At 40.5% G+C, this 115,343-nt stretch carries 121 protein-coding genes (1 of these 121 running past the window's edge); 56 read left to right on the top strand and 65 right to left on the bottom strand.

Annotation, left to right across the window (positions count from 1 at the left end; all coding sequences use genetic code 11):
* Nucleotides 1-453, top strand: partial view of an SDR family oxidoreductase gene (locus ABIC84_RS16215; RefSeq protein ID WP_429264230.1) — the 3' portion only. Its footprint begins 363 nt before the window's first position; only the last 453 of its 816 coding nucleotides appear in the window; the start codon falls outside the window, past its left edge; its stop codon occupies nt 451-453.
* A 103-nt stretch (nt 454-556) separates the two neighbouring features.
* On the opposite strand, the gene ABIC84_RS16210 is transcribed toward ABIC84_RS16215, so the two are convergent.
* Nucleotides 557-844 (bottom strand): hypothetical protein, encoded by a 288-nt coding sequence (locus ABIC84_RS16210; protein WP_090527999.1) that lies wholly within the window; start codon nt 842-844, stop codon nt 557-559.
* A 165-nt stretch (nt 845-1,009) separates the two neighbouring features.
* On the opposite strand from ABIC84_RS16210, the gene ABIC84_RS16205 reads away from it, so the two are divergent.
* A complete protein-coding gene (locus tag ABIC84_RS16205; protein ID WP_429264229.1) occupies nt 1,010-1,894 on the top strand; it encodes an oxidoreductase in 885 nt (294 codons plus the stop codon).
* A gap of 98 nt (nt 1,895-1,992) precedes the next feature.
* Entirely contained in the window at nt 1,993-2,799 is an 807-nt protein-coding gene (locus ABIC84_RS16200; protein WP_429264228.1) for a helix-turn-helix domain-containing protein, read from the top strand.
* A gap of 317 nt (nt 2,800-3,116) precedes the next feature.
* Here ABIC84_RS16200 and ychF read toward each other — a convergent pair whose 3' ends face one another.
* Complete coding sequence (gene ychF / locus ABIC84_RS16195; protein WP_426585514.1) at nt 3,117-4,220, bottom strand: redox-regulated ATPase YchF; 1,104 nt, start codon at nt 4,218-4,220, stop codon at nt 3,117-3,119.
* Between the two features lie 218 nt (nt 4,221-4,438).
* Between ychF and mgtE the strand changes: the two genes are divergently transcribed.
* Nucleotides 4,439-5,809, top strand: coding sequence for a magnesium transporter (gene mgtE / locus ABIC84_RS16190; RefSeq protein ID WP_426585512.1), 1,371 nt, complete (start codon nt 4,439-4,441; stop codon nt 5,807-5,809).
* Nucleotides 5,810-5,896: 87 nt separating this feature from the next.
* On the opposite strand, the gene ABIC84_RS16185 is transcribed toward mgtE, so the two are convergent.
* The 4 genes from ABIC84_RS16185 to parS all read right to left on the bottom strand — a co-directional run bounded on the left by ABIC84_RS16185 (nt 5,897) and on the right by parS (nt 9,528).
* Nucleotides 5,897-6,229 (bottom strand): DUF3276 family protein, encoded by a 333-nt coding sequence (locus ABIC84_RS16185; protein ID WP_090528014.1) that lies wholly within the window; start codon nt 6,227-6,229, stop codon nt 5,897-5,899.
* Nucleotides 6,230-6,429: 200 nt separating this feature from the next.
* Complete coding sequence (locus tag ABIC84_RS16180; RefSeq protein ID WP_429264227.1) at nt 6,430-8,217, bottom strand: ABC transporter ATP-binding protein; 1,788 nt, start codon at nt 8,215-8,217, stop codon at nt 6,430-6,432.
* Nucleotides 8,218-8,572: 355 nt separating this feature from the next.
* A complete protein-coding gene (locus ABIC84_RS16175; protein WP_429264226.1) occupies nt 8,573-9,034 on the bottom strand; it encodes an RES family NAD+ phosphorylase in 462 nt (153 codons plus the stop codon).
* Nucleotides 9,031-9,528, bottom strand: a complete 498-nt coding sequence (gene parS, locus ABIC84_RS16170) for a type II RES/Xre toxin-antitoxin system antitoxin (protein WP_429264225.1) — start codon at nt 9,526-9,528, stop codon at nt 9,031-9,033. Before parS ends, ABIC84_RS16175 begins: the two co-directional genes overlap by 4 nt.
* A gap of 211 nt (nt 9,529-9,739) precedes the next feature.
* Here parS and ABIC84_RS16165 point away from each other — a divergent pair, with 211 nt between their 5' ends.
* From ABIC84_RS16165 to ABIC84_RS16120, 10 genes are all read left to right on the top strand, one after another.
* Nucleotides 9,740-10,375, top strand: a complete 636-nt coding sequence (locus ABIC84_RS16165) for a hypothetical protein (RefSeq protein ID WP_429264224.1) — start codon at nt 9,740-9,742, stop codon at nt 10,373-10,375.
* A 168-nt stretch (nt 10,376-10,543) separates the two neighbouring features.
* Nucleotides 10,544-11,629 (top strand): Glu/Leu/Phe/Val family dehydrogenase, encoded by a 1,086-nt coding sequence (locus tag ABIC84_RS16160; RefSeq protein ID WP_426585503.1) that lies wholly within the window; start codon nt 10,544-10,546, stop codon nt 11,627-11,629.
* Nucleotides 11,630-11,686: 57 nt separating this feature from the next.
* On the top strand, nt 11,687-12,634 hold the full coding sequence (nusB, locus tag ABIC84_RS16155; RefSeq protein ID WP_429264223.1) for a transcription antitermination factor NusB: 948 nt from the start codon (nt 11,687-11,689) through the stop codon (nt 12,632-12,634).
* A gap of 9 nt (nt 12,635-12,643) precedes the next feature.
* Nucleotides 12,644-13,084: a DUF1573 domain-containing protein gene (locus ABIC84_RS16150; RefSeq protein WP_091175205.1), complete on the top strand. Its 441-nt coding sequence runs from the start codon at nt 12,644-12,646 to the stop codon at nt 13,082-13,084.
* 16 nt (nt 13,085-13,100) lie between these two features.
* Nucleotides 13,101-13,430 (top strand): preprotein translocase subunit YajC, encoded by a 330-nt coding sequence (gene yajC, locus ABIC84_RS16145; protein ID WP_112657676.1) that lies wholly within the window; start codon nt 13,101-13,103, stop codon nt 13,428-13,430.
* Nucleotides 13,431-13,594: 164 nt separating this feature from the next.
* Nucleotides 13,595-14,545: a CdaR family protein gene (locus ABIC84_RS16140; protein ID WP_429264222.1), complete on the top strand. Its 951-nt coding sequence runs from the start codon at nt 13,595-13,597 to the stop codon at nt 14,543-14,545.
* Nucleotides 14,545-15,141: a dephospho-CoA kinase gene (coaE, locus tag ABIC84_RS16135; protein ID WP_429264221.1), complete on the top strand. Its 597-nt coding sequence runs from the start codon at nt 14,545-14,547 to the stop codon at nt 15,139-15,141. Before ABIC84_RS16140 ends, coaE begins: the two co-directional genes overlap by 1 nt.
* Nucleotides 15,141-16,079, top strand: coding sequence for an MBL fold metallo-hydrolase (locus ABIC84_RS16130; RefSeq protein ID WP_429264220.1), 939 nt, complete (start codon nt 15,141-15,143; stop codon nt 16,077-16,079). Before coaE ends, ABIC84_RS16130 begins: the two co-directional genes overlap by 1 nt.
* Nucleotides 16,079-16,255: a DUF5522 domain-containing protein gene (locus ABIC84_RS16125; RefSeq protein ID WP_429264219.1), complete on the top strand. Its 177-nt coding sequence runs from the start codon at nt 16,079-16,081 to the stop codon at nt 16,253-16,255. The genes ABIC84_RS16130 and ABIC84_RS16125 overlap by 1 nt, the downstream gene beginning before the upstream one ends.
* Nucleotides 16,256-16,312: 57 nt before the next feature.
* Entirely contained in the window at nt 16,313-16,762 is a 450-nt protein-coding gene (locus tag ABIC84_RS16120; protein ID WP_091175216.1) for a MarR family winged helix-turn-helix transcriptional regulator, read from the top strand.
* 356 nt (nt 16,763-17,118) lie between these two features.
* Here ABIC84_RS16120 and ABIC84_RS16115 read toward each other — a convergent pair whose 3' ends face one another.
* Genes ABIC84_RS16115 through ABIC84_RS16105 form a run of 3 tightly spaced genes read right to left on the bottom strand, consistent with a single transcriptional unit; the run spans nt 17,119 to nt 19,753 of the window.
* Nucleotides 17,119-18,207, bottom strand: coding sequence for a family 10 glycosylhydrolase (locus tag ABIC84_RS16115; RefSeq protein ID WP_429264218.1), 1,089 nt, complete (start codon nt 18,205-18,207; stop codon nt 17,119-17,121).
* Entirely contained in the window at nt 18,204-19,340 is a 1,137-nt protein-coding gene (locus ABIC84_RS16110) for a carbohydrate-binding family 9-like protein (protein ID WP_429264217.1), read from the bottom strand. The genes ABIC84_RS16115 and ABIC84_RS16110 overlap by 4 nt, the downstream gene beginning before the upstream one ends.
* Nucleotides 19,337-19,753, bottom strand: a complete 417-nt coding sequence (locus ABIC84_RS16105; RefSeq protein ID WP_429264216.1) for an EVE domain-containing protein — start codon at nt 19,751-19,753, stop codon at nt 19,337-19,339. The genes ABIC84_RS16110 and ABIC84_RS16105 overlap by 4 nt, the downstream gene beginning before the upstream one ends.
* 78 nt (nt 19,754-19,831) lie before the next feature.
* Between ABIC84_RS16105 and ABIC84_RS16100 the strand changes: the two genes are divergently transcribed.
* Entirely contained in the window at nt 19,832-21,037 is a 1,206-nt protein-coding gene (locus tag ABIC84_RS16100) for a site-specific integrase (protein WP_429264215.1), read from the top strand.
* Nucleotides 21,038-21,241: 204 nt separating this feature from the next.
* Here the strand turns inward: ABIC84_RS16100 and ABIC84_RS16095 are convergent, their stop codons facing one another.
* The 3 genes from ABIC84_RS16095 to ABIC84_RS16085 all read right to left on the bottom strand — a co-directional run bounded on the left by ABIC84_RS16095 (nt 21,242) and on the right by ABIC84_RS16085 (nt 22,789).
* Entirely contained in the window at nt 21,242-22,102 is an 861-nt protein-coding gene (locus tag ABIC84_RS16095) for a hypothetical protein (protein ID WP_429264214.1), read from the bottom strand.
* 103 nt (nt 22,103-22,205) lie between these two features.
* Nucleotides 22,206-22,466 carry a hypothetical protein gene (locus tag ABIC84_RS16090; RefSeq protein ID WP_429264213.1) on the bottom strand — a complete coding sequence of 87 codons (261 nt, stop codon included), beginning with the start codon at nt 22,464-22,466 and terminating at the stop codon, nt 22,206-22,208.
* Nucleotides 22,463-22,789: a hypothetical protein gene (locus tag ABIC84_RS16085; protein ID WP_429264212.1), complete on the bottom strand. Its 327-nt coding sequence runs from the start codon at nt 22,787-22,789 to the stop codon at nt 22,463-22,465. Before ABIC84_RS16085 ends, ABIC84_RS16090 begins: the two co-directional genes overlap by 4 nt.
* A 77-nt stretch (nt 22,790-22,866) precedes the next feature.
* On the opposite strand from ABIC84_RS16085, the gene ABIC84_RS16080 reads away from it, so the two are divergent.
* Nucleotides 22,867-23,601 (top strand): hypothetical protein, encoded by a 735-nt coding sequence (locus ABIC84_RS16080; RefSeq protein ID WP_429264211.1) that lies wholly within the window; start codon nt 22,867-22,869, stop codon nt 23,599-23,601.
* A gap of 81 nt (nt 23,602-23,682) precedes the next feature.
* Here ABIC84_RS16080 and ABIC84_RS16075 read toward each other — a convergent pair whose 3' ends face one another.
* The 12 genes from ABIC84_RS16075 to ABIC84_RS16020 all read right to left on the bottom strand — a co-directional run bounded on the left by ABIC84_RS16075 (nt 23,683) and on the right by ABIC84_RS16020 (nt 36,166).
* Entirely contained in the window at nt 23,683-24,126 is a 444-nt protein-coding gene (locus ABIC84_RS16075) for a phage holin family protein (protein WP_429264210.1), read from the bottom strand.
* 8 nt (nt 24,127-24,134) lie between these two features.
* Nucleotides 24,135-24,581 (bottom strand): lysozyme, encoded by a 447-nt coding sequence (locus ABIC84_RS16070; protein WP_429264209.1) that lies wholly within the window; start codon nt 24,579-24,581, stop codon nt 24,135-24,137.
* A gap of 240 nt (nt 24,582-24,821) precedes the next feature.
* Nucleotides 24,822-25,322, bottom strand: coding sequence for a hypothetical protein (locus tag ABIC84_RS16065; protein WP_429264208.1), 501 nt, complete (start codon nt 25,320-25,322; stop codon nt 24,822-24,824).
* On the bottom strand, nt 25,322-25,903 hold the full coding sequence (locus tag ABIC84_RS16060) for a hypothetical protein (protein WP_429264207.1): 582 nt from the start codon (nt 25,901-25,903) through the stop codon (nt 25,322-25,324). Before ABIC84_RS16060 ends, ABIC84_RS16065 begins: the two co-directional genes overlap by 1 nt.
* Nucleotides 25,903-27,807, bottom strand: coding sequence for a hypothetical protein (locus tag ABIC84_RS16055; RefSeq protein WP_429264206.1), 1,905 nt, complete (start codon nt 27,805-27,807; stop codon nt 25,903-25,905). Before ABIC84_RS16055 ends, ABIC84_RS16060 begins: the two co-directional genes overlap by 1 nt.
* On the bottom strand, nt 27,807-28,157 hold the full coding sequence (locus ABIC84_RS16050) for a hypothetical protein (protein WP_429264205.1): 351 nt from the start codon (nt 28,155-28,157) through the stop codon (nt 27,807-27,809). Before ABIC84_RS16050 ends, ABIC84_RS16055 begins: the two co-directional genes overlap by 1 nt.
* A 95-nt stretch (nt 28,158-28,252) precedes the next feature.
* Nucleotides 28,253-28,795 (bottom strand): hypothetical protein, encoded by a 543-nt coding sequence (locus ABIC84_RS16045; protein WP_429264204.1) that lies wholly within the window; start codon nt 28,793-28,795, stop codon nt 28,253-28,255.
* Between the two features lie 66 nt (nt 28,796-28,861).
* Complete coding sequence (locus tag ABIC84_RS16040; protein WP_429264203.1) at nt 28,862-29,767, bottom strand: hypothetical protein; 906 nt, start codon at nt 29,765-29,767, stop codon at nt 28,862-28,864.
* A 15-nt stretch (nt 29,768-29,782) separates the two neighbouring features.
* The gene (locus ABIC84_RS16035; RefSeq protein WP_429264202.1) at nt 29,783-30,415 is read right to left on the bottom strand and encodes a hypothetical protein; all 633 of its coding nucleotides are present in this window, start codon (nt 30,413-30,415) and stop codon (nt 29,783-29,785) included.
* A gap of 22 nt (nt 30,416-30,437) precedes the next feature.
* On the bottom strand, nt 30,438-31,139 hold the full coding sequence (locus ABIC84_RS16030; protein ID WP_429264201.1) for an XkdF-like putative serine protease domain-containing protein: 702 nt from the start codon (nt 31,137-31,139) through the stop codon (nt 30,438-30,440).
* 9 nt (nt 31,140-31,148) lie between these two features.
* On the bottom strand, nt 31,149-33,947 hold the full coding sequence (locus tag ABIC84_RS16025; protein ID WP_429264200.1) for a hypothetical protein: 2,799 nt from the start codon (nt 33,945-33,947) through the stop codon (nt 31,149-31,151).
* A 35-nt stretch (nt 33,948-33,982) separates the two neighbouring features.
* Nucleotides 33,983-36,166: a hypothetical protein gene (locus ABIC84_RS16020; protein ID WP_429264199.1), complete on the bottom strand. Its 2,184-nt coding sequence runs from the start codon at nt 36,164-36,166 to the stop codon at nt 33,983-33,985.
* Nucleotides 36,167-36,278: 112 nt separating this feature from the next.
* Here ABIC84_RS16020 and ABIC84_RS16015 point away from each other — a divergent pair, with 112 nt between their 5' ends.
* Nucleotides 36,279-36,794 (top strand): hypothetical protein, encoded by a 516-nt coding sequence (locus ABIC84_RS16015; protein WP_429264198.1) that lies wholly within the window; start codon nt 36,279-36,281, stop codon nt 36,792-36,794.
* A 39-nt stretch (nt 36,795-36,833) separates the two neighbouring features.
* Here ABIC84_RS16015 and ABIC84_RS16010 read toward each other — a convergent pair whose 3' ends face one another.
* The 4 genes from ABIC84_RS16010 to ABIC84_RS15995 all read right to left on the bottom strand — a co-directional run bounded on the left by ABIC84_RS16010 (nt 36,834) and on the right by ABIC84_RS15995 (nt 40,211).
* Nucleotides 36,834-37,418, bottom strand: coding sequence for a hypothetical protein (locus ABIC84_RS16010; protein WP_429264197.1), 585 nt, complete (start codon nt 37,416-37,418; stop codon nt 36,834-36,836).
* A 136-nt stretch (nt 37,419-37,554) separates the two neighbouring features.
* Nucleotides 37,555-38,655 carry an SGNH/GDSL hydrolase family protein gene (locus ABIC84_RS16005; RefSeq protein WP_429264196.1) on the bottom strand — a complete coding sequence of 367 codons (1,101 nt, stop codon included), beginning with the start codon at nt 38,653-38,655 and terminating at the stop codon, nt 37,555-37,557.
* A gap of 7 nt (nt 38,656-38,662) precedes the next feature.
* The gene (locus ABIC84_RS16000; protein ID WP_429264195.1) at nt 38,663-38,953 is read right to left on the bottom strand and encodes a hypothetical protein; all 291 of its coding nucleotides are present in this window, start codon (nt 38,951-38,953) and stop codon (nt 38,663-38,665) included.
* A 40-nt stretch (nt 38,954-38,993) separates the two neighbouring features.
* Nucleotides 38,994-40,211 (bottom strand): hypothetical protein, encoded by a 1,218-nt coding sequence (locus tag ABIC84_RS15995; RefSeq protein ID WP_429264194.1) that lies wholly within the window; start codon nt 40,209-40,211, stop codon nt 38,994-38,996.
* A 43-nt stretch (nt 40,212-40,254) separates the two neighbouring features.
* Between ABIC84_RS15995 and ABIC84_RS15990 the strand changes: the two genes are divergently transcribed.
* Complete coding sequence (locus ABIC84_RS15990) at nt 40,255-40,608, top strand: hypothetical protein (protein ID WP_429264193.1); 354 nt, start codon at nt 40,255-40,257, stop codon at nt 40,606-40,608.
* Here ABIC84_RS15990 and ABIC84_RS15985 read toward each other — a convergent pair.
* The 4 genes from ABIC84_RS15985 to ABIC84_RS15970 form a co-directional block, all read right to left on the bottom strand.
* Nucleotides 40,586-41,239, bottom strand: coding sequence for a hypothetical protein (locus ABIC84_RS15985; protein ID WP_429264192.1), 654 nt, complete (start codon nt 41,237-41,239; stop codon nt 40,586-40,588). The genes ABIC84_RS15990 and ABIC84_RS15985 overlap by 23 nt on opposite strands.
* Nucleotides 41,240-41,435: 196 nt before the next feature.
* Complete coding sequence (locus ABIC84_RS15980) at nt 41,436-42,008, bottom strand: hypothetical protein (RefSeq protein ID WP_429264191.1); 573 nt, start codon at nt 42,006-42,008, stop codon at nt 41,436-41,438.
* A 71-nt stretch (nt 42,009-42,079) separates the two neighbouring features.
* Entirely contained in the window at nt 42,080-43,246 is a 1,167-nt protein-coding gene (locus ABIC84_RS15975) for a terminase large subunit domain-containing protein (protein WP_429264294.1), read from the bottom strand.
* 106 nt (nt 43,247-43,352) lie between these two features.
* Nucleotides 43,353-43,694, bottom strand: a complete 342-nt coding sequence (locus tag ABIC84_RS15970) for a DUF5681 domain-containing protein (protein ID WP_429264190.1) — start codon at nt 43,692-43,694, stop codon at nt 43,353-43,355.
* 275 nt (nt 43,695-43,969) lie between these two features.
* On the opposite strand from ABIC84_RS15970, the gene ABIC84_RS15965 reads away from it, so the two are divergent.
* From ABIC84_RS15965 to ABIC84_RS15935, 7 genes are all read left to right on the top strand, one after another.
* Complete coding sequence (locus ABIC84_RS15965; RefSeq protein ID WP_429264189.1) at nt 43,970-45,223, top strand: hypothetical protein; 1,254 nt, start codon at nt 43,970-43,972, stop codon at nt 45,221-45,223.
* Nucleotides 45,224-45,227: 4 nt separating this feature from the next.
* Nucleotides 45,228-45,677 carry a hypothetical protein gene (locus ABIC84_RS15960; RefSeq protein WP_429264188.1) on the top strand — a complete coding sequence of 150 codons (450 nt, stop codon included), beginning with the start codon at nt 45,228-45,230 and terminating at the stop codon, nt 45,675-45,677.
* 52 nt (nt 45,678-45,729) lie between these two features.
* On the top strand, nt 45,730-45,963 hold the full coding sequence (locus ABIC84_RS15955) for a hypothetical protein (protein ID WP_429264187.1): 234 nt from the start codon (nt 45,730-45,732) through the stop codon (nt 45,961-45,963).
* Nucleotides 45,948-46,487, top strand: coding sequence for a hypothetical protein (locus ABIC84_RS15950; RefSeq protein ID WP_429264186.1), 540 nt, complete (start codon nt 45,948-45,950; stop codon nt 46,485-46,487). The genes ABIC84_RS15955 and ABIC84_RS15950 overlap by 16 nt, the downstream gene beginning before the upstream one ends.
* A 250-nt stretch (nt 46,488-46,737) precedes the next feature.
* Nucleotides 46,738-47,274 carry a hypothetical protein gene (locus ABIC84_RS15945; protein WP_429264185.1) on the top strand — a complete coding sequence of 179 codons (537 nt, stop codon included), beginning with the start codon at nt 46,738-46,740 and terminating at the stop codon, nt 47,272-47,274.
* 15 nt (nt 47,275-47,289) lie between these two features.
* Complete coding sequence (locus ABIC84_RS15940; RefSeq protein ID WP_429264184.1) at nt 47,290-47,505, top strand: hypothetical protein; 216 nt, start codon at nt 47,290-47,292, stop codon at nt 47,503-47,505.
* Between the two features lie 4 nt (nt 47,506-47,509).
* Nucleotides 47,510-47,725, top strand: coding sequence for a hypothetical protein (locus tag ABIC84_RS15935; protein ID WP_429264183.1), 216 nt, complete (start codon nt 47,510-47,512; stop codon nt 47,723-47,725).
* 536 nt (nt 47,726-48,261) lie between these two features.
* Here ABIC84_RS15935 and ABIC84_RS15930 read toward each other — a convergent pair.
* The 7 genes from ABIC84_RS15930 to ABIC84_RS15900 all read right to left on the bottom strand — a co-directional run bounded on the left by ABIC84_RS15930 (nt 48,262) and on the right by ABIC84_RS15900 (nt 51,470).
* Nucleotides 48,262-48,486, bottom strand: a complete 225-nt coding sequence (locus ABIC84_RS15930; RefSeq protein WP_429264182.1) for a hypothetical protein — start codon at nt 48,484-48,486, stop codon at nt 48,262-48,264.
* A gap of 85 nt (nt 48,487-48,571) precedes the next feature.
* The gene (locus ABIC84_RS15925) at nt 48,572-48,817 is read right to left on the bottom strand and encodes a hypothetical protein (protein WP_429264181.1); all 246 of its coding nucleotides are present in this window, start codon (nt 48,815-48,817) and stop codon (nt 48,572-48,574) included.
* Nucleotides 48,818-49,277: 460 nt separating this feature from the next.
* Nucleotides 49,278-49,511, bottom strand: coding sequence for a hypothetical protein (locus ABIC84_RS15920; protein ID WP_429264180.1), 234 nt, complete (start codon nt 49,509-49,511; stop codon nt 49,278-49,280).
* A complete protein-coding gene (locus ABIC84_RS15915) occupies nt 49,501-50,169 on the bottom strand; it encodes a hypothetical protein (protein ID WP_429264179.1) in 669 nt (222 codons plus the stop codon). Before ABIC84_RS15915 ends, ABIC84_RS15920 begins: the two co-directional genes overlap by 11 nt.
* 255 nt (nt 50,170-50,424) lie before the next feature.
* Nucleotides 50,425-50,892, bottom strand: a complete 468-nt coding sequence (locus ABIC84_RS15910) for a hypothetical protein (RefSeq protein ID WP_429264178.1) — start codon at nt 50,890-50,892, stop codon at nt 50,425-50,427.
* Entirely contained in the window at nt 50,892-51,083 is a 192-nt protein-coding gene (locus ABIC84_RS15905; protein WP_429264177.1) for a hypothetical protein, read from the bottom strand. The genes ABIC84_RS15910 and ABIC84_RS15905 overlap by 1 nt, the downstream gene beginning before the upstream one ends.
* A 213-nt stretch (nt 51,084-51,296) precedes the next feature.
* On the bottom strand, nt 51,297-51,470 hold the full coding sequence (locus ABIC84_RS15900; protein ID WP_429264176.1) for a hypothetical protein: 174 nt from the start codon (nt 51,468-51,470) through the stop codon (nt 51,297-51,299).
* Between the two features lie 228 nt (nt 51,471-51,698).
* On the opposite strand from ABIC84_RS15900, the gene ABIC84_RS15895 reads away from it, so the two are divergent.
* Nucleotides 51,699-51,932 (top strand): helix-turn-helix domain-containing protein, encoded by a 234-nt coding sequence (locus ABIC84_RS15895; RefSeq protein ID WP_429264175.1) that lies wholly within the window; start codon nt 51,699-51,701, stop codon nt 51,930-51,932.
* Here ABIC84_RS15895 and ABIC84_RS15890 read toward each other — a convergent pair.
* Nucleotides 51,869-53,440, bottom strand: a complete 1,572-nt coding sequence (locus ABIC84_RS15890; protein WP_429264174.1) for a hypothetical protein — start codon at nt 53,438-53,440, stop codon at nt 51,869-51,871. The genes ABIC84_RS15895 and ABIC84_RS15890 overlap by 64 nt on opposite strands.
* 902 nt (nt 53,441-54,342) lie before the next feature.
* Between ABIC84_RS15890 and ABIC84_RS15885 the strand changes: the two genes are divergently transcribed.
* Genes ABIC84_RS15885 through ABIC84_RS15870 form a run of 4 tightly spaced genes read left to right on the top strand, consistent with a single transcriptional unit; the run spans nt 54,343 to nt 55,658 of the window.
* Nucleotides 54,343-54,687 (top strand): hypothetical protein, encoded by a 345-nt coding sequence (locus ABIC84_RS15885; RefSeq protein WP_429264173.1) that lies wholly within the window; start codon nt 54,343-54,345, stop codon nt 54,685-54,687.
* Nucleotides 54,688-54,723: 36 nt separating this feature from the next.
* A complete protein-coding gene (locus ABIC84_RS15880; protein WP_429264172.1) occupies nt 54,724-55,017 on the top strand; it encodes a hypothetical protein in 294 nt (97 codons plus the stop codon).
* Between the two features lie 52 nt (nt 55,018-55,069).
* Nucleotides 55,070-55,306, top strand: a complete 237-nt coding sequence (locus ABIC84_RS15875; protein WP_429264171.1) for a hypothetical protein — start codon at nt 55,070-55,072, stop codon at nt 55,304-55,306.
* Entirely contained in the window at nt 55,299-55,658 is a 360-nt protein-coding gene (locus tag ABIC84_RS15870; protein WP_429264170.1) for a hypothetical protein, read from the top strand. The genes ABIC84_RS15875 and ABIC84_RS15870 overlap by 8 nt, the downstream gene beginning before the upstream one ends.
* Nucleotides 55,659-56,171: 513 nt before the next feature.
* Here ABIC84_RS15870 and ABIC84_RS15865 read toward each other — a convergent pair.
* The 3 genes from ABIC84_RS15865 to cysC form a co-directional block, all read right to left on the bottom strand.
* The gene (locus ABIC84_RS15865; RefSeq protein ID WP_090528074.1) at nt 56,172-56,759 is read right to left on the bottom strand and encodes a hypothetical protein; all 588 of its coding nucleotides are present in this window, start codon (nt 56,757-56,759) and stop codon (nt 56,172-56,174) included.
* Nucleotides 56,760-56,971: 212 nt separating this feature from the next.
* A complete protein-coding gene (locus ABIC84_RS15860; RefSeq protein WP_429264169.1) occupies nt 56,972-57,802 on the bottom strand; it encodes a sulfotransferase in 831 nt (276 codons plus the stop codon).
* Between the two features lie 26 nt (nt 57,803-57,828).
* Entirely contained in the window at nt 57,829-58,389 is a 561-nt protein-coding gene (cysC, locus tag ABIC84_RS15855) for an adenylyl-sulfate kinase (RefSeq protein ID WP_429264168.1), read from the bottom strand.
* Between the two features lie 339 nt (nt 58,390-58,728).
* On the opposite strand from cysC, the gene ABIC84_RS15850 reads away from it, so the two are divergent.
* A complete protein-coding gene (locus ABIC84_RS15850; protein WP_429264167.1) occupies nt 58,729-59,373 on the top strand; it encodes a hypothetical protein in 645 nt (214 codons plus the stop codon).
* 10 nt (nt 59,374-59,383) lie between these two features.
* Here ABIC84_RS15850 and ABIC84_RS15845 read toward each other — a convergent pair whose 3' ends face one another.
* Nucleotides 59,384-59,761 (bottom strand): hypothetical protein, encoded by a 378-nt coding sequence (locus tag ABIC84_RS15845; protein ID WP_426585481.1) that lies wholly within the window; start codon nt 59,759-59,761, stop codon nt 59,384-59,386.
* 22 nt (nt 59,762-59,783) lie between these two features.
* Nucleotides 59,784-60,806, bottom strand: a complete 1,023-nt coding sequence (gene holA / locus ABIC84_RS15840; protein ID WP_176629129.1) for a DNA polymerase III subunit delta — start codon at nt 60,804-60,806, stop codon at nt 59,784-59,786.
* Between the two features lie 134 nt (nt 60,807-60,940).
* Between holA and ABIC84_RS15835 the strand changes: the two genes are divergently transcribed.
* Together ABIC84_RS15835 and ABIC84_RS15830 are read left to right on the top strand one after the other, a co-directional pair.
* A complete protein-coding gene (locus ABIC84_RS15835; RefSeq protein ID WP_429264166.1) occupies nt 60,941-61,396 on the top strand; it encodes a type I restriction enzyme HsdR N-terminal domain-containing protein in 456 nt (151 codons plus the stop codon).
* Nucleotides 61,397-61,666: 270 nt separating this feature from the next.
* Entirely contained in the window at nt 61,667-63,478 is a 1,812-nt protein-coding gene (locus ABIC84_RS15830; protein WP_429264165.1) for a glycoside hydrolase family 2 protein, read from the top strand.
* A 193-nt stretch (nt 63,479-63,671) separates the two neighbouring features.
* Here ABIC84_RS15830 and ABIC84_RS15825 read toward each other — a convergent pair whose 3' ends face one another.
* Complete coding sequence (locus ABIC84_RS15825; protein WP_429264164.1) at nt 63,672-65,438, bottom strand: ATP-binding protein; 1,767 nt, start codon at nt 65,436-65,438, stop codon at nt 63,672-63,674.
* Between the two features lie 143 nt (nt 65,439-65,581).
* Nucleotides 65,582-68,236: a valine--tRNA ligase gene (locus ABIC84_RS15820; protein WP_429264163.1), complete on the bottom strand. Its 2,655-nt coding sequence runs from the start codon at nt 68,234-68,236 to the stop codon at nt 65,582-65,584.
* Nucleotides 68,237-68,856: 620 nt separating this feature from the next.
* Here ABIC84_RS15820 and ABIC84_RS15815 point away from each other — a divergent pair.
* The 4 genes from ABIC84_RS15815 (at nt 68,857) to mnmD (ending at nt 73,912) form a co-directional block, all read left to right on the top strand.
* Nucleotides 68,857-70,932 carry a M13 family metallopeptidase gene (locus tag ABIC84_RS15815; protein ID WP_429264162.1) on the top strand — a complete coding sequence of 692 codons (2,076 nt, stop codon included), beginning with the start codon at nt 68,857-68,859 and terminating at the stop codon, nt 70,930-70,932.
* Nucleotides 70,933-71,088: 156 nt separating this feature from the next.
* Nucleotides 71,089-71,535: a DUF1569 domain-containing protein gene (locus tag ABIC84_RS15810; RefSeq protein ID WP_429264161.1), complete on the top strand. Its 447-nt coding sequence runs from the start codon at nt 71,089-71,091 to the stop codon at nt 71,533-71,535.
* 215 nt (nt 71,536-71,750) lie between these two features.
* Nucleotides 71,751-73,097, top strand: coding sequence for an MBL fold metallo-hydrolase (locus ABIC84_RS15805; RefSeq protein ID WP_429264160.1), 1,347 nt, complete (start codon nt 71,751-71,753; stop codon nt 73,095-73,097).
* 140 nt (nt 73,098-73,237) lie between these two features.
* Nucleotides 73,238-73,912 (top strand): tRNA (5-methylaminomethyl-2-thiouridine)(34)-methyltransferase MnmD, encoded by a 675-nt coding sequence (gene mnmD / locus ABIC84_RS15800; protein ID WP_429264159.1) that lies wholly within the window; start codon nt 73,238-73,240, stop codon nt 73,910-73,912.
* An 8-nt stretch (nt 73,913-73,920) separates the two neighbouring features.
* Here the strand turns inward: mnmD and ABIC84_RS15795 are convergent, their stop codons facing one another.
* A complete protein-coding gene (locus ABIC84_RS15795) occupies nt 73,921-74,751 on the bottom strand; it encodes a hypothetical protein (RefSeq protein ID WP_429264158.1) in 831 nt (276 codons plus the stop codon).
* 138 nt (nt 74,752-74,889) lie between these two features.
* Here ABIC84_RS15795 and mazG point away from each other — a divergent pair, with 138 nt between their 5' ends.
* From mazG to ABIC84_RS15770, 5 genes are all read left to right on the top strand, one after another.
* The gene (gene mazG, locus ABIC84_RS15790) at nt 74,890-75,693 is read left to right on the top strand and encodes a nucleoside triphosphate pyrophosphohydrolase (RefSeq protein ID WP_429264157.1); all 804 of its coding nucleotides are present in this window, start codon (nt 74,890-74,892) and stop codon (nt 75,691-75,693) included.
* A gap of 75 nt (nt 75,694-75,768) precedes the next feature.
* The gene (locus ABIC84_RS15785; protein ID WP_429264156.1) at nt 75,769-76,197 is read left to right on the top strand and encodes a hypothetical protein; all 429 of its coding nucleotides are present in this window, start codon (nt 75,769-75,771) and stop codon (nt 76,195-76,197) included.
* 167 nt (nt 76,198-76,364) lie between these two features.
* The gene (locus ABIC84_RS15780) at nt 76,365-76,919 is read left to right on the top strand and encodes an RNA polymerase sigma factor (RefSeq protein ID WP_426585455.1); all 555 of its coding nucleotides are present in this window, start codon (nt 76,365-76,367) and stop codon (nt 76,917-76,919) included.
* A complete protein-coding gene (locus ABIC84_RS15775; RefSeq protein WP_429264155.1) occupies nt 76,912-78,432 on the top strand; it encodes a hypothetical protein in 1,521 nt (506 codons plus the stop codon). Before ABIC84_RS15780 ends, ABIC84_RS15775 begins: the two co-directional genes overlap by 8 nt.
* A complete protein-coding gene (locus ABIC84_RS15770; RefSeq protein ID WP_429264154.1) occupies nt 78,429-79,175 on the top strand; it encodes an outer membrane beta-barrel protein in 747 nt (248 codons plus the stop codon). Before ABIC84_RS15775 ends, ABIC84_RS15770 begins: the two co-directional genes overlap by 4 nt.
* Before the next feature lie 3 nt (nt 79,176-79,178).
* Here ABIC84_RS15770 and ABIC84_RS15765 read toward each other — a convergent pair whose 3' ends face one another.
* The gene (locus ABIC84_RS15765) at nt 79,179-80,330 is read right to left on the bottom strand and encodes an ABC transporter permease (RefSeq protein ID WP_371328321.1); all 1,152 of its coding nucleotides are present in this window, start codon (nt 80,328-80,330) and stop codon (nt 79,179-79,181) included.
* Between the two features lie 155 nt (nt 80,331-80,485).
* Here ABIC84_RS15765 and ABIC84_RS15760 point away from each other — a divergent pair, with 155 nt between their 5' ends.
* Nucleotides 80,486-81,727: an exo-beta-N-acetylmuramidase NamZ family protein gene (locus ABIC84_RS15760; protein WP_426585449.1), complete on the top strand. Its 1,242-nt coding sequence runs from the start codon at nt 80,486-80,488 to the stop codon at nt 81,725-81,727.
* Between the two features lie 33 nt (nt 81,728-81,760).
* A complete protein-coding gene (fmt, locus tag ABIC84_RS15755) occupies nt 81,761-82,678 on the top strand; it encodes a methionyl-tRNA formyltransferase (protein WP_175490000.1) in 918 nt (305 codons plus the stop codon).
* Nucleotides 82,679-82,879: 201 nt separating this feature from the next.
* On the opposite strand, the gene ABIC84_RS15750 is transcribed toward fmt, so the two are convergent.
* The 7 genes from ABIC84_RS15750 to ABIC84_RS15720 form a co-directional block, all read right to left on the bottom strand.
* On the bottom strand, nt 82,880-84,838 hold the full coding sequence (locus tag ABIC84_RS15750; protein ID WP_426585446.1) for a M1 family metallopeptidase: 1,959 nt from the start codon (nt 84,836-84,838) through the stop codon (nt 82,880-82,882).
* Between the two features lie 194 nt (nt 84,839-85,032).
* Complete coding sequence (locus ABIC84_RS15745) at nt 85,033-86,298, bottom strand: anthranilate synthase component I family protein (protein ID WP_429264153.1); 1,266 nt, start codon at nt 86,296-86,298, stop codon at nt 85,033-85,035.
* Between the two features lie 171 nt (nt 86,299-86,469).
* A complete protein-coding gene (locus tag ABIC84_RS15740) occupies nt 86,470-87,747 on the bottom strand; it encodes an adenylosuccinate synthase (RefSeq protein ID WP_429264152.1) in 1,278 nt (425 codons plus the stop codon).
* A gap of 29 nt (nt 87,748-87,776) precedes the next feature.
* On the bottom strand, nt 87,777-88,130 hold the full coding sequence (locus ABIC84_RS15735) for a hypothetical protein (RefSeq protein ID WP_429264151.1): 354 nt from the start codon (nt 88,128-88,130) through the stop codon (nt 87,777-87,779).
* Between the two features lie 4 nt (nt 88,131-88,134).
* Nucleotides 88,135-88,428, bottom strand: a complete 294-nt coding sequence (locus tag ABIC84_RS15730) for a DUF6922 domain-containing protein (protein WP_429264150.1) — start codon at nt 88,426-88,428, stop codon at nt 88,135-88,137.
* A 4-nt stretch (nt 88,429-88,432) separates the two neighbouring features.
* Nucleotides 88,433-88,900 carry a Fur family transcriptional regulator gene (locus ABIC84_RS15725; protein ID WP_090528154.1) on the bottom strand — a complete coding sequence of 156 codons (468 nt, stop codon included), beginning with the start codon at nt 88,898-88,900 and terminating at the stop codon, nt 88,433-88,435.
* Between the two features lie 159 nt (nt 88,901-89,059).
* Nucleotides 89,060-91,282, bottom strand: coding sequence for a RelA/SpoT family protein (locus ABIC84_RS15720; RefSeq protein ID WP_090529622.1), 2,223 nt, complete (start codon nt 91,280-91,282; stop codon nt 89,060-89,062).
* A 109-nt stretch (nt 91,283-91,391) separates the two neighbouring features.
* On the opposite strand from ABIC84_RS15720, the gene ABIC84_RS15715 reads away from it, so the two are divergent.
* From ABIC84_RS15715 to bshB1, 3 genes are read left to right on the top strand one after another with little or no spacing between them, the layout of a single operon-like run.
* Nucleotides 91,392-92,006 carry a DUF4294 domain-containing protein gene (locus ABIC84_RS15715; protein ID WP_091175285.1) on the top strand — a complete coding sequence of 205 codons (615 nt, stop codon included), beginning with the start codon at nt 91,392-91,394 and terminating at the stop codon, nt 92,004-92,006.
* Nucleotides 92,007-92,010: 4 nt separating this feature from the next.
* Entirely contained in the window at nt 92,011-92,517 is a 507-nt protein-coding gene (locus tag ABIC84_RS15710) for a glutathione peroxidase (RefSeq protein ID WP_429264149.1), read from the top strand.
* Nucleotides 92,518-92,530: 13 nt separating this feature from the next.
* A complete protein-coding gene (gene bshB1 / locus ABIC84_RS15705) occupies nt 92,531-93,256 on the top strand; it encodes a bacillithiol biosynthesis deacetylase BshB1 (protein ID WP_090528162.1) in 726 nt (241 codons plus the stop codon).
* Between the two features lie 102 nt (nt 93,257-93,358).
* On the opposite strand, the gene ABIC84_RS15700 is transcribed toward bshB1, so the two are convergent.
* A complete protein-coding gene (locus tag ABIC84_RS15700) occupies nt 93,359-93,796 on the bottom strand; it encodes a hypothetical protein (protein WP_090528165.1) in 438 nt (145 codons plus the stop codon).
* A 224-nt stretch (nt 93,797-94,020) separates the two neighbouring features.
* A complete protein-coding gene (gene lat, locus ABIC84_RS15695; RefSeq protein ID WP_429264148.1) occupies nt 94,021-95,352 on the bottom strand; it encodes an L-lysine 6-transaminase in 1,332 nt (443 codons plus the stop codon).
* Nucleotides 95,353-95,685: 333 nt separating this feature from the next.
* Here lat and ABIC84_RS15690 point away from each other — a divergent pair, with 333 nt between their 5' ends.
* Entirely contained in the window at nt 95,686-97,725 is a 2,040-nt protein-coding gene (locus tag ABIC84_RS15690) for a PAS domain S-box protein (RefSeq protein ID WP_429264147.1), read from the top strand.
* 115 nt (nt 97,726-97,840) lie between these two features.
* Here ABIC84_RS15690 and ABIC84_RS15685 read toward each other — a convergent pair whose 3' ends face one another.
* Nucleotides 97,841-98,731, bottom strand: a complete 891-nt coding sequence (locus ABIC84_RS15685; RefSeq protein WP_429264146.1) for a 1-aminocyclopropane-1-carboxylate deaminase/D-cysteine desulfhydrase — start codon at nt 98,729-98,731, stop codon at nt 97,841-97,843.
* A gap of 75 nt (nt 98,732-98,806) precedes the next feature.
* Between ABIC84_RS15685 and ABIC84_RS15680 the strand changes: the two genes are divergently transcribed.
* Nucleotides 98,807-99,841, top strand: a complete 1,035-nt coding sequence (locus ABIC84_RS15680) for an RluA family pseudouridine synthase (RefSeq protein ID WP_429264145.1) — start codon at nt 98,807-98,809, stop codon at nt 99,839-99,841.
* Between the two features lie 75 nt (nt 99,842-99,916).
* Entirely contained in the window at nt 99,917-100,753 is an 837-nt protein-coding gene (locus ABIC84_RS15675; protein ID WP_429264144.1) for an aminotransferase class IV, read from the top strand.
* Nucleotides 100,754-100,877: 124 nt separating this feature from the next.
* Here ABIC84_RS15675 and ABIC84_RS15670 read toward each other — a convergent pair whose 3' ends face one another.
* The 3 genes from ABIC84_RS15670 to ABIC84_RS15660 form a co-directional block, all read right to left on the bottom strand.
* Nucleotides 100,878-101,687 carry an N-acetylmuramoyl-L-alanine amidase family protein gene (locus ABIC84_RS15670; RefSeq protein WP_429264143.1) on the bottom strand — a complete coding sequence of 270 codons (810 nt, stop codon included), beginning with the start codon at nt 101,685-101,687 and terminating at the stop codon, nt 100,878-100,880.
* Complete coding sequence (locus tag ABIC84_RS15665) at nt 101,684-102,130, bottom strand: Fur family transcriptional regulator (protein ID WP_090528187.1); 447 nt, start codon at nt 102,128-102,130, stop codon at nt 101,684-101,686. Before ABIC84_RS15665 ends, ABIC84_RS15670 begins: the two co-directional genes overlap by 4 nt.
* A 214-nt stretch (nt 102,131-102,344) precedes the next feature.
* Nucleotides 102,345-102,764 (bottom strand): MerC domain-containing protein, encoded by a 420-nt coding sequence (locus ABIC84_RS15660; RefSeq protein WP_429264142.1) that lies wholly within the window; start codon nt 102,762-102,764, stop codon nt 102,345-102,347.
* 145 nt (nt 102,765-102,909) lie between these two features.
* Between ABIC84_RS15660 and ABIC84_RS15655 the strand changes: the two genes are divergently transcribed.
* Nucleotides 102,910-103,548, top strand: a complete 639-nt coding sequence (locus ABIC84_RS15655; protein WP_429264141.1) for a phosphatase PAP2-related protein — start codon at nt 102,910-102,912, stop codon at nt 103,546-103,548.
* 19 nt (nt 103,549-103,567) lie between these two features.
* On the opposite strand, the gene ABIC84_RS15650 is transcribed toward ABIC84_RS15655, so the two are convergent.
* Complete coding sequence (locus ABIC84_RS15650) at nt 103,568-105,061, bottom strand: gluconokinase (protein ID WP_429264140.1); 1,494 nt, start codon at nt 105,059-105,061, stop codon at nt 103,568-103,570.
* 277 nt (nt 105,062-105,338) lie between these two features.
* Here ABIC84_RS15650 and rhaT point away from each other — a divergent pair, with 277 nt between their 5' ends.
* From rhaT to ABIC84_RS15625, 5 genes are all read left to right on the top strand, one after another.
* The gene (rhaT, locus tag ABIC84_RS15645) at nt 105,339-106,475 is read left to right on the top strand and encodes an L-rhamnose/proton symporter RhaT (protein WP_429264139.1); all 1,137 of its coding nucleotides are present in this window, start codon (nt 105,339-105,341) and stop codon (nt 106,473-106,475) included.
* Between the two features lie 33 nt (nt 106,476-106,508).
* Entirely contained in the window at nt 106,509-108,629 is a 2,121-nt protein-coding gene (locus ABIC84_RS15640; RefSeq protein WP_429264138.1) for a bifunctional aldolase/short-chain dehydrogenase, read from the top strand.
* A gap of 173 nt (nt 108,630-108,802) precedes the next feature.
* Nucleotides 108,803-110,077 (top strand): sugar isomerase, encoded by a 1,275-nt coding sequence (locus ABIC84_RS15635; RefSeq protein WP_429264137.1) that lies wholly within the window; start codon nt 108,803-108,805, stop codon nt 110,075-110,077.
* A 4-nt stretch (nt 110,078-110,081) separates the two neighbouring features.
* On the top strand, nt 110,082-111,470 hold the full coding sequence (locus tag ABIC84_RS15630) for an FGGY-family carbohydrate kinase (protein WP_429264136.1): 1,389 nt from the start codon (nt 110,082-110,084) through the stop codon (nt 111,468-111,470).
* A gap of 68 nt (nt 111,471-111,538) precedes the next feature.
* The gene (locus ABIC84_RS15625) at nt 111,539-112,318 is read left to right on the top strand and encodes a polysaccharide deacetylase family protein (RefSeq protein WP_429264135.1); all 780 of its coding nucleotides are present in this window, start codon (nt 111,539-111,541) and stop codon (nt 112,316-112,318) included.
* Nucleotides 112,319-112,378: 60 nt separating this feature from the next.
* Here ABIC84_RS15625 and ABIC84_RS15620 read toward each other — a convergent pair whose 3' ends face one another.
* Nucleotides 112,379-113,230 (bottom strand): alpha/beta hydrolase, encoded by an 852-nt coding sequence (locus ABIC84_RS15620; RefSeq protein WP_429264134.1) that lies wholly within the window; start codon nt 113,228-113,230, stop codon nt 112,379-112,381.
* Nucleotides 113,231-114,291: 1,061 nt separating this feature from the next.
* Nucleotides 114,292-115,140: a ThuA domain-containing protein gene (locus ABIC84_RS15615; protein WP_429264133.1), complete on the bottom strand. Its 849-nt coding sequence runs from the start codon at nt 115,138-115,140 to the stop codon at nt 114,292-114,294.
* Between the last annotated feature and the right edge of the window lie 203 nt (nt 115,141-115,343).

The raw sequence follows: 115,343 nt of genomic DNA, 5'->3' as shown, positions 1-115,343 counted from the left end.
GAAAACGAAGGAGGTATGTTCATCAACATCAGCTCTTTTATGGGTATCACTTCGGCCGTACCACTTGGCTCACTGTACAACATGTCGAAATTTGCATTAGAAGGCCTTACAGAAGGACTATATTACGAGCTAAAACCGCTTAATATTCATTTAAGACTGATAGAGCAAGGCGGATCAAAAGGAAACAACTTTGTTGAAAGCGTAGTTTGGAACCAAAACCCGGATATAACCGCGTACAATGAACTTACCAGCAAACTGCAAAACCTGATGGGCTCACGCGATGAATCACAGCTTGATGATCCGATGTTGATTGTTAATGCTATTGATGATCTTGCCACCGGCAAAAGCAACAAGTTCCGTACGGTGATAGGTAATATGGGCAACGTGCTAATGAACATGCGCAGCTCGATGCCTATTGAGGAATATATGGATAAGATGAGCAGCTTCTTTTAACCGTGATTTGTAGGATTTTGGGATTGCCCTGATAAAACGAGCTAATGAACCCGCTCGCATATTGGGGCAATTATTATTATCAACATTAAGAGCTTATAGTTTACTAATCGGTTTCTTGTAACAGACTTATACAATCATCATATAATTCATAAGTCGCATCGGGTGCCCGATCTTTTATTACCTGGCGGGCTATAAATTCAATTACCTGATGCCGGTTATTAGTAGGTATCCCTGTTTTTTCAAACCAACTTTCCGTTGTCGGAATATATACCAATGCAACGTGCCTGCCGGCAGCTAACTCGTACAGAAACTGCAACTTAATATCTCCATCCCTATAAATAACGTACCCTTCACGACCGTTATCAATATATTCTAACTGTTTAGATACCATATCATTTATTATTCTTTCTCTATCTACTAATATAACTTCTTTATCCGATACCTGACGACCAAAACCTGCAGCTCGACCTTTTCAACAAAGCAACTTGAGCTTTTTAACAAAACGCCGCGCCGCCTTTCAACCTAACTTTGTGTTATCAAAAAGAAAGATAACACTATGAAAAAAGTATGGTTTATAACAGGCAGCGCCCGCGGATTAGGCCGCAGCCTTACAGAAGCAGTTTTAGCAGCAGGCGATAATGTTGCAGCAACAGCACGTAACCCCGAACAATTGAAAGATCTGGCTGATCAATATCCCGGTCAGGTATATCCGATAAAATTAGATGTTACCGATTACCCGGCAGTATATAAAGCCGTTGCCGACGCGGTAGCCCACTTTGGCAAAATTGATGTATTGGTAAACAATGCCGGTTTCGGGATCATTGGTGCAGCCGAAGCGTTTACTGATGAGCAGGTACGCAGTCAACTGGAAACGAATTTATATGCCCCCATCGAGATCACCCGCGCGGTATTGCCTTATATGCGCAAACAACGTTCGGGCCGTATTTTACAGATCAGCTCGGTTGGTGGTCGCGTTGGTAATGCAGGTTTAAGCATGTACCAGGCAGCTAAGTTTGGTCTTAGCGGCTTCGCCGAAGCTTTAGCTAAAGAAGTAAAGCCACTTGACATACTGGTTACCAGCGTTGAGCCTGGGGGTTTCCGTACCGATTGGGCCGGCGACTCGATGAGCTACGCACCAAAGGTTGAAGGCTATGAACAAACTGTTGACGCGCGTGCCGATTATTTATCGAGCGGCAAATTTATTCCTGTAGGCGACCCCAAAAAAGCAGCGAAAGCAATAGTTGATCTGGTTGAACATCCGGAGCCTCCTGTGCACCTTATATTGGGCAGCGAAGCCGCTGGCTTATTAAAAGCTGCCGATGAAGCACGCAAGGCCGAATTTGAAAAATGGCTCCCTGTTACAACTTCAACTGATCATGCCGAAGCGGAAGATTTTCTGAATACAGAATTTGGGAAATCAATAACCGCTCAAAAAGCATAATATAATTTCGGTTGTGGGGACATGTTCCCCGGGATATATCAGACTTACGAAGCTCTTGAAACTTCGTAAGTCTTTCTTTATTATTAAATTTGAACAACATGCCTGTGCCAAATACAAAAACGTCGCCGCGGATACTTTATTCCTGTTACTCGCAAGTAAGCCGAGCTGGCGAGCAATTTATTGCCGACCATGTATTCGGCTATATCCTCTCCGGCGATTCGGAGCTTTATGTCAACGGTAAAAACTATTATTTTAAACAGGGCGACTACCGTTTTTTGAAACGGAACGAACTGGCAAAATTTGTAAAGCATCCACCCGCAGGCGGCGAGTTTAAAACCATCACCATCGGTATGGATCAGACTACGCTGCAAAGTATGAGTGCCGAACTTGATTTGCATGCGGATGGCCCGTATACAGGTGAAAGCGCCTTATTCTTAAGGCCAAACGACTTGTTCAGCAATTACATCGGGTCGTTAGCCCCGTATATGGATAAAAGCAGCGACGAAATTAGCCCGGCACTTACCCTGCACAAGGTTAAGGAAGCTGTAATGATTTTGCTGGAAACAAACCCCGAACTCAAAAATATCCTCTTTGATTTCAGCGAACCCGGCAAAATAGACCTGGAGGCCTTCATGGCCCAAAACTACCGCTTTAATGTCGACCTTAACCGCTTTGCTTACTTAACAGGTCGCAGCCTTGCTACTTTTAAGCGCGATTTTGAACGGATCTTTAATATATCACCTAACCGGTGGATCCAGCAGCAGCGATTGAAGGACGCCTACTTCCTTATCAAGGAAAAGAAGCACAAAGTATCGGATGTATATATGGATGTAGGCTTTAAAGACCTCTCCCACTTTTCCTTCGCCTTTAAAAAAGCTTATGGGGTAGCACCCTCAGCGGTGTAACCGCTGAGGTAGAGTCAAGAAATCAAGATTCAGGAGACAAGAAACAGGAAGTATGTACTGCCTTAAGTAATACAATAAATCGTATAACTAAAAAACGTCATTGCGAGGAACGAAGCAATCGCACGGAAGCAAATCCGCCCTGTAAAGTCGGGGATTGCTTCGTACCTCGCAATGACGCTTCATTTATATGTTTTTAAGAGCTGATAGAGTGCTGATTTTAAAAAAACCAGAAAAGAAACGGGAATCAACACCCAACCTCTTTTCTGGCTTTTTTTTATTATCTTAATTCCTGACTCTTGCCGCCTTGGGTATATTCCCTACACGTTAAACCTGAAGTGCATAATGTCGCCATCCTGCACAATGTAGGTTTTACCTTCAACGCCCAGCTTGCCATTTTCTTTTATGGTAGCTTCAACGCCGTTGAATTTCACAAAGTCATCGTATTTAATAACCTCGGCACGGATAAACCCTTTTTCAAAATCGGTATGGATCACGCCTGCCGCCTGTGGTGCGGTGAAACCCTGGGTAATAGTCCAGGCACGTACTTCCTGTACACCGGCCGTAAAATAGGTAGCCAGGTTTAATAACCGATAAGCAGCTTTGATCAGCTTGTTAACACCCGATTCGGTAAGACCAAGGTCATCCAAAAACATCTGGCGTTCTTCATAGGTTTCCAGTTGTGAAATTTCAGATTCAATCTGAGCTGAGATGATCAGCACTTCGGCATTTTCATCTTTAACAGCTGCTTTTACTTTTTCAACATAAGCATTACCGGTACTTACCGAACCTTCATCAACATTACAAACATATAATACCGGTTTGGCGGTAAGCAGCCAAAGGTCGGCTACATATTCTTTATCTTCTTCCTCAACAGGTGCAGTACGGGCCGACTTACCTTCCAGCAGGTGATTTTTATAAACGGTTAAAACATCAAAGGTTTTTTTAGCCTCTTTGTCGCCGCCGGTTTTAGCCATCTTTTCAACCTTCTGAATCTTTTTCTCTATAGATTCAAGGTCCTTTAGCTGCAGTTCAGTATCAATGATTTCTTTGTCGCGGATTGGGTCAACCGAGCCATCAACATGGATCACATTATCGTTATCAAAGCAACGTAATACGTGGATGATAGCATTGGTAGCGCGAATATTGGCCAAAAACTGGTTACCTAAACCTTCGCCTTTGCTGGCCCCTTTAACCAAGCCGGCAATATCAACTATCTCTATAACGTTTGGTACAATTGATTTTGGCTGTACTATTTCGGTAAGCTTTGTTAAGCGCTCATCCGGCACCGTAATTACACCCACGTTTGGCTCAATGGTACAAAACGGAAAGTTAGCCGCCTGTGCCTTTGCATTTGATAAGCAATTAAAAAGTGTCGATTTACCCACATTCGGCAAACCTACTATACCACATTGTAAACCCATTTTTGTGTTTTTAGTTGATTGGGTGAATGGTTGATTGGGTTGATTAAGTTTTGATTTCGGTAAACTACTCAACCATTTAACCTAATAAACCACTCACTTTAAAAAGCGCAAAGATAACAGAAAATTTTGCCTTATAATTTGAAAAAATAAACGACTTTTGCGCTCGGAAAAAAGAAGCTAAATATTAATACACCGATGTAAAAGAGGAGGGCCTATATATGGAAGAAATGGTTGAGCAAATAGAATTGTTGCTGGAAAAACAAGACGATACCCAATTACAGGAATATTTGAACAACCTTAACATATCGGATGTTGAAGAACTGATTGGTGAACTTCCTGAACATGGCCCAAAATTCATCGAAACCCTTTCGCTTAACCGCGCGGTTAACGTGTTCCGCATCCTTGAATTCCCTGTGCAAGAGCGGATCATCAAAAAACTTTCGGGTCAAAAGCTTGAAGATCTGATCAACGAACTCCCTCCTGACGACCGTACGTCACTTTTCAGCGAATTGCATGGTGACGCCGTTCAAAAACTTATCCAAAAACTTTCACGCGAAAACCGCGAGGAAGCTTTAAAACTTTTAGGTTACGAAGAAGAGAGCGTTGGTCGTTTAATGACGCCCGATTATATTGCCGTTAAACGCACCTGGGACGTAAGCCGGGTACTTTCGCACATTCGCCGGTATGGTAAAAACTCAGAGACCATCGATGTCATCTATGTAATTGATGAACACGGTGTTTTACTTGATGACATCCGGATCCGTGAGATCTTATTGGTAAAGCCCGAAACCAAAGTAAGCGAACTAATGGATGGTCGTTTGATTTCCCTTAGCGCAAGTGATCCGCAGGAAGAAGCCATCAACGTTTTCAGGATGAATAACCGCACCGCCCTGCCGGTTGTTGATAATAATGACGTATTGCTTGGCATAGTAACAGTTGACGACATCCTTTGGATAGCTAACGAAGAATATACCGAAGATATCCAGAAAATAGGCGGTACCGAAGCACTGGATGAACCTTATTTGGACATCAATCTTTTTAAACTTGTTAAAAAACGCGTTGGCTGGCTCATCATTTTATTTTTGGGCGAAATGCTTACCGCCACAGCCATGGGCTATTTTGGCGATGAAATATCCAAAGTAGTAGTACTGGCCTATTTTATTCCATTAATTATTTCGAGCGGTGGTAACAGCGGCTCGCAGGCATCAACCCTTATTATTCAGGCCATGGCACTGGGCGAAGTTACCGTTACCGACTGGTGGCGGGTTATGCGCAGGGAAATTCTTTCGGGTTTAATGCTTGGTGTTTGTTTAGGTTTAATAGGCTTTTTACGCATAGCAGCCTGGAGCATGTTCAGCAATATTTACGGCCCGCATTGGATGCTGGTTGGCTTTACAGTAGGCGCATCTCTTATCGGTATTGTTTTATGGGGATCATTATCGGGCTCGATGCTGCCGTTACTGCTAAAAAAACTCGGTGCCGACCCCGCTACATCATCAGCGCCTTTTGTAGCTACTTTGGTTGACGTTACCGGGTTGATCATATACTTTACCATAGCGGTATTATTTATGCGGGGGATATTACTATAACCCTGCCTTGAATACCACATACGCAAAAAGCCCTGCCTCTTAATAAGATGCAGGGCTTAATTATTTTAGTTTAGTATTGTTCTGTTGTTAGATCTCGAACGAAAAGTCTTCGTCGGCAGATGCCCTGGCAATTTCAGGGTTTTCGCTGTACTCATAGCGTTTTTCAACTACCTCCTGGTTTGATTTAATGTAGTCGATAGTATCCTTCAAACCTTCGGCAAACTTTTCGAAATCTTCCTTATATAAAAAGATCTTGTGTTTTACAAACACCCCATCTTCCAAACGCTTTTTGCTTTCAGTAATAGTAACATAATAATCGTTTGAACGGGTTGCTTTTACATCAAAAAAATAGGTCCGCTTCCCAGCTCTCACCTTCTTTGAATAAACCTCTTCACGCTCTCTATTGTCAAAATCTCCCATATATATTTACCTGTAATTAGTTTTGGTTGGCATAAATATAAATAAATTTTCAAAGTACAAGTATTTTATTCGTTATTATTGATTTTTTTGAAACAAAAGTGTCATTTTTTTGTGTACATGATCGTTTAAAGACAGGGCTATGAAAAGAGAAAGGTTGTGAGGGTGCTTTCCTGGAAACTGCCTTAGCAAAGAGAAGGCTGTTACGCGTCCTGCTCTTCTTCCAGTAATTGTTTTTCGTAAAGCTCAAAGTAGGTGCCTTTAAGCTGCATGAGGTACGCATGGTTACCCTGCTCAACAATTTGGCCGTTATCCATTACCAGGATCTTGTCGGCATTTTTTATGGTGGAAATGCGGTGGGCTATGATGATGCTTGTTTTATCCTGCATTACCCGGCCAAGGTTATTCAAGATCTCCTCTTCCGTGCGGGTATCAACTGCCGAAAGACAATCGTCAAAGATCAAAACCTGCGGATGCTTAAATATGGCACGCGCAATAGACACACGCTGTTTTTGCCCGCCAGATAAGGTAACACCGCGCTCTCCAATAAGGGTAGTAAAACCATCTTCCAGCTCAATGATATTATTGTATACCGCGGCATCTTTAGCCGCCTGCTCAACAACGGGCAGATCCAGCACGTCGGCGCTGAAAGCAATGTTATTGGCAATGGTATCCGAAAACAGGAAAACCTCCTGCGGTACAAAACCAATCTGCGAGCGATAGTTTTCGAGGCCAAGCGATTTTATCGACCGACCGTCAATGGTGATCTCCCCGCCTGTAGTATCGTACATACGCATCACCAGGTTGGCGATGGTTGATTTACCCGAACCCGTACGACCTATAATTGCCAGCATCTGCCCTGGCTCTACGGTAAACGAAACATTCTTTAAAGCCTGGATGCCGGTATCGGGATAAATGAACGAAACATCATCAAATTTAATTAATCCTTTAACATGATGTTTTTCGGCAATTGGCGAAATGATCTCTGGCTTTTGGTGTAAGAACTCATTGATGCGTTTTTGGGAAGCCGCGGCACGCTGCACCAAAGAGGTTACCCAGCCCAATGAAATAACCGGGAATGAAAGCATATTGAGGTACACAATAAACTCGGCGATATTACCGGGAGTAATGTTACCTTTTATTACTTCTACCCCGCCAACGTACATGGTTATCACATTGGCCAAACCCACAAGTAATAGCATGATCGGGAAAAACAGGGCTTGTACTTTAGCCAGTTCCATGGAGTGCACTTTATAGTCTTCACTCTCCTTGGCAAAGTTTTCGCGCACAAAGCTTTCGCGTACATATGATTTGATCACCCTGATGCCCGAAAAGTTTTCCTGCACAAAGCTGGATAAGCCCGACAGCCTTTCCTGGATCATCTCGCTGCGATGATTGATAATATTGTTTACATAGTAAATAACACCGGCCAAAATAGGCAATGGCAACACCGAAAAAACAGCCAGTTGTACATTAACCGTAAGCATGGCATATATTACCATAACAAACAATACTACGGTATTGATGGAGTACATAATACCCGGCCCAAGGTACATGCGCACACGGCTAACATCCTCGGTTACCCGGTTCATCAGATCACCGGTATTGTGGCGGCGGTAAAAGGCCAGTGACAGTTCCTGGTAGTGATTATAGATCTCGTTCTTTAAATCGTACTCGATATGGCGGGACATGAGGATGATGGTTTGCCTCATAAAAAACAGGAACAGGCCCCTAAGCAAGGCCAGTACCAATACCAGCGTACCAAACAGGAACAAACTGGTACCGAAAATATCATAAATAAAACTCTGCCTGTCGAAACCCGAAAAAAGCTGGTAGGCCCCTATGTTTTCGGTAACAAGATCGAACGCCACTCGGATAACCTGCGCCGGTAGCACACCAAAAACATTGGATATAATTACAAACAACACGCCCGGGATAAGCCGCCAGCGGTATTTGTAAAAGAATTTATTAAGGTATGCGAGGTCTTTCATTTATGATAGTCCGGAAGTCGGGAAGTCGGAAAAGTCCGCAAATCCTGACATGATGATCAAAAGTATTAAAATTTGGGGAGAGTGATGGAATGGAAAAGTCGGCCGGATGTAAGAATATTACATTGATATATCCGTTACTATCTCGCCGGTGTTCAATTTTTAAAAGTGTAAACACTTGCGTATTTTTCTAAAATAAACACCATTGATAATCAATATATTACAAACAACACAAACGCCCTTAAAAGTCCAATTGAACACACACATCCTAATAATCAATCAGTTACAAAATCAAGAAGTAAAAAGTTGAACACCCGTTTTTTAAAAGTTGAACACTGACAGGATCATGTCAGTATGATCAATCTTTTTTAATCAATCGTTTATCAAAAGTAAAAGGCCTTACCTCATCAATTTTCAACAAGACAGCATCTGGGTGCATCGGATTTATCAGCACGTTCTTAGCCAGCGGATCAATAACACTTGGAATATAAAGCAGCGCTGCGCTTTTTGATGTGAGCCAGGCATTACCTATCCTTTTCAACATGGCTGGTGCAGGATAACTGTTCCAGCCGGCAGGCAGTTGAGCAATATCCAATTCTTCACTAAGGGTTGTATCAGGTACTATAATACTCATGACCACAAGGTCGTTACGAATTTCTTCGGGTTGCAGGTGAACCAATACTTCCAGGATGGCCGTTGATGAATTAAAAGAGGTATATATCACAGGGATATGATCATGCCAGCGGGCTGACGACAACAAGCCTCCCCTGCCCGACAAATCATGAGCGTACTTTTCCCTGGTAATACGATAAAGGATCATGAATAAAACCCGTATTCAATTTGCGAAAGCAGATCGTTTACCATCCTCAAACCTTCACTGGTATCCAGCAGTTCTAAAGGTTGCTTATCTCCCAGGGCCATATTTGGGCGCATCAGCCATTTATCAACAGTAGCTGCATCACCTAAAATATCAAGCCCGCGGGTATAGATACGCGTAAACTCATAAAGAAAGTTTGATTGTTCGGGCGATAAGCGGTCATCCTGCCCATAGCGGTTAAGCTGCCTGGTACTGATATGAAGTATATTAGAAAGCTGAGCCCTGGAAACATTTGTTTTTTCTAAAATGCTATCAATAGCCAATCTCGGTATCCCATCCCTGATACAATCAATTATATTACTATCCATATCACACTTCAGGTGGGCTTTAAGATACTCATGCGGGAAAAGAAAAGAAAAAACATACCATGCGTCCGGCGATCCAATCTCCAGATCTGCTATATTTATTTTCTTTGGGTGATTAGCTACCTTTGCCATAATGTCTACCAATATACAGACAAATGTCTCAAATTCAAAATTTGTTTTTATAATCTTACTGTAATCATAAAACTTAAATATTCCGCTAACGGCCGTTCATACTTATTTAATAATCATTTCATACATGCTCTTAACTTAATATCTTTGTTAGTATACGCACAAAGCAAGTGTTAATCGTTTTCGTTATTTCCTACAAATAATAATTATAAAATTGAAAAATTTCCTGTTCGATACTGTCGCGATTGATGCTGAAGAGATACAATTACTTGAAGATACCTACAAAGAGCTTAAAATAAAATTCAAAATCGGCGTGCCTGATCAATCCGAACAGTTCATCAACAAATTTGAAATATTTAATAACATTCCGGGCGCAAGGTTAGGAGGTACTTTACTTATCAACCATCCTTCGGTGAATTGTTATTTAAACTTTGTCAAATTTAGCTACCAAAATAGTATGGGCGGCCGGGGTGGTAAAGGAGGCCAGGTTACCCAGTATGATAAATACCAGGTATGGGCTTTTGCCGATTTAAAATCAGACTTCGGTAGGATATTAATCAGAAGAGAAACATTTACTGATAAGATATTAGAGATAATCCACCCCGTTGAACTTAAATTTAATGATGACAGGGTCTTCAGCAATCTTTTCTACGTTGTTGCTAACGACAGAGAGAAAGCTAAAGCGGCCATGACTAAAGCTTTTAGGAAGATCCTTGTTGAAATGATGTACAAAGATTTTGTGATAGAGATCATCAACACGGTTATGGTTATACGAACAATTCAACCGGTAACCCCCGATCATACAATATCTTTAGCTGAGTTTATAAATAAAATATCACAGTTAACTTAAATTAAAAATACCAGCCCTGTGCTGATTTTATTAGCTTTCAGCTTTGCGCATTCTGCTTTTAGCTTTAATATAATAGATATTTCATACGCACTCCCAACTTAATATCTTTGCCAGTATTAAAAAAAACCTCTACTTTTGTGCGCTTAAAGACATTTACTTATAGTACTAATGCCTGAACAACATCCACCGGAATCCATATTTAACCAGCTTGACGCTTTCGGGCATAAGAAAGTTGTTTTTTGTACCGATCCTGATACCCATCTGAAAGCTATTATCGCAATCCATAATACAACGCTTGGCCCTGCTTTTGGCGGCGTACGTATGTGGGCCTATAAAACCGAAGGTGATGCCCTTAACGATGTGTTGCGTTTAGCCAAAAGCATGACCTATAAAGCAGCGATAGCGGGCCTTAACCTTGGCGGCGGCTATTCGGTGATCATCGGCGATTCGCGCCAGGACAAAAACGAAGCTTTACTGCGTAAATTTGGCCGGTTTATCAAAAACCTTAACGGCGAATTTATCGCTGCTGAAGACGTAGGCACCAACCCCCGCGATATGGAGTACATTAAAATGGAAACCAACCATGTTACCGGCGCTCCTGAAAACATCGGCGGCAGCGGTGACCCTTCGCCAATAACAGCGCTGGGCGTTTTGATGGGCATTAAGGCTTGTGTTAGGGAAATGTACGGCAGCGACAGCTTAACAGGCAAATCGGTTATTGTACAGGGCATTGGCCATGTGGGCGAAAACCTGGTACGCCTGCTTAGGGACGAAAATGTAAAAGTTTACGCCAGCGATATTAATGAGGAACGCGTAAGCCAGATCTCTAAAAAGTATGGTGCGCAACCGGTATCAAATAATAATATTTTTGATATCGATGCCGATATTTACGCCCCCTGCGCTATGGGCGGTACAGTAAATGATCAAACCATTGCTAAATTAAAATGCGGCATTATTGCAGGTTCGGCCAATAACCAACTGCTTGACGAGAGTGTGCACGGGCAAATGTTGCTTGATAAAGGGGTTCTCTTTGCCCCCGATTATGTGATCAACGCGGGTGGTATTATTACCGGTTATTCGGAGTTGATGAATTTCAATAAAAAGCGTACCTTACAGCTTACAGAAAATATTTATGAGGCTACGCGCAATGTGTTAAAGCTGTCAAAGGCCGAAAACATTCCAACCATTAGCGCTGCCAATAAAATAGCCGAAAAACGCATTGAAGACATCAGAAAAGTAAAATCATCCTATTAAAACAATTAATTTTTATATAAACCGTTTGCATAAGCAAACCAAATCGTTCTTACAAAAATGTTAAACAGAAGGCACCTCCGGGTAAAGGTATTACAGGCACTGTACGCGTATCATCAATCAGATACGAAAGATGTTAAGCTATTCGAGAAAAACATGCTAAACAGCATTGACCAGGTTTACGAAATGTATATCTGGATGCTATCATTAATTAATGAAGTAGTAAGTTTTGCCGCGAATGACGCGCAGGAACGCGCCAACAAACACCTCCCTACCGCCGATGACTTAAATGCAAACCTAAAGATCCTAACTAACAGGTTTATCCTGAGCCTGAACGATAATAAGGAATACATTACAGCCTGGAAAAAGTATAAAGTTGACTGGACCTTTGAGCCCGAACTTGCAAAATCACTTTTTATTATCCTTAAAAACTCGCCTGAGTATGCCGAATATCTTGCCAAAACAGGCGATACACTGCAAACAGACAAGGATATCATCAAATTCATTTTCAAAAAAGTTATCCTTAAATCATCATTAGCCGAGCAGGTTTTTGAAGACAGGTTTATTTTTTGGCCTGTTGATAAAGACGTGCTCCAGGCGCTTATTGCCAAAACGTTCAAAAACTTTTCGCACGATGATTACAAGCTTAACCAACTTGCCGAAATTACCGGCAACTGGGTTGAGGACCGTGAGTTTGTGGTAAACCTGTTTCAGCAAAGCATCAGGTACAATGAGGCCTACCATGAGCTGATAGCCGCTAAAACCCAAAACTGGGAGCCCGAGCGTATTGCCATGATGGATACCCTGTTAATGAAAATGGCTATAACCGAGTTTATTAACTTCAATTCTATCCCGGTTAAAGTTACTATAAACGAGTATCTTGAAATATCAAAAGAGTTTAGCACGCCTAAGAGTAATTCATTTATAAACGGTATCTTGGACAAGATTTTAATAGAGCTTAAAGCCGAAAACAAAATCAAAAAGATAGGCCGCGGCTTAATAGAATAATATTAAAAAATGAAAAAACTATTTTTAAGCTTAGTAGCAGCAGGCATGTTATTATCGGCCTGTAATAGCAGCAACGGCAACACAGCCGATAACGCTTCAAAAGCTAATGCCGATAGCGCCGCAACCGCGGCTAACGCGCCGGTAGCTAAATTTGAAAAGGAAAGCCACGATTTCGGCAAGATCAAAGAAGGCGACAAAGTATCGTATGATTTCAAGTTCACCAATACCGGTAAATCGCCATTAATTATTACCAATGCGCGTGCTACCTGTGGCTGTACTACCCCTACCTGGCCAAAAGCCCCGGTTAAACCCGGCGAAAGCGGCGTGATCAGCGTTACTTTTAACAGCGCCGGTAAAAGCGGTTTACAGGATAAACAAATAACCGTTACGGCAAACACCCAGCCTGCCGAAACTATGGTGCATTTAATTGGCGAGGTGTTAAAAAAATAACAATTAATTTAAACAAATGATAGCTACTATTTTATTACAGGCTTCAAGCGGCGGCTTAGGTAGCTACGGTTCATTAGTACCAATGGTACTGATTATCGTGGTGTTTTACTTCTTTATGATCCGCCCGCAGGTTAAAAAGCAAAAAGATCAAAAAAAATACGTTGAAGAACTTAAAAAAGGCGACAGGGTTATAACTACAGCCGGCATCCACGGCCGTATCGTTGATTTAAACGAAACCACATTTTTGGTTGAGGTTGAAAACGGCAAGATCCGTTTTGATAAATCGGCCATATCGCTTGATGCATCAAAAGCACTGAATACACCTGCGGTTGAAAAGAAAGCGTAATTGAGGTGAAAGGATAAAGGTTAAAGGCGAAAGGTAGGGCCTTAACGCGAAACCAGAAAACTTTTACTCAGATAAAATAAACAATGACGAAAGGTTAAAGGAAAAGGAATGCATGAAAGTGCTTGACCTTTCACCTTTAACCTTTCGCCTTTAACCTAAAAGGAATGGCAATAGTAAAATTATCGGCAACAGAACGCAGGCGGCTCTCGGTATTTTTTACCTGTTTGTCGCTGGCTATCATTGCCTGGATTTTTACTACTCTTTCCGATCCGCTTCCTTATCGGGTAAAAAAGGTTTTAACTTTTAAAAACGCGCCGCAAAGGCGGGCTTTTCATTCGCTGCAGCCCGATACTGTTGATGCAACCATACAGGGTACCGGCTGGCAAATGCTGTTTTCCAGGCTCAACAGCGATAATAAGCCGCTAACTGTTGATCTCCGCTCGCTCGAAACCCGAAATTATGTGGTTATTGACAGCATGCAACTTAAACAGATCAATATAGGGAAAGACCCGGCCAACCGGATCTTATCCATTGACCCGGATACGCTTTATTTTGATTTCAGTAACCGCCTTATCAAAAAGGTGCCAGTTCAGCTTACCATGGGCGTTAGCTATCAAAAGCAATTTGCTGTATCGGGTAACATAACGGTGAGGCCTGCTTATGTTACTGTGAGCGGCCCTATTGAACGCCTGAAGCAAATCACCTCGTGGAAAACAGACTCGCTTAAATTCAGTGATGTTAATGAAACCATTAATACCAGGGTTAACTTAAAGCCCAGCAATGAGGGCAACCTGAATGTTTATCCGCGCTCGGTACAGGCCATCATCCCTGTTGATGAATTTACCGAAAAAACACTGGAGATCCCCGTGAAGTTGATCAATAACAATAACTATTACACCGTAAAAGTATTTCCGCAAAAAATTAAAGTAACTTTTACTACATCTTTAAACCGGTATGCCGATATTGATGAAGACCTGTTTGAAGCCGTTGCCGATCTTAACCTGTGGCGCGATAAGGGTTATACGGCCCTGCCGGTAAAACTTATCCATATGCCTCCCTTTTGTAAAATAGTAAAGATTGCCCCTGCCAATATTGACTTCTACATAAAAAAATAATGCTTAAAATAGGTTTAACCGGTAACATAGGCAGCGGCAAAACTACCGTAGCCCAGGTATTTGAATTGCTTGGCATCCCTGTTTTTTATGCCGATGACGAAGCCAAAAAAGTAATGGTTGCCGACCGGCTGCTTATTGAAGGTATTAAACAAACTTTTGGTCCGCAGGCTTATTTTGATGATGGCAGCCTTAACCGCAAATATATATCGGGGATAGTTTTTAACAACAAAGCCGAACTTGAAAAGCTTAACGCCCTGGTACATCCTGCCGTGTTCAGGGCTTTTGATAGTTTTGACCGGCTGCACAAGGATGCTCCCTACGTGATCCGGGAAGCGGCCATTTTGTTTGAAAGCGGCTCATACAAAATGTGCGACAGGGCCATCATGATCACCGCTCCGCTTGAAGTCCGCATTGCCCGCGTTATAGAGCGCGACGGCATTAGCCGGGCCGATGTTGAAAGCCGCGAGGCCCGCCAGCTATCGCAGGAGGAAAAGCTGAAACTGGCCAATGATGTAATTATTAACGACGGTAAACAGCTGGTTATACCCCAGGTACTGGCCTTGCATGAACTGTACTTATCGCTTGATAGCAATTAATGATACTTGACGATTTTGTTTCTTTTGACGAAAAAGGGCTGTACTGCAAATACGGCGACTTTTATATCGATCCGCAACAGCCGGTAAAAACGGCTGTAATATCCCATGCCCATGCCGATCATGCCATAAGTGGTAACAACAACGTTTACTGCACCCGCGCCACAGCAAGCATTATGCAACTGCGGTATGACCGTACCGCCGCCAAAGTGTTTAACATAGCTGCCTTTAACCAGCCATTTGAAGTGGGCAGAGTTAGGGTAACACTGATCCCGGCGGGGCATATGCTTGGTTCGGCACAAATACTGATGGAGTATGACGGCGCAAGGTATTTATACACCGGCGACTATAAGCTACAGCCCGATGCCACCTGCGAACCTATTGAATGGGTTAACACCGATGTGCTGATCACCGAAAGCACCTTCGCCAATCCGGCTGTTATCCATCCCGACCCGGTGAGTGAGATCCGTAAGATCAACGATATTAAAAGCAATATTTTACTTGGTGCATATGCGCTGGGTAAAAGCCAGCGGTTGATCAACCTCATTACCGAACATGCACCGCAAAAAAAGATCCTGGTACATCATAAAATAATGCCTATCAATGCCATTTATGAAAAGATGGGCTTCCATCCCGGTAAGTATCAAATTTACGGGCGCAAACTGATGAAGGTGCAGGATGAGTTTGTTTACATTGTGCCGCCCTTTACTTTTGATAGCTACATCAGGGCCACGGGAGTGAAACGCCTTTTTGCATCGGGATGGAAAAACCTGCAGGTTAACAACCAGGATACCCTCTTTATATCCGACCATGTGGACTGGAACGATATCCTGCAAACCATCGCCAACACCAAACCCAAACAGGTGTGGACGCTTCACGGTAAGGGCGAGCATCTGAAAGCTTATTTTAAAGATGATATCTTTGTAAAAATTCTGAACTGATGTTGCAGGAAGGCATTGATTATTATATCAACGAAGACGGCAATTTCGTTTTTACCGAAGCCTACCATTTAAAGCGGGGCTATTGCTGTAAAAACAAGTGCCTACATTGCCCCTGGAGTTATGGCAAGGTAAAATTGTTTGGAAATAACACTGAATCAAGCGATAGCGATAAATAAATCAATGTTAAATTAAAAATAATTAAACATATTTGCATCCCATTCATTACTATTACTATGCGAATAGAAGACGAAATACAAAGTACCAATTTTGAAGACAACTACCACAAAGTAGCCATTAACGTGGCGTACACGCAAGGTTGGCTGGCTAACTATTTTCGTTGTCATTTTGAAAAACATAATATTACCCAGCAGCAGTTCAATATACTGCGAATCCTGCGCGGCCAATATCCTAAACCGGCTACCATAAATTTATTGAAGGAAAGGATGATCGACAAGATGTCGGATGCATCGCGCATCGTTGACCGCCTTGTTCAAAAAGGACTGGTATCACGCTGCACCAATAATAAAGACAGGCGCGCCGTAGATATCCGCATCAGCGAAGAAGGCCTTGCAACACTTTCAAAAATGGACGCCGAGTTTAAAACAAAAGAGATCCTGAGCAATAACCTCACCGAAGATGAAGCCGCGACCCTAAGCGATCTGTTGGACAAAATGCGGGGATAGGTTTTTTTGGTGAAAGGGAAAAGGTTAAAGGCGAAAGGTTTATTGCCTTTAAATTCAAAATAAAAACATGTCATGTTCCCTCAGGGTCTCTCGCAGAGGACCCTGAGGTTCGCCGCGTTCAAAGACAACATCTAACAGATATTTAAAACAACGGATCTGCATAACTTATACATCAGGGTTCTCTGCGAGAGACCCTGATGGGACGGTAAATTGCGAAACATGGCAATTGCATGCTATACAGAGTGGATCAGCAGAACAAATCCGTCATTGCAAGGTACGAAGCAATCGCGAACTTTACAGAGTCGCTCTGCTGGTCGGGGATTGCTTCGTACCTCGCAATGACGGGGCGGTATATATTACGAAGCCTTAAAAGCCGCAACTTCATCCTTCAGTATCGCCAATACTTCCGGCCTTACATTACCAAAGAAAGACACACCCATGGCACCGTTTTTAAGCGCCACCTGGATGCCGGTACGGATTTCGTCATCGCTTTTAAAATCAGATAAATACAGCCCGGCATATAGCGGAAACCTGCCTGCCAGGAAATGTACGCCTTCGGCTACGGCATTGCCTATCCAGCTTACGCCCTCCTTGTAAAAGCCGTGATATATCATGGGGCAAATGCCGTCCATGTTCCAGTTTGTCCAGTCCTGCCTTACATTGCGGCGGGCTACTTCGGGAGTTGGGAATACGGCCGCAGTTATTTGTTTTTTATGCTGATGGGCAACGGTCGAAATACCATTAACCACCCGGGTAATGTTATTATACCTGAACAAACGCCATGAAAGGCTGGCTTCGGGGTATTGGATCTGATCGAGGTCCTGGTTATATTCTTCCTTGAATTTGGCTTTGCAAACATCGCAGTAGCAAAAGTCATATTCGGGCAACTCTTTGGTTTGCTCAATTTTATATTTATCCCAAAGATTTACCGGTAACACAACATCGCAGTAACGCACGTAATCCAGGTGGATGCCATCGATATAATCTTTAGCCAAAATATCATCGACAGTTTTGGTTAAATACTCCTGTACTTCGGGGCGCGACGGGCACAGCCAGCGATAATACTGCACATACGGCGGATGATCGGCACATGATTCGCCCTTGCGGTTTTTGCTATACCATTCAGGCTTTTCGTTTACCAGTTCGGCACGGTTAAAAGTCCAGATCCAGCGGTGGGCCTCCAGGCCTTTAGCTTTAGCGGCACGAAAATGGCGTTCGCTATCGTTCTCGAAAAATATGCCGGTAATGCCCGATGCTTTGTAGGAAGCATAGCGGGTGGCCAGATCATCATCTGTATCTTTGGGGTTAGGGTTGATCCATACCCAGTTTTTCATGGTTTTTTTCTTACTGCTTTTGGCAGTTTCAACAGCGGCATTGCTTGCTAAGGGCAACTGGGCAGCCACGCCGGCCAGTAAACCGGCCTTTAAAAATTCGCGCTTATTCATGGAGTTTTAGGGATTATCTGTTGCTGCACCAGGCCGTCCTGGTCAATTTTATAGATTGCTTTGGTTTTAATATCAGCAATATAAGCTATAAACTGATGGGCAGTTGCTTCCAACTTAAGCTCGTTAGCATGGCCAGCTACTGTTACCTTATTTTCAACACCCAGGTTGTTTAACAAGGTGCAGTATTCGTGATGATCTTTAAACCACTGCTTTTGCTTGTAATAAACCAGCCACAGGTATTTCTTTTGCTCTTCGGCATAAGGCATTTTAAACGTCGCGTCATCAGCCTCATGATCGCTGAAGAGAAGGTAGCCCCAGCGTTCGGGGTAATGCATGTTGATAAGCCCCTGGTTGCTCCAAACCCAGTTATGCTCCGGCAAACTATGCCCGGTATTATCCTGTAGTTTCACATATTCGCCGTTCTGCACCTTAGTATCATACTGCACCCGCGAAAAATTGATACGCCATAAAGTACCATCCTTTATCACAGCGCGGTTAAAGCCACCGGCTATGGCTTTAAATGGGATAGCCATTTCAACCGTCCAGCCTTTATCCGTATCCGTAGGATCATTCAGTGTGCCCTCAACTTTTACCGCCGACCGTAAGCCGTGCGCATCCCAACCGGTTACCGCGGCGCCGTTGTTACGGTAGGGTTTGTTCAAAAACAAATCGAAAATGGTATTGAGGGCATTCACCTCAATTTCAAAATAATTATGCGCGCTGTTGGCAGGATCGATAAATAGCTCAAAATCATTGTCTTTGTAAACAATATCATCATGATGGCTAAGCGTAGCCCAAACATTAGGATCTTTGATCCGGGCTGCTACATACAGGCAGCTATCGTCCCAAAGCATTTTAACATTGGTTTGCAGGGGCGGCTGCGGTTTGAGGCGGCCTTCAATATCCTGGAAATCCCGGGTCCATTTGGCCTGCTGCCATACAGCATCTTCCAGATCGCCATCAATTACCGGCGCTTGCTTTACATGTTTCGCAACATAGCCGTAAGGGGTGGTAAACAGATCGGGAAAGGCGCTGAAAGCATCCTGCGCTTTTGCAAGTCCCGGCAGTACCAATAAAACGGCGACAAGGCCCGACTTAACAAAACAACCCGTTAAGATGCTTCCACATTTCATTTACTGCCCAGCGCTAAGATGTAATCAAACTCTTCGCGCTTTACCCCCATTACCGATAAACGCCCCTGCCTTACCAGGCCTATATCCTGCAATTTAGGGTCGGCTTTGATCTGCTCAAGGGTTACCGGGGTTTTCAGGGCTTCAACCGGGGCCAGGTCAACCACCACCCAATTGGTATCATCGGTTGTGGGGTCCTGGTAAGCTTCCTTAACAACTTTGGCTATGCCTACTATCTCTTTTCCTTCATTGCTGTGGTAAAATAGCACCAGGTCACCCTCCTTCATTTCCCTCAGGTTATTGCGTGCCTGGTAATTGCGCACACCATCCCAAAAGGTACGACCATCCTTATTAAATTTTTCCCAGCTGTATTTAAAGGGCTCACTCTTAACTAACCAAAAACGTTCGTTTTTCATATCGAGAAGGCGGTTTTTAGGTTAACAGGGAACAAACGAGGGAATAAAATATTCATAAAAAACGTAACTTTACAAAAAATGAAAGAGAAAAAAAGCCAGACAATTTTACTTGCCACTTTCGAGGGAATTGAGTTTAATTTATACATTCCAGTCATACGGGATAAAGATAATAAGCCGTTTGTTTATTTTAACTTTCTCAACCCGGAAACTAACAAAAATAAAAAAATAACTAAATCGGTTGGGCTTGATCGGCAAGGCGATGTTAAAACTTTAAAAAAACAAGGCAAAGCTTTAGCTGATGATCTGATTGATCTTTTAAGTAAGGGATGGAATCCGGTAAGCGGTACTTTCAATGATCTGCCTATTACACCACTATCTCCAATTGTTGAGTGCATGACGTATTGGTTAAAAACACGGGTTGAAGATAATACGTTAAAAAGAATAGGTGATACAGCTTTGAAAAATAACACCTTCCTGATAAACTATCTAAGAAAATGGTTAACAGCTAAAAACTTTTTATACCGCAAAGCCAACACCTTTACGTATTTGGATATTGATAACTTTTTGCAAACTACAGCGCAAGAGCGTGGTTGGGGTAAAGTAACTTATAATGTATATCGTACCGATTTAAGCACGATGTTTAAATTTTTGGTGGTAAAGAAAATCTGCAAAGAAAATCCGGTTACAGGTTCAGAAAAGAAAAACACTAAAAATGATGATTCCCGATTTGTAATTTATAAAGAGGATGAATTAAAACAGGTGGTTAAATTGTTGGCTGCTGATGAAAGTTTTAAAGAGTTATATATCGGTTCAAAGATTTTATATTACTTAAACATACGTCCAATTGAAATGACCCGGATACTTGTTAAAGATATCGATTTTGAAAAAAGAATATTGTCGTTAGATCATACCAGAACTAAGAATGAGCAAGATGCTAAATGGCAATTGAACGACGAACTTTTTATGTTATTGGATGAATTGGTAGCAAATCAACCAAAAGACTATTTTGTTTTTGGCAAGCATAATAAACCAAGACCTACGCAAGCACATACAGACTTTTTTGGGCAACGTTGGAGAGCCTTTAGAAAAAAATATAATTTGTCTGACCATTTAAAGTACTACGCCCTGAAACATAGCGCCGATTGGTACGATTTAGAAGATGGTTTGTCACTTCAAAAAATTAGTGAACGAAACAGACATGCTAACCCTACGGTTACAGTAGCATATGTTGAACAGCGATTAAATAAGAAAATTATTCAACCGTCAACCAGTTCAAAATTTTAACATGAAAAGGGGATTCTAAGAATCCCTTTTTTAGTCAACACCGTTTACTTTACTACCTGCCGGGGGTTCTTTAATCCTGTTTTCCGGTACTATGTCCGGATTAAGATCTTTATTTTTTCTTTTTCTTAACATTAGAAGTATAGCCACAATTACAACTAATAATCAGCAATTGCAATTGGTTTCATTCTATCCAGATAACGCTAATTACATATCTAAAATATTCAACATATTTCTAAGATTTAAAATTTCTTCTTCTGCAATTGAAGGTAAGTTATGCCAATTCAAGCTGCTATTTTCAAAAATTGGGCTACTTGATGGGTGTATTTGTTTTAGGTATTGAAGAGAATTATTTGAATAACTTTCAAAAAATTTATTCGAATTTGTGCTCATAACAAACATTATTAAATTACCCATTATAATCATTGTGGTTTGAGCATACTTTTTGACGTATTGCAATGACTCAAATTCAATAAAATCGTGATGAATATGAGTATGTCTATCGTTGTTTGGTGGATTTCTACCTATCCAAATTTTCCAATTTTTTGGCACTTGCTTGTTGTCTTGAAATTCCCTAAGCTGAGCCAATGGTATTCTCTTTTTAGCTTCATCATCAAATTCGGCTACCATAGTAGTCATCACAATCCATAGGTTCAACTTCGCAATATCATCAGTAGTTAACGTTATGTTATTGTCCTTTATTAAAGATGTAAGTATGGGTTTAGTTTCTTGTTGTAAAACGCTCATCCATCCATTGTTGCATTTAGCACATACTATAAGAAGTTTATGAGAGAAAAGAGGGCCATTTTTTTTATTTGTATCGGGTCGGAATATAACTTTATCCGGCAAAAAATCGATACTTGTTCTATCTGCTACTTTATTTAAAGAAAAGTCGATATTCAAAACTGATTTAAGCCAATCAGGAAAGATATGTTCTCTTGTTAATGGAAGGCCTTTGCAAAACACGCATTTCCTTTGCTCTTGCTTGGGGGGTTTAGGTAATTTGTTACTCATTGTTATAAGGCTTAAACTAATCAAATCTACTTGATTTAAATTACTAACAAGCATTGAAACACTGATTTTTCTTTCAGGCAAGGACTGACTATTACGAAAAATATTTTGCAGCGAGACAAGCAATGATTGAGCAACGCCTTTAACGCTTACTGATGATTTAGGTAGCTTTTCGAATGGTAAAGTCTCTTAACTGTCCCGGTGTCCAAATAGTAAAATCAACGTTATATTTCAATTCTCTAATCCGACCGATACATTCAATAATCATTGGATGAACAACTGCAAAAGCTTCATTAAAGCTTTTATGAGTATCAGGTAAAGTAATCTTGATGCGGTCATCAACTACTGATACCAAAGTGTTAAAAGGCGGGGGTAATTCCTGATTTAAATACACCCTAATCATATTTAGATAATTATTCATTTATAGGTTTGCCCAAAATCTTTTGGCGTTTGATTGAAATAGGCAAATACTTTTTCGGCAAACTCCTGCAATTTTAAAGAAGTTTTATTGATATCCTTTATCCTCATTTTTATTTCATTTCGGGGATCACACATCTGATAATAAGTCAATACAGTTCTGGTATTATCTCCGTGAACAATTAAATCCATTTTACCCTGAATTTCAAATTCTTCCGGGGTCATCCAATGGCCGGATTGTTTATTATAGAACCAACACCCCCGTTCACGGGCTTTATCCGCATTTACTTTCAGTTCTTTTTCAATTGTATCAAACATCCTTGCCATATTACAAAGCTATACTAAAATTATTAGCATTGAAAAGAGGTATCGAAAATTTTTATATTTGACTAACTTTTTCATCGATGTCAAAAAATAAAAAAATCCAGATTAACGTTAAAGGTGATTTTATTAATAGTACAAATCAATCTGGGGGTACAACCGCTAAGAATGTAATCAATCAAGAACAGTCATCGAAAGAAAAGGAAACTAAGAAATGGTGGGAGAAACAGTGGTTTGCTGTTTTTGCAATAATCACAGGGATTGCTACACTATTAGGATTCGCCGGTCTTCAATTTCATTGGTTGGATAGGAATAACAGATCTACGATTGACAGCCTATCTGTAGTAAAAAAGGCAAAACCAGAACCTATTCTCAGGGTAAAATTTAAACAAGATTCGGTAATCAACGCACAGAAACGAATAAATAAAAAGAAAAATATGTTTGACAAAGAAAAGCAAAATCACATTACAATAAATGGTGACGTAGTTACATCAAATGGACAAACTGGTGGTGTAACCGCCCATACAGTCATTTATCAAAATGGTATCCCGTTACCCTCTCCCCGGCATTTAAATTCAGATGATATTAACAGATTAAATGCTTTAGATAAATCTAAATTAATAATAGTGACGATATGTATGTTGGAAGGAGAAGCAAATCAATATGGCGTTGAAATTGTCAATTACCTACAAGGAAACGGTTTTAAGATTCAAGTAAATGGATACCAACAGCTTTTCGGCGGTGGTTTAAATAAAAGATTCGATATTAACACACCCGATGATGACAAGATAGATGTAACTGTGCCTGTACAGAAATAAATTAAGTGTATAAAGGCTACTTTTTAAGATTTAAGCACACCCAATACCGTAGTAATTACCCCGGATAGGGCTTCTAAAATCTTAGTTAGTTTTATCATCTTTTTTGTTTTCTGGTTTTAATTTCGTGTTGAAGTAATCAGACACTTTAGCCTGTACTATAGTCCATAAATCTATCCCGGTTAAGACAGAAACATTTTCTAACAAACTTTTAAACTCAGTTAAGGTAATATAGCCCCCGATTAATTTTGTTAGATATAAGGATGTTCCCGGAAAGAATGTAATCTCAATAAAAAATGAAGCTAATACTGCTACTGAATAACAAGCAAATTTGATTGTAGTATCCCTCATTCGTTTGCTTGTTAGAGGTTCATTCAATTTCTTACATTTCGCTATTCCAGTAAAGAAATCAAAAGCAAGTAAAGTATAAATCAGGTACAGAAAAGGGTGGACAGGTGTAATGAACACCAAAAACCACAAAAGATACTTATTGCCAAAAGCGAGTAGACCATCAAAAAATTTTATCATTGTTAAGTTTAGGTTTTTAAATATAAATCGGCTTCATCTTTACGCCGTTTTACTAAGGTTGAGTTTATTACGCCCCCGGCTTTATTCCACATAGCAAAAGCAGCCCGGATTAAATCAGGTGAAGCCCCGGTGTTAATGCGTTTAACCAAAGTTGATTTGGCAAATCCCGCTGAACCTATGTTGTAAGCCAGAGAAACAAGGGCATTAAATTGATGCTGATTGATGGGTACGGTAATAGCAGCAGTAACGGCTTTTTCAAAACGTTGAACTACATTAAAGAAAAGATCATCACATTGGGCTTGAGTGATGGTATCACCTTCTTTTACTGCTGTACCGTTGGGATAATAAGTACAACCTATACCGATAGTCCAAACGCCTACAACATCTTTGTAAGCATGAAGGATAATCCCTTCATGCTCTTTTATAAATTCCAACCCTTCTTTATCAATTTTCACGTTGATAAATATTAGACAGCAGGGGCATTATAAACACTAAAATTTACTTCTTCTTCTTCATTTTAAACGACCATTTCCCAATTTTAACAACGAGGTCAAATTCTAATTGCTTTAAAAATTTACAGGCTAAATAAATGAATTGCATATTGCAAGCTTTATGTCTACAGTAGGAATTATGCCTACATACATGTATATATATAACTTGACTGCTTGTTTACTTTAGGCTAAAAAAAAAACTTGTTATTGAAATTCCGGGGTAAATTGAACATCAAATAATGTTAAAGCCGTATCTATGTTATCATCAGTTGGGATAATACAACTATTGGCCTCCCTGAACTGGTTGAAGGATACAACAAATACACAACCCGCTACCCTATCAACGTTTCCGTTGCTAAACTTCTGAATATTCACATTTTCGTTAATTTCATAATCTACATCGTACTGGTATTGATTAGCAAAATATGTTACCATATCATCCGCAATCAGGTTCATATCTGACCAGATGCCAATTTCAGCGTTTGGTACATTCGGGTCAAATAAATCAGCTAATGTAATTTCAAACTGATGTACCACATTCTTATCCTGAATATTTTGAGTTACATACTCGATGTGTGCAACCGGATAAACGATGTTTGATTCAGCATTAAAATTGAACTCATTGCCTGTACTAACCGTGTTGATCTGGTTATGACTGGTAAAGAAATCCGCAATAAGTTTGAGGTATTGATTTATCGAAATCATTAGTATACCCTTCTCCGGTAGTAGCCGGTTTTATAAGTTGATGCTTTATAGGCTGCTTCATGATCGAATGTATCATCTGAAATATAAATGCCTGTGAAACTTAATGTAGAATCTTTATCGGTTACACAATTGGTATCAGTTTCGGGGTCTTCATCAGTTTTTATATAGTCAATCAATCGCTTTTTATAAGCATCTTTTTTTGCTAAATAGGTGCTTCTTAAAGCATCTATATCGCTTTTATCGGCTGTTGAAGCATTATCATCATTAAGTTTTTGTACTCCCTTATTTGATACTTTGTAATGCAGCGGGTTCAGACTATTGAGCAAAGCCCCGTAAAGCATAAACGGCTTAATATACCGCAACAATTCAGTATCAATATCAGGGATAGTATAACCGGATATTGTAGTAGCCGATACAATTTCATTATTAAGCCTTTTATAAACAGGTGTACCTATCAGGGGTTCAACTTCCAACTCCTGAAATTCTAATATTGACTGGTTTAAAATTTTTTCATCAACATTAGATTGTATGATGCTATTTTCTTTAAGATAATCTACCGAAATAAATGTAATCTGTCTCATTATTGGCTCTCTCCTTTCCTAATCACTCTCACTTTATTCCAATAATGTCTGCACTGATTTTCAGCCAGTTGGGTTGCAGTATTAAACCACCATCCCCCGGCGTGTTGAAACACATCATACCCAAAAATTTCACTCATTTTCTGAATTTCAGAACGGGTATATAATCTGTCAAAATCGATTAGTTGTTTGCAGAAGTCCCTACTGGTTTTAAGCAACGGTTTACCTGCTACTTCCGGCCTCTTTTTATACTCATAAAGTACTTCTACAGTACGAGGATTTTGAGCCTTTACAGGCGCACTTTGTACGCTATCACCTACTACTTTAGCTGTTATTAAATTAGCATCTGTAAGGGCTGCAATGCGCTGTGACAGGTCATCAGTTGTTATACTAATACCCAAATCTTTTTTAATTCCTGCTTTGATTTCTGATAAGCTTTTACCGTTAATCGGGGTTTTGATTAGATAGTTTTCAATGTCCTTATCATCATCAAATTGCAGATCAATTTTTTTGAATTGCTCAAATGAATGGGCTTCAAATTCCTGTTTTGATAACAGGGTATACCCCTCCCGGTGGCTACCTAAATGCTTGATTTTATCAAAGTCTTCCACTTTTAAAACCCTACCATTTTTATACTGGTTATCATCGTTTTCGGCTTCAAAGTTGGCCGGGGCTGTTTCTGCTTTGGTAATGGTTAAAAGCTTTTGACCTTCACCTCCCGGTAACGGTGATCTATTATCTAATGAACGTAATTCATCAATAGTCAAAACCTTTTCACGGGTAGTATCCGATAACTCAGCCATAAGGATATTTGATTTATCCTTGAACTCGATAGCAGGTAATCCGGCATCAGCTAAAAGCTTGTTAAAGGCACTTTCAATAACATTCCTGTTATCCTTAACAAATACGTTTTTAAATACCTGATAAGCCTTTTCAATTTCCTGACCGTTACCACCTAAACCGCCCTCCTGTTCAATGCCAAAAAGTATTCTACTGGTTGCCTGATGTGCAGTTAGGATATGTTCAATGTTTGCTTTACGGGCAAAATCCAACTTGTCAGTATAATCAGAAGATGATATACTATCAACCTGTAGCCCTTTTTCAGAACCCATATCATTATAATTGATAAGGAATTTCTTACCGGAGGCACCGGAATAATCAGTAGTTAGTTTTCTTTCAAATTCTCTGGCTTGTTCTTCGGTTGGAGTACCTTTGAAAAAGCTTAAAATTACTGAGGGGCTAAAACCGTCTTCTAAATTTGATTTAATAAAATTCTGCAAAAGAACTTCACTAACCATACTGGTTATAGCAGGCTGATACGATGCTTCTGCATACACATTGTTAGCTGATGGTACATACCCCTGAAACATGAAAATCTTATTTTGCTTATCCGGGTTGTTGCCTTTAGTCCACCTGTCATAACTCCTAACGACACGTTTTTGCTGCCAATCCGGGCTTATCCAAAATTTAGTTTTAGCGTAGTTACACCGCATATAATTTGCCGGGATATGATTAAAGTATAAAGGCTTATTGTTCAATACATCATATTGAACTTCTAAAATGAACGTATTGAAGATGATGTAATCCTGTACACATTTTCTAACTACTTCCTCAAAAGAATCGACCAGATTAATATTAAAATCAGCAGGTTTACCAGTTTCTTTAATTACGATACCATCACCTAAAATGTAATTAGCTTTACTTAAAGAAATTGAACGGTGCAATGGTACTTCTGCCAAAAGTTTCAAAAGAAAATTAGGGTATAGGTTATTGTCACCATACCACACATAGGTTTCATCAGTAGTACCCTGCCTTAATTCCTTTGGTAGTGGTGTAACAGTTCTACTAAAATTGATTACAGCAGCTTTAAATTTATTTTCATCACCCTGCACTAAATCTTTACTCATTAATAAATTATATATTCATTGGTATCTGTATTTGGCGGTGTAACATATTCTGTAGCTTCTAAATCTTTGATTAAAAGTTTACCTGATTCAATAGCTAAATCACTATCGGCGGTCAAAATAGAATAGGTGTAATAGCCGGAGGCCATATCATCAAATACTGAGGTGGCAATCAGATACAAATCATATCTTTCAGGTGCAGGTGAATTGTTCACAGGCAGTGTAAAGTTGTATTCAAACCTTGAAGCATCATTTTTTAACTTAACTACATAGGCTGTATCGGCTACTCCGGTGGTTTCGGTTAAGGTTAAAATGATTCGTTGAACAGGTTTTGATTTATCGATTACCAACATTTGTTTTTGATAAATATTAGCCTCCCGGATATTTAAGGCAATAAAAAACCTCCACCGGAATTGGCAGAGGTTGAATAACTCTTATGAGCGAAGAATTACAGAGCAACTATTGAGTTGATGATTGTGGGGTCTACAATTCCGATTTCTTCAACATCAGAACCTGCTAAGGTTAATACTCTACCATTTGCAGAAGTTGACACCTCTGTTGCTATAGTCTTTAATTGCAGTTGACCGTTTAAGCCCATTGCTAACCAAGTACCATTTTTTAACCGAATAAGAGCAGCGACAGGGTTTGAAAACAGATTTTCTACTGCTGTTTTTGCTGCTATAGAACCTACGTTAGCCAAAGTGAAAGTTAATTGTTTTTGGATATCGAAACTCCCGTTGTCATTATAAGTGTAATCACTCTTGATTGCGTTTTGATCTTTTACTGCACCGTATTTTACGAATTTAGTTGAAGCTGATGCTGCTAAATTGATAGCAGAAATAGTACCACCAGATGATACAGAATATACATCTGTAGTACCTGATATGATAGCTAAATCACTGTACGCAATCAGATATACATCATCACGTACCCCCGTTTTAGTATTCTTTCCGCACTCACGAGCCAAAAGGGTTAATGAATTACAAGCCATTTTTTATTAATATTTAATTTAGGTTTAAAAGAGGCTAACCAGATTGTTAGCCCCTCTTAAGAATTATTATTTTATCGTACCGTAGCCGATTAAATCAGTATAGATAGGAACTACACCCAATGAAAAGCGTGAATCGAAATAAACCTGTTCAGTTTCCATTGAATACTTGTTAGTTAATGCTACGTCTTGCAATTCTCCACCTGCTTGTAATTGTGACATACGTGTAGCAACTACAGCGTTAGTACCATTTAAGCCATCAACCGGAGCAAGTTTTGAAACACTACCCCAAAGGGTTAATTGATCGTTAGGATTGAATAGATTTTTAGCAGCAATTTGAGATACATATTTTCTATAGGTATCAGTACCGATAAAGATTCGGTAATCTTCTTTGTTAGCTACTTCAACTGGCATCTGCAAATCAAAAGCCTGCAGTTGTGAAATAGTATCACCAGAAGTACCACCTGATAAATGAACGTAGGTTGAACCAGTAATTTGTTTCACAAAACCGTCAATCTGTTTTAAGGTTGCAGTTGCACCAGATGCTTTATCACCTTTCCAAATCATTTGCTCTAAAGCTGCCTGTACTTTGTCTGAAACTTCTGTACCGATATAGTCAAGGAAAAGGGCATCATCATAAACCTGACCTGCCATCTTCGCCTTCATATCCTGAACAGCGTAAGTCTTTTCTAAATCACGGGCGCAATAGTTAAGGTTAACCTTCAAATCTTTAATAGAAAGGATAGCTTCTGCCAAAACAGTATCACCTAAAGCGTTACGGCCACAAGTTGAACCGTCTTGAATTTGAACATCAGTATTTGCTAATTGTACCGCTTTGTTACCTTTAGCAGTACCGTCAAATGCGTTTGCATCTAACAACATTTTAATTGTCTGAGCGCCTAAAATCGCTCTTGTCATGAACGCACGTGAAGTTTCATCGTTATAGACAGGTAGGGCTGAAATATTATAAGCCATTTTTAATTAGGGGTATTACTTTTTGAAAGAATTCGAGATACGTTTGTACATATCTAATTCGGATTCCTTAATCTCTACCCTCGTATCGGCTGATAATTGGGTAGGTACTTTTGATAATGTTTCAATGATCGAATTGAAACTTTGAACGTCTTCTTTGGTAGGTGCTTCGCTGATAACTTGAAGGATATTTTTAACTGCATCTTCCAGTGTTGAAATTCTCTCGGTTAATGCTTGTGTAGCATCATCTTCTTTTGCTTCATCCGCCGGGGTTTCGGTAGCTTCTTCCTCTGGTGAACCTTCTACAGGTACATCTTTTTGGGGTACATCAGCTTTTTTAGCTAAATCTTCCTCAGCGGGTTTATCAGCTTCTACCGGAGCATCAGGTTCTTTAGTGATCTTATCTATTTTGCCGTCTTTTACTGTGATCTCCGCACCGTTTACCAATTGGTAATCACCGTTTGCAGCAGGTACAGAACCGTTAGAAGTGCTTTGTGTAACGTCCGCACCTTCTTTCAATTCTGAATATTCAATCATTGTATCTGAATCCTTAACTTTTACAGCTTCAAAAGATTCTTCATACTTTTCAGTAAAAAACTTCAATAGATTTTGGCACTTTTCCTTTGCTAATTGTATTGCGCTTTTCTCCATCTCTTTTTTATAGAAATAAATATTAGGTAGTGCCGATATTTAGTTTTAGCTGCTCTAATTCAGCTAATTCCTGAAAAGCTTTTTCTATAATGGAGAGTGAAGTTTGTTTTGAAAGGGTAACAGTAGTTTTTGTATCGAGCATACCAAAAAGCCCCTCAACTGATAACCCGGTTATTTTCTTAGATTGGATATCTGACCAAACATTTTCCGATAACACTTTCAATCCCAAGACCCAACTACCCGTTGGCACGTTACCCAAGGCTTTAGGTGCTAAAATTCCTTTATCCTGATCCACTATATAAGATTGAAAGATGTAGGAATCAGCCGGAATTAATGAGTGTTCTAAATTGGTATTATTGAAGAATCCTTTCCGGGCAAACACCTGTGAAATTTCCCGGATAGTATCTTTTGAGAACGTACATGCATATTCCCCCAATTCCGGGGAGTTCCTATAAATTACTTGATTAGGAATTAAAGCAACACCCAATAATTCTTTTTTTACATCATCAGTTGAAAACATTAATTCTTCGTGTTTGGCAAAACTTAACCACTGCATTTCATTGGCAGGATGTTCTACGAGGGCTACCGCTTCTACAAATGAATCTTCATCAGGATTTATTACTAATTCTATAAGGGGCAAATTCTTTTTTAACATTTTATCTGTTTCCAGATAAATATTAGCTGAAAGGTATTTTACTGAAAAAGGTGTACCTTTTGGATACACCTCTTTTGTTTAATAAGAAGATAAATTGTTATTCAAAGTATCTTTAGATTGAGCGGTTTGTAAATCTTTCAGAACCACATAAGCTTTTACAGGTTGCGCTTTATCAGTTTTAACAGCATTCACAATATCCTGTGAACCGTTTTGTTGTAGAACAGTAGAATTAATCACCGGGGCTGATGGAGTACCTCCCGCTGTTGAAGATGAACTGTAAGCTGATGATGATGCTGTACCGCTCTTTAACTGACTGATAGCTTTTGCTCCCGCTGCTATTGAAGCTGCACCTGCTAAAACACCTGAAATTGTGTTGATAGTTACCCAAGGCTGACCGAAAGTCAACGGCGAAGCAGCTACAGCTTTAGCGTTCGCAACCTGAGTATTGATAACAATTTTCCCGATACCTGCTGCCTGTTCTGCAACTATCCCGGCGATTGCTATCGCTTTATTTTTTTCACCTATATCTTCCAATAACGAACCAAAACCACCCAATAAATCAGCCTCTGCACTTTGGATCTCTTTTTTGGCCTCAAAAGCATTTTCATCTATCTTTTTACGGGCTTCGGCTGCATTATCAGCAATGTTAGTTAAAGCCGTTTCATGTTGTTGCGTGAGCAACTCGATAGCATCATTCTGGTCTTTTAACCCTAAGAGTTTAGCTTGAAATTCAGCATTTTCTTTATCAGTATCTGCTTTCTGATTGGCGTTGATTTTATTTTTAGCGGTTGAAGCAGAATCAGTATCTTTTGCTTTATTGTCCCGGTTAACTTTTACATCATTGGCGTTTGCCTCTGTTGTAACACTGTTACCTATTTTCAGCAATCTTTGATTGTTGATTTGGTCATTGCGTGAAGCTTCCAAAGCCTCTTTTTGCTCCGGGGTTGCATTCTTTAATTGTTCATCAATTTTCTTATTGATTTCCTGAATGGCTTTATCATAAGTTGATAGATTTTCATTTTCTATACTCTTTAGATAATCGGCTATCTGGTCATCATATTTTTTATTGATACGGGCTTCTTCGTTTTTTCTGGCCTCCGTTAAATTGCTAAACTCTTTATTGAAATCTTTAACATCTGCTTTACGTTTTTCCAGTAGAGCAAATTCCTTTTTGTATTTAACATCAATATCTATTAACTCTTTGTCTCTGGCATCCTGCGTACCTTCTGCAATAACTTTTAGGGCATCTTCATTTTGTTTTTTGATAGCATCCAAATCGGATTTCAAAGCAGCTTTAGCTTTATCAGATGCAGCTTTAGCATCTTTATCTTTTTTATCCTGTAGTTTTTTATCAGCTTCCGCTTGAATTACTGCTATCTCATTTTGCCCATCGGCATATTTCTTTTGATAATCTTTATCAGATTTATCCAAAATAGATAGTTTCAACTTCTCGTTTTGAATCTGTAGATCGGTGGTATCCTTTCCGGCTGCTTTTAATAGCTTTAATTTCCTATCGTTATTTTCAATAGTTTTCTGAACCTCTAATTTTCGGGCTTCCTCTGCATAAGCTGCTGCTTTATCTCTTACACCTTTTTGATAATTGGCAACTACATTTAAATCATCAGCTACATTTTTTACACCATCCTTTAAATCATTAGCTGCTGCCTTGAAATCCAATTTGATTACGTCAATCAAAACTTTAATGGAAGTGATAACATAATCGATAGGAACTTTAAGATATTTCAAAACTGCAAAACCAACACCATTAACAACCTCCATAAAAGAATGGAAAGTATCGGTTGAAGCTTTAACTGTAGGGAATAAACCGGAGATACTCGCTTTAAGATTGTCCCATTGCGTTATCAAAGCAGCTACTAAAGCGATAACTAAACCTATACCTACAGCTTTTAAAGCAGTACCGAAAACCGTTGTAGCAACTGTAGCGCCCCCGGTAGCAACCGTTTGTACTGTTGTGGCAGCAGCTAAACCCGCCTGACCAGTTGCAGCAACCCCGGTTAGTTCTGCTTCTTGCGCCAAAGCTGTATTATAAGCTTCTTGTAATACTAATTGTTCCTGTTTAGCGGTAGCTGCCAAAGCAGCCAGTTCTAAGTAAGCTTCTTCCGCTCCTGATAATTCCGCTTCTGCGTCTAAACCCGCCGCTCTGACTTTTGCCAATGCAGCTTCTGATTCTGCCTTTAAGGTATTAGCAGCTTCTGTAGCAGTAGCCAAAGCAGTTTCAGCAGCTACCCTTTCGGCTGTTGCAGCAATAACGGCTTCATTAGATGTTATTAATGCTTCGTTAGCAGTAGTTTGTTCATCGGTAACAGCTTGTATAGGTAAAAACTGAGCAGCTATAACACGCCCTAAATCTTTGAAGCCCTGCTTAACATCATCTAAATTGCTCAGGGCGTTTGCGAACGTCATTAACCCCTGCAAGCGGGCTAAATTTTCAGCAGATTTTTCTGAGTTGAAGCCTAACGCAACTAAGCCCCCGGAAAAGCCCGCTAATGATCCTGCTGCACCGCCCGCAACTTTTGAAAAGGCTTTAAATTTATTTTCGGGGCTAAAGGCGTTGATAGTATCCTTAAATTCTGCTGCTTTTCTTTTTAATTCAGCTAAATCTTTAGCACCCTGTAAAAAAGCTACTGAGTTTTTACCCTGCTGTTGTTCTATCTTTTGTAACTCACTGATAGCATCCCGAACTAATTGCTTGTAGTTTTTGAAACCATCTAAATTACCTACAGGCTGTTTGGAAACTTCACCTGCTTTAGCACGTAATTTGGTTACTTCGGCTGTAGCCTCCTGTATTTGTTCAGTACCGTTAACATTAATATTTAACACTACCTGTTCAGCAGCGTTATTTTGATTTGTAGCCATTTATCGTTTCCGATAAATATTCGGCTCGCTTAATGTTAAAGGACTATCTTTTGAAGTTTAACCTGTGAGGTTTCTTTGCTATTGTAGTAATCAATATTTAAGATTTTGGCGTACATGCCCCCGGCTTTAGTTTGGATAAAAACAGGGTTGCGCATATCCAAATTTGAAATATCAGCCGGGGTTAGATAAACATTGAAATCAAATACCGCTACGTTATCATCATTCAATTCTAAAATCTGGTTTTGGTAAAAATCTGTATAGATGTTTGGCAGGGTAAATATATCCTGTGTTACGGGCATATAAACTTCATTTGGAACACCAAAGAGCAAACTAAAAATCCCTGTGCCGTCTGAATCAGTTAAAATATGGGATGATTTATTGGTTAAAGTTAGACCGGATTGAACAGTTGTATAAGAAATAGTATCACCTGAATTAGTTAAAACTACATCATAGGGACTACAAACTGAATAACCGTTATTAAACAATATTCTAAGGTTGCTTTTGTAAGATTGCTTAGCTGTTAATTCCCCTTTGAAAATGGCAGGTAAAACTTTGTCATCTCCATTTTCTTTAACAATAATAGTAGGCGAAAAATCTACTTCTACATCTACAGCATCTGCTACACCCTTACTATTGGTAATAGAGAAATCACCGTAAGAGGTATCAGCATATTTAGTTGTATATAATTTATTGTAGTAATCATTACTATCAGCTTTAAACTTGAAATTATAGGCTGATGGTAACTGCGTAGTAAAACTTATTTTGGATGCTGATTTTAAATCTACTTTTTTAGTCCAATCATAAGCGTAGTTAGCCGGGGTTAAGGCTTTTTGATAAAATATATCAAAGGGTTCAATGATTAAACCGTTGGGCACATTCGGATTCTCTATTAAATAGAGATTAAAGAACTTTAGAAGTGATTTTAGAAAATCTTTAACCTTAACATTTTGGGGTACTACATCTCTCAAATTAACTGTATCGCCGGAGGTAATATCAATCTGGGATGCTACACCTAAATTACCAATTTTAAATTCACCGCTGTTTATTGTTAAAGAAGCAGAGTAAGGAATTGAATTACCAATTACATTAGCCACAATACCAAAGCCTTCACCTTTTTGATATGATTTCAATGCAAAATTTAGTGTAGTAGTACCTGACGCATCAAATGAAAGTATTTTACTGGTTGAATTAATCGGAATCCCGGATGCATCTATTGTAAATAAAACAACACTGATATAAGAATCACTTCCATCAATCAAGGATGCTGAATAATTCAGATTTAGGGTTATTTCAGATGTTATATTCCGGGTTAAAACATAGCTGTGTACATCAACCCCCGAATAGGTTCTGGTTTGTCTGTGAATAATTCCAGAATCAACAATAGCGCCTAAATTAATACTGTTAGATGGAAATTCATCGGTAATTGAATATGTTGTTGCCCCGGTTGCAGAATCTGTATAGATCACATCTTTAACTGTTTTGGCAAACTCTTGTTCTGAATACGGTATAAACGCTTTTTTGAATATATCTGAACTTACAAAGTCACCTGAATAGGTATACCCATATTTTGAAAATATGTTATCGAAGTAGCCTTTTAAATAAACCCCGGTTCTAAAATTGCGCAAATCAAATTTGGCGGGGTTTTGAACAATACCCTTGCCGTAATCGATTTGCGGATAGAAAAAGTCATGATAAGGCTCTATTAACCCATCATTGTAATTCATATTCCAACTATTGATGATATTGGTTAATGTGTAGTGATGTTGGTAATCTGTTACAAAAACATCTGTTAGCAGATCATCACCTATTTTACCGAAGAAATCAACCAGACTACCTGTAACTACGGCTGAATAGGTGTAATTACCGTTGGTATCCAAATCGATTCCTGTAATTTTGAATGTACCTTTGAATATCAAAATTGAATCTTCAAAGATTTGACACTTAATACCCCGATTGGGAGAAAAATTATAATATAATCTTTCAGGTAGTGATGTGTCTGCAAATCTTGAAGGATTATATAAATTACCTAATACTCTATTGTTATTTGGAGTAGCTTTTAAGCTTATATTTTTAGACAAATTGTCTAATCTTTGGCTTATATCTTGTAATACTGTGGCTGAAAAAGAAGTAGTAAATTCAGAACCCAAATCTTCACACTCTAATGCACCATAGCTACCATCATCTTCAATTAAATATATTTTAAAGTTTAGATTACTCATCCGTTTTAGATAAATATTCGAGCAGAAAAATTATTTGCTGAAATAGATAGTTTATACAAAAAAGAATCTATGTTTGTAAAAGTTAGATTATATTAATTACACAATTAAAACTATGGCATCATTTGATAATATTGCAGCAGCTATTAAGAAAGAAATTGCTGCATTGGAAAGTAATTCTAAAACTAAACAAAGCGAGATTGAGCAAGCCTATAAGGATGCAATCAAGGCTGCTGATGATAAACGAAAAAAAGATTTAGAACAGATTAGTAAAAGCAAATCTGAGTTAAAGCAATTGAAGAAACTTTACAAGGATACAACAGGAAAAAATTACACCGCTGATGAATCTGAATTAAACGATAATAAAGCTAACATAGAGGCGACAGAAAAACCATCCAAACAAGTTAAATTGGCAACAAAATTTGAAGAAGCCAAAGGCAACAAAGAGAAAATCATATTTGTATTAAATGAAATAAAATCAGGTATTAATGATGCAATCATTAATAAACTTTTCACCTACGATTCTGAAACTAAAGGTAAAACGGTAAACTTAGAATTATCGCAATTATATAAAGCGGGCGTTATCAAAGTTATTGGTAAAGAGGGCAAAAAGAATATCTACTCACTTTAATACTTATCAGGGCTATCCAAATGATAGCCCGTTTTGTTCCTACGCCTTTATTTTTCTTTTTGCTTCACTAATTTGCATTTTAAGAAGCTCGTCCTGTGGTTTTTGTATCATAAAATACCATAAAGTTGCTCCGGTTAAAAATAGGATAATACCAACCCACATTAACGAAGAAAAATAGTTTTCATTTCTCGCCTCCTGTCTTTTGTAAAAATTCAAATCATCTTCAAGTCTCCTTTTATAGGATTTAAATGCGAAAAATTGAGTCCTAAAATATTGCAGTGTTAAAATATAATTATTGTTGTCATCTATATTTAAATCGGATTCACTTAATAATTTTTTATAGATATTTTGTGCAACTGTATCTCTATCTCCGAAATTATGTGGAGGCAATTTTGACAGAGATTGTTTAATGAATACGATATTATGTTGTTTTACGGAATCTTTAAATGAAAGCTCTTTATTAATTTGAGCCATTACCACACTATCATTATTCCTTGAAACAATCAAGTTGCTCCTCAAACTATCAGTAATTCGAATTCTATACTTTATTTGATTTTTATCAAATTCATTGAGTTGTGTATCTCTAAAGTAAAAAGAGAATACGATTAAGACAAGTCCGAACATGAAAGCGAACTTATACAAGCTATCGGTTGGAAAAGGGAGATTGAACATAGCACTAAGGTTTTGATTTTCAATCTAATATAAATAAAAAAAGCCACTTACAATAGTGGCTCTTAATTTCTAATTCCTTATTCCATTTTTAGGCAGCGTTCGCTACGAAACTAAATGTATTAACTACAGGCATCGCATTATTATACATTATCAAGCCTCCGGTATCCCAACGAGGGTGCAACATTGGATTTGTATCTGTATAGTTAGCTGCGGTTACGGTAAAGTTTGTAGTCATATCTACGTATTTAATTTCTTTTCCGGTAAAATCGCTATCAGTTGTTAAAGCTAACATCGCATCCCTATAAGATTGGACGTATAATGTACGGTTGGTATCCGTTGGGTCTACAGGCGTTTGACCTGCTAATAATACCGCACATTCGGGAGCATTCTTAAATATATAATTCAACAACAATTTCATTTTGGCTACATAGCCAGTTGAACTTGCCGAACCACTTGCAGCATCGTTTATACCGATACCAAGGATTACCAATTTAAGACGTTTCCACTCTGATTTTGGTCTTCCAAATAGACCGCCATACATAGCATCAACTAAATTCTGTGTATTTGCACCGCCGAAACCTTTATTGTTTCTCCATACATCAATACCTTGTGTTCTAAGTTGAGAACATATACGTGCTGCATAGTGAGTATAACCTAAATTCGGTAATGAACCGCCTCCGGCGTTACCCCCAATTTGCCACGTGATACTATCACCCCAAACATCAACTACGTAATCAGCATCAGTATGCGTATCATTTGATATTAGCTGACCAATAGGCATTACGTTAACCGTATTACCAGAGGTAGCCTCATTAGCAGTTATTTTAAGGTCGAGAATACCGCCCTCTAAAAAATCCACGTCAGGCACCCAAGGAATAATAATTGAACCTCCCCCGGCGGGGAATGAAAATTCAATTGTATTAGTTACTTTGGGCTGAGGTTCAGCCCAACTTACTGCACCTCTGGCTACATAGCCGAGGCATTTGCCACCAAATGAACTTTTGACTATAAAAGCAGTTACTTTTGCTCTAAAACCAAAAGGCACTGTTAAACTACCTACGTTATAGGTTGATCCTATTGCGGTAGTACCTACTGTTCTGGTAACAGAACCTGTCCACCAGTCACCATAAATTTCATATAAATAAGATTTGTTAGGTGTTGTGTTTAAAATTGGAAATCCTGTACTCACTTAATCCTTAATTATCTTCCGTTGCTGCTATCCAGATTCTTTTATCGTCTGGATACCATAAGTACAGCGTGTTGCTGTAACCCTTATTTTCATCGCTCTTAACCCTGTATATCGCTGTTGATATTGTTGGTGTACCACCTGTTAGCATATTTGCATAGGTATTCACCGTCTGAATATTGGGGGTTAAGGCTACCAAATCAGTAAAAGCACCACCCACAATTGAAGGTGTTATTGAATGCTTTAATGTTTGATTTGTTATCGAAGCGGTTACACCGCTCACATAATTGTCGATATTCATTTATCCGCTTTTGGATAAATATTAGATAGTAGATTTTTTATTAATCGAACAATCCGGGGGTATCACAACTGAAAGTTATTTCCAATCGGTTGTTATCAGTAGATAATCTTTTTTGCTTAATAGAATAAGATGTATTGGATAGATTAACAGGGTAATACTTACCGTTTTCAAGCCTTATAAAAACCTTTCCAGAAGTAATGATACTACGTAGCCATTTAGCGGAATCATCGCTTAAAACATCTGTAATTGCTGTATATTGACTTGTAGTTATGGAGTTGATAACAGTAGAAGTTTCATTATATATTCCGTTATTTATATCTGAATAAACGCCGGATGAATTGAGAGCAAAAGGATATTTACCAATAGTGCTTTTCTCAGTACTTATTTGCTCTTTTGGATTGAATAACGTTAAAGAATCGTAACCACCTTTTTCATTAGAAAATATCAGTGAAAAAGAGTTTGTACAATTTAAAACATCTCTCAAAATATAAATTCTTTTTTCGGATAAAGGATTACCAGATAAATCTACTATTTGAACTGTGTAGTAAAATGCAGGTGTACCGAAAGTAGGTGTAAACTCAAATGAAAACTCCGAATAATCAAATAGGTTTTCAAAGGTTTCAGGACTAACGTTTAATCTCCCGGCCATTTGCGTACTGGTGATACCTGTAACATATTCAGTATCTAACAAACCGTTATTCTTATTATAGTATTGAACTTTAACCTGCGCATTTTGACCATCGTTCAAATAGTATAAGTATTCGGTTGAGTTTCTATAAATGGCAGTAGTTAAGGGTTTATTGGTTAAGAATTGGGTAGCCCCGGTGTATCCTGATGATAACGCATATTGGTGATAATCGAAATCGGTAAAATCAATTCTTCTTAACTCTCCGTTCCATATATTAAATAAACCAGTTGTTAAAGTATCACCCTGTGTTAATACTCCTATGCTTAAATAATACTCTGTTATTTGCAGTTTGTAGGCCAAAGACACGTTCGGGGTACTCTCAATTATATTTTCTGAATTGACTAACTGGTAATCGACATAATTTGACAGGATTGAAGACAAATCAAAATAAGTACCTAAAGGTATTGGAGGTACAGTATAATACTTTTGACTGGCTATAACGCCGTCATCAGCAGCTAAAACTTTAACTATGAAGTATGTAATTGAACTCCTGTCACTTGTTAATTGGAACATGACAGGGTTATTTTTAACAGGACTAAATTTTTGAGGTTGAGATGTTATTGTAATCATCTTTTACCATAAATATTATACCTTCGGGACTTTAAAAATTGATATGGCAACTATGTACGGTATACAGGTTTATGAGATTTTGGACAATGGCGATTTACTCAATGCTATTTATACAAATTCACGACAATTATATATGGACAAATATGCTATTGATACTGAAATTGCAACTAAGGTTGTACCTGATGGCAAAGGTATTGAAGGCCAATATAATTGTAGGTTCATAGAATGGGCAAACCCTGAATTGGAGTTTTGTAGTTTAACAATCACTAAAAAAGGTTCTGCTTATAAATTTGAATGGAGTTCAAAAAGTGCGGTTTTTGAAGGCATCGGCTTAATGACAGGGAAGAACCACATAGCAGTATCATATATTCAAATTATTCCGACTGAGAACGTTTAAAAACATCCCCGGAGTTACCGCCTTTAATACCTGATGTAATCATACTGGCTGCAAATCCTGTTATGCTCTTTTTGAGGTCTTCAACCAATTGTGGAATTTCAGGACTAAAGATATTACGGGGCTTAAAACCTTTTTTGTAAACCTTTCGAGCCATAAGGTAAGCAGCTTGCTTTATTGCCTTTTCATCACCTTCAATATCTGAATGAGGGCTACCCTTTTTGTGATCGTAAAATTCTTCATTGCGGAGTTGGATATTCTTAGTGTTAATCCAATTGATGAAAACGTTATAGGGAGGCATTTTGCTTGAATAGGCAAACGGTGAATCCGGGGCAAGGGCTGAACTTTCAGCACCTCGAACACCCTTATCTTGAAATATCAAATGTGCAGGGGCTAATACTTTTATACCAGTATCAGATGTTTGCATTTTTATATCCTCTATAGCCCCTGTTACGATCATATCAGCCGATTGAATCCTTTCTTTAACCCTTATAATAAAGTTAGATACATCATTTTCAGCAGCCGAAAACATATCAGCAGTAGTAAATTCACTCCGGGCTGTACCCAATTGTGATATTTGACTTAATGCGGAGGCTCTGGCTGCTCTGCTTGCTGCTGCTCTTGATTGTGGCATAACGGTTTTTACTGATTAGTTTTGTATTTCGATTCTAATTGTTTCACTTTTGCTATCAGGTATGAAGCAAGAGTTAAGACATGAAGGCAGGGTAATTCGATACATTGTAGATACGGCGTTTGAATCTCTTTTGAAACATTTAATGCAAGGTCAACCCACCCCCAAACCCGTGTAAACTCTTTTTTGCTATCCCGATTTAGTTGTGATAAAATATCTGAATCAGCTTTTGGATCTTCTCCTTCACTATCTGTTTCAGAATCTTCCAAGCCAAAGAGATTTGGAAACGATTCAAAGATTTCAATGTTGATTTCGATAGCGCAAAAAAAAACTGCATCACATCGTAAATCGATAATTCAGCTATTTCTTTTTCTGTTTTGTTCTTTATCAGTAACTGTAGAATTTGGGTCATATTCTCCCACTGTTGACCATCAGCATTTAGTTTGTTGAATGTTACCCATTCATCATAGGTTATTTCTTCTATACTTTTTATATCCAGATTACACTTAACTTTTTGTATAGGAGTATTCATAAAATTCAAAGCCGTTAACAGGGATATGATAGTAGTAGCAGGTAGTTGTGTTAATTCGGTAATTGATAAATTTAAAAGTATAGATAAGATAGCGTACTGTACGTAAGCGTTATATTCTTCAACATCATAATCTTCTTCATCAGGGGCTATAGGTATTTGCATTATCTGAATATATTTCAGATAGTTTACTTCTTTATAGTTTTTGGGTATACGCTTTAATAGTTGTTCTGATTGGCTCATAAAAATCTTTAGGATAAATATTAACCTCCCGGAGATTTAAAGCTTTTTAGGCCAAACAAATCATTGCCTTTTTAGGCAAATCCGAACGTATTCATAAAGTTGGTATTGGGTGCAGATCGTTGAAGATACCCCCAAGCCATAGCTATAGCTGCTACAGCATCATCGTGCATTCCTGTACCTGATTGTGCAGCGATTTTAACCACGTTAGATTTGTCTGAATATGTCAACTCCATTATCTTTAATTCGTCTGCTACAGGTTCTATAAAGCCAATTTCATGCTTTTCAATGGCATTAATAAGTTTATAATATAAAGGTGCTTTAGATTTACTGGTAAACTCAAACCCGATAACATTATGACCTTCATTTCTAATCCTCTGGTAGATCACTGAACCCGCCGAAAATGATGAACTATCTATAACCTTTAAAGCTTTAGGATATGGCAGGGTTAAAATCTTCTGATATTGTGCTTCATATTCATTCAGCCTAAACCGTGAAAAATATGTTTGCTTACCTGTAGCTGATAATCCAACGATACAAGTCTGGTCTGAATCTTCTGAATTACCCTTAGCTATATCTATCCCATAACAAACGGTGGGTTCATCAGATAACCGAGGCATAGTACAGTTATTTATATCAACCTCTTTAAATGGATTAGAAGCATTTGCTTGCGGGTTGCACTCATATTCCTGTTGGAAAGAAATAGACGGTGTAGTAGCCCTTATTTGCTCATATTCTTCTTTAGGAAAGAAGGGATTGTCTAAACTGCTAAACTTAAAACTTTCAAACCCATCAATCCCCTGCTTACCTTTTAGGTATGCCTGATAAAAAAAATTGGCTGTAGATTTCGGAGTTGATATTATAAATACCCTGCCTTTTGTAATGGCTACTAAAGGTCTAACTATGTCATAATAAACATAGTTCTGGTTGGCTATGTTGCAAAACTCATCAATTATACAAAGGTCACATTCATACCCCCTGCACCTCTCAATCGCATCAGGTTCACCACTGAAAAATTTAATAATTCCTGTACCTTTTTCACCTGCTGCAAACTCAATAGTTAAGTCTGATTTATTGGTGTTGGTTACAATCTCCCCCGGTATTAATTGTAAGATATTCTTAAACCAGTCCCGGCATTGTTTATATGTAGGACAAATAAAGAATACCCGTTTTCCCTTAGCAGCGGTTAGACATGCTAATGTCATCATGCAATCGGTTTTACCAAAGCGCCGACCTGCCATACAAATTACTGTTCGGCCCGAACTCTTAAAAATCTTTAACTGGTTTTCGTGGGGCTGTTTAAACTTAAATTTAACTGAACTCACTAATCATCTGCACTTACCACTCTTAGATTAAATCAATGATATCTTGCATATCATTATCAATCTGCTTATTCCCAAAACCGAAATCAATTTTGATTACACCGTTCTGGTTAACATTAATATCACTATCGATTTGTAGGTGAGCCATAGGCGCTAAGAAGTACTTCAAATACTTCTCCATTACCTGAACCCTCATTGACGGTTTTAAATCTTTAAAATCATTCATGAAGCTGTTTTCACCAGTACCAGTAAAGTACTCAGTTGCTTTACCTCTTAAAAAATCCCTGATAAACTCATCGCTTGTATTATGTTTTATACCCTTTGGTTTTCCGTTAGGATTACCGCTTACACCCGGTTTAAATGGCATATTTTTCCTTAATTAATTCCTTTTTTCGTCCCCAAATCTCTTAAATCGCCCTTTAAACACATTTCAAGGCAGTTTTTAGGTTAGTGAAACAGTAACCTACACTATAAAGCAGGTTGTTTTATCGCCAATCATGCACCGTTTTTACCGGGGCGCAATTATTGAAATCTTACTGATTTAACAATAAATATTAGGTTGTAGTAGATATTACCGTATGCGAGGGTGGAGATAGAGAATAAATAAAAAAATGTAAATTAGTCGAGCCTGACATTCACAAAATGAAACTATTTCTCACTGTACTAATAATTTTCACTTCATCAATTTTAAATGCATATAGCCAAGAAACAACCATAGAAGAAACCGTAACTAATGAACGTTTTAAAAAAGCATTAAAAGTTATAGTGAAAAACACTGATTCTGTTAAAACTATTACTATGTATTCAAAAGGTTTTCTACCTAATATGAGGAAACTTATAAAAATAGATAGTACCGCAATTGTCGCAAATAGTATTGAATTAGCCATCATAAATAGCAAAAGCATTATTCTCACAGGTGCGATAGCCCCACCAATCGATCTTACAATTGAAAATTCTCACAATATTTCAATAAAGAAATTAATAAGTTCCGAAGTGAAAATTAATAATCAAGAAAACAACAAACTTGATATTAAAATAGAAAATAGTAGTATAGATGACCTTAGCTTCGGCTACCACGCAAATAATATCGAAATTAAAAATTCGATATTTGGAAAACTATTTATACGAGGTAGTACAATATCTAAAACACTGGTAATTAAAAATATATCTATAAACACATTGTCGTTTACAAATACAATATTACCAGATACGGTAATCATAAGCAATATCGATTTCGAGAAAGAATCACGAGACGTTAATTTCGATGATATAGACTTTGCAAATAATTATAGCAGGGTATTGAAGATTGGAAACATAGATTTAGAAAGATTTAAAATACCATACGATAAGTATAAAATAATTATAGATGAAACCACTAAATATGAACAGCGATTAATGATATACCAAAAAGTCTTAAATAAGTTAAGGGAACAAGGTTTATTTGAAAAGTTCGAGGTTTTGGACAAAAGTTATCAAGAGGTTAAATTAGTCCATAATGGACATTATATAATAAACTTCATATCTAAAAATTGGTGGGATTATGGATATAATAAATCTAAGGTCACTATCAATGCTTTTATTTTATACCTTATATTCTTCTTAATAAATCTTTTGCTATTTGATACGATAACCAAAGTCTATTACCCATCGAATATAGAATCCTATATTCATAATAAAGCGATACACGACAAAGTGTTTCATAAAAATAAATTAACCCAACTAATTACAAAATCTCCGAGCGTACTACTTTATACTGCTTTTATATTTTGGGGACTTAAATTAGATTTAAAAGAGCTTAAAATAAAGAATTGGTGGGCCTTGATACTTATAGTGTTCGAGTATACCATCGGCGTTATTTGTTTAGCTTACATAGCCAATTACATTATCACTAAATAAGAATATGGAATTAACCAGCTTTGAATTAGAAGCATTAAATAAACTTATAAAATCCTTTCCTACAAAAAAAGATTTTGTTATAGAAGATTTACTAAGAACAACATCGCCATATAACAATGGCGAATACATTAAAGAAAACGAATTAAATCTATCAGAACTACAACTAAAGCTGAGGGAGTTTCTCTTAGATAAAGCTTTTGCAGATGACAGGTCAAACCCGTTTACTTACCAATATGTTGAAGGGCAAGAATCAAATGAATTTGCAGTACGTCTAACTAATGAAGGAATAAAATTAAAGGAAAGTGGCAATTATTCAATATACCTCAAAATTTTAAAAAAAGAAAAAGATTCTATCAGGAACGAAAAAATAAAGAACAATGTCAATCTTACATTTTCTATACTTGCTGCCATAGCTTCGATTATAGCTTTAATTCTTGAAATTAAAAAAAAATAGTAGCAATCAAGGTCTTTTATAAAAGTTTAGACTATTTATCTATAAACGATAAATGTCTAAACTTAGTAAACAACAAATAAAAGAACACAATATTGCAGTAGAACTTTTACAAAAAGAGAATCTAAATTTTGAAGAGAAATTAACAGTATTTGAAAAATGGAATGAGGGGGCAACCTCCGTAAATAGTGAGGCCGGGGCTTTCTTTACTCCGTATGAATTAGCTAATGACTTTTCACTTAATATCTATTCAAGTGCCTCAACTATTGATTTATGCTTAGCTTCTTAGCGTATCATTATCGGGACTGCACCGATATTACTTGTATAGAATTAAACCCCACTTATTATGAGGTTGGTAAAAAGCTTTTGCCAGAAGCTAATTGGATTAACACTTCTATTTTCAACTATAATGAGTTTGGGCATTTTAAGCAGTGTATTAGCAACCCCCCGTTCGGTAAAATCAAAACCGGCCTTGATAAAAACGTCCAAAACGAGCTCCAATATAAGGGTGCTGAATTTGATCTGATTACTGTTGAAATTGCTTCTAAAATATCTGATTACGGCTGTTTTATACTCCCGCAACAATCCACACCTTTCCAATACTCCGGGGCTGAGTTTTTTATGGATCTTCGTGAGCAGAATAAAGGATATAACCCTTACGGTTTATCAGTACCTGCCAAAGTTCAGAAGTTCATGAAGGAAACTGGTTTACACTATGATTTCAATATCGGGGTGGATACCAGTATTTACAAAGATGATTGGAAAGGGGTTAGTCCTATCTGTGAAATAGTGACTTTTGAATTTAAAAAATAAATTATCTTTGGTGATAAGGATAGTAAGGTTAAAGGAGTATACTTTTAATCCTTACAAATGAAAAAGATTAAGTTCTATTTTGATGTTGTAACGGCAGTTCTCAGCCTATACGAAATAGCCCTGAAGATTTGCCACCTGATTTGAGTCAAATTGATTGGGGAGCTACACCCACCTAACTACGGGTTAGGGGGCGTAAAACAATTGTTTTACCGCTTTACTTTGCTATCCTTACTACTTAAACTTTATCGTTATGGTTTTACTAACTGCAACCACTGATTGGATATCTGCTGTCACATCAACCTTAGCAATTTTTTTAACAATTTATGCTCTATATAGCACCCGAAAGGACGGGTTAAAGGTTCAGGAGCAAATTGATTCATTAAGAAAACTTGCAGATATAAACGAAAAAATTAGAAGGGATGATGTTTTGCCCAGAATAATTATTGAAAGTGTAGGTTATAACCAAGGCCATTATCACACCAGTGAGATATTATTGAGAAATGATGGTGAAATGGCACAAAACTTTAAAATATTGAGCGCCGATTTCATTGATTTCTTTAAAATTCCTATAACTCAACCAGAAACAACCTTTAGTAAAAACACCCACATCAAAATCCAATTTAGTTTGAACGGATTACCTAATCATGAAGTTGAAGACAAGCTTCCTATTATAATTGTGGTGCAATTCAAATCTCTGGATGGTGAATATTTCCGGCAAATTTTAGAAGTAAATAAAAATAGTCGTTTCATATCCAATCCTCCCATATTAATTTCTCAACTTTCATAGTAAAAATATAGCAATATGGCTAACCAAAAACCGCCAAATCCTAATACCGCATACGGTCGTAAACGGCAAAGAGAAGAATACTATCGGACTAAAGCTGCCTTAAGTCCAGAGGATAGGGCTAAACAGAACACCAATGAGTTCTTTTTCATCGTTATATTCATTGGAGTTTTGGCATTAGTGGCTTACTTCATTGGAGGTTCGGGGGCGGTAGCCCATTGGTTTCAACATTAATAAGATGAAATACCTAAACATTACCAAACTAACTATTGGCATAATCCTTATTATAGTAGGATTGATTTTTGGTTATAAGATATTGAATCTTAATACAAGAAATGGGAATGGAATTATTATGACAGGTGAATCAAATGCCTCCTATACTCCCCTCTATGCAGGTATTTGCATATTTGCCGGGGCATACTTAATTGCCTCTATTAAAAAAGAAATGGCTTGAATTGTAAAAATAATTTGTTTTTAACTTCATAGAAAAATATATTTGTTAAGCGAAGCCAGTAGGCTGTACCGTTTTCATACTAATCTTTGCCAGTAATCATTCTGGTTTTCTTACTAAACTAATGCCAGTTATCTTACTGGTTATCTTACTAAGCTAATGCCAGTTATAATACTGGTTATTTCTAATGTATCTCCTTGACTTGTAGGAAATACGCCCATTACTTATATTTTTATATGCAAACAGATGACAACTGAATTTCGGTCAATGGTGATGTTATTGATTTTGATTATGATGATACAAGGAATTAATCTTGTAATCAATCAACCAAAATCTATTACTACTTTAGATGTTAAACTCCTAACAGGCTCAATTAAACTAACAACCGCCAATAACGGGGTACTTCTAATTATTTTAGCGATAATACTTCTTTACATTCTTACTATTATTTAAACAAAAAAAGGTTAACCAGTAAAATGGTTAACCTTTTTAAAAAATAAAACACACCCGGTTCTACTTCTGACCGGGAACAGCTTCATTTAAATTATTTTGGCCTGAGAATGTTGTAAATCTTTTAAAACAACATAAGCTTTTGAAAATCTCTTTAATTCATCTATTTCTGATTGATAGCGTTTGTTCTCTGTTAATATTTCTTTCATGATGTCCATTATTTTGCAGGAATCATTTAATGTGAAATTATATTTACTAAGAATTATTTCTAATCTACTGACTGAATTTATAACTTTATCTATTTCTATATTCATACCTCTTATTTCTTTATTGTAAATAGTCTGCTAAAATTTCAAGTGACCATCTGTTTGAAAATTTATTTTTATATCCCCGGAGGGTTTAAAATGATGGTGGCTTAATCTCAATATATTTAAAATAGCCCCCTACATGCTCATTTACTACTTTTAATATTTCTTCATCAGTTAAATTTTCAAAGTAGCCTGATGAATTATAAAGTAGTTCAATTCCAATTTTAACTGTAGCTGTAGTACCGCTGTTCTGCCTAACTAATTTTACTATAGATTTGGCCTGAAATAGATTCTTTCCTATTTTCTTTTTAATTTTATCTATCTCTGATTTATCCATTTAATTTATTCTTCAATTTCAGGAGCAGTATACATTTTTCATAAAACTCCTTTTGTTCACAATATTTTATCAAAAGGTTGATATATCGTTTATAGGCTAAAGCTTCATCCCCTTCATCATCTATAAGCGATTGATATAGATTATTGATTATATTTTCATCATCCGGGTATTTAGTTATTAACATCCCTGTTTCCTGATTTATAATCCTAAAAATCAATTTGGATTTAGCGTTTGTCATGTTCAGGATAGAAACTTAAATGTTATGGCCTTAAATTCCATTAAAATATGCTTGAATAGTATAAGTAATACGAAAGACATACATAATAAAAGGTTTGATGTAAATATTGCTGCAAACGACATTATAGAAGTAATTAAATATAATATTCGATAGAGAAATTGTAAATTCTCATTATTATAAAAAGCTTCGATTCCGTTTTTAATTTTTTGTTTATTCATTTTGTTATTTCCTAAAATAAAAACTGATGTAGTAGCTAAATACCTGTTTTACACAGCTACTGCAACCAGTGTTAAATACCGTTGGTAATTGTCCCCCGGCTAATTTGTTATAATGAGGATAAACCTCTTTCATTAATGTTATTTCTGCACTTGTAAGCATTACAGTATTAGTTTTGATGTACTGCTTCATTTTATATTCAAGTGGCTTTAAAGCATCTTTAATGTTGTTATTGGTCATCTTTTAATTCCTCTTTTATCGTTCTAAGCTTTTCATAGAGTTCTTGCTTTTTGGCTTGAACTTCTTTGGTAGGTTTGCCCCTCTTTTGCTTTTTGTCTATCAGATCGTAAAAGCTTTGTTGATCTTCCGGGGATAAGCGGGATACTAATTCTTCAACACTGAAATCATACTTTTTTACAAAAGATTCTTCTTCAAAATCATCATCGTATATGATTATCTCAGAATCAGAATCATTATAGCTTTCAGATGTTGATATATTAACCCCGCCGTAGGTTGAGCCGTTCATCATGTTAAATATCAACCCGGATTGTTTAGGGTTCTGTTTTCTCGAAAAGCATTGCCGGGATATAATAAAACAAGCTGTTGCTATCAGTTTAGAGCCATTAGGCGATTCCTCAAGTATAGATACAATCTTTTCGGCGGGCTTATTCCACAAATGGGTAAAGACGTGTTGGTAGCATTCTTCGCAAAAATCATTATCAATATCCAACACGCCGTTTATTGCTAAAAACCTATTGATATAAGCTTTAAGCGGATTTACTTTAGTTTTGGCCTTAATACCGAAATACATTTTGTTATACCTGCCTGTGAGGTAAAGAGAGGTTAAGACCTCCGATTTAATTTGTTCGGCGGTATAGCCTGAATAAATGGTTAGCAATATATTATAGGGATACAGGGAGCGCATCAATAATGCGCTTAATAATTACTGTTACCACAGGGGCAGTAACCGCTATTATCAGATATGAGGCGTTTTGTAACGCTACTGCCAAAATCAGGTTTAACCAAAAATTTAGGCAGTATTCACACAAGAAAGGTTTAGCCGGGAGTTTAAGCAGATGCACCAGATTCTGATAAGCAGGGAGCATGAGCAGCCAGTTAACAAACAATGCTGTTATAATATTTAGTTCAATCACTAACTTTTAATTTTGTACTTTTTTCCTTTAGTCATCGGCAATTCGATGAACAATTTATCTTCCCATTCTATAACATCTGTACAGGTTTCTTTAGGTGCTTTTTTGATGGTTAGATATACGTCATTTAATTTTATTTCCCGGAGATTCCAGACATAGAGTAACCCATCAGTGAAGGTGTTTATGTATAACATATCTGCTTCATCGTGGGCATCAGCTATAAATTTCAGATTAAAGAATTTCTTATATTCTAAAAAAGCTGTTTCTTCTTTTGTTGATTTGAAATCTCTTGTTTTTATTTCAATAAAATAGTTTTTATCTCCCCGGTCTATGTTATGGGTTTGTCCTGATATATCCCAACTATCAAACCTATTTTGAGATTCTATAAATTGATAATTTGCACCAAAAGTGTTAACTATTATATCTCTACCTATTTGCTCTTTTTCGTTTACTAAATCTGTGTTTGCCATTATTTATATTTTTTTAATTCTTCAAATTCATTTTTTATATTTTGTGCTTCTTCTATCATTTCAAAACATTCAGGAAATAGTAATCTAACTTTAGAGTTAGGAATATCAATCATTAGATATTCATCTTTATTGGGGTTGCTAATGAAGTAGCTACCATAGAAATATATTACCTTAACATCTTGCTCTTTCATATTCTCCTTTTATTATAAATACTTTCAGATTTTAGAAAGTGTCCATTTATTTGAAAATATATTTTTCAATCCCCCGGAAACTTTACACCGGGTAAATAGCGGTTATCATGTTTAAACCTTGATCTTTAAACCGGGGCAAAAAGCTTTTTACATAAAAAATCCCGTACCAACTTAATGGTACAGGTCACTTTAGTTAAATATATAGTTAGGGGATTATTTACCGCCGAAGTATTGGGTGTAAGAGGTATCAGGCTTTGATAAGCTGCTCACCGGGGGCAACGGCTTTTTGGCCGGGGTTGGTTGTACCTGTGCATCTTTTGAGCAAGCGGTTAAAAGTGCTGAACATACTATTACTCCCAACAATGTTAATTTTTTAAACTTTTTCATTTTTTCTTTTGTTTAGTTTCTGTTTATCAATGAGATAGCAGTAATACAATACGCCCCCCAATACCCCAATCACAACTATAAATATTACGCTGTCCCTGATGTTATTAAACCACAAGTGTTTAGGCATCGGATCAATTATTACAAATCAGGCATAAATGCCTAATAATTAAAACAAAATTAGGCATTTATGCCTAAAAAAACAAGGCTTAGAATACTAATTTTTGTTTAATGGCAATTCGGCGGGAAACAAACGGTATTTCAATAGTGGGTGGTAACATCCGCAAGTACCGGAAATTGTTGAAAATCACCCAAACGGAGTTAGCGGTTCGCCTCGGTACAGACCTTTCACAAATCACCCGGATTGAAACAGGCAAAATTAACACGACCGTTTCAACGATCTATGCTATAGCTGAAATACTGCAAGTTGAACCATTTAAGTTTTTCATTGAGGAACAGCCCTGAAAGCAAACGAAATTAATTGTGTAGTTCACAAAGAATGTAAATATCATCCCAGCAACTTCAATATCATAATTCCCTATTTTCTCTGCTGCCAATAATTTTAAAATTTCAATTTGAACATCTAAGTATTCCAAATCAGAGAAAGCAGAGATAGCTTTTTGGTAACTTTGGTAGCCATCTATTTGAACTATTAATCCCCCGAAATCTTCAATCCGTATATCTGAATTATTAGGCTCACTGGTGTTTTTGACAGTCTCTGTCACGTTATTTACCACCGGGGCAACATTGGTATCGTTCATGTTACAACCCGCTTTAAACGCCTCATTTAGTTCTTTAACGTACTCTTTAAATTCAGGCCAATACTTTACAATTGTTTTGTTACTCATTTTACCATATTTAATAATAGCTCTGGTTGTAACCTTTCCCCAATTTTCAAAATCCCAATTTTCGATTATCTGATATAATTTGTTGGTACTATCTGATTTATATTTCACAGCTAAAAGTTCTCGGCAAACTTTCAATTTCTGGTTACGTGTCAACTCGCTATGTAAAGCGAAAACTATTTTCCTTTTCTTTTTAAAATAGGTTGGTTTAAGTGTACCGTCATGCTTGTATTTAAATACACTTTTCACTATGCGTTTAATCTGCGCATTATCAACAGGTACTTCACACATTTTAGGATTTACCTTCATTAAGATAGTTTCAGCCCCTGCTTCTGTTAATTGTGGGTTAAGCCAAACAAGGTTATTAGTATAATTCAATAAACTCTTATTTCTGTTACTTTTAATCTTTTTCATTGGAATGAAACAACATACATATTCGATTCCGTTCCAGTCTTCAATATATTCATCTCCATTATTGAAAACTAAATTCTCATATAGATTAGAAAACCTGATCGGCTGATTATTTGAAAATGTATCCCCGGTGTTTGTATATGCTCTCTTCTCTTCTTCTATTACAAACACCGGGGATACATTTTGTAATACAGAATCAAATACAAATGAATTATAGTTAATAAATATATCAGGGTCATAACTTAAAACATTAAACTGAGTAGCTTTAGCTGCATTCTTATCATATATTGAAGTAATACCTAAGTCATTGCAAATAGAAATATAGGTTTCACTATAATTATTCAATGTTAAATCTTTTACCTGTACCAGTACAGAGTACCCATTACCGCCAAATGATTTATAGTAAGCAAATACTTTAGATTTATCTAAAGTGTTTATATCAAAATCTAATTCATCAATATCAATATACAGCAAACCAGTAGCCCACAAAATATTTTTATCTTCTTTATTTGTGTGAAATAAGAAATTATATGTAATAGTTGGCAGCTTAGACTTTGGTTCTTCATAGTCTTCATGCTTTTTACCGAAAGGTCTTGCTTTTAAAATTTTATCCGAATGTTCAGATTCTTTAATTAGGGAGAACCATTCATCAATGGTTGTAAATTCTTTAACTTTTGGGGAACGTATATTATTATACGTGTTAAATTGGTTAATCATTTTCACTTGCACTTATCCTTTTAATCATTGTTTAATTCCTAATGTCATTTAGGAAAAGGGGGGCAAGCTAAAATCTAACAATGATCAAAAACTATTTTAGCAAGTGACATCCCCCCTGTGCATATATTTTATAAATACTTTCATTTTGAAAAATTTTCAAATAATTGAAAAATATATTTTAAAGTATACTATCAGTCTTTATATATAACAAACATAGTTCAGTTTTTCCCCCTGTCAAGTGGTTTCCTCAACTATATTTTGGAGATTTTCGATACATCGAAATTTTATGATTGATCTGGTAAATCCCGGCGGGCTAAAAAGTGGTAAAAAATTGAAGGCCGGGAGGCTAAAGCATGACCTAAACTTTAAGCCCGGAACAAAATCTGACGTTTTTACGCAGAATCTGAGGCTTTCAGCCTTCTGACGGGGTCAAAAAGCAACCTCAATTTTATCGTATTAATTAATTTCAAAGGATAAAACTTCTTAGTTCAATGTCAAAAACATCGTAAAACTTACAAAATACATGATAGGTTCTATCCCATTAACACAATCTAACTTTATATATATATCTTATATATATCCAATAAGGCATTCGACTTTTTACCTATAAAAATGAGGTAAAAAAGAGTAAAAATAAATTTAGTTTTTCTTTTTACATACAGGCAACTCTATGAATAAAAAGTAAAAATAAATTTAGTTTTTCTTTTCTCATTTTCAGGCATTTAACCGCAAGTAAAATGAAAAAACATTTGGACAATATATATATTTCCTCAATATTTGTAATGTAGAAAATGAGAGATAAGTGAGGTTGAAAATAAAAATATTCTACAAGCAATAAATAAAAATAAAGGTATGGGTAACTATACCTTTTTACTTTGTAACCTATTTATATATATAAGAAAATGAGCAAACATTCAACAGTAGTAAATGAAACAGTAGAAATGGAATTAACCCACCTGTTAGAGTTATTAAATGGATTCGATTTTTTAGATGCAGTTTGGCAATGCGATTGTCATTGTGGCTTAGTAATAAATCATCATAGGGCGCAAACTACTTTATGGTTAAAGCATGATGAAGAGTATAATTTATATAATCTTTATTGCAGTACACCAGAAGAAACCTTTCGGGGTGAAGCCCATAAATTTAAATGTTTAGCTGAAATTTCTAATTATATAAACTTATCAAGTAAAGAATACCCGGAATATGCAATCCATCTTCAAATAATGGCAGATGACATTGAAGCATAAACCGTTGCGAGCATTAAAAACTAAAAAAAAATAATTATGAGCGAAGAAAAAAAAGTGAATGAAATGAATGAAGATGAATTAAATAAATTTTTATCTGATGGTCTTATTGAAAAATTCGGTCTGAACGATATGAATAGAGAAAATAGAATTGATGATTGGGCTGAAAAGTTCCCCACTACAGGTTCGACTAAAGAGAAAATAGAATATCTTGATTCTGCTGTCGAAAAAAACATAATTCAATCTTACGAAGCTATAGACAAAAGTGAAGAAACAGAAAATTGTCAATTCAGTATACAGTTGCATTCAAAAGATCAAAGATTAATTCTTTAAAAAGTCCCCGGTGTAAAGTGCCGGGGTTTTATAAACTAAAACCAACAACAAAATGACAAAACCAGAACTATCCGAAATAGCTAAAAAGCACCAGAAAATGGTAATTAATTCAATCATTAAAAGAACAGTTCATGAAGAGATCAAAACCACTGCTCTTTACCTGCAAAAGTTAATGGCGGAAAAAGGGATGGATATTCCGAAACCTGCAACCCCAAAAACACCTGAACAAATCGAATACATGAAAGGCCGTATGAACGGTACTATCCAAAGAGATTATATCAATGAATGAAGTAACAGATTTAAGCGATATTGATAAAATGCTTGATGCAGTATTGAGTGTTTATCAAATCCCCGAAAAGGAAATTGAATATATATACATTCCGGTATACCAACCCACCAAAGCTATTAGCGAAGCTGTAAGGGACTTTAACCCGGAAAAGCATGTTGTTATCACCAAAGAAGAATTTGACGTTGCAACCCAATTAAAGGCCACGCTACAGGATGTTAAAGAAGATGTTCAATTCATCAAATCTGCCTATACCAGATCATCAGAACCCAAGATCAAAAAATCGATAATATCTGATGAAGAAAAGAGCATAGCACGTAAAGCCAAGCTATTGAAAATTCCGAGGATTAGATAATCACCATTTCAACCTTCCTATGAGCCTATGTAATTAGGCTTTTTTTATGCCCTGATTTTTCTTGATTCGCTACCTCCTGTTTACTGGTTGGTAATCGCTGAACCAGTAAAAAAATCTGTTGATTCACCCCGCAAAAGTCATTTTTCATTTATCGAAATTCTGATTAGATATTTACCGACAGAATAAAACCCTTAAACAAGCTTAAAAACGATGTTTTAGGGGTAAAAATAGGGAATAATTTAGGGAACAAAACAAGGTAAAAAGTGATGATTTTGGAGATGTTAAAAAAATAAAAAGTGCTTTTTTAATATTGTTAGCGCACTTTTCAATTCTTTTTCATATGTTTGAGTTCACTCTTAACTAACCAATGTTGCATTTGTACGGTATAAATTTTTGTAACGTAAAAATGTAAAAAAGGGAGCGTAAACTAAAATGCGCTACAGGCAATACAGCGTATTGTTACAATGAAATTACGGGGTGGAGTGGTGATGTAGGGGTTAATAAAGTCTTCACTTATTCATTACTGGTTAACAACTGGGTTAGCCTTTTAGCATTTTGCGCGTTGATAGTGTTTGTTAAAGGAACAGAAGTGTAAACAGCAATTCCCTGGTCATCATCGGGGTGATAGCTCAACAGTAGTTTTACCGTGCGCGAATCCCACAGATAAACGTCCTGGTAATCATTTGGTTTTGCAGTGAAGGTACCGTACCAGTGCAAAAATTTACTGAGCATTTTATAGCCCTGGTTACGGTTAAAGAAAACATAAATATTTACTATTTTATTTTGCCATGTACGTACACAAATATGAGTTGCGGTTAGCCCGTCTTCCAGTTCCAGCTGCTTATCCGGATGATATTCATAGGTAACACAGCTATCCGCATCGGGCTTGCTGCCTTCTCCATCAATGTAGGTTAAAGCCTGTTCCTGCTCGCCGGTTAACAAGCCGCCCAGGTTAAACCCGCCAATTCCGTTGCGCGCCCTTAAATATGCCAGCGACCCAATTTTCGCCGCCTGCGAAAAACCCGGCGAATGTAAACACATGATGATCAAAAGCCCCGTAACTACTCTATAGGGCAAGTAGCAAAAAAACTTAGCTTTCATATCTTCTCCTTCGTTTCACAACGGCAAAGTTCAGCACCGTAACAAGGGGTACTTAAGCCATTGAATAAAACGAATTTGGAGAAATAATCAGCTGATTATCAAACCGTAATAACGATTGTATCACAAATTGAGCTACCTTTACACTTTATTGCACAGATACTTGTTTACTTCTTTCGCAACAACGTATAATAAACCGCAAAAAACTTTTGATACTAATCAGTCAGCATATATTCTTTAAGCTCGGCCTGTAGTTTTATGGCCTGCGTAATGAGGGTTTTATCATTGATATGTTGTTCAAAAGCGACATCGGGGCCGATCAGGTTTTCCTTAAAAATGTCCTTAAATCTGGAGTACTTTAATGCCAGGTTCCACTTGTCTTTCAGATACTCAAAAACCTGTTCATCCTCATCTTTCAGCATCGAATAATTAACAACTACAAAAGCATCCCGGGGCAGTGTTTCAATACATTTCAAAATATCTTGGTTGTAGGCTATCCAAACTTTCAGGTATTCGGTAGCATGATCATTATAAAACTGCACCATGCGGCGGCCGCGGCGAAATTTTGTCCATACCAGCCTTGAAAAATATTTACGCGCCATGTACCTGTTTTCCACCCATTTAAATTCGCGCCGTAAAAGTGAACTCACTACCGACTGATAATCGCGCAGGATAACCAGGTAACAGGCATCGGGCAGCAGTTCCTTATATACATCCAGAAACAGGCAGGTCCGCGGGTCTTTCCAGCCCCATTGGTCGTATAACTGTTGTTTAACTTTAATAATGCTTTTAAGCTTTTCCCTTTCGTACAGGGTAAACTGGGCCACATGCTCAACCGTAAGCCCGGTTTTGGGCAGGTTATGGCCGGCCAGGATCTCTTCGTGCATTTTTAAAAATTCAATATCTTCAAAATGCCCTTCCACATTGCCATGGCCGCCGGGTACCAGTTTTTCGCCTGTTTGCAGGCCGCATTTGCTCAACCACTGGGTAATAAGCGAGGTTCCGGAACGATGCATCCCGGTAATGATCAGTACTCTTTTTTGCATAAATCTGTTATGGGCGTCCTTTTTTATCAGGAGTAGCTTGGTATCTTATTCGTCTGCTTAACAGGATGCAGGTTATTTATAATATAATACAGCAGTGATGAGGTACTATGTTGTATGGTATAATTGCAGGTATCAATGTATAGGTCGGGCTTAACAGGCACATCAAACCTATCATTAATACCTGTCAGGTTGGGTAGTTTATCAGGATGCCCATGCGGCAGCAGCGCCCTTTTGTACAGGCCTTTGGTATCGCGGCTTATCAACTTGTTCACGGGGCAGTCAACATGAACAATGCTTACATGATCATATTTTTCGGCAAGCTCCTGCCTGACATCGTCATATGGATTTATAGCGCTTACGATGGTAACAATACCCTGAGCGCTGAAACGACTGGCTACAAAGACCAGGCGGCGGATGTTCTCGTTCCGGTCTTCCTTACTAAAGCCCAGATCACGACAAAGTGCCGCGCGGTATTCATCACCGTCAATGATTTCAATTTTAATCCCCAGGCTTGTTAATTCGGCGGCCACACTTTTTGCCAAAGTAGTTTTTCCCGCACCTGATAATCCGCAAAATAAAAGTATCATGCCTTAATTTTTTTATTTAGTATGCCTTATTGATCAGCTTAACATATTGCTTAGGATAAGTGAACTTAGGAAATTAATTGGCTGATGAATTTTGTTACATTGTAAATAATCAATTACACGCAACACTGAACAACGGAAGGTCAGGAGAAAAAAGTAACCAATACCGGCTAAAAATGAAGATTCAATGAATAAATGGATGTATACGGTCAAACACTAACCAACGCTACACTTAACAAAAATGTTACGTTATTTAATTTATCAAAAATGATTTTGGAGATTATTTGAGAACCCGTTTTTATGATATATTTACTGTGGGCTAAAGGACCTATCACAATAAACATGAACGAATTTTTACTTAACGGGGGTGCCTATGTTGGCAATACCAAAGTCTCCAAACCTTTTGCAGCTTTGAAAGCTGATACTTCTGTACTCAAGATTAACCTTGGTTTGTTAGGTCAGTTATTTTTCAACGCTGATGATATTGTTCAAATCGAATATGCATCCTCAATTGCCGGCAGCGGCATCAAGATAATACACAACATATCGTCATACCCTAAAAAAGTTATATTTACAGCAAACATGCCTTACAATGACATAATTGAAAACATAAAAGCAACAGGATTCTTTAATAAAGCCGCCAATAACCAGGCACAATATTACCAGGTTAAGAAAATGCAGGGGCAGGGCAGAATACCATTTAAAACTGCAGCATTAATTGTGTTTTTAGCGGGTTGGAATATCCCTCTTTTTGCCGGTTCTATAAAAGAAGGGGTTGGCCGTGCTGCAAATTATTCGCTCGTGTCACTCCTGTTCGTTTTTTTTATGATCGCACTGACACTTTTTTCACCGGCTTTCAGGGCATTAGTGTTGAAAGAGGATAGAGAAATAAATGACCTGAAAAAGTCTTTATATTTCTTATGGTTTATTGTCACAATTGGCGGCCTCATGTATGCTATCATAAGCCGGGTACCTTTTAACAAATAATCATTAAAAACTATTCAGCATCCTCGGCAACCGGCTTTTCTTTATCCGGCATAAAAAGTAAAACAAGCGCCCCTATTTGTAACAGGTCAATTATAACAGCGATGCAGCCTGCATAAAAGTTTGCCTTAAAAGTTGCGGGCAGATTTATAGCGTCAGGCGTTATAGTTAAGATTAATAAGCCGAATAGCAGCCATTTTGCCCATTTATAACCCCGCCTGATAAATAAAGCCAGTAAAAGTAAAATGCCCAGCGCTATGCACGTTGCTAAAGCGATTTGAAAAGAAGCCGATCTTCCGCCGTTCAAATAATAATAAACCAGATACAAAACCGCCGATACGCGGATCATGCCGGATGCTATATTAACTTTTGATTGCGAGGATAGGGTCATAACTGTTAAATCGGAATCGGTATCAATGCAGGATTTTAAACATCAACTCCTTCATCAACTCACCGTGCGGCGCGTTTGATTCAACACCTTTACTTTTCAGATCATACTCGCGCAGATAGCTGATCACCTGGAAAATTTTACCAAGCGGGTAGTTACGGGCGGCCTGCTCATAATCTTTAATAAAGTATGGGTTAACGCCCATTTCGCGGGCAAGGTTTTGCGGGGTTTTATCTTTTACGTAATGGTACACCAGCACCTTGCTGAAAAAGTTATTCAGGTTGCCGAGCACCAAAACAATGGGATTTGATTTGGGATTGGCTTCAAAATAATTGATGATCTGGTTTACCTTGTAAGCATCTTTTTTGGTGAGGGCCGTTTGCAGCTCAAATACATTGTACTCCTTGCTGATACCTATGTTATCCTGGATATGCTTCAGGGTAATCTCCTGCCCGGCGCTAACGTTCAGCATCAGTTTTTCGAGTTCGTTGGCAATTTTAGCCAGGTCGTTACCCAGGTACTCGGCAATCATGGCCGATCCCTGCTGGTTCATTTTGTAGCCCTTCTCACTTACATAACCTTCAACCCAGGCCGGCACTTTGTTATCATATAAAGTAGCCGATTCAAAAATAAGCCCATTCTTTTCAATGGCCTTGTAGGTTTTTTTACGCTTATCAAATTTGCCGTACTTATAGCAAAAAACAAGAATAGTACTTGGCAGCGGATTTTCGAGATAGCTCAATACAGGGTCGATGCTTTTCTTGTTATCATCATCCTTGCCCCATTTCATGTCCTGTGCCTCTTTTACCAGCACCACCTGGTAATCGGCCATCATGGGGTAACGCTTGGCGGCATTGAGCACAGTCATGATATCAGTATCCTTACCATACACTACGGTTTGGTTAAAGCCGCGTTCGTGCTCGGGCAACAAGTGATGCTCAATGTAATTGCTTACCAGGTCGATAAAATAAGGTTCCTCCCCATGCAACAGGTACAGCGGTTTAAACTTACGGTTCTTAAGGTCCTTTAATATCTCGGCAGCAGTCATATTTCGCAGTCAAAAGTACTAAGTCGAAAGTCAAAAGTGGAATGTATTTTTATTTAGCCAATGCCCAATGATATATTTATTAATTTTGATGCCCAACTTAGGGCTCATAAATTAATACTTCAGACTTTTCAAAAATGCTCCAACCGCTTAATCTGCCACCCTACCCTTTTAAAATAAGCGACGATAACGGAACATTAACGCTTTTTGACGAGATCCGTAAGAAAACCATCATCATTACACCCGAAGAGTGGGTACGCCAGCATTTTGTACAATACCTTATCAAACAAAAAAACTACCCCCGCTCATTAATTAAGCTGGAAGGCGGCCTTAAGCTCAACACCCTGCAAAAACGTACCGACATAGTGGTATTTAACCCGTCCGGACAGCGAATTTTAATGGTTGAATGTAAAGCACCATCTGTAACTATCGACCAAAAGACATTCGATCAGATTGCCCGGTATAATATGGTTCATAAAGTATCCCTGCTGGCGGTTAGCAACGGTTTGCAGCATTATTATTGTACTATCGACCACGAAAAATGTACTTACCAGTTTATTGAAGAGTTGCCAGGGTATGTGAAGAGTGTCTGAATCAGAATTTACAGAATTTTAGGATTAGCGAAAATAGTTATCTGAACAGTAATTCGGGGAGATTTTTAAAACTTGGTCATTAGTCGATAGACTACTGGATCAAGTTCCCCTTTTCGCCAGATAGCAGATTTTCTAAGACGATCACATATGCCCGACATTCTGTTAATTCTTAAATTCTATAAATTCTGATTCAGATTATAAAATGTTATGATAACAGTTATCAATTCCCTATTTTGGCGTTCATAACCTCATCAATTATAACATTACCTTATGAACGCCTATCTCAAAGCAAAAGCCCTGCTTTTGGCCGCTGTATTATACGGATGCGCCGCATCTGCCCAGGAAGCTAAACTCCCCACCCAATGGACAAACACTGCCATGCAGGCCGAAATACCTTTATCAGAATATCCCCGTCCCCAGCTACAGCGTAATGACTGGTTGTGCTTAAACGGTAAATGGGATTACCAGGGTGGTAAAAACGCGCCTAATGCCCTGAACCCTCAAACGCCCGTATCTTTTAATGACAAGTCGGATAAAATACTGGTGCCTTATTGCCCTGAATCGGTATTGTCTGGCGTGCAGCGTAAACAGGAGATTAATATGTGGTACCGCCGAAGTTTTGAAGTACCCGAAAAATGGCAAAACAAACACGTCATTATTCATTTCGGAGCAGTTGATCATGATGCCACTATTTTTGTGAATGGTAAAAAAGTAGGTTCGCACTCGGGCGGGTACGATTCTTTCGGCTTTGACATTACCTCATATCTTAAAAAAGGCAGCAATACCCTTATTGTTGCTGCTCATGACCCCAATGACGGTAAAACACCATCGGGCAAGAACGGCCCTCGTGGCGATTATACTTTTTCGTCGGGGATTTGGCAAACTGTTTGGCTGGAGCCTGTAAATGAATCATATATTAAAAACATCCGCTTGCTGCCAGACGTGGAAGGTAAACGCTTAAAAGTATTTGTTAACGCTGCAGGCGCGGGCAAGATCAAAGCAGTTGCCTTAAACAACGGCAAAGAGGTGTCGCAGGTTAATGCGGCCGCCGGATCATATTTCTATTTGCCGATAGATAACCCCGTTTTATGGACACCAAACTTTCCGTTTTTGTATGATCTGAAGCTTACCCTATACAATACTGATGGCAGCGAAGCCGACGAGGTTAAAAGCTATTTTGGCATGCGTGATATTAAATTGGGTAAGCTTAACGGCGTGATCCGTCCGCTTATTAACGGTAAATTCATCATGCAGCTTGGCCTGCTTGACCAGGGGTACTGGCCCGACGGGGTTTTAACCGCACCTACGGAAGAAGCCCTTAAATTTGATATAGAATACACCAAAAAAGCGGGCTACAACCTCATCCGTAAGCACATGAAAACCGAGCCGCAGCGTTTTTATTATTGGGCCGATAAAATGGGCTTATTGGTTTGGCAGGATATGCCCGCTATATGGTATCAGAATGAAGATACTACTAAGAACAGGCGCGTTTACAGGCAGGAGTTAAAAGCCATAATCGACGATCATTATAACTCGCCTTCCATTATTACATGGGTGCCTTTCAATGAAAACTGGGGTGCTTTTGATGTAAAAAACATAACCAATTGGGTTAAACAATATGATCCGTCGCGATTAGTTAATGGCAATTCGGGCTTTAACAATAATCCCAGCTATCAAAAACCGTATGGCGATCCGGGCAATGGCGATTACGTGGATACACATATTTATGTTGGCCCTTACGGTGCTTCCGTTCCTGATAGCCACCGGGCGGCCTCGCTGGGCGAATTTGGCGGCGTTGGCCTGTTTGTTCGCGGTCATATGTGGCCGGTGCATAACGATGCCTATGACTACGAGCCAACCAAAGCCAGACTTACCGACCGTTATGCTTTTTTGCTGGATGAAGTAGAACAGCTTATGAAATATAAAGGATTGAGCGTTGCCATATATACCCAAACCACCGACGTTGAACACGAAGTAAACGGCGTTTTAACCTACGACAGGGCCGTTGAAAAAATGGAGATCGAAAGAGTAAGGGAAGTAAACCAGGCGGTGATTAAGGAGGGGGATAAGTTGAATAAATAGGCCATTAGGTGAGCGCTGGCCGTTGTTGGTGTTGTCACCAACAACTCTACTCCACGCAGTTATAGCATTAAATAAGCAACCGGGAGCTTAATATAGTAATATGAAATAACGTGATTAAAAGAGGATTGGGAATTGTTGGTGACAACACCAACAATGGCATAGCCCTCCCTTCCAGGGAGGGTTTGGGTGGGGCTCACCCCACCCTGTTCAATGTATAATTATTAAGCTTCTCCAGCAGTTCATCCGGTTTAAATGGCTTGGATACATAATCATTCATGCCGGCTTCGTATACCTGTTCTTTGATATCAAAAAGTGCGGAAGCTGTAAGCGCGATGATCGGTATGCCTGATTTTTTAGGATCGGCCATTTTACGGATCTCTTTAGCTGCGTCAAAGCCGTTCATCACCGGCATCTGGAGGTCCATTAATATAATATCAAAATTGCCGTACTGCATAAACTCAACTGCCCGTTCCCCGTTTTCGGCAATGGTTGGGTTGATGCTCCACTTGCTCAGCAGTTTCTTCATCAGCATCACATTAACCATGTTATCTTCGGCAATAAGTACACGTAAACAGGCCAGCGGGTTTTCTGAAAATTGTTTAGCTTCGGGAGCAGTGGTTACTGCAACAGGCAATGCTTCTGTAGATACAGGAAATTCCATATGGAATGAAAACTCTGATCCGCGCCCCATTGTACTGTTAACGGTCATTTGCACTTCCTGCAGCTCAAGCAAACGCTTAACTATGGCCAGGCCAAGCCCTGTGCCGCCATACTCGCGGGTAGTAGCTAAAGATTCCTGCGTAAACGGTTCAAATATACTTTCAAGGTTTTCTTTTTCGATACCGATGCCTGTATCCCTTACCGAAAAGTTAACGGTAACGGTGTTATGCCGGTCTTCCACACAAGTAACCCTTACCCATATGTTTCCCTGGGGAGTAAATTTTATAGCATTGCTAACCAGGTTAAAAATGATTTGGGTTATGCGGGTAGGATCGCCAAAAAGCACCTTATCCCTCAATGAGCTATCAACATCAAGCTTAAAAAGCAGGCCTTTCTCTTCGGCCTTCAGTATTTGCCCGCCGCAAATATTGTTCATCAGCTCAACAAGGTTGAAGCGGATATTTTCAAATACTACCTTCCCCGACTCAATTTTGCTGAAATCAAGCACGTCATTAACAATGGCTAACAGGTTATTGGCCGAAAACTTGAGAATTTCGATGTTCTCCCGCTGGTCGGGCCGCGGATTGCTCATCATCAGCAAATTACTCATCCCGATCACCGCGTTTAACGGCGTACGGATTTCATGCGACATGGTTGACAGGAACTCTGATTTGGCCTGGGCCGATTTCTCTGCCTTTTCAATAGCCGTTTCCATCTTATTGTAAAGCCGGGCCTGCTCCCTGCTGCTATTTTTAAGGTGCCTGATGTTTTTTAAGAAAGCAGTGTAAAAATGGCTATGGATAAAAATAAGCAATATAAAATTGGCAAACAGGCTGATGATAATGGTAGACTGATCAACTTTGTTAGGCTTTATACTAATAATGTACCCGCTGTTGTATTCAATGATCATAAATACCAAAACCGGTACTGTATTAAGCAACGAGTACATGAGCCCCCATTGCTGGCCGAGCATATAGTAGCTGAATACGATCACGATTATAATTACCTGCACGGTAATGATATTTACCGTTTGCATAGAGGCATAAACCAGGCTGGTATTAACAAGGGTACCCACAATAAGCAGGGCATGTGCTGCGCTGCGCCAGTCGGGCCGCCAGGTTAAATACTTAAATAATACCACTACCGCTCCCATCAAAAACAGGGCGGTATCAGCAAGCATTTTTTGGTTTTGGAAATAAACGTTCAGGTAAAGTGCCCCAAGGGCAACAAAAATAAGGAAGAACCCATAATACAATAAACGAATCCGGGCCTGGTCAAGGAACGATTGCTCCTTCGACAAAATCTTATAAATTGATAAGTTAAAAAAACTTACTTTATTACTCATATTCAGAACTTAACATTGGCCCTGCAATGGACAGGCCACCGTACAGCTATCAAAATACTGTACGGTAGCTTGTTACGCAAAGCCGGTAAGTTCTGCAATTAGCAAGCCAAAGCTGCTAAGTTTTCTTCAATGATGGTTAATTTGGCTTCGGCATCAGCCTTTTTCTTTTGCTCCACCTCAATAATCTCGGGTTTTGCATTGGCCATAAACCGTTCGTTACCCAATTTTGCATTAACCGATTTCAGGAAACCTAACAGGTATTCCTGCTCTTTTTTCAGTTTCGCACACTCGGCAACAGGGTCAATTTCTTCGCTGAACGGAATATAAAACTCATCTGTTGAGGCTAAGAAATTAATAGCCCCTTCAACTTTATCGGCTACTGATTCAAACTTGCTGATGTTGGCAAGCCTTGCAATGATAGCTTCATACTGGTCGTAATTGATCCCTGAATTTGATTTAACAAATAACTCAAGCGGCTCTTTGTCAGAAATTTGTTTTGTTTTGCGGGTGTTCCTGATGTTGGTTACCACATCTTTAACAAGCTCTGTTTCATTTAACAGACGTGAATTAATTTCCCCAATAGCGGGCAATTGCGCTACAATACAGCAGTCAGTTTCGGTGCGTTCGCCAAACAGTTCATCATGCCATAATTCTTCGGTAAGGAACGGCATAAAAGGGTGCAATACCTTCAAAATATTTTCAAAGAATTGAATAGTAGCTGCATAAGTAGCCTTATCAATAGGATGCTGATAGGCAGGCTTGATCATCTCCAGGTACCACGCGCAAAAATCATCCCATACCAGTTTATAGGTATCCATTAAGGCTTCTGATAAACGGTATTGGGCAAAGTTAGCTTCAATTTCGGTTAGCGCCTGGTTAAACCTGTTGGCAAACCATTCAATGGCTACGCCGTTAGGGTTGGCAAGGCTTTCATTAACTTCCCAGCCTTTTACCAGTTTAAAGGCGTTCCATATTTTGTTGGCAAAGCCGCTGCCTTGTTTACAGTAGCTTTCGTCAAACATCAAATCGTTACCTGCAGGCGAGCATAGCAGCATGCCTACACGTACGCCGTCGGCACCGTATTGAGCTATCAGGTCAAGCGGGTCGGGAGAGTTGCCCAATTGCTTTGACATTTTACGACCTTGCTTATCCCTCACGATACCGGTAAGGTATACGTTCCTGAATGGTACTTCGCCCCTAAACTCATGGCCGGCCATGATCATCCTGGCAACCCAGAAAAACAGGATCTCCGGTGCGGTAACCAAATCATTGGTTGGATAGTAATAATTTATATCAGCATTGTTCGGATCCTTAAAACCGTCAAATACCGAGATGGGCCATAACCAAGATGAAAACCAGGTATCAACTACGTCTTCGTCCTGGGTAAGGTCGGCAGCGGTAAGTGCAGGGTTTTTAAGTTGTGCTTCCTTTAACGCTTCTTCGGCGTTTTTGGCAATTACAAACTCGCCTGTAGGTAAATACCATGCCGGGATCTGCTGTCCCCACCACAGCTGGCGGCTGATGTTCCAGTCGCGTACATTCTCCATCCAATGGCGGTAAGTGTTCACAAACTTTTCGGGGATCAGTTTTATTTCGCCGTTCAGTACATAATCCAAAGCAGGCTTAGCCATCTCCCCCATCTTGCAAAACCATTGCATGGATAGTTTTGGCTCAATAACCGCGTTGGTACGTTCACTGAAACCAACCTGAGATTTATATTCTTCAACTTTTTCCAGTACGCCGGCTTCTTCCAGCAACACGGCTATTTTTTTACGGGCGGCAAAACGGTCTTCACCAACCAGTATCTGCGCCTTTTCGCTCAGGGTGCCGTCGTCATTCAGGATATCAATAACTGGCAGGTTATGACGCTGGCCCAGTTCGTAGTCATTTAAATCGTGTGCAGGGGTAACCTTCAAACAGCCGGTACCAAAATCCATAGTCACATAATCATCCAATATCACCGGTATTTCACGGTTGATCAGCGGGATATAAACCTTTTTACCGTGCAGGTGCATGTAACGCTCGTCATTAGGATTGATACAGATAGCTGCATCAGCCATAATGGTTTCCGGCCGGGTGGTAGCGATGGTTAAGAAATCTGAAGTCGCCTCTTGACTTTCAACTTCCGACTTCGGATTTACGACTTTGTACTTAATATAAAAGAGCTTCTGATTAACCTCTTTACGGATTACTTCCTCATCACTTACCGCGGTTTTGCCTTGCGGGTCCCAGTTGATCATGCGGATACCGCGGTAGATTAATCCTTTTTTATACAGATGGATAAACGTATCAATAACCGCTTCCGAAAGGTTCTCGTCCATGGTAAATTTGGTACGGTCCCAATCGCAGGAGGCGCCTAATTTTTTAAGCTGCTCCAGGATAATACCGCCGTATTTTTCCTTCCATTCCCAGGCGTAGGTTAAAAACTCCTCACGGGTAAGGTCTTTTTTGCTGATACCGCGCTCTTTAAGCATGGCAACAACTTTGGCTTCGGTGGCAATACTGGCGTGGTCGGTACCGGGAACCCAGCAGGCGTTTTTGCCTTTCATACGGGCGCGGCGAATCAGCACGTCCTGTATGGTATTGTTAAGCATGTGGCCCATGTGCAAAACCCCGGTAACATTTGGCGGCGGAATGACTATAGTGTAAGGCTCACGCTCATCAGGCACCGACTTAAAAAAGCCGTGCTGCAACCAGTAACTGTACCATTTTTCTTCGGTTTCCTTTGGGATATATGTTTTAGCAATACTCATAACGCGCAAAAATACGATAGTTAACGGTTCATAGCCAAAGGTTGGGGGATTTTTTTATGCTGGTTCATGGTTGATGGATCATGGTTTTGAGCGGGAAGGTAGTTCATTGTTCATAGATCATGGTTCATGGTCGAAGATAGGTTTGATCCAATTGTTTATAGAGGGATAACAGCGGAGGCCGCATTAGGGATGGGAGCGGATACCTGCTAACGAGCGTAATGCCTGCAGGCGTATGAGCGTACAGCCCGTGCCGCCGGCAATGCCATTGTCTGAACTCGAATTAAACTAATTTTAAGAATTTATTGAATTTACTCAGCATTCTATTATTTCTTTAATTCAGAAAATTCCGATTCAGACAAAACGATGAACCACCAGCCACCAAACCAACACTATCAACCATGAACAATCCCACTCCCACAATATTTTTACAATTAACAAGTTATTATATATGTAACATTCAAATTGTCATGAAAACAATACCCTTACACCGTTTCTGGCTTGATATTTTGAAAAAAACAAAACTCGAGGCCATCATTAACTGGTTCAATCACTAAAGGCCTGCCCCCGGCCACTTGTGTTTAATACCCGCTATTTATTAACTTTAATTTTTAAGTATTGACATGAAATTAAAGTTTAACTGTTTATTACTGGCTGCCTGCCTTGGCATGTCGGTAAATGTGTTTGCTGTAGATGGCCCAAAACCCGCAAAATCCAGGCACAAAACCTCCGCCCCTCCTAAAAAATTTATCGATCCCGCCAACATGGACCTGAGCGTAAAGCCCGGCGATGATTTTTTTGAATATGCCAATGGCGGCTGGCTAAAACAAAACGGTATTCCTGCTAAAGAAACCCGCTGGGGTAGTTTCCATATCCTGCGCCAGGAAAATACAGATAGGCTCATCGGCTTGCTGAATGAAGTAAGCCAGACCTCAGCGTCGCAACCCAAAGGCAGCCTGAAACAACTTGTGGGAGATTTGTATGCCAGTGGTATGGATAGCCTAACTATCGAAAAACGTGGCTATGATCCCATTAAACCTGGGCTTCAACGCATAGATCAGATAAAAAACCTGGATGATTTTATTAATGAACTCATTTATGAACGCGTTAACGCAGTTGGGGCGCTGATTTTCAGGTTTGGGGTTGAGCAGGACGAAAAGAATGTAAACAAATATGTAATAACCCTTGGCCAGGGCGGCACTAACCTCCCCGACAGGGATTACTACCTCAAAAACGATCCGCGTTCAAAAAAGGCACAGGAGGCTTTGAAAAAGCTGGCTGTAACACTGTTCATGCTTAGCGGCAGCAATGCCGATGAAGCAGCCAAAAACGCCGCTATAGTTTACGACCTGGAATATACATGGGCAAAAGCACAATTAAGCCGCGTAGCTATGCGCGATCCGCACGTTACTTACAACAAATTTCTGATCACTGATTTTGAAAAACAGACTCCACACCTAAAATGGTCGAAAATATTACCGGCCCTTCACGCTGGTGGCCAGGACAGTATCATTGTTGGTCAGCCGTCGTTTTTCAGAGCCACCGACTCCTTATTTGCGGCTACTCCGATTGCCAAGTTGAAAGTATACTTGCGCTGGAATATGCTCAGGGGATCTGCCTATGCATTAAGCTCGGACTTTGTTAATGCCAGTTTTGCTTTCAACAGTGCACTGAGTGGTCAAAAAGTGCAAACACCACGTACCGAACGTTTGAGTACCCTTGTTGATGCTACCCTCGGCGAATTACTTGGGCAGCTTTTTGTTGAAAAATACTTCACACCTGCCGCTAAACAATACATGGTTGATTTGGTGAATAATCTTAAGGAAACCCTCGGCGATCGGATTAAACGCCTTGACTGGATGAGCCCGGCAACCAAAGAACGCGCGCTTAAAAAACTTAATGCCTTTATGGTAAAGATCGGCTACCCTGATAACTGGGAAAAGTACGATGGTATAGTGATTAATCGCGATGATTATTTCGGCAATTTGCGCGCTCTCGGAAAATGGCGCTATAATTTTAACGTTAGCCGTTTAGGCAAACCTGTTGATAAAACCCGCTGGGGAATGACACCGCCAACCGTTAACGCTTATTATAACCCAACTAATAACGAAATTGTGTTCCCGGCCGGGATCCTTCAATTCCCGTTCTTTGATTTTAAGGCTGATGACGCCGTTAACTACGGCGGCATTGGCGCAGTAATAGGCCATGAAATGACTCACGGCTTTGACGACCAGGGCCGTCAGTACGATGCCGACGGCACACTGCGCGATTGGTGGACCAAAGAAGATGCCGATAAATTTAAATCGCGCGCCGACCAGGTGGTTAAACAATACAATTCATTTACCGTTCTTGATACCCTGCACGTAAATGGCAAACTTACCCTTGGCGAAAACCTTGCCGACCTTGGTGGTTTGAACATTGCTTACGAGGCATTCAGCAAAACCAAACAAGGCCAGTCGGCCAATACCATTGATGGCTTTACACCCGATCAGCGGTTCTTTTTGTCGTGGGCACAGGTATGGCGTTCATCACAAACTCCTGAGTCGGCAGCGCAACGGATCCTGACCGACCCGCACTCGCCCGAGCAGTTCCGCACCAATGCGCCCATAACCAATATCAACGCATGGTACAAAGCATTTGACGTGAAACCCGGCGATAAAATGTATAAAAAACCTGAAGACAGAACTAAGATCTGGTAAGCGGGAGTTTTTTTATCACAGGCCCGGTTGTGCAACCGGACCTGTTTGGTTTACGAGTTATTTTACTGGCGTAAATCCTCCCTGTTTATGGCTCAAAAACCCCTGTGTTTGTTTTGTAATTCGCAGTAGCTTTATGACCGTAAACGCTCTAAAACAATGAAAACAATATTTGATAAGGAAACCCGGGATGGCCTCATAACCCGCATCAATTTAATTAACGAAAACAGCCAGCCACAATGGGGTAAAATGAATGTTTATCAAATGCTGAAACATTGCACTCTTTCGGACGAAATGTACCTGGGCAAAAAAACGTATAAACGAGCGTTTATTGGTCGCTTGTTTGGCAAAGTGGCGCTGAAAGGTATGCTGAAGGATGATGCTCCACTGGCAAAGAATAATCCTACAGTTCCGCAATGTAAAGTAACGGAAGCTGGAGGCGACATAGAAGCACAAAAAAAACGATGGATTGAACTGGTTGAGGAATATGGCAAAACTTCAAAAACAGATTTTGAGCATACTTTTTTTGGCAAAATGACCAGGGAACAAATGGGTCAGTTAGCTTATAAACATGTTGACCACCATTTGAGGCAATTTAGTAATTAATCTATTTTCAGCATTTTACTGCCGATCCATTTTCTTATTTCATCAAAACGTATTTCTCCTTTACTGGCGGCTATATCCATTGCTGTCATATTCAAATTTAACTATTTATGTAGATAATATGCTTTACAGATTTACACAAAGCGATCAATATTTACACCACTCAAACATTGCACAAATAAAACATTCCGCCTAAGCATTATCTTTGCAGGCAAAATATGATCATTCAACAATTTTACGATAAAGGCCTGGCGCATGGTTCATATGCCGTGATCCGTACGGGCAAAATGATAGTTATTGACCCGGCCCGTAACCCGCAGCCTTATTATGATTTTGCGGCCCAGCACGATGCCGATATTGTAGGTGTTATCGAAACCCACCCACATGCCGATTTTGTAAGCTCGCACCTTGAAATTCATGAAACCACAGGCGCTGTAATTTATTGCAGCAAGTTAACCGGCGCAACATATCCGCACGAAACCTTTGACGACGGCGACGTTATCCAGCTTAACGATATTAAACTAAAAGCCATCAATACTCCCGGTCACTCGCCCGATTCTATCTGTATTTTACTGGTAGATGAAGAAGGCCGAGAAACCGCCATCTTTACCGGCGATACACTATTTGTTGGGGATGTAGGCCGACCGGACCTGCGGGAAAATGTGGGTAACATTACTGCAAAAAAAGAGGAACTTGCCCGCCAGATGTTTCAAAGCACCCGGCAAAAACTCATGACCCTGCCCAAAAACGTGGTGGTTTACCCGGCGCACGGCCCGGGCTCGTTATGCGGTAAAAACATGAGCCCCGAGCTGGAAAGCACCATTGGCCGCGAACTGCGTGAAAATTATGCCTTACAACTGATGGATGAGCTGGAATTTGTTAAAACGCTTACCACCGATCAGCCTTTTATGCCCAAATACTTTGGCCGTGATGTGCTGTTGAATAAAAATGGTGTACCAGGTTTTGAGGACAGCATTACTGCTGTACCCCGTATGGAGGAAGGCAACGCTTTGGAGGCTGATATTTTAGTAGTTGATGGCCGTCCCAAAGCACAGTTCAGGAGCGGCCACCTGCATGGCGCTATTAACCTGCAGGATGGTGAAAAATTTGAAACCTGGCTGGGTTCCATTATCGGCCCTGATGAGCAGTTTTACCTCATTGCCGAAAATGATGATAAGCTTGACACCCTGATTAAAAAAGCAGCCAAAATTGGTTACGAACAAAATATCAAAGGCGCATTGTTAACGCCTGTAAACGCCAATGAAGTATCCGCCGATCTTGATTTGGACGCCTTCAGGGCAAATGAAAATGATTACACGATAGTTGATGTACGTAATCAGGCAGAAGTTGCGGCAGGCAAGGTCTTTAAAAATGCCATTAGTATACCTTTGCCCGAACTGCGCGAACGTGTTAGTGAGATCCCTGCCGATAAGCCTGTCGTGGTGCATTGCGCTGCAGGCTATCGTTCGGCTGCCGGTGTTAGTATTGTTTCGGCTGCGATAAATGCCGTACCGGTTTATGACCTGGGTGAGGTGGTGACAGAGATGATGAAAGAGGTGCACTAATAATTATCAAAAATATCGTCATTGCGAGGTACGAAGCAATCCCCGATAAGCAGAGCGGCTATACAAGTCTCTCTGTACTGTTCGCGATTGCTTCGTACCTCGCAATGACGCTTTATATCATAGCATATATAACAACGTCCATGGCCCAACTAACCATAGTCACCACAGCCGACGGCTCCAATACCATTTACAATGCCGAAGTAGGTGAGCATTACCACTCGCGCCACGGGGCTTTGCAGGAGACCTTGCATGTATTTGTTAAATCGGGCTTACAATATTTCCTGGAGCGGAATAACACCGGCGGGGTAAATATCCTCGAAGTTGGTTTCGGCACCGGGCTCAACTTTCTGTTAACTGCCGATGCATGTACCGGCAGGCAAATAAAACTTGATTACACCGGTATCGAAGCTTACCCCTTAAGCGCCGAAATGATGGCACAAACCGGCTACCGGCAATACATTCCTGTGCTGTTATGGGAACAATTCAACAATAATTATTCTGCTGCATTAACAGGTAAAGTTCAAATCGGTACCACAAACCAGCTATATATCGCGCACAGCAAGCTGCTGAATTTTAAAACAGACGAGCAGTTTGATATTATCTATTTCGACGCCTTTGCCGCAGCCCATCAACCCGAAATGTGGGATGAAGAAGCCATCGGTCACACCGTTAGCTTTTTAAAACCGGGTGGTGTGTTTGTTACCTATGCTATCACCGGCAACCTGAAACGTATGCTCAAAAGCCAGGGCTTTAAAATAGAGAAAGCACCCGGAGCACCCGGCAAACGCGAAATGCTCAGGGCAGTAAAACTTTAATCTTCCTGCTATAAAAACCGGAAGCCTACATTGAATTTCAGTGTGAAACCATTGGTAGTTGGCAATTCGCGATAAGCAAACTGGCCCTGGGTTGCCGCGCTGCGGGTAGCGTAAATAATGGGGCCGCCACAAAGTGAAAACGCCAGCCGCGAATTTACAGGAGCGTAATTTAACGATGGGCCGATCAATAAACGGGCACCGCCTTCAGCTTCATCGGCTTCCCAAAAACCTTCCAGGTCCTGCCCTACCGCTTCAAAACCGCCGAAAAGCTGGCCCGAGATATGACGGTGCACACCAACGCTGGTGATTAAATCCAAACCATCGCGGTGGATTGAAAACGCTTTTTCAAAGCGAAGATTAGCGCCAAGCTTCCATTTTGACACCTCATATGCCGCGGTTATACGGCTGAACGCTACAGCATCACTGTTAAACTCCCTTCTGAAACCAAGGCTTGCCCCTGCCCTGAAACCCATAGGTTGAGTGCCGCCAATAAAATCACGTAGTACCTCGGCTTGCTGCAGGGTACGCACACCGCCGTTATTACTAAAACCTGTACCCAGCATGGCCATTAAGGTAAACTTATTGCCCAGATACCCCTTGGCCAAAAAATTTTGATCAACACCATCAAAACCAAGCGGTGTAACAGTGCGCTCACCATATCCGCCCGAGTAATTTAGGCTCCAGTTGCGGCCTTGCGGATTAAGTGTGCTGACTGTAAACAGGAATGGTTGAGGCTGGCTAAAAGTACTGTTGGCCACATCGCCGGCAGGCTGCTGTTGAGCATAACCAGCTTTAATTATCGAAACGAAAAGGAGGATAAACAGGTAAGTTTTTTTCATGATAAATTGTGCTTATAGGTAGCATTAACAATTGGCTAATAAAATTAATTAATGTTAGTTTAAAATTAATGATACAGTAAGTTTTCATTAAAGATGTTATCATACCTTTGCAGCATAAGTATTCATTATAAATAATTTATGCCTTTAAAAGCCCCTGAAACTGCCCCTACCGCCTCCATCGCGTTCGACAGGTTACTCATTATTATGGACGACCTGCGGGCCAATTGCCCATGGGACAAAAAGCAAACGCTCGAGAGCCTGCGCCATCTTACCATTGAAGAAACCTACGAGTTAAGCGATGCCATTTTAGGCGGCGATATGCCCGAAATAAAAAAAGAGATTGGCGATATTATGCTGCACCTGGTTTTTTATGCCAAAATAGCTTCCGAAACCAACGACTTTACCATTACCGATGTTTTGAACAGCGTTTGCGACAAGCTCATCAACCGCCACCCGCATATTTATGGTGATATAGAAGTACAGAACGAGGAAGATGTAAAACGCAACTGGGAACAGATCAAGCTTAAAGAGGGCAACAAATCGGTTTTGGGCGGCGTACCAGCTTCCTTACCAGCATTGGTAAAAGCATCGCGTATACAGGAAAAGGCACGAGGCGTTGGGTTTGACTGGGAGGAGAAAAGCCAGGTTTGGGCAAAAGTTGAGGAAGAGATGCAGGAGTTTAAAAACGAATTCAATGCCGAAGATGAAAGCACCATCGACCATGAAAGGGCCGAAGCCGAATTTGGCGACCTGCTGTTTTCACTGATCAATTACGCCCGTTTTATTAATATCAACCCGGAAAACGCCCTCGAAAAAACCAATAAAAAATTCATTAAGCGCTTTCAATACCTGGAGCGTAAAGCGCAGGAAAATGGCAAACAACTGCATGACATGAGCCTGGCCGAGATGGATGTTTTTTGGGACGAGGCAAAAAAACTGTAAAATAATGCAGCCCGTTTGTAGCGTTTAATTAAAAACATGCGTAATGGTTAAAAATTGATAACGAGATAAGATTATATGAAACGTAATTTATTTTACCTGCTTCCATTATTGTTAACATTAGGCGTAGCCTGCTCTCCTAAAAATGAGGTTGTTCCGGTTGCTCAACCACAGGGCAATTTTACCGGTACATTTGGTGCGCTGGTTAAAAAAACAACCGGTACCGGTTATGATACCATTCGTGATACGATAGCTTTAAAACTTACCGCGGCATCATTGTTTAAAGTAGCTACCGACACCAGGAAACATGTGGCAAGTTACGGAGCATTTGTGTACAACGGTTACTATATCCAGTTTAATGATTCATCGGCAGTAGTACCGGGTGTCAAAAAATTTCATCTTAAAGGTGTTTACCAATATTATTATGATGGTAACGTATTTCAAATGCAGCGCAACAGCAACGGCGATACGTTAACTGTTCAATACAATTTGAAAAAAACGAATTAACTACTTTTTATTGTTTTATTACGTTGCCGGTGCCCGCATTGAGGGTACCGGCTTTTTTTGATTACTACAGCAAATAATCCGGGCAGAATTTTTTTTATTTTGTATCATTTAACTGTTTTGCTGCGTAAAGGCTTTAAAACAACATTTAGCGGAACTAAGTACATTTAATGCATCCACCCCCTCGCATTACCGAAGAAGAGATCGTAAGGCAATGCAAAAAAGGCAGCTTAAAACATCAGGAATTGCTGTATAAGCAGTTCTATGGCTATGCTATGGGTATAAGTTTGCGTTACAGTTTAAACCGCGATGATGCCCTTGAAGCTGTAAATGACGCTTTTATAAAAGTGTTTAACGCTATTGGCGGCTACAATATTGATAAGCCGTTTAAAGCCTGGCTCCGCACCATTTTGGTTAACACAGCCATTGACCGCCGGCGCAAAGACCTTAAATTCCAGCTTAATGTTGAATTGGAAAATGCTGCCCCCATCAGGAGTAATATGGGGCCGGTTGATAATTTAAACGTACAGGATATTTTAAAATTGATGGTTGAACTCCCGGCTATACAACGAACTATTTTTAACATGTATGAGATAGACGGCTATGACCATGATGAAATAGCCACAACGCTCGGCATCCCGGTAAGCTCATCGCGCGTTTACCTGAGCAGGGCCAAAGAAAGATTAAGAACTATATTAAGAAAAGAAGCACAAAACCATGGATGACCAGTTGGATAACGACTTAAGAGACCGCATCAGGGAAGTGTTTGATAATTACGAAGACACTACCGCTGATGAAGGCTGGCTGCTGCTCAGGGAGAAGTTCCCTGTTCAGGAAAAACAGCGCCGCCCGGTTTACCTATGGTGGGCAAGCGCCGCTGCTGTCCTGTTGTTGTTTTTGAGTATAGGCTTGTGGATAGCATCGAATAAAAATAATGTTAATAATAATGGTCAAACGTTTTCGGCTAAACCGGTAAAACCTGCGCAGCCGCAAAGCAACACGGCAGATAGCAATGTTCAAAACGCTACCCCGGTACAGCCTCCTGTAACAACTAAGCAATCACCTGCAACAAACCTTGCGGGCAACAATAGCACCCAATCTTCAGCAACAAAACTGAATCCGGCAGGCAACACCCCGGCAAATAAATCAAATGCACTTGCAAACAATAGCGCTTTAAATAAACCGGCTGGCAACGTAATCGTAAATCAACCGGCAGCAACCGTACCAGCGTTTACATCTGTGCCGGCAAATCCTGTAACTGCAAACCCAGTTAACGGTATTGCCAAAACCAACGTGCCCCCTACAGTTCAACCGGCTAATAACAGTGTAATCAACGTAACTCCGGCTAAAAAAGCTGATAGTGTAAAATCTGTATTGCAGCAAACCAATGCGCAGCAATATGCTAATAACCCTGCTGTACAGCCTCCGGCAAATACCAAACCTGTTACCGCAAACCCGCCTGCTGTTTCATCAGTAGTAAAAGTAAAACCAAAGATCAACTCTATGGAATCTTTGCTTGCCAGCGATCAGGATCAGCCTAAAAAACCTGATATGGACATGAACGAACGCAGGGTAAAATTCAGTGTTTACGCGGCTACATTCTTTAACTATGCCAAGGGCAGCCAAAACCAGGTAAATGCCGGCGCCGGCTTTACATCTGATATTAAGCTAAGCAAAAACCTCAAACTTTCTACCGGTTTAGCTTTGGCCCAAAACACGCTTAATTACAATAAAAATCAACCCTCAAATGTTGCGGCTGCGGTGTCATTTTCGCCATCATTAAGCACAGCTTATAACACGCTGGCCGATTTTAGTAAGGTATCGTCTACACCTTCATTTAAAAACTACAGTGCTAACCTGATCGGTCTGGATATTCCTGTTAACCTTAAGTATGAATTTAACCCGCAAAAAAATGACACTTATATTTCTGCAGGTTTAAGTTCGGGCACGTTTATAAATGAAGCCTACACGGCAAGTTACAGTTACCCCGGGCTGGCACAGGCTGCCGGTGTACAACCGCAAACATCCGATGAAACAACGCACAAAAGCTTTAATAGCTTTTATTTTGCCAAAACCCTGAACGTAGCATTTGGTGTTGGCTATCCGCTTGGCAAAAGCAACAGGATAATTATTGAACCTTTTTTGAAATACCCGCTTGACGGCCTTGGCTCACAGCAGATAAAATTTGGGGCAGGCGGTTTAAACCTGAAACTGAACTTTACAACACATAAAAAATGAAAAAGTACCTCCTTATCCTTGCCCCACTGTTGATTAGTGGGTTGCAACTCCGTGCTCAAAAGTTAGAAGTTACTGTACAGGCCAACACCGGTTTATTTCATTTTGCGGGTAAATCATCGTCGGCTACCACCCAGGTATTACAAGGCTCAATCACCGGCGATCCGATGAACCGTGCCAATAACCCATACGGCAGCAAAAATGGCTTTAGCTATGGCGGCAGTGTCCAGGTTCAAACGGTATCAAAAGGCGGGTTTATAGTCGGGCTGCAGGGTGGTTATGAATTATTAAGGAGCAAAGCCGAAGTTAATAAATATACCCCTATCATTCTTAATCCAACGGAATACGATATAGTAGCAAATGACGCAAGTTTTGCTGTAACCGGTCATGTTGCTTTACAAAGTCAAAGTATTAACCTTAATCCATATATCGGATACCGGTTTGCCCTCAATAAAGTTAATCTGGATATTTTACCGGGGATGGATATTGGCCTGATACTGGATACCAGAGATAAAGGCGAGGTAAAGGATAAAGAAGGCAGGATTTATAAAGTTAACTACAAAAGAAGCAAGGCCCCAACCGATGTTAGGTTACGCCTTGGTGCCGCCGCCAGTTACGGCCGCTATGGCTTAAATGCAAGCTTTGCCCACGGCCTTACCAACTATATGAAAGACATGGTAGGCGATGCTTCCTTTAACGCGCATAGCGAATATTTTAGGTTGGGATTAAGCTACCGGTTGCTTTAAAACTTACTTAAACTGGATAGCCTTTACAGGCGAGATCCGGCTTACCAGCGTTGATGGTATAACAAGCACCAGCAGGCAAATGATCAGTGTACCAATATTGAGGACAACAATATCAAAAATATTAAACTCGACCGGTACAAAGGTCATATAATACGAAGCCTGGTCCAGTTGGAAAAAATGAGTATACATCTGGAAATATCCCAGGCCTATACCCAGTAAATTACCCAGCAGCAGCCCTAATCCTATCAGGTAACTGGCATTTATAAGGAATATTTTGCGGATAGCCCAGTTAGATGCCCCCATCGCTTTGAGCATCCCGATCATAGCGGTTCGTTCGAGGATCATGATCAGCAGGGCCGATATCATATTGATTACAGCGACAGCCACCATCAGCACCAGCATCACTATCGAATTAACATCGAGTAGGTTGAGCCATTCAAATATGGTAGGATAATCTTCTTCAATGGTATACTCTTTCAATTTTACCGGCAAAACAGTCTCGAGCGCATACGCGGCTTCATTAATATGATCAAAGTCGGCTACGCGTAGTTCGTATTGGCCTATCTCGTTCGGTTTCCAATTGTTAAGGCGGTTAATGAGCGATAAGGCACCGATAACAAAGGTTTTGTCAACTTCTTCAACCCCGATATTGAAAATACCTTTTATTTTAAACTGGCGCCTGCGCAGATCATCTTCCACAAAATACATCAGCAGCTTATCCCCTACTTTCAGTTTAAGCCTGTCGGCCGTTGTTTGCGAGATCATGATCTCCTTTTGCGCCTCAACCGAATCGGCAAAACTGATCACCTCGCCGGCAACCATCATTTTTTTAAAGTAGCTCCAGTCGTAGTTTTTGTCAACGCCCTTAAGTACCACTCCTTCAATTTCGTTATTGGCCTTAACAATACCGGGTTTGGTGGCCACCGGCATTACATGGGTAATAAACGGGCTTTTAAGCGCGCGCTTAACAAATTCGTTATCAGCAGGAAATGAGGAACTTTGATAAGAGTTATTCAGATCAAACTTAACCACACGGATGTCGCCGGCAAAGCCGCGAACTTTATTGCGGATTTCGTGTTTAAATCCTTTAACGATAGCAAGTGACAGTATCATTACACCAAGGCCCAGCATAATGCCTATTATTGCAATACGCACTATCAGTTTTGAAAATGTGCGTTTTGATTTAAATGTTATACGGGCTGATATAAAGGAGGCGAAACTCAATGGCAGACTGATTTTTTGTACCTTCGCAAATATGCGGTTTTGCTGTTAAACCTGCTACTTTTAAAATTGTTTCAACTCAATATTTTATGAATAAGATTTGTGCTTTTTTACGATTTGCCCTGATAACAGTTTTACTTGCAAACACGGCATGCAGCCAGGCAACCAATTGTAAAAGCTGCAAGACAGCATCCATCCCAAAAAACAAAAAAAACAGCCCTATTATTCCCGGAGCTGATCAAATTCCGCTGTATATTAACTATCTTAAGGGAAAAAATATAGGGATGGTGATTAATCAAACTTCGGTTATTGGTAAAAATTTAACTGCCAGTGTAGATAGTTTGGTGCATTTAGGAGTAAACGTAAAAAAGATCTTTGGCCCCGAGCATGGTTTCAGGGGTAATGCCAGTAACGGCGCTACCGTTGGCGACACTAAAGACCCTAAAACCGGCTTGCCTGTAATATCGCTGTACGGTAACAAGCATTACAAACCAACTCCGGCCGATTTGAAGGGTATCGACCTCATGATATTTGATATACAGGATGTTGGCGTACGCTTTTACACTTATATTTCAACCCTGCATTACTTAATGGAGGCCTGTGCCGAAAACAATGTAGAGCTCATGATATTTGACCGTCCAAACCCTAACGGTTATTTGATTGATGGCCCTGTTCTGGATACGGTTAACCGTTCATTTGTGGGCATGCACCCCATCCCCATCGCCCACGGTATGACTATTGGCGAATATGCCCAAATGATAAACGGCGAAGGCTGGTTAAAAAATGGGGTTAAATGTAAACTGAAGATCATTAAAGTGGCTAATTACAAGCATAATTTGTCTTATAACTTACCCGTAAACCCTTCGCCCAACTTAAATACGCCTATATCGATTTTATTATATCCGAGTACCTGCTTATTTGAAGGTACAACATTTAGTTTGGGCAGGGGTACGCTCTTCCCATTTGCCGTACTGGGGCACCCGGCGTTGAAAGGTAAATACAGTTTTTCGTTTACACCCAAAAGTATCCCGGGTATGAGCGAGAACCCGCCGCAGAAAGACCAGGAATGTTTTGGCATTAATCTGCAAAATATTCCGCCAACTGACATCACGGGTACGGGTGTTATTAATTTGAAATGGCTCCTGGAGTTATATAACGCCTTCCCCTACAAAGACCATTTCTTTAATGCCTATTTTACAAAGCTTACAGGTACAGCCGAACTAAGGAAACAAATTGAAACCGGCAAAACCGAAGAAGAGATCCGTGCCGGCTGGCAACCCGGACTAACTAAGTTTAAAGCCACACGCAAAAAATACTTACTATACGAATAACAGAATAAAGCACATCTAATACCTAAACATACTATGAGAATTATATTTATGGGTACCCCCCAGTTTGCCGTTGCCTCGTTAGACGCTTTAATTAAAGCCGGTAGTGACATCGTTGCTGTTGTTACAGCGCCTGATAAACCAGCCGGAAGGGGACAAAAAGTTAGTGAGTCGGCTGTTAAACAATATGCCGTAGCTAACGGCTTAAAAGTGCTGCAACCCGAAAAACTTAAGAATGAAGATTTTATTGCCGAATTGAAAGCATTGAAAGCCGATCTGCAGGTTGTAGTAGCCTTCAGGATGCTGCCCGAAGCTGTTTGGAACATGCCTGCCAAAGGTACCATAAATTTACACGCCTCATTATTACCTCAATACCGCGGCGCCGCGCCAATTAACTGGGCACTGATTAACGGCGAAAAAGAAAGCGGCGTAACCACCTTCTTTTTAAAACATGATATTGATACCGGTAACATCCTGTTCACCGAAAAAATAACCCTTACAGGCCATGAAGATGCCGGCGAATTACATGACCGCCTCATGAACAAAGGTGCAGGGCTGCTGGTTAAAACAGTTAAAGCGGTTGAGAGCGGACGTTACAACGAACACCCGCAATCGCAATTGGCCGAGGGGACAGAATTAAAACACGCACCAAAGATTTTTAAGGATGATTGCCGGATAGATTGGACACAGCCTGCCCTGTCAATCTATAACAAAATTCGCGGCCTAAGCCCTGTACCCACCGCATACACTGAGCTTAACGGCAAAAGCCTAAAAGTTTATGCATCTGAATATCAATTATCAGAACCGGCCATACAGCCCGGTGGCTTTTTGACCGACAATAAAACCTATTTGAAATTTGCCGCTAAAGACGGTTTTGTATTATTAAAAGATATTCAGTTAGAGGGCAAGAAACGCATGGGTATCGAGGACTTTTTGAGGGGCGTGAAGTTATAAGGGTGTCTCGCAAACATCAGCATATCCAGGATAGGATTCTGATAGAACGAGAATAGAACAAAATTCTATAAAATCGTCATTGCGAGGTACGAAGCAATCCCTGATTTACAGAGCGGCTCTGTATAGATAGCGATTGCTTCGTACCTCGCAATGACTGTTGTGAAGAAGTGTGTGCAAAGAGATAAACAAGAGGTCGCTTTCTTATCTCTTCACCTCAAAACTATTATTGCTCCTATCCACATCCGGATAGATCTTATCCGGGTCGATAATCACTTTGGCAACCGCAGCTTTCTTATCGCCGGTAAAAGTATAAATACTGCTATATTCCCAAATCTCTACCGGAAATTCACGATGCTCCTTTAAACCGTCTGCATAGGTTATTTCAACCACCAATGGCATAGCAGCCTTGTCCATGTTTTCGATTGTAATAATAGGCTGACAATCTGCCGCACTTTCTACTTTAGTTACCTTTTGATCGAGGCGGTAGTTTTCCAAAAACATCGACTTCCAAAACCAGGTCAGGTCTTCACCTGCCGAGCTATCTATACTCCTGAAAAAGTCCCAGGGAGTTGGGTGTTTATAAGCCCAGTCGCGGATATATTTTCTGAAAGCGCGGTCAAAACGTTCAGGGCCTAATATCTGATTACGCAAAAGCGCGAGAGAGTAAGCCACTTTTTGATACTGCAACGGATATACCTGGTTGCCGGGCAAAGCATCGGGGCGGGTAACAATAGGCAATAGCTTTTCCGTAAACAGCGAATCGAGCGGACTATCGATCTCTACATAACCTATAAACTCACCTTTATTAAAAGCTTTGACGGCTATTTTGTCAATGAACATGTTAAAGCCTTCATCCATCCAGGCGTATTTGCGTTCATTGCTCCCCACAACCATCGGGAACCAGGTATGCCCCAGCTCGTGGTTTACTACAGCAAAATACATATTGCCGGTATCTTTTGCCGAGCAAAAAACCATGCCGGGGTACTCCATACCATCCAGGTTTGAAGCCACGTTAACTGCTTTATTATAAGGGTATGGGAACCATTTTTCGGAAAAATGCTGCAAGGTAAATTTGATATACTCTGACGAGCGTTTCCAGCTGTTTTGCTTCTCTGATTCTACCGGATATAACGAACTACCCATTACTCTCCTGCCATCAGCAAGCTTAAAACTCAGCCCTTCCCAAATAAATGAACGGGAGGCTGTCCACGCAAAATCTCTTGCGTTATCTAACTTAAATCTCCAGGTGCAGGTGGCTTTTGCTGGCCTCGATGAAGGATCAGTTACTTCTTTGGCTGTTCTGATCTGCACCGGCACATCACTTTGTTTGGCAGCCTGCCAGCGCTTAAGTGCGGTTGGTGTTAGTACTTCTTCAGGATTGAGCAGATCGCCGGAGCTTTCCACAATAAGTCCAGATGGCACTGTGATATTAACCCTGAAATTGCCATACTCCAGGTAAAACTCACCGTTACCTAAGTACGGCAGCGTGTTCCATCCTTCTACATCATCCAACACACACACCCTGGGGTACCATTGTGCCACCGCATAGATATTACCGTTTTTTGTTGGGAGGATATCCGTACGGTTAACCAGGAAATCGGCATTTTTATAATTTACCGGAAAGTTATAACGATAGCGGATGCTAAAACTGATGGCCTGGCTGCTTAACAGCGGCTGTGCCAGCTCCAGCTGCATCCGTGTATCATAAATATGGTATTTGATATTTCCAGCTTTATTTCCGGCAAGCTGCACGCCTTCTACCTGGTATCCGCCGTCTGGAGTAGTTTTTTCAGGATCCTGGTAAAGAAATAGCTTGGATTGAATCCCCCGCGAATCTTTTTTAAACACGTTTTGTTCCAGCTGCAACCACAGTGCCGAAAGGGCTTTGGGGCTATTATTGGTATAAGTAATTGTAGCTGTACCGGTTATGACGTTGGTTTTATCATCAAGCGCTGCATCAATTAGATAATCAGCCTTGTTTTGCCAGTAGGCAGGGCCAGGTTCACCGGCAGCGGTACGATATGAGTTGCCCGGAGGTAATAAGGGCTGCGCCGGGAATAAATCTGAAGGATGATACTTAGTTTGGGCTGAAGAGATAGCGGTTGCTAATAAACACAGGGAACCGATAATTAGCTTTATGTTTTGTAGGGGTCTTAACATATTAATAATTAGAAGCGAATAGTGATAGTACTTTACAGCCAATATAATAAAAATTTGGTGATCTGCTACACGCGCGTCATTGCGAGGAACGAAGCAATCCCCAACTTTACAGGGCGGATTTGCATAGCTACTCTGCTGATTTGGGATTGCTTCGTTCCTCGCAATGACGGATTGTTTTTTAGTTTTCAAAATAATCAATTCCCACCCAAAACTTCCATCACCGCTGCAGCTTTCAGCAAACATTCCTCATATTCATTTTCAGCGATAGCGTGATAAGTTATAGCTCCACCTGCATGAAACGAAAGGTATTTATTGGAGGAATTATAAAGCAATGAACGGATCACTACGTTAAAATCAAAATCATCATCGGGGCTAAAATAGCCTATAGCGCCTGAGTATACGCCGCGCTTACTGCGTTCGTATTGTTCCATCAGTTGCATGCAGCTAACCTTGGGTGCACCGGTCATACTACCCATGGGGAAGGTATTTTTAATGGTCTCCACATTTGAAAGCCCATCTTGTATTTCGCAAACCACTGTAGAGATCATTTGGTGCACCTGCTTAAAGCTGTAAATACCGAAGAGCTCTTCGGTTTTAACCGTGCCGGGTTTGGCCGATCTGGTTAAATCATTTCTTACCAGGTCAACAACCATTACGTTTTCCTGCAGTTCTTTGGGATGGCTACGCAGGCTTTGTTTAGCCTGTTCATCGGCTTCAATATCATCTATCCTTTTAGCCGTACCTTTTATGGGTTGCGAGATGAGTTTACTTCCCCGTTTAGCCAGAAACCGTTCGGGCGATGCGCCGAGAATATAATTACCATTCCATTTAAAAAAAGTAGAGAACGGATTGGGCGAAACTTCATTCAGTCTCGTAAACATCTCCAGCGGATCAAGAAGTATATCCTCTGCAAAAAATTCCTGGCAAAAGTTAGTGACATAAATATCGCCGCGGGTAATGTGCTCTTTTATTTTGTTTACCGTGTCAATGTATTCCTGCCTGCTGAAGCGTGGGGATAGGTTGATATTAGCCTGCTGTACAGGTTCAATTAAACCCTGCTCAATGATTGATCTTATGACAAGTTCGGGGTTATCTGAAATAATTTCAGCCTCCTTCCCCCTTATCAAAATCAGATGCTGAGGAACAAAGAAATACAAATCTGAAAATTTTAAGCCATCGTGATTAGTTGATGTAAGCGCTTCAATTTCATTTTTAAGGTCATATCCCAGAAAACCCGTCATCCAGCCGGGATTATTTTTCCTGAACTCATCAAGCTGATCAAAAGCGTTACCTGCATTTGCAGTAAGTTCGGCACGGGCGCCAACCGCTATCAGCGTATCAAATTTGGAGTAGGGATCATTAAATCCGTTCGAATCAAGGTAACACAGCGTATCAAAAGTTGTGGCCCATTGTAACGCCTTCTTTCTGAATCCCGGCAGATCATTAACCTGTACTATCACCCCGCAAAAATAACCAAGTAAATGAAAAAAGGCCGGAACGTCCGGCCTTTTTATTCTTATTTATAGCTATGTCATCCTGAACTCGTTTCAGTATCCTACAAGAAGGTTACACACGAAGTACACCCTGCTGGTGGGGTGCCGAAATAAATTCGGCATGACGCTTTTTTATTCTTAGTGCAATGTTAAAGTCTGCTTCCTGTCCGGACCTACAGATAAATATTTTACGGGTACGCCAAGTTCGGCCTCAAGATAATCAATGTATGATTGCAGCTTAGCCGGGATCTCAGACAGTTCGGTAATACCAGTCAAGTCTTCGTTCCAGCCATCAATTTCCTTGTATACCGGCTCTGGTTTAACTGAGCAAATATCGTAAGGCATATAATCAATCTGCTCACCTAAATAATTATAATGAGTAGCAGCATAAATCTTTTCAAAACCGCTTAATACATCGGCCTTGGTCATTACCAGTTGGGTAACGCCATTAAGCATAATAGCATATTTTAAAGCCGGCAGGTCGATCCAGCCGGTGCGGCGTGGCCTGCCTGTAGTTGCACCAAACTCATGGCCTACTTTGCGTAGTTCCTCACCTGTTTCGTTTTCCAGTTCGGTTGGGAACGGACCGCCACCTACACGGGTGCAATAAGCTTTGAAAATACCTATTACTTCGCCAATTTGCTGTGGGGCAATACCTAAACCTGTGCAAGCGCCGGCAGCGGTAGTATTTGATGAAGTTACAAACGGATATGAACCAAAATCAATATCAAGCATAGCGCCCTGAGCACCTTCTGCTAAAACTTTTTTGCCTTCTTTAATATAGTTGTTAACCAAATGTTCAGAATCAACAAGCGGGAACTGGCGTAAAACGTCAAGCGCTTCAAAAAACAGTGTTTCGCGTTCCGAAAAATCTCCTACTTCACCGTAAAGCTGCTGCAGCATTGATACGTGCTTATCAACCAGTTTCTGATAACGTTCTTTAAAATCGGGCAGGGTGATATCACCTATGCGTAAACCGTTACGACCAGTTTTATCCATATACGTTGGACCAATACCTTTTAAGGTTGAACCAATTTTGCCGTCGCCCATTTTTTTCTCATTGGCGGCATCAAGCAACTGGTGGGTTGGTAATATCAGGTGCGCTTTTTTAGCAATTAGAAGATTCTTTTTTGCCAGCAGGTCATGTCCGGCATCTTTTAATTTATCCAGTTCTTTTTTTAGGGTGATAGGATCAATCACCACACCATTACCGATAAGGTTCATGGTGTTTTCAAAAAATATACCTGAAGGAATGGTGTTTAAAACAAACTTTTTACCGTCAAACTCTAAAGTATGACCTGCATTTGGTCCGCCCTGGAAACGTGCGATCAGGTCGTACCCTGCACTAAGCACATCAACAATTTTTCCTTTTCCTTCATCGCCCCACTGGAGGCCTAATAATACGTCAACAGCCATTAATTTTTATTTTCTTACTAAATATTTTTTTAAATCAATCTCAATTTTTGCTTGCTTCGTTCAGCGCAAAGCATATTTACATAATCTTTGATTTCCTTCGCGAACCTATGTTTTATTTTATCCCAATCAACAGACAAAGAAGTTGAGGTGTCTTCCAATTCAACTTCACGAAAGTTTGATAAGCTTTTTAAAACGGATATCAAGCTTATATTAGGATAGGTGTTTTCGAAAAATCGAATTAACTCGGCAAATGTAAAAACATTTAGCAACTCAAACAGATCATAATAATCTTTCTTTGAGGCAGATTCTATTGTAGACTTTAGCTTTAAAGCTGCTTTTGCTTCAATTGGTAGTAGATTGATATCCTCGTTACGTTCGTTCATTAACTTAAAATGGCCAAACGTCAGGATGCAATTGTTTGAACTGATAAGATCTGAAATCTTCTAAATTTAAATTAAGCAAAGCACAGGCAAAAGACATCGCACTATTTGAAAGATATCTTACATTCAATAAGCTTGATTTGATGATTTCATCCTGATAGAAATTTAATATAGAAATTACATCGTCAAGGGAGCCTCTATCGAAAACCTTACTTATTACAAAACGCGCATTTTTCTGATAGTCGATACTATCCATATCAACATCCCAAAATGCCTGCTTGCTTAAAATAGGTTTGTCCATGATTTTATACTCGTCTGTCACAAAAACCCTCTCTTAATTTGGTACAATTACCATAAAGATTTAAAGAGTGGTGTTTGATGTCAAATTTCAATATATCGCCCATCATACTCTGGATCTGCTGGATGCGCGGATCGCAAAACTCAACCACTTTACCGCAGTCGATGCAAATGATGTGGTCATGCTGTTTGTAGCCGTATGATTTTTCGAACTGGGCCATGTTCTTGCCAAACTGGTGTTTAGTAACCAGATCGCACGAAACCAACAGCTCAAGCGTATTGTAAACCGTAGCGCGGCTTACACGGTATTTTTTATTTTTCATGTGGATGTACAACGACTCCACATCAAAGTGATCTGTACGGGAATATATCTCTTCGAGTATAGCAAAACGTTCAGGGGTTTTCCTGAGGTTTTTATTTTCGAGGTAAGCCTCAAAAATTTTTTTAACCATTGGTATGGTATCCTGCTGTGACATAATGATGTATTAACGGGGCAAAGTTATTAATAAATTATGGATTAGAGAGACAAGAGGTCAAGAGTCAGGAATCAAGATTGGTGAATTCTGCCTTGCCTCATAATTCTTAATTTCCCGGTTCTTTCTTGCTTCTTGACTCTTGACTTCCTGCTTCTATCCTCACGACGCTTTTTCAATTGCCGAATCAAAACGGTTAACCGCGGTTACGCCTTTTACTTGTTTTAGGTTTTTAATCAGGGTATCAAGGTGGCTGGTGTCGTTCACATACAACATCAGCGACCCTTCAAATATACCATTATCACTATCAACTGTAATAGACCTGATATTTATTTTAAAATCATTTGATATTACCGTGGTTAGCTTGTTGATCAACCCAACCTCGTCAATACCGGTAATACGCAAACCGGTAAGAAAAGCAAGTTCCTGCTGATTTGTCCAGCGGGCTTTTACTATCCTGTAGCCATAGTTAGCCATAAGCTTAGCCGCATTAGGGCAATTGGTACGGTGGATCTTGATTCCGTCGCTCACGGTAACAAAACCAAAAACATCATCGCCGGGGATAGGATTGCAGCAATTGGCCAGCTTGTAATCAATCTTTTGCATATCCTCGCCAATGAGCAGGATATCACTGTCTTTGGCCTTGATATTTTTGATGAGGTTTTGAACCTGCTCCTGGTCAATTTTATCCTGCGGCTTATTGTCAATTACTTTTTCGGATGCCTGGTACTCTTTCAGGTCTTTCATATCAATAATGCCTTTGGCAACATTGTAAAAAAGATCCTGGGTGGCCTGCAGCTTAAAAAAGTAGCTGATCTTTTGCAGGTTTTCGGAGTTATAGGTGATCTTGAGCGATTTCATTTTACGCTCCAGGATCTCTTTGCCATCCTCGGCAATCTTGCGTTTCTCCTCTTTTAAAGCCGACTTGATTTTAGCCTTAGCCTTAGCGGTAACCACAAAGTTAAGCCAGTCTTCCTTAGGTGTTTGTTTGCCCGAGGTAATGATCTCAACCTGGTCGCCGTTTTGGAGTTTATAGCTTAGCGGTACCAGTTTGTGATTTACTTTAGCGCCGATACAGCTTGCGCCTACATCGGTATGGATCTCAAAGGCAAAATCAAGCGCTGTAGCATTTAAAGGCAACTGGATCAGCGCGCCCTTCGGTGTAAAAATGAAGATCTCATCACTAAAGAGGTTCATCTTAAAATCATCGATGAAGTCGAGCGCGTTGGTATCGGGATTTTTGAGCATTTCGCGCACTTTATGTACCCATTGGTCAAGGCCGCTGTCGGTGCTGGCTTCCTTGTATTTCCAGTGTGCCGCAAAACCTTTTTCGGCAATTTCGTTCATGCGCTTGGTGCGGATCTGCACTTCAACCCATTGCCCGCGCGGGCCCATTACCGTGGTATGCAATGATTCATAACCGTTAGCTTTGGGCGATGAGATCCAGTCGCGCAGCCGGTCTGGATTGGGGCGATACTGGTCGGTTACTATCGAATAAGCTTTCCAGCAGTCGGCCTTTTCATGTTCAGGGGCGCTATCCAATATAATCCGGATGGCGAAAAGATCATATACCTCTTCAAAAGGTATCGATTTCTTTTTCATCTTATTCCAGATAGAGTGGATAGATTTCGGTCGCCCGAATATATCGGCCTCAAGCCCCTGGCTTTGTAATGATTTATTTATTGGCTCGATAAAATCACGGATAAAACGCTCGCGTTCGGCCTTTTTCTCGTTCAGTTTATTTTTGATGAACTGGTAGGTTTCGCGCTCCATGTATTTCATGGAGAGGTCTTCCAGCTCAGATTTTATGGCATACAAGCCCAGGCGGTGTGCCAGGGGCGCATACAGGTAAACCGTTTCTGACGATAGCTTAAGCTGCTTGTCCCTGGGCATAAACTCCATGGTACGCATGTTATGCAGCCTGTCGGCAAGCTTAATCAGGATCACCCTTACGTCGTCGGCAAGGGTAAGCAGCATTTTGCGGAAGTTTTCGGCCTGCAATGAGCTATTGGTATCAAATACGCCTGATATTTTGGTAAGGCCATCAATAATTTTGGCAACCTTTTTACCAAATTCCATCTCAATTTCATCAAGCGTCATGTTGGTATCTTCAACCACATCATGCAGCAGGGCGCACACTATTGAGGTGGTACCCAGGCCAATTTCTTCGGCGGCTATCTGGGCAACGGCAATAGGGTGGTATATATAAGGTTCGCCGCTTTTACGGCGCATGTCCTTATGGCTTTCCAGGGCCATATCAAATGCCTTGCGTATCATGCGTTTATCGCCCTTTTGCAGGGTTGATTTACAGGCACGCAACAAAGCTCGGTATCTTTTTAGTATCTCGTTCTTCTCGGCTTCCAGGTCTATCACTAAGTCTTTCATGTACGGGGTATTAGCGGTATTCAATCATAAACATGCAGCAAATAAATATTATTGCAGGTATTAGTAAAATACCAAAAAAAATTACATTATTTTTGTATTAAGTAAAAATATGAAATTTATTGGTTTTACGCTGCTGTTATGTTGCTTAATGGGTGCTGCAAAGGCCCAAACAGCTACGCCTGCACCCGTAACTCTTGGCAAAAATGATACCATCAAAACAGCGATGACCAACCTTGATGGTGAGCTTGTACCATGGATAGTTGAGCCGGAGGTTAGAATTGTAGATACCCGTATTTTTGCGAGCGAGGCCGACAGGCTAAACTACCGCCGTTTGCGTTATAATGTAATGAAAGTACTGCCCTACGCACGTTTTGCAGGGCAAAGGTACCGCCAGTTACAGCGCGACCTTGCCGTTACTGCCGACAGGAAAAAACAAAAAGAACTGGTAAGCACCTGCGAGGGTGAAATAAAAAACCTGTTCAATAAAGAAATAAAAAACCTGACAATTAGTCAGGGAGAGGTTTTAATTAAGCTTATTGACCGCGAAACCGGGCAAACCAGCTTTGCTATGGTTAAAGAATTAAAAGGCGGCTTTAAGGCTTTCATGTTCCAGTCGGTAGCCAGCATATTTGGTCATAATCTCAAAGAAACCTACGACCCTGAAGAACAGAAGGATATCGAGGCCATATTAAACCAGGCCGGATATAATTCATACAGCAATTAGTTTAATGGATAACAAAAGCATTTACCGGTTTAACGTTAAAAAGTTAAACGGTGAAGAGATCAGTCTTTCCGAATATAAAAACAAGGTTCTTTTAATTGTAAACACGGCATCGCAATGCGGCTTTACACCTCAACTAAAAGAATTGGCAGCTTTAAAAACTCAGCTTGCCGGCAAGGACTTTGAAATTCTTGCATTCCCTTCAAATGATTTTGGCGGACAGGAACCTTTAGACGGTGAAGCTATTGCTGTTTTTTGTGAAGCCAATGGAGCAAATTATCCCATATTTGAAAAAATAAGGGTACGCGGCCCATATGCCGACCCATTGTATCAATTTTTTGCCGATAAAAAGGAAAATGGAAATGTACGGTCGGTTCCGCGCTGGAATTTTCATAAATTTTTGATCGATAAAGAAGGTCATGTGGTTGATTTTTACTATCCATTTACCAAGCCCAACTCCTCAAAAATCAGGCGAAAGATTGACCGCCTGCTGACAGCGGCATCTAACCAATGAATTACTTTTGTGCATGCTTAAATTAGATATATTAGTTTTATCGGTACATCCTGATGATGCTGAATTGGGTTGTTCAGGTACAATTTTAAAACATATTGCCCTTGGCTATAAAGTTGGTATTGTTGACCTTACCCGTGGCGAACTGGGCACCCGCGGCTCGGCCGAGATCCGTAAACAGGAAGCCGCCGCCGCCGCCGAAATATTAGGTTTAGCCGTACGTGAAAACCTTGGCCTGCCCGATGCCTTTTTTGAAAATACCCGCGAACACCAGGTAAAGGTTATTGAAGCCATCCGCAAATTTCGTCCTTCCATCGTAATAACCAATGCTTACCATGACCGCCATCCCGATCATGGCCGGGCAAATGAACTTGTTGAAGCCTCGGCATTTTTAGCGGGCCTTCGCAAAATAGAAACTTTTGATATTGATGGCTCACCACAAGAGGCCTGGCGGCCAGACATGGTGCTGCATTTTATACAGGATAATTATATTACCCCTGATATATTAATTGATGTAACCGAACATTGGGATAAAAAGATAGAGAGTATTAATGCCTACGGATCGCAGTTTTATAACCCAAGCTGGGAAGGTGAACCTCAAACCTATATTTCGACATCTAATTTTATTGAGATAGTAACCGGCCGGGCACGCGAGTTTGGTAAAAGCATCCAGGTTAAATACGCCGAAGGCTTTACAAGCAGAAAAATTTTAGGGGTAGATAATTTATTTAACCTTAAATAATATTTATATTTAACTATAAGTTATATATAATAAATTTCACCCCAAATAAACAGGGAGCCTGAAAATCAGGCTCCCTGTTTATTTTAGCAAGTATGATGATACTTATGCTTTAATATATTCAAAGCGATTGTTTTCATTGCTCCGCTCCCTTCTGAGCTTATTTTCATTAGCTAATTTTAAGAGGATCCCTGAAAGTTCAGATGTTTTAAAATCAGAATCATACTGTTCTTTACAGTAATTAGCAATTGATGAAATAGACCGCTGACTATCAAAGAAATCTGTATTTAGCAATTGATTAAGTATTTTGGTAGCGCCGGGCTTTTTACGTCCTGAAACACCTCCGCCTTCATCTTCAACGCGTAATTTCCTTACTTTTTTACCAAACATTTCAACACCCTCGGCATCTACTTTCTCCGATTCGATCATAACTTCCAGTAAACGGTCAATTATTCGAACCTGCACAGCTTCAGATTTGAATGAGTTTACAACCTCGGCAACTTCAACCAGTTGTTTCTTTAATTTCTCTATGTGTTTGCTCATGGTGCTTGAAATAGAACTACGTTACTTTAATAGGGTTGCAACAAATCTAATCGGAATAATAACAAAAAATATAGCGTATTTTGGAAAAAAAGTAGCGTATATTAATATCTTTCCATTTTTGCAAATAATAGATGTCGATTTTACCTTATTAAATATTAGTTAATTTCATCCGTTTCATGAGCGGATTTAGCTGTAGCCGGGATTAATTTTCTTTATTTACTGTATTATAAAGTGACCGAAAGCTGTTCAAGCATATCAAGGCCTATATCAATGTGGCTTTTTTCAATGATCAGCGCGGGGCGGAAACGCACGCTCCTTTCGCCGCAGCCAAGGTACATAATATTATTTTCAAAACCTTTTTTAATAAAGCTGTCCCTTATTGCTTTGTCCGGAAAATCAAAAGCTGTAAGCAATCCTTTTCCCCTTACATTACTTACAACCGGATGTCTTTCAGCAATTTCGCTCAAGCCGTTTTGCAGGTACTCTCCCATCAGTGCTGCATTATTACAAAGGTTATCCTCCTCAATAATCTCCATTATTTTCGACGAGCGCACCATATCAACCAAACTACCGCCCCAGGTTGAGTTGATACGCGATGATACTTTAAACACGTTATCTTCAACCTCATCAATGCGCCTGCCGGCCAATATGCCGCAAACCTGCATCTTCTTGCCAAAAGCTATGATATCCGGGCGCGCCTTTTCACCAAAATGCTCATGACACCAGAATTTTCCGGTTAAACCAACACCTGTTTGCACCTCATCATATACCAGCAATGCCTCGTACTCATCGGCAAGCTCACGCAGTTTTTCCAAAAACTCCTTGCGTACATGGTTATCGCCTCCTTCTGATTGTACAGGCTCAATAATTATGGCGCATATATCATCCTTATTATCTTCAAATGCTTTTCTGATTTGTGCCACCGATAATTGCTCCCTCCTTAGCAGGTCTTCATGATTGGCATCGCTGTAAGGAAAATTCATATAGGGTACAGACACCCGCGGCCAGTCAAACTTGGCAAACCACTTGGTTTTATTTGGTAGCGTGTTGGTAAGGCTCAATGTATAGCCCGAACGACCGTGAAACGCATGCTCAAAGTGCAATACTTTAAAACCTTTTTCTTTAGTATAACCCCTGGCAAAGTTTTTCTGCACTTTCCAGTCCATAGCTACTTTCAGCGCGTTTTCAATAGCCAATGCGCCACCCGCAATAAAAAAAGCGTGCGGCAGGTATTCGGGGATCCCTATCCTGTCAAACGTTTCAACAAACTGGGCGTATTGCGTTGTATAGATATCTGAATTTGACGGGTTGGTTAAAGCCGCAAGCATAAGATTTTTCTTAAACTCCTCATCATTCAGCATTTTGGGATGATTATAGCCCAAAGGCACCGAAGCAAAGCAGGTAAAAAAGTCAAGCAGCGTGCGGTTATATTTTGCATCATAAATATAAACACCCTTACTTTTTTCCATATCAAAAGTGAGGTCGAAGCCATCGGCCAGTACATGCTTTTGAAGCGAAGCCTGGACATCCTGCGGAGAAACAAGTAGGTTGTACATATTAATTTGGTTTATTACAAATTTAACAAAAACCCCTTAAAATCAAAATTTAAGCGGTTTTTGAACCGATTGACAAAAAAGTAACTTTAAATTGTTTAAAGTTACTTTTTGTACCAAACTTAAAACCGGTACACCCGTTTCGATCACAATATTCATAAAAAAATGCAGCTCAAATTTACATTTACCGCCCGGTTAACAACTAAATTCCTCATCCGCCAACCTGAATTGTACCGGCATAATTTAATAAACGTTTCTTTTTAATTAATTTGGCATAGGTTGATTATTTTAATATTAAATTAGTACCAGATACAACCAAAGGGGATATTTATAACCATGGGAGAAGAACCATTATCTGCCAGCCACTCAAAACCGGTCCCAAAAGTAACATTTAACAATAGTGCCGACTGGGACTTGTTTGAAGACCTGCCCGTTGCAGTTTATACCTGCGATAAAGAGGGTTATATAACCTCTTTTAACAAAGCGGCGGTAACGCTTTGGGGCAAAACGCCTGAAGCTAATAAGGACAAGTGGTATGTAAACTGGGAGATATTTACATCCGACGGTATACTGTTAACTCCCGATGAAACACCAACGGGTAAAGTATTAAAATATGGCAGGGCTATAAAGCAGCAGGAAATACTTATTAAACGTCCCAATGGAAGTGTAAGCTATATATTATCCAACCCTAAGCCCCGTTTCAATGAAAAGGGCGAACTGGCAGGCGCCGCCAATACCCTGATAGATATTACCGAACAAAAAAATGCCGAGTCAAAGCAAGGGATGCTGGCCTCTATCATTGAATCATCAGAAGATGCTATTGTAAGTAAAAACCTTAATGGTATAATTACCAGCTGGAACGGCGCGGCCCAACGTTTATTTGGTTATACCGAAGATGAGATCATAGGCAAACATATCACGGTTTTGATACCGGAAGACCGTTATGATGAGGAAGAAATGATCATTAATAAAATACGGGCTAACGAACGGATAGAACATTTTGAAACCATACGTAAAACAAAAAGCGGCGAGGAAATACAAATTTCGCTTACCATATCTCCCATAAGAAACAACAACAATAAGGTAATAGGGGCTTCAAAAATAATCCGCGATATAGGCAGGCAAAAAAAATCAGAAGAAAGATTACAACAGTATGCCGAACGCCTGGAGATTTTAAACTCCATAGGACAGGTTATTTCGGCCGAGTTGGATATTCAAAATATCCTGCAAAAAGTTACCGATGCCACCACCCAGTTGTGCGGCGCACAGTTTGGCGCTTTTTTTCACAACCAGGTTAACGAGCAGGGCGAATCATATATGCTGTTCACGCTTTCGGGCGCGCCGCGTGAGGCATTTGAAAAATTTGGCATGCCGCGTAATACGGCAGTCTTTCACCCTACTTTCAGTGGTGAGGGAACGGTAAGGGTTGATGATATAACCAAAGACCCACGCTACGGAAAAAATGCGCCACATTTTGGCCAGCCTAAAGGGCACCTGCCAGTAGTAAGCTACCTCGCTGTTCCGGTAAGGGGCAAATCGGGCGAGGTGATTGGCGGGTTATTTTTTGGGCACGAACAACCGGCCAGGTTTACCAGGGAGCACGAGCAACTTGTTTTGGCTGTTGCCGCCCAGGCCGCGGTAGCACTTGATAACGCCAAGCTGTATGAAAATATTAAAGAGCTTAATGAAAAAAAGGATGAATTTATAGGGCTTGCAAGCCATGAGCTAAAAACACCGGTCACCAGTTTAAAGGGCTACCTCCAAATCATAGCCCGTAACCTCCCTCCGGATGATAAAAGCAAAGTACTGGCCAACAGGGCATTGGAACAGGTAGGCAAATTAACCATCCTGATATCAGACTTGCTTGATGTTACCAAAATCCAGACCGGTAAACTGCCTTTTACTTATGCTGATTTTGATGTGATCAAACTGCTTACCGAATTGAGAGAGATCCTGCAACAAACCGGCCCCTCCCATCAGCTCCTTTTAAATTTACCTGCCGGGGAATTAATTATCCATGCCGATAGCCAGCGTATTGAGCAGGTTGTCATTAACCTGGTAACCAACGCCGTTAAATATTCGCCAAAGGCAGATAAAGTGATCATCGAGGCCCTTGTCATCAATAATAAATTTAGGGTATCGGTACAGGATTTTGGCATCGGCATCCAGCCCGATCAACTGGAACGGGTATTTTCACGTTTTTATCGCGTTGAGAACCTCGCCTCTCACATGTCGGGATTAGGAATTGGCTTGTATATTTGCCAGGAAATTGTTAACCGTCACCAGGGCAGGCTTTGGGTTGAAAGCACTTACGGCGAAGGGTCAACCTTCCATTTTGAGATCCCGATAAACACGAATGATCTGCATGACGCCTGACAATTAGAACGAATTACACGAATTAACCTGATTTGTGTAAATTCAAACTCACTGGCTTAATTACTGCTATCTAATTTTAATTCGCGAAAATTCGAAAGCATTCGTGTTGTTAGTGCTATTTAAATTTTTCTTTCATCCCCAACAGGCCCCAAATCCCCCCGCTGTGAATTGCCAGGATTTTACTGCCGGGTTTAAAATGCCCTCTGCTTATTAAATTATATAAGGCATACATCATTTTGCCGATATATACAGGTTCTATCAATATCCCTGTTGCAGCAACAAATTGTTTAATGAAACTGATGAGCTCGTCATTCGCTTTGCCATAACCGCCAAAGTGGTAATCGGTATGTATGTTATATCCTGCCGGGGTCGTTAAAAACCGGTCTATCTCCTCTTTAATAAAACCACCGTTCTTAAAAACCGGCACCGCGTTGAATTTTGTTTTAAGCTGATGACCATTTAATCCGTTAATGATACCCGCCGCTGTTGTACCGGTACCGCAGGCACAAAAAATGTGGTCGTAGGTTTCGGTTAGTTCGTTAACCAGTTCGCTGCAGCCTTTGGCCCCTTCGGCAGATGCGCCGCCTTCATCAATAAAAAAAGCCTGTTCATCATTGCCAAAATATTGATTGAACAGGGCCGGTTTATCACGATAGCTTTCGCGATCGGTAAACTGCAGTTCCATACCATGCAGGCGGCATAAAAACAAGGTATCGTTATCAACCTCCTCGCCGCGAACTATGCCGGTAGCTTTAAAACCAAACTTTGCGGCAGCCGCGGCTGTGGCCATCAGGTGGTTGGAGTAAGCGCCGCCAAAAGTTACGAGGTGTGTTTTTTGTGCAGTTTGCGCCTGTTTCAGTAAATATTTAAGCTTACGCCATTTATTGCCCGATATCATGGGATGGATCAGGTCATCGCGCTTGATAAAAACTTTAACGCCGTGGCTATCAAACAAGGGGTTGCTGATTTGCTGTACCGGGCTAAAAATTTCAAGATCAATGTTCATAAAATAATACGACGTTAATGCTATTGCAATATTACGTTTAACCTACCACAAAAAACGATTACTTTTGCGCCTCAAATGGCACACGAACCCGAACTTATTGAGCAGGAAGAACAGGACTTGTATGAGCACTTACGCGTAGTGGTTGACAAGGGCCAGTCGCTTTTGCGGATTGATAAATTTTTGATGCACCGCGTGGAGAATGCTTCGCGCAACCGTATTCAAAATGCTATTGAGCTGGGCAATGTGCTCGTGAACGATAAAATCATCAAATCGAGCTATAAGGTAAAACCGCTTGATGTGATCTCGGTAGTGCTGCCACACCCTCCGCGCGATACGGAAGTATATCCTGAAAACATCCCCATCAATATTATTTATGAGGATGATGATGTATTGATGGTTGATAAGGAAGCCGGTATGGTGGTACATCCCGGTTATAACAATTATACGGGCACACTGGTTAATGCGCTGGTTTACCATTTTCAGCAATTGCCAACCCTGCCGGGCAACGATGGCAGGCCAGGGTTGGTACACCGCATTGACAAGGATACCTCAGGCCTGCTGCTTATCAGCAAAAATGAGCGTGCCATGAACTGGCTGGCTAAGCAGTTTTTTGAGCATACCATCACTCGTAAATATATAGCGCTTGCCTGGGGCGATTTACCGGAAGACGGCACCATTACCGGCTATATTGGCCGCAGTGTGGCCGACAGGCGGGTAATGTCGATATATGATGATCCCGAAAAAGGAAAATGGTCGGTAACGCACTATAAAGTTTTAGAGCGAATGGGTTACGTTACCCTGATTGAATGCCAGCTGGAAACCGGCCGTACCCATCAGATCAGGGCACACATGAAGCATATCGGTCACCCCTTGTTTAGCGACGCCACTTACGGCGGCGATAAAATTTTAAAGGGCACCATGTTCAGCAAGTACAAGCAGTTTGTTGAAAATTGTTTTGAGCTGATGCCGCGGCAAGCCCTGCATGCACAAACGCTGGGCTTTTTACATCCTACGTTAAAAAAGCAGGTGCATTTTGAATCGCCGCTGCCGGCTGATTTTGAGGCCGTACTTGCAAAATGGCGAAAGTACAGCGATACAGATACGAAATAACAGACGTTAGATAGAAGAGCAACAATACCCGGTAATTATTAACAACACGATTAAATTATAATATCTATCCGTCCTATGATGCCCGTATTCATCAATTTTAACGGCGAATATCTCCCTCAAAACACACCATTGCTTACCATTGGTAACAGGGGCTTTAAATATGGCGACGGCCTGTTTGAAAGCATGCGACTAATGAAAGGGAAACTGAAATTTGCCGAACTGCATGCCGACCGCCTTCAGCGGGGCATGAAAGCCCTTAAAATTGATGGTTATTCGCAAATGGATACCTGGTTCCTGAACGAAATAGTTAGTGAGCTTGCCCGCCGAAATAAAGTTAAACACGGCAGGCTGCGCCTGACAGTTTACCGCGATGCCGAAGGCTTTTATACCCCTACTCAAAATAAAATGGGTTATTGCCTGGAGCTAACCCCATCCGAAGAGCCCAGGTATTTTTTGAATGAGAAGGGCCTGATCATGGATGTGTTTACGGAACTGCCTAAACCGTCCAACTATCTGTCGAACATTAAAACATGCAACTCGCTTATTTATGTAGTGGCGGGTTTGTATAAAACCCAAAACAAGCTGGATGATGTTTTTCTGTTGAACCAAAGCGGTAACCTGTGCGAAGCCAGCAGTTCCAATATTTTCATCAATTACCAAAATCATTTATATACCCCGGCGTTAAGCGAGGGCTGCGTTGAAGGTGTAATGCGCCAGGTAGTGATCAAACTGGCAAAAGAAAACAACATTGATATCACCGAAGCCCAGATCAACCCTGATATTTTATACGAGGCCGATGAAGTATTTTTAACCAACGCCACCCGCGGTATCCAAACCGTTATGGGTTTTGGGGTAAGGCGCTACTTTAATCAGTACAGCAAGATATTGATGGATGAGTTGAATAAACTATAAGTTGAACATATTTTACATCATTTCGCCGTACAGCAAGGGCAAAGCGCCGGATTGAGGAGAAATGCTATACCTCACGTACCGGAAGATCAGGCTTTCAGCTTTAGGCATTCAGCTTTAAGCTTTTTTATGATCCTATCGCCTTCCTGTAATTTCGAAGTGCCCTGATGATCGTCATTACAATTTCGTGCTGCCCTTCGTCCGAGTTAAGGTACTCCTCTTCTTCGGGGTTATTAATGAAACCGGTTTCTATCAATACAGCAGGCATCGCGCTATGGGCCAGCACCAATACCCCCTGTTCTTTCACACCATTACTTTCGCGGCCATCTACCCCGGTAAACTCGTCGTCAAGCAGATCACCAAAACGGATACTTTGCTTACGGTATTTTTGAATATAAGCATTCAGTACGATCAGGTTTGAAGGATCGCTTTCATCATAGCTTTCGTAGTTCTGCTTGTAATCCTTTTCCTGGAAAATAGAAGCATTCTCGCGCACGGCCTCTTCCTGCTCCTTAAGGCGGTGGAAACCGTATACCAGCATCAGTACACCTTTTTGCTTGTGTGCACGTGCGGCAGTGCCCTCGGGCGATGAATTGCAATGAATGGAAATAAACAGGTTGCCATGGTTTTGATTAGCAATAGCCGAGCGCTGGTTTAGCGGGATAAAGGTATCATCGGTACGGGTAAGGATAGCGTTAACATCAGTAATGGCCGTATCAAGAGCTGCCTTGAGCTTCAGGGCTATGGACAGTGTTACATTTTTCTCAAACGAATGTGAACCACGCGCCCCGGCATCCTTACCGCCATGCCCGGCATCAATAACAACCGTTTTAAACCTAAAAGTTGTAACAGCAGGTATAGTATCTTTTTGCTGCGCGAATGAATTTTGAAACAGGAACACCAGGATGATCATCCCGGGCAAAGCGACGTATTTCATTTTTTGACCGCCTTTTTACTGCACCTGGGGCATAAGCCATGAGCATACAGGGTAAAGCCATGCGACTCAAAGCCCGCTGGAAGATCTATCGCGGGCAGGTTCATATCATTAAGGCAATATACATTTTTGCACTGGGTACAATTAAAATGCAGGTGCTCGTCATGGTGGTCATGCTCATTACAACTTGATGAGCAAAGGGCATAATTTGCCGTACCGTTTAAATCAAATACCTTATGGATGATCCCTTTTTCTTCAAAAGCATTAAGGATCCGGTAAAGGGTAACCCTGTCGATATCATGCATCAGGTTCTCCAGGTCGGGCTGCGAGGTAGCCGAATGCCTTGACGACATCATAGATAAAACCCGCAGCCTGGGCGCGGTTTTTTTCAGGTGATGCTTATCAAGCAGGTGCTCAAAATGATGTATATCGCGGGTTTGTGTCATGTATTAATTGGGTAATAATTATAAGGCCGCTAATTTAATAATGGTACGTATAATATACGCCATTAGTTGCCGGCTTTTATAACGGTATTTTTTATCAGCTTAGTATGATGGTTTGATACAGCCGGGGCACTATGCTTTTCATGATTACAAGCCGGACTCAAAAAGCAGTTGAACAGCAAAAACGCATAAAAGAATTTCCTGTGGCGCTTATCCATTACTCAACCTTTTTAAGTTTATATGTTTTATGATTGTGATTGCAGGCACCGGTATACCTATAATTTACATAATGCGCGGCGGCTATCAGCAAGCCTCCAACAGGAACTATCATAGCCTCGGATTTTCCTGTTATTGTAAACGCGTGCCCTCCCATTATGATAACAAAACCTGATACAAGCATAAATAGTGGAACTGAACGGCGATGCGTACGCCGGTAGGATAAGCCTATAGAATACACCCCTATAACCAAAGCGAAAATGATCATCCCCCACTCTACCCAGGCGTTAGCCAAAAAACCAAGGCCCACCAAGGGCAAACTCGTAAACAGCAAAGGCACTACTGCACAATGGATAGCACAAAGCGTTGAAGCGGTGATACCAATATTATCCAGCCGGGGCGAAAGCTTTTGAAAATCCATGCCGCAAATATAAACAAGCTAATGCAACACAATTGCATTTGTTTTCACTATCCATATTTGAGTTTATTAAATTAACAAATACCTGACAATTACTTAATATTAATCAGCAAACTGTATTTTTGCAGGCTTTATAAAAAAACACAGATTGAATTTAGCCTCCATTTATCATATAAAACAGCTTTGGCAGAGCGCCTATGATACCCGGGCCAGCAGGCTCAAGTTACTGGGTGCCACTATAGTCATAGTCATCATCATTAACCTGTTACCGTCTTTTTTTAAGCATATTGAAAAAAGGCAGGACGGTGTTGTACTTAATGATTGGGTATTGGCCCATTTACCCTCTTACGATCTCTCAGTCCCGATTTTTATACTCATCTGGAGCATGGGCCTGCTTATGATGTGGCGGGCGCTTTATAACCCGAGGGTATGTATCACTTATATCTGGACACTGAATTTTGTATGTATTGCCCGGTTTATTACCATCGGCCTGGTCAAGCTCAATCCGCCAGTGGGCCTTGTCCCGCTTATTGACCCAAGCACAAGCGTGTTTTACGGGCATACATTTATCACCAAAGACCTGTTTTTTTCGGGCCATACAGCAACCATGGTGCTCGTGTACCTGCACCTGCAAAAGCGCACAGATAAACTGATCGCATTAATTTGCGCGGTAGTATTGGTAGTATTACTGTTGATACAGCATATTCATTACACTATTGATGTAGTGGCCGCGCCGTTTTTTGTATATGGTTGCTGGAGATTGGTTAAATGGCTGGGGCTGGAATGATAACTTTTTTAATCCGTCTTCACTCCCATCCATCCACCAAATGCATGCTGTCCTTTAAATCACTGTACAGCTTTTTAAACACCGGGAACATTTTGCCGTATACTTCATGATTTTTAGTATTTGGTTCGATAAAATCCTGCTGTTCAACCCGTGTAAGCGCGCCATAACTTTCAGGATATAATACCCGTGCAGCGAGATAAATAGCGCCGAGCGCTGATGAATCTTCAGACTGAAGCACTGCGAGCCTTTTCCCGGTGATATCTGCCAGTACCTGTGTCCATACTGCCGAACTGGTAAAACCACCACTGATATTGACTTGTGTAATCCCGCCCGATGCATCTTCCAATGTTTTAAGCACATCATTCAGCGCAAAGCAAATGCCTTCAAGCCCCGCACGTAAAAAGTGCGACCGGTTATGTGCCGGTTTGATATTAAAAAATGTGCCGCAGGCTTTGGTATCCCAGAGCGGAGCACGTTCGCCGTACAGGTAGGGCAGAAATATAAGTCCGTTGCTGCCGGCAGGTATGGTTGCTATCTCATTAAACAAAGCGTCATAATCAGCAGCGATAATGTTATCCTTTTGCAAAAAGTTTTTGAGCAGCCAGTTTACCGCTATACCTCCGTTATTTACTGCTCCGCCGCATACATAAGTCTGCTCATCAAGCAGGTAATTAAAAACCATGGCTTCGTAATTGTAAACTGGCTTCGGGCTGGTAATGCGTACCGCGCCGCTGGTGCCTATAGTAAGCGCCGCTACATCCGGGCCGGTAGTGTGGCTGCCTAAATTAGCACATGCCCCATCACTTGCCCCTATAACAAAAGGGGTACCGGCATTTATCCCGGTTAATGCAGCTACTTCAGGCCTGATATTGTTACGGTGATAAGTGGTATTAACCGGGGCTGATAATTTTGAAGCAGTAATACCGGTGAGTGTAAGAGCCTCATCATTCCATTCTTTGGTTACAATATTAAACAATCCTGCAGCTGACGCAATGGAATAATCAACCTCAAAAACACCAAAAAGCCTGAACCAGATAAACTCCTTTATCGAAATGAATTTATGGGCGGCTTCAAAGATGTTACTTTGATTATCACGCAGCCACAACAACTTATTTAGGGGCGACATGGCATGAATAGCTGTGCCGCAGTTATGATAAAGGCGTTCACCTTTTTCTGTTGCACGCAATGCCTGCGCGATGCTCTCGCTCCGCGCATCTGCCCATGTCATCATAGGCAGCAGTGCTTCGCCATGCTCATCAACCGGAATAATACTATGCATGGCGCTGCTCAGGCTGACGGCCTGCGGAACGGCTCCCAATTGGGCAGTAATACCGGCAAGGCATTTTACAAAAGCGTCCCAAATCAACAGCGGATCCTGTTCGCTGTAACCGGGTTCAGGGCTATTAATGGGATAATGATTGGATACTGTACCTAATGGTTCGCCCGTTAAACTTACCGCTACGGCCTTTGTACTGCCGGTGCCAATATCAATACCTAAAATATATGCCTGCATAGAGATGTATTTGATTGCCAAAATAATAAACAGAACCGGGATTTGGGGGATTTTTAGGATTATGGGATTTCTTAACAGTTTAGCGTAAAACTGCATATAAAATCCTGTCCATCCTATTAATCCTTAAAATCCTGGTTCAGACAAAAATCTTATCTATTCCATAGATCCACCTCAAATCCCCGTTCAGACAAATTCCTTCACATCCATGACAGCAAAGGACAGTTCCGGCATTTAAATTATCTACATTAGCCTTACCAATATAAACCAATCAGAGAATATGCAAGTAATTTTAGGGGTCATCTTCCATTTTATCGGTGGCTTTGCTTCGGGGAGCTTTTACATCCCCTACAAAAAAATAAAAGGCTGGGCCTGGGAAAGCTACTGGATAGTAGGCGGCATTTTTTCATGGCTCATTGTACCACCGCTGGCAGCATGGCTTACTATTCCCGGCTTTGCCGACATTATAAGCCATACGGATACTGCTACCCTTGGCTGGACGTACCTTATGGGATTGCTGTGGGGCATTGGCGGTTTAACATATGGATTAGGGGTACGTTACTTAGGAGTATCGCTGGGTAGTACCATCATACTGGGCTTATGCTCGGTTTTTGGATCGATAATTCCATCGGTTTATTATGACCTTTTCCCGAAAGAAGGGAAAGATACTTTTACGCTGATGCTGCACACCCAATGGGGGCAGATGGTTTTATTGGGCATTGTGCTTTGTGTAGTGGGTATTATTATATGCGGTAAAGCAGGTATGATGAAAGAGAAAGAACTCTCGGCCGATAAAACCATAGCCCAGGAAAATAAGGATTACCGCTTTGGCTTAGGTATACTGGTGGCGGTAGTTTCGGGGATCCTGAGCGCTTGTTTCAACTTCGGTATTGAAGCCGGGAAACCAATGGCCGATACAGCTAACCAGATCTGGCAGGCGGCGCATCCGGGCCAGGGCAATTTCCTGTTTTCAAACAACGTAACCTATATTATTATACTATGGGGTGGCTTAACCACTAACTTTATATGGTGTATGGTGCTAAATGCCCGCAACAAAACGTTTGATAATTATACCGATAAAAAAACACCGCTGCTTAAAAACTACCTGTTTGCGGCACTGGCCGGCACAACCTGGTTTTTACAGTTCTTTTTTTACGGTATGGGCGAAAGTAAAATGGGTAATGGCGCCAGCTCCTGGATCCTGCACATGGCTTTCATTATCCTGATTGCTAATACGTGGGGCCTGGTACTTAAAGAGTGGAAAGGCGTAAGTAAAAAAGCATTCGCAACGGTAATAGCCGGTATAGCAGTAATTGTAATATCGGTACTGGTTGTGGGATATGGGAATAAGATAAAACCCGAAAAACCGACGGTAAAAGCCGAGCTAAATAAGCCAACGATAAAAACAAATCAATAATTCATTAACTCAATAATTCAACAATTAAAATATATGTCGTCGAAAACAACTGAATTTAAACACGTAAGCTATTTGTGGGATGAAGCAAAAGCCGCCGAACTGGCCGGCGATGAAGTAGCCCTGCTCATATACCGCTCTAACCTTTTGGGTGCCGATTTGCGCCTTACCAACTATGGTGGCGGTAACACCTCATGCAAGTTGATGAGTAAAGACCCGCTTACCGGCAATGATGTTGAGGTAATGTGGATCAAAGGCTCGGGCGGTGACATTGGTACGCTGAAAAAGAGCGGCTTGGCTGCCCTTTATGTTGATCGCCTTCGTAGCCTGAAAAACATTTATCGCGGGGTTGAATTTGAAGATGAAATGGTTGAGTTATTTAACCACTGCATCTACGATCTTAACTCAAAAGCACCATCTATTGATACGCCGCTTCACGGCTTCCTGCCATTCAAACACATCGATCACCTGCACCCTGATGCTGCCATCGCCATCGCGGCAGCAAAAGATGGTAAAAAAATAACCCAGGAGCTTTTTAACGGTACCATCGGCTGGGTTGAATGGAAAAAACCAGGCTTTGAACTCGGCCTGCAATTAAAACAGTGCCTTGACGAAAATCCGGGCATCCGTGGTATAATGCTGGGCTCGCATGGTTTATTCACCTGGGGCGATACGGCTTACGAAAGCTATATGAACACGCTTGAGGTTATTGAGCGCTGTGCCGAATATCTTGAAGAAAACTACGGAAAAAAAGGCCCTGTTTTCGGTGGTCAAAAAGTTGAAAGCCTGGACGAGACCAGCCGTAAAAAACAGGCGGCTGCCCTTGCACCTATATTACGTGGTTTTTGTTCAAGCTACAGGCACATGGTTGGTCACTTTACGGATGATGTCCGCGTACTGGAATTTATTAACTCCAATGATCTTGACCGTTTGGCTCCTTTGGGTACCAGTTGCCCGGATCACTTCCTGCGTACCAAGATCAGTCCGCTGGTGCTTGACCTTGCACCGGGCGAAGACCTGAGCGATGTTACCGCGTTAAAAGTCCGTTTGGCACCGGCCTTTGAGGCTTACCGCCAAATGTATACTGATTATTACAATACCTGTAAGCATGATAACAGTCCGGCTATCAGGGATACCAACCCGGTGATCATCCTGTATCCGGGTGTAGGCTTGTTCTCGTTTTCAAAAGATAAACAAACCGCCCGCGTTGCCGCCGAGTTTTATACCAATGCCATCAACGTAATGAAGGGTGCTGAGGCGATTTCTGAATATACTTCGTTGCCACGCCAGGAAGCTTTTGATATTGAATACTGGTTATTGGAAGAAGCCAAATTACAGCGCATGCCTAAGCCAAAAGCCCTTTCAGGCAAAATTGCCCTGATCACCGGCAGTGCTGGTGGTATAGGTAAAGCTATCGCCAAAAAATTTGTTGATGAAGGCGCCGTAGTTATTCTGAATGACATGAACGCCGAGCGCTTGGAAGGTGCAGGCGAGGAGTTCAAAAAACAATACGGTAAAGATTCATACACCACAGCCGTACTTGACGTAACCAAAGCCGATCAGATCAACGAAGCGCTTGAAATTGCTGCTTTAGCTTTCGGCGGCGTTGATATTGTGGTGAACAACGCCGGCTTGTCTATCTCTAAATCAATTGCCGACCATACTGAAAAAGACTGGGACTTATTGTACGATGTATTGGTTAAAGGCCAGTTCTTCATTACCCAGGCGGCAGTTGCTGTGATGAAAAAACAAGACATTGGCGGCGACATTATCAATATCGTAAGCAAAAACGCCTTAGTGAGCGGACCGAACAACGCCGGTTACGGCTCGGCAAAATCGGCCCAGTTACACTTGAGCAGGTTAAACGCTGCCGAGCTTGGCACCGACAAGATCCGGGTGAACGTAGTTAACCCCGATGCAGTAATCAGCGACAGTAACATTTGGGCCGGCGGATGGGCCGAAGGCCGTGCTAAAGCTTACGGCGTTACCGTAGATGAACTGCCAGCGTACTACGCAAAACGTACTTTATTAAACGAGGTGATTTTACCTGCCGATATAGCTAATGCCTGCTTTGCCTTTACAGGCGGCCTGCTTAACAAATCAACCGGTAACGTGTTGAATGTTGATGGCGGCGTGGCGATGGCGTTTGTGAGATAGTTACAGTAACCCATGTCATTGCGAGCGATAGCGTGGCAATCGCACGGAAGCATGACCACCATGCGTAGCCACTCTGTATAGCATGCGATTGCTTCGTTCCTCGCAATGACATATTTATAAATTTTGCAAGTTCAAGAGTCAAACTTGAACTTGCTTTATAACCAATACCAATTATGCAGTTAGAAAAATATAAAATTGATGAAGCCAATCATCAACAGCTGAATGATCATCAACCCAAATTCGATTTTGTTGCCGGTGATGTGAAAAACCTGGATACCATCCTGCAAAAATTAATTGATTTTAATATTGCTATACCAAGCTGGGCTTTAGGTACCGGCGGTACCCGTTTCGGCAGGTTTTCGGGCGGTGGTGAGCCGCGTAGCCTGGAAGAAAAGATTGAAGATGTAGGTTTGATCCACGCACTTAACCGTAGCAGTAACTCGATTTCGCTGCACATTCCCTGGGATATCCCATCCAATGCCTCAGCTATCAAAGCCCATGCAGCACAATTGGGTTTGCATTTTGACGCGGTTAACTCTAATACCTTCCAGGATCAGCCATCGCAGGAGCTGAGCTACAAATTTGGCTCATTGCACCATGTAGATAAAGCGGTACGTAAACAGGCTATTGCACACAATATTGAGGTGATCAAATATGGCGTTGAGCTTGATTCCAAAGCATTGTCAGTTTGGCTGTCGGACGGATCAAACTTCCCTGGTCAGTTAAACATGCGCGGCGCGTTTGAACGCACTTTAGAAAGCTTACAGGAAATTTATGAGGCCTTGCCTGATGACTGGAAAGTTTGGGTAGAGTACAAACCTTATGAGCCTAACTTCTATTCAACCACTATTGGCGATTGGGGGCAATCATACCTGTTATCATCAAAACTGGGGCAAAAAGCGCAGACATTAGTTGATCTTGGTCACCACTTACAGGGGGTAAACATTGAGCAGATAGTTTCATTACTGCTGATGGAAGGCAAGCTGGCCGGTTTCCACTTTAATGATTCAAAATACGGCGATGACGACCTTACCGTAGGCAGCATCAACCCATACCAGTTGTTCCTCATCTTTAACGAACTGGTTGAAGGTATGGATGCCCGCGGCATGACACACGCTACATCCATTGGCTGGATGATCGATGCGTCGCACAATATTAAAGATCCGATTGAAGATTTGTTGCAATCTGTTGAAGCCATTAAAATAGCATATGCGCAAGCTCTTTTGGTGGATACCCCTGCACTGGTACAGGCACAACAGGATAACGACGTAGTACAAGCCCAAGAAATTTTACAACATGCTTATCGCACAGACGTTAGGCCGCTATTGGCCGAAGCCCGCTTAAGGGCAGGCGGTGCGCTGAACCCGCTGGCAGTTTACAGGCAGCAAACCATCAGGCAGCAACTGATAAATGAACGAGGAGCAAAAGCAGTATCAACCGGATTGTAAGCCTATGGAGCCGATACCTGTTATAGCCGTTTTTGATGTGGGTAAAACCAACAAGAAGCTGTTCCTGTTCGATGAGAACTACAAAATAGTTTTTGAACGGACAGCCCGTTTTTTGGAAACCCACGATGAAGATGGCGACGCATGTGAAAACCTCGACAGCCTCAGGTTATCGGTGTTTGATTCATTGCGGGAAATTTTTAAGCATAAGGAGTTTGATCTTAAGGCGGTCAACTTTTCAACTTACGGCGCCAGCTTTGTTTATGTTGATGAACACGGCAAGCCGCTTACCCCACTTTATAATTACCTCAAACCATATCCGCCTGAACTGAGCAGGCAGTTTTATGAAAACTATGGCGACGAAGCCAGGTTTGCTTTAGAGACCGCCTCGCCGGTTTTGGGCAACCTTAATTCGGGATTGCAGTTATACAGGCTTAAATATCAACAGCCCGAAGTGTTTAAGCGGATAAAGTATGCCTTACACCTACCCCAGTATATGAGCTATCTTATCAGCGGGCAAATGGTGAGCGACTTAACCAGTATCGGCTGCCACACTGCCCTTTGGGATTTTGCCAAGAACACCTATCACAACTGGCTTAATGCTGAAGAGATTCTACCCAAAATGGCTCCGCTGCATCCCGCGGATAGTGTACTTCCGGCAGAGTTTCCGGGCAGTACTTACAAGGTTGGTATTGGGTTGCACGATAGTTCGGCAGCGCTCATCCCTTACCTCGTGAGCTTTAATATGCCCTTTGTGCTGATCTCAACGGGTACCTGGTCAATCAGTCTGAACCCTTTTAATCAAACACCACTTACGGCTGATGAGCTGAAGCATGATTGTCTTAACTACCTGCAATATAAAGGCAGCCCGGTAAAAGCCTCACGCTTGTTTACGGGTTATGAATATGAGCAGCAAGTAAAAAGAATAGCCGCCCACTTTAACCAGGACGAGATCAGGTACCGTACCATAAATTATGATCCGGCCATCGCGGCCCGGTTAAATAATCAGCCGTCACTACAGGCAAATGAAAATGAAGGCCAGTTACAGAAATCGGCATTTGAGCAGCGCGACTTAAACAGTTTTGTTGATGATGTTGAAGCTTACCACCAACTCATGATTGATATTGTTGCCCAGCAAACCATATCAACCAATTATGTTTTAAACGGCTGTAAGGTAAAACGCATTTTTGTAGATGGCGGCTTCAGTAAAAACAGCGTTTTCATGCACCTGCTGGCGTTGGCCTTCCCTCATTTGGAAGTTTACGCCGCGTCGATGGCACAGGCAACTGCCGTAGGTACAGCATTGGCTATCCATCATGCATGGAATACCAAAACGTTGCCGCATGACCTGATCGAGCTGAAATATTATTCGGGGGTGCAGAGCGAGGTATATTAAAATTATGAAGAGATCCGGTTATCAACCGGATTTTTTTATTTTAGGCCAATTAATCCAAAACCCTCGTCATGAAAAAATTAGCGCTGTTTCTGTTATTGCTCAACTTTTTATTTGTTGCCAACGCGCAGCAATCCAAACGCAAAAAAGCCATTATTGTGCTTACTTATGACGACGGCATCAATTCACAGTTAAACATAGCCATACCACAGCTGGATTCGGCACATCTTACCGCCACCTTCTTTTTAACCGGAAACATGACCGAAGCTTCGTTACCCCGCTGGCGCCAGGCAGGTGAAAAAGGTTACGAACTCGCTAACCATACTTTATACCATCCCTGCCTGCTAAATGTAAAAACTAATCCTGCCGACAATTCGGCCAATTATACCCCATATATCATGGTGCGCGAAATAAAGGAAATGAACACCCTGCTTTTTGCCCTTGATGGTAAAACCGGCGGCCGCACTTATGCCTACCCCTGCACTGAACTTGAAGTTGGCGGCGTGAACTATGTTGATACCCTGCGTAAAGCAGGCCTCGCAAAATATGCCCGTATAGGCGGCGGACCTGATGCTGTGATCACTGATTTTAAAAACCTCGACCCGTTAAAAGTACCTTCATGGGGCGTAACAGGCAACCCGGTAACCGGCGATGCCCTGATAGATTTTGTAAAGAAAGTACAACAAAGCGGCGGACTGGGCATCTTCATGTTTCACGGTGTAGGCGGCGATTATTTGGTTACACCCGCAGATGCGCATAGGAAGCTGTTAGCTTATTTAAAGGCGCACCGGAACGAAATTGAAGTAACAACTTTTATGAAAGCCATGGATGAGGTGATGGCCGCTAAATAGTTTTATAAAAGCTAAAAGCAGAAGGCTAAAAGCTTAAAGCCAAATTACTATATATAAAAATTAAGCTATCAGGCTAACGAGATCTGATATAACAAGCTCATCTTTAATAATGCGTTCATGACCGGGGCCCTGGTATACTTTGGTTTCAACTTCGGGATGAGCGATAAGGAAGTTTTCCAGAAATGCGAAGGGTGCAACTTTATCTTCCGGATCATAGGCTAACCAATGTTTCCGGACCAAGCCGGCAGGATATAAATTATGAAGTGTAAAATCCGAAGCCTCCATATCAAACAATGCCTCAAAATCAGTAAAGAATTGATCCTGTAAACCAGGAGCTACATCGGCCGCGTTCAGGCTGGCTATAAAATTCTCTTTCAGATTAATAAGCGGGGCAATGCTGATGAGCAAGCCAGGTTTAATAGCTGTTTCCTTAATAGCGATGGCATTGGCCATTGCCCCTAACGAGTGACCGATGAGCACATCGGGCGCCCCAAAGGTATTGATTACCGTAGTCGCAGCTTTAGCAAAGAGCAAGAGGTTTGACAGCTCCCCTTCCGAGCTGCCATTACCCGGTGCATCAAAAGCTATTACCTGCATATCATTAATGTTTTTTAAACCCGTGACAAGCTCGGCGAAGTCGGCGGCTTTTGAGCCCCAGCCGTGGGTGATAAGTATCTTGTGCTTCCCTTCTCCCCAGGTAAAACCGTTGAACTTTAAAGTAGATTTGGCAAAATGAGGATCGTCTACTTCAAGCGTAAATGCTTTGGCTTCGTCAAGCAATTGCTGCTGTTGCAAGCGTACTGGCATTTTAGGCGAATAACAGATCAACTGCCATAGCAAGTTAACCATACCAGGCGCTTCGGCGCCATTAAGAGATTTTACCTGGTTAAATACCGTCTTTAATTTTTTCATAGGAGAGGCAGGATTTCGCCGGCAAAATAAGCAAAAGCGCCTTTAAAATATACCAATAGGTATTTTATTTACATTGTCCCGACGAAGTCCTGCATTCCAATTGTAACAAAACGCATGTCCCAAATTTTTGATTCTCCATAAAAATTTAAAAATCCTCCCGGCGTTCTTTTTCCGGAAAACTGGGGTGTTCCAAATTCTGAATGTAAAAACGCGGTACACCCATTTTATGAAATACGTTGATATTCAATATTTTAACCATTTGCCTGAAACATTATTAAAATACTGATAATCAACGCTTAAAACTATAATGAGTTTAAAATACTTTTTTTCGAAAGGTTAAAAACGGCAGCATTTACCAATGTAATTTTTGCTGATTTTTAGGATTTTTTTGAGAAAAAACCAAATGGCGGCTTACTTTGTCTGCATGCTGACAAAGTAGTGACACCATTTTTATGGTCTGTTTTTCGGATCGTTTTTTGCGCCGGAATACGCAGGATTTTCTGCCTGTGGCCGGGAGCGTGGACGCTCTATCCATGACCATGTTCAGGCGTGGACGCCATAACCATTACCTAAGGGATTAATTTAGCGTAAGCGCTTTAAAATCCCCTCTTGAGAGTAATAGCCCGTGATTAGACAGTGCCGGGAAATGACATGCCGTACAGTTGACTCACCCGATCTGCGCTACGCTGGACCACCCTCTCTTTGCCTTTGGCGGAAAGAGGGTAAAGAAAAAATACAGATAAATCCCTCTCTTTACGCTTGCGTAGAGAGGGGTGACAAGCGCAGCGATGTCGGGGTGAGTAGACTTGGCGGTTAATTCTTTAATTATGTTAATTCAGGGGCTATTACTCTTGAGAGGGGGTGCAGTAGGAAAAAGCGGGAGCAGGGGTGTGTTATACAAGTGATAAACTGCACGTAGAATAACACACCCCTCCGCCCCTCTCAAGAGGGGAATCCCACCAACCCTCGCTTTTGAAGGGTTTTTCATCAGGTTAACGGTTCAAGAGTGGACGCCTAAACCCGCATAAAAGTAAAACGTCCGCTTCAGGGGGCTGGTGACACTACTTTCCTCTGCCTAACCAAAGCAGCGAGTTGATGATCAGTTTATCAACATCGGCATTTTCAAAAGTTTGCGATAACTCTTTGTTGGTGCCGCCGTCATAGTCCATATCATTATGGCCTATGTTGAAATAAACCATGCGGTAATTTTTATTAGTCCAGGCTACGGGGTAGTAACCGCTATGCCAAATCTCGTGTTGCTTTGGGCCTGTACCTAAGGGAAAACTTGTTGAATCAACCGCCAGCAGGATATCGATATCCGGGTTTTTACGGAGATCGTGTTCCCAGCGGTACCACTCATTAGGGTTGGTTTTAAAAGTGGTGGGCAGGCCTTTGGTTACGGGGTGATCAGGATCTTCCACCTTCAATATGGCCGAAGTTGGGTGCCAGGTATTGCTCACATATTGTCCCGAACCCAGGAACTCGTTGTGGTACCAGTCCCAGTTTTGCGGAAAGTCAGAGGGTGTAAGCGCGAAGGCCGAAAAATGAAACCCCATCCAGGCGCCGCCCTTTTTCATATACTGTTCAAAAGCTGCACGTTGTTCGGGGTTATCAGTGCGGGTATCTAAAAATATTACTACCTGGTATCTGGCCAAAAACTCAGGGTTCATGTTTGCCCAGTTATTGGTACTATCGTAAGTGAAATTATATTTCTTTGCCAGAGCCGGAAACCAGCGGTTAGCCTCGTGCATAAAGCTGATGTGCGCCAGATCGTTCCGGCCGGTGTAAAAGGCTATTACCTTGAATTTCTTTTTGCTTTGGGCGTTGGCGTTTACTGCTGTAAAAACAGCTATAATGATGAGAGCCACAAGCAGCATGGCCCTGTTGATCAGATTTCGGTTGATGTTCATATCCCTGCGTTTATAATTGTGCTTATAAAACTAATGGATTTGATTTTATGATGATGGAGAAATGGTGTGATGAGAGGTAATGTAGGGGCGGTTAGATGTTGGTGACAACACCATAGCCGTTAACCTAAGGATTTTAAAAAAGTTTTTTTGAGGAGTTATAAATGACGGGGCTTCGCCATTGGGCAAAACCACTTAGATTTTCC

The sequence above is a fragment of the Mucilaginibacter sp. 3215 genome, assembly GCF_050433785.1.
Classification (GTDB): Bacteria; Bacteroidota; Bacteroidia; order Sphingobacteriales; family Sphingobacteriaceae; genus Mucilaginibacter.
Note: the sequence above shows the minus strand (reverse complement) of the source record. Positions and strands in the feature narration are given on the sequence as shown.

Coding starts and splice junctions, on each gene's coding strand:
- ABIC84_RS16210 (WP_090527999.1), bottom strand. CDS start 844: ATGGTATCTAAACAGTTAGAATATATTGATAACGGTCGTGAAGGGTAC.
- ABIC84_RS16205 (WP_429264229.1), top strand. CDS start 1,010: ATGAAAAAAGTATGGTTTATAACAGGCAGCGCCCGCGGATTAGGCCGC.
- ABIC84_RS16200 (WP_429264228.1), top strand. CDS start 1,993: ATGCCTGTGCCAAATACAAAAACGTCGCCGCGGATACTTTATTCCTGT.
- ychF (WP_426585514.1), bottom strand. CDS start 4,220: ATGGGTTTACAATGTGGTATAGTAGGTTTGCCGAATGTGGGTAAATCG.
- mgtE (WP_426585512.1), top strand. CDS start 4,439: ATGGAAGAAATGGTTGAGCAAATAGAATTGTTGCTGGAAAAACAAGAC.
- ABIC84_RS16185 (WP_090528014.1), bottom strand. CDS start 6,229: ATGGGAGATTTTGACAATAGAGAGCGTGAAGAGGTTTATTCAAAGAAG.
- ABIC84_RS16180 (WP_429264227.1), bottom strand. CDS start 8,217: ATGAAAGACCTCGCATACCTTAATAAATTCTTTTACAAATACCGCTGG.
- ABIC84_RS16175 (WP_429264226.1), bottom strand. CDS start 9,034: ATGATCCTTTATCGTATTACCAGGGAAAAGTACGCTCATGATTTGTCG.
- parS (WP_429264225.1), bottom strand. CDS start 9,528: ATGGCAAAGGTAGCTAATCACCCAAAGAAAATAAATATAGCAGATCTG.
- ABIC84_RS16160 (WP_426585503.1), top strand. CDS start 10,544: ATGCCTGAACAACATCCACCGGAATCCATATTTAACCAGCTTGACGCT.
- nusB (WP_429264223.1), top strand. CDS start 11,687: ATGTTAAACAGAAGGCACCTCCGGGTAAAGGTATTACAGGCACTGTAC.
- ABIC84_RS16150 (WP_091175205.1), top strand. CDS start 12,644: ATGAAAAAACTATTTTTAAGCTTAGTAGCAGCAGGCATGTTATTATCG.
- yajC (WP_112657676.1), top strand. CDS start 13,101: ATGATAGCTACTATTTTATTACAGGCTTCAAGCGGCGGCTTAGGTAGC.
- ABIC84_RS16140 (WP_429264222.1), top strand. CDS start 13,595: ATGGCAATAGTAAAATTATCGGCAACAGAACGCAGGCGGCTCTCGGTA.
- coaE (WP_429264221.1), top strand. CDS start 14,545: ATGCTTAAAATAGGTTTAACCGGTAACATAGGCAGCGGCAAAACTACC.
- ABIC84_RS16130 (WP_429264220.1), top strand. CDS start 15,141: ATGATACTTGACGATTTTGTTTCTTTTGACGAAAAAGGGCTGTACTGC.
- ABIC84_RS16125 (WP_429264219.1), top strand. CDS start 16,079: ATGTTGCAGGAAGGCATTGATTATTATATCAACGAAGACGGCAATTTC.
- ABIC84_RS16120 (WP_091175216.1), top strand. CDS start 16,313: ATGCGAATAGAAGACGAAATACAAAGTACCAATTTTGAAGACAACTAC.
- ABIC84_RS16115 (WP_429264218.1), bottom strand. CDS start 18,207: ATGAATAAGCGCGAATTTTTAAAGGCCGGTTTACTGGCCGGCGTGGCT.
- ABIC84_RS16110 (WP_429264217.1), bottom strand. CDS start 19,340: ATGAAATGTGGAAGCATCTTAACGGGTTGTTTTGTTAAGTCGGGCCTT.
- ABIC84_RS16105 (WP_429264216.1), bottom strand. CDS start 19,753: ATGAAAAACGAACGTTTTTGGTTAGTTAAGAGTGAGCCCTTTAAATAC.
- ABIC84_RS16100 (WP_429264215.1), top strand. CDS start 19,832: ATGAAAGAGAAAAAAAGCCAGACAATTTTACTTGCCACTTTCGAGGGA.
- ABIC84_RS16095 (WP_429264214.1), bottom strand. CDS start 22,102: ATGCTTGTTAGTAATTTAAATCAAGTAGATTTGATTAGTTTAAGCCTT.
- ABIC84_RS16090 (WP_429264213.1), bottom strand. CDS start 22,466: ATGAATAATTATCTAAATATGATTAGGGTGTATTTAAATCAGGAATTA.
- ABIC84_RS16085 (WP_429264212.1), bottom strand. CDS start 22,789: ATGGCAAGGATGTTTGATACAATTGAAAAAGAACTGAAAGTAAATGCG.
- ABIC84_RS16080 (WP_429264211.1), top strand. CDS start 22,867: ATGTCAAAAAATAAAAAAATCCAGATTAACGTTAAAGGTGATTTTATT.
- ABIC84_RS16075 (WP_429264210.1), bottom strand. CDS start 24,126: ATGATAAAATTTTTTGATGGTCTACTCGCTTTTGGCAATAAGTATCTT.
- ABIC84_RS16065 (WP_429264208.1), bottom strand. CDS start 25,322: ATGATTTCGATAAATCAATACCTCAAACTTATTGCGGATTTCTTTACC.
- ABIC84_RS16060 (WP_429264207.1), bottom strand. CDS start 25,903: ATGAGACAGATTACATTTATTTCGGTAGATTATCTTAAAGAAAATAGC.
- ABIC84_RS16055 (WP_429264206.1), bottom strand. CDS start 27,807: ATGAGTAAAGATTTAGTGCAGGGTGATGAAAATAAATTTAAAGCTGCT.
- ABIC84_RS16050 (WP_429264205.1), bottom strand. CDS start 28,157: ATGTTGGTAATCGATAAATCAAAACCTGTTCAACGAATCATTTTAACC.
- ABIC84_RS16045 (WP_429264204.1), bottom strand. CDS start 28,795: ATGGCTTGTAATTCATTAACCCTTTTGGCTCGTGAGTGCGGAAAGAAT.
- ABIC84_RS16040 (WP_429264203.1), bottom strand. CDS start 29,767: ATGGCTTATAATATTTCAGCCCTACCTGTCTATAACGATGAAACTTCA.
- ABIC84_RS16035 (WP_429264202.1), bottom strand. CDS start 30,415: ATGGAGAAAAGCGCAATACAATTAGCAAAGGAAAAGTGCCAAAATCTA.
- ABIC84_RS16025 (WP_429264200.1), bottom strand. CDS start 33,947: ATGGCTACAAATCAAAATAACGCTGCTGAACAGGTAGTGTTAAATATT.
- ABIC84_RS16020 (WP_429264199.1), bottom strand. CDS start 36,166: ATGAGTAATCTAAACTTTAAAATATATTTAATTGAAGATGATGGTAGC.
- ABIC84_RS16015 (WP_429264198.1), top strand. CDS start 36,279: ATGGCATCATTTGATAATATTGCAGCAGCTATTAAGAAAGAAATTGCT.
- ABIC84_RS16010 (WP_429264197.1), bottom strand. CDS start 37,418: ATGTTCGGACTTGTCTTAATCGTATTCTCTTTTTACTTTAGAGATACA.
- ABIC84_RS16000 (WP_429264195.1), bottom strand. CDS start 38,953: ATGAATATCGACAATTATGTGAGCGGTGTAACCGCTTCGATAACAAAT.
- ABIC84_RS15995 (WP_429264194.1), bottom strand. CDS start 40,211: ATGATTACAATAACATCTCAACCTCAAAAATTTAGTCCTGTTAAAAAT.
- ABIC84_RS15990 (WP_429264193.1), top strand. CDS start 40,255: ATGGCAACTATGTACGGTATACAGGTTTATGAGATTTTGGACAATGGC.
- ABIC84_RS15985 (WP_429264192.1), bottom strand. CDS start 41,239: ATGCCACAATCAAGAGCAGCAGCAAGCAGAGCAGCCAGAGCCTCCGCA.
- ABIC84_RS15980 (WP_429264191.1), bottom strand. CDS start 42,008: ATGAGCCAATCAGAACAACTATTAAAGCGTATACCCAAAAACTATAAA.
- ABIC84_RS15975 (WP_429264294.1), bottom strand. CDS start 43,246: ATGGCAGGTCGGCGCTTTGGTAAAACCGATTGCATGATGACATTAGCA.
- ABIC84_RS15970 (WP_429264190.1), bottom strand. CDS start 43,694: ATGCCATTTAAACCGGGTGTAAGCGGTAATCCTAACGGAAAACCAAAG.
- ABIC84_RS15965 (WP_429264189.1), top strand. CDS start 43,970: ATGAAACTATTTCTCACTGTACTAATAATTTTCACTTCATCAATTTTA.
- ABIC84_RS15960 (WP_429264188.1), top strand. CDS start 45,228: ATGGAATTAACCAGCTTTGAATTAGAAGCATTAAATAAACTTATAAAA.
- ABIC84_RS15955 (WP_429264187.1), top strand. CDS start 45,730: ATGTCTAAACTTAGTAAACAACAAATAAAAGAACACAATATTGCAGTA.
- ABIC84_RS15950 (WP_429264186.1), top strand. CDS start 45,948: ATGCTTAGCTTCTTAGCGTATCATTATCGGGACTGCACCGATATTACT.
- ABIC84_RS15945 (WP_429264185.1), top strand. CDS start 46,738: ATGGTTTTACTAACTGCAACCACTGATTGGATATCTGCTGTCACATCA.
- ABIC84_RS15940 (WP_429264184.1), top strand. CDS start 47,290: ATGGCTAACCAAAAACCGCCAAATCCTAATACCGCATACGGTCGTAAA.
- ABIC84_RS15935 (WP_429264183.1), top strand. CDS start 47,510: ATGAAATACCTAAACATTACCAAACTAACTATTGGCATAATCCTTATT.
- ABIC84_RS15930 (WP_429264182.1), bottom strand. CDS start 48,486: ATGAATATAGAAATAGATAAAGTTATAAATTCAGTCAGTAGATTAGAA.
- ABIC84_RS15925 (WP_429264181.1), bottom strand. CDS start 48,817: ATGGATAAATCAGAGATAGATAAAATTAAAAAGAAAATAGGAAAGAAT.
- ABIC84_RS15920 (WP_429264180.1), bottom strand. CDS start 49,511: ATGACCAATAACAACATTAAAGATGCTTTAAAGCCACTTGAATATAAA.
- ABIC84_RS15910 (WP_429264178.1), bottom strand. CDS start 50,892: ATGGCAAACACAGATTTAGTAAACGAAAAAGAGCAAATAGGTAGAGAT.
- ABIC84_RS15905 (WP_429264177.1), bottom strand. CDS start 51,083: ATGAAAGAGCAAGATGTTAAGGTAATATATTTCTATGGTAGCTACTTC.
- ABIC84_RS15900 (WP_429264176.1), bottom strand. CDS start 51,470: ATGAAAAAGTTTAAAAAATTAACATTGTTGGGAGTAATAGTATGTTCA.
- ABIC84_RS15895 (WP_429264175.1), top strand. CDS start 51,699: ATGGCAATTCGGCGGGAAACAAACGGTATTTCAATAGTGGGTGGTAAC.
- ABIC84_RS15890 (WP_429264174.1), bottom strand. CDS start 53,440: ATGATTAACCAATTTAACACGTATAATAATATACGTTCCCCAAAAGTT.
- ABIC84_RS15885 (WP_429264173.1), top strand. CDS start 54,343: ATGAGCAAACATTCAACAGTAGTAAATGAAACAGTAGAAATGGAATTA.
- ABIC84_RS15880 (WP_429264172.1), top strand. CDS start 54,724: ATGAGCGAAGAAAAAAAAGTGAATGAAATGAATGAAGATGAATTAAAT.
- ABIC84_RS15875 (WP_429264171.1), top strand. CDS start 55,070: ATGACAAAACCAGAACTATCCGAAATAGCTAAAAAGCACCAGAAAATG.
- ABIC84_RS15870 (WP_429264170.1), top strand. CDS start 55,299: ATGAATGAAGTAACAGATTTAAGCGATATTGATAAAATGCTTGATGCA.
- ABIC84_RS15865 (WP_090528074.1), bottom strand. CDS start 56,759: ATGAAAGCTAAGTTTTTTTGCTACTTGCCCTATAGAGTAGTTACGGGG.
- ABIC84_RS15860 (WP_429264169.1), bottom strand. CDS start 57,802: ATGCAAAAAAGAGTACTGATCATTACCGGGATGCATCGTTCCGGAACC.
- cysC (WP_429264168.1), bottom strand. CDS start 58,389: ATGATACTTTTATTTTGCGGATTATCAGGTGCGGGAAAAACTACTTTG.
- ABIC84_RS15850 (WP_429264167.1), top strand. CDS start 58,729: ATGAACGAATTTTTACTTAACGGGGGTGCCTATGTTGGCAATACCAAA.
- ABIC84_RS15845 (WP_426585481.1), bottom strand. CDS start 59,761: ATGACCCTATCCTCGCAATCAAAAGTTAATATAGCATCCGGCATGATC.
- holA (WP_176629129.1), bottom strand. CDS start 60,806: ATGACTGCTGCCGAGATATTAAAGGACCTTAAGAACCGTAAGTTTAAA.
- ABIC84_RS15835 (WP_429264166.1), top strand. CDS start 60,941: ATGCTCCAACCGCTTAATCTGCCACCCTACCCTTTTAAAATAAGCGAC.
- ABIC84_RS15830 (WP_429264165.1), top strand. CDS start 61,667: ATGAACGCCTATCTCAAAGCAAAAGCCCTGCTTTTGGCCGCTGTATTA.
- ABIC84_RS15820 (WP_429264163.1), bottom strand. CDS start 68,236: ATGAGTATTGCTAAAACATATATCCCAAAGGAAACCGAAGAAAAATGG.
- ABIC84_RS15815 (WP_429264162.1), top strand. CDS start 68,857: ATGAAATTAAAGTTTAACTGTTTATTACTGGCTGCCTGCCTTGGCATG.
- ABIC84_RS15810 (WP_429264161.1), top strand. CDS start 71,089: ATGAAAACAATATTTGATAAGGAAACCCGGGATGGCCTCATAACCCGC.
- ABIC84_RS15805 (WP_429264160.1), top strand. CDS start 71,751: ATGATCATTCAACAATTTTACGATAAAGGCCTGGCGCATGGTTCATAT.
- mnmD (WP_429264159.1), top strand. CDS start 73,238: ATGGCCCAACTAACCATAGTCACCACAGCCGACGGCTCCAATACCATT.
- ABIC84_RS15795 (WP_429264158.1), bottom strand. CDS start 74,751: ATGAAAAAAACTTACCTGTTTATCCTCCTTTTCGTTTCGATAATTAAA.
- mazG (WP_429264157.1), top strand. CDS start 74,890: ATGCCTTTAAAAGCCCCTGAAACTGCCCCTACCGCCTCCATCGCGTTC.
- ABIC84_RS15785 (WP_429264156.1), top strand. CDS start 75,769: ATGAAACGTAATTTATTTTACCTGCTTCCATTATTGTTAACATTAGGC.
- ABIC84_RS15780 (WP_426585455.1), top strand. CDS start 76,365: ATGCATCCACCCCCTCGCATTACCGAAGAAGAGATCGTAAGGCAATGC.
- ABIC84_RS15775 (WP_429264155.1), top strand. CDS start 76,912: ATGGATGACCAGTTGGATAACGACTTAAGAGACCGCATCAGGGAAGTG.
- ABIC84_RS15770 (WP_429264154.1), top strand. CDS start 78,429: ATGAAAAAGTACCTCCTTATCCTTGCCCCACTGTTGATTAGTGGGTTG.
- ABIC84_RS15760 (WP_426585449.1), top strand. CDS start 80,486: ATGAATAAGATTTGTGCTTTTTTACGATTTGCCCTGATAACAGTTTTA.
- fmt (WP_175490000.1), top strand. CDS start 81,761: ATGAGAATTATATTTATGGGTACCCCCCAGTTTGCCGTTGCCTCGTTA.
- ABIC84_RS15750 (WP_426585446.1), bottom strand. CDS start 84,838: ATGTTAAGACCCCTACAAAACATAAAGCTAATTATCGGTTCCCTGTGT.
- ABIC84_RS15740 (WP_429264152.1), bottom strand. CDS start 87,747: ATGGCTGTTGACGTATTATTAGGCCTCCAGTGGGGCGATGAAGGAAAA.
- ABIC84_RS15735 (WP_429264151.1), bottom strand. CDS start 88,130: ATGAACGAACGTAACGAGGATATCAATCTACTACCAATTGAAGCAAAA.
- ABIC84_RS15730 (WP_429264150.1), bottom strand. CDS start 88,428: ATGGACAAACCTATTTTAAGCAAGCAGGCATTTTGGGATGTTGATATG.
- ABIC84_RS15725 (WP_090528154.1), bottom strand. CDS start 88,900: ATGTCACAGCAGGATACCATACCAATGGTTAAAAAAATTTTTGAGGCT.
- ABIC84_RS15720 (WP_090529622.1), bottom strand. CDS start 91,282: ATGAAAGACTTAGTGATAGACCTGGAAGCCGAGAAGAACGAGATACTA.
- ABIC84_RS15715 (WP_091175285.1), top strand. CDS start 91,392: ATGAAATTTATTGGTTTTACGCTGCTGTTATGTTGCTTAATGGGTGCT.
- ABIC84_RS15710 (WP_429264149.1), top strand. CDS start 92,011: ATGGATAACAAAAGCATTTACCGGTTTAACGTTAAAAAGTTAAACGGT.
- bshB1 (WP_090528162.1), top strand. CDS start 92,531: ATGCTTAAATTAGATATATTAGTTTTATCGGTACATCCTGATGATGCT.
- ABIC84_RS15700 (WP_090528165.1), bottom strand. CDS start 93,796: ATGAGCAAACACATAGAGAAATTAAAGAAACAACTGGTTGAAGTTGCC.
- lat (WP_429264148.1), bottom strand. CDS start 95,352: ATGTACAACCTACTTGTTTCTCCGCAGGATGTCCAGGCTTCGCTTCAA.
- ABIC84_RS15690 (WP_429264147.1), top strand. CDS start 95,686: ATGGGAGAAGAACCATTATCTGCCAGCCACTCAAAACCGGTCCCAAAA.
- ABIC84_RS15685 (WP_429264146.1), bottom strand. CDS start 98,731: ATGAACATTGATCTTGAAATTTTTAGCCCGGTACAGCAAATCAGCAAC.
- ABIC84_RS15680 (WP_429264145.1), top strand. CDS start 98,807: ATGGCACACGAACCCGAACTTATTGAGCAGGAAGAACAGGACTTGTAT.
- ABIC84_RS15675 (WP_429264144.1), top strand. CDS start 99,917: ATGATGCCCGTATTCATCAATTTTAACGGCGAATATCTCCCTCAAAAC.
- ABIC84_RS15670 (WP_429264143.1), bottom strand. CDS start 101,687: ATGAAATACGTCGCTTTGCCCGGGATGATCATCCTGGTGTTCCTGTTT.
- ABIC84_RS15665 (WP_090528187.1), bottom strand. CDS start 102,130: ATGACACAAACCCGCGATATACATCATTTTGAGCACCTGCTTGATAAG.
- ABIC84_RS15660 (WP_429264142.1), bottom strand. CDS start 102,764: ATGGATTTTCAAAAGCTTTCGCCCCGGCTGGATAATATTGGTATCACC.
- ABIC84_RS15650 (WP_429264140.1), bottom strand. CDS start 105,061: ATGCAGGCATATATTTTAGGTATTGATATTGGCACCGGCAGTACAAAG.
- rhaT (WP_429264139.1), top strand. CDS start 105,339: ATGCAAGTAATTTTAGGGGTCATCTTCCATTTTATCGGTGGCTTTGCT.
- ABIC84_RS15640 (WP_429264138.1), top strand. CDS start 106,509: ATGTCGTCGAAAACAACTGAATTTAAACACGTAAGCTATTTGTGGGAT.
- ABIC84_RS15635 (WP_429264137.1), top strand. CDS start 108,803: ATGCAGTTAGAAAAATATAAAATTGATGAAGCCAATCATCAACAGCTG.
- ABIC84_RS15630 (WP_429264136.1), top strand. CDS start 110,082: ATGGAGCCGATACCTGTTATAGCCGTTTTTGATGTGGGTAAAACCAAC.
- ABIC84_RS15625 (WP_429264135.1), top strand. CDS start 111,539: ATGAAAAAATTAGCGCTGTTTCTGTTATTGCTCAACTTTTTATTTGTT.
- ABIC84_RS15620 (WP_429264134.1), bottom strand. CDS start 113,230: ATGAAAAAATTAAAGACGGTATTTAACCAGGTAAAATCTCTTAATGGC.
- ABIC84_RS15615 (WP_429264133.1), bottom strand. CDS start 115,140: ATGAACATCAACCGAAATCTGATCAACAGGGCCATGCTGCTTGTGGCT.